The following is a 115,343-nucleotide window of genomic DNA, read 5'->3' on the forward strand; positions in this document are numbered from 1 at the left end:
TGATAGACCCCGGCTGTGTGGGTATCCCAGTATTCGCCCGTGTAGGGCCGCTCGGTCCCGGACTGGCGGAGCACGTGATATTCCTCCGGCGTCAGCTCCTGCCGCCACTCGGCGTCGCTCTTTTGGACTGCCGGTGCAGCCTCGGGAGCCTCAGGCGCAGGGCCCGCTGCCTTGTTTCCGAAAATGCTGTTACCCAGGATGTTGTTTCCGAAGATACTCATAGCCTTGTCAACGCTCAGGAGTCGCCGATAAATCCCGAACCTGCGTACAGGTGAAGGACAGGGAGCCCCAGTTGGTCCTGGGCCTTGTTGGCCCAGTCGGTGTGGAAGGTGTCTGACACTGCGTGCGGCCTGGTAATCACCACAGCCTGCGAGGCGCCAGTCTCCTTGACCTTGGACACCAGGCCCTGCACCGCGCCGCCATCCACCACCTCTCCGGTGACGCCCGCGCCGAGTCCAGCCAGGGCCGCCAGTGAGACCGCAAGGGTTTCCGCCGCCTGCGCCCGCTCGATCGCCGGATCCGGAGCGTGGGTTGTCAGCTCCCGGAAGGCCTTCGCAATATCCAGCAGGGAAAGATTCTCAAGGAAGTCCACCAGCAGGTGCCGCTCTGTGTTCGCCGGCACCAGCACCACCAGCCGGGTATCTGCTCCGTCCACCAGGCGCTCGATGTTCAGGCGGTCGTCCGCCCCCAAGGGTTCTTCGGTCAGGATGACGATGGGATCACTCATGGCCTTAGCCTAGTCCGGCGTCTGGTGTGCTGCACTCCTTCGAGTACGCGGGGATATCCCACCGGGGCGCGGGAAATACAGCCTCGCGGCGCAGGGGCGGTAAGAATAGTTCCATGGCACCTACCCAGCGCACCCGCCCCGTTTCGATCCCGCGTACCCAGGATCCGGCCGCCGGTTTGTCCCTTCGGGCAAAATGGGCCATTGGCGGAGCCATTGGAGGCGGCGCGCTGACCGGGCTGCTGGCGATGGGGTCATCAGCGCTCGCCGTCTACTTCGCCCGCCGCGTCATCACCCCCGCCCGGCAGCGCGTGGCAGACCAGGAAGTCCTCGCCGTGATCCGGGACGGCCACCGGCAGCAGGTGATCTTTGCGGCCAACGACGACACCACCGTGGACGGGGTGTACGGATTCTTTTTCGACGGCGGCAAGGGGCACGCGCGGATTGGCCGCATCGTCTCGTACTCTCCCGCTGAACGGACGGTGGCACGTGAGGTCGAAGCGGTTTACTCAGGGGACCTCGGCAAAGCCCGCTGGGGCTGGTGGAGCGGCGCCGTCTATCCGGACCCGGCCGCCGTCGGAATCCCTGCAGAGGACGTGCTGATCGACGTGGACCGGGGCCAGGCGCCTGCCTGGCTGGTCCGCGCCGGCGGGACGGCGCGGACCTGGGCGGTGATGGTGCACGGACGCGGTGCCAGCAGGCAGGAGGCGCTGCGTGCCGTCGGGCCCGCCCTCGAGCTCGGATTGACCAGCCTCCTGGTGTCCTACCGCAACGACGGCCTGGCCCCGTCCGCAGACGACGGACGGTATGGCTTGGGCTCTACCGAGTGGCGCGACATCGAAGCGGCCATCGAATACGCACTGGCCAACGGAGCCGAGGAGATCGTGCTGTTCGGCTGGTCGATGGGCGGTGCCATCTGCCTGCAGGCTGCCGACTTGTCGCGCTACCGGAACCTGATCCGGGCCATGGTGCTGGATGCGCCGGTTATCGACTGGGTGACCGTCCTGGCACACCATGCGCAGTTGAACAGGATCCCGTCGCTGGTGGGGCGTTACGGGCAGCTCATGCTGGGGCACCCGCTCGGGCGCCGGCTCACGGGACTGTCCGCTCCGGTGGACCTCAAGGTGATGGACTGGGTGTCCCGCGCAGTGGAACTGCGCACTCCTACCCTGATCATCCACAGCGTGGACGACGAGTACGTGCCCTACAAGCCCTCGGCGCTCTTGGCTGAACGCAACCCGGACATAGTCACCTTCGAGGCATTCAACCATGCCCGGCACACCAAGGAGTGGAACGTGGATCCCGAACGGTGGGAGAACGTGGTGAAGGCGTGGTTGCGGCAACAACTGGCGCCCAGGCTGAATCCCGGCGGCATCCGGCAGGGCAGTGACCCGGCAGCGCCGGAGGACCGGCTTTAGTAAGAAGCGCGAAGCCTGCCGGGTCTGAATGGCTACCCGGATTTGTCGCGCAAGGCAAGGTTCTAAGCTTGGGGCCTACAAGCCGGACAGCGAGCTGATAGGAGCGGTGACGGCGCCGGTGAGTCGGACGAGGTCGGCAGGGGAGAGCTCAATGTCCAGGCCGCGTTTACCTCCCGAAACCAACAGCGTTTCCAGCGCCAGCGCGCTGCGGTCCAGCACCGTAGGGGAGGGGAGCCGCTGGCCCAGCGGGGAGATGCCGCCGAGCACATATCCGGTACGCCGCTGGGCCGTGGCGGGATCGGCCATCGCCGCTTTTTTGGCTCCCAGGGCTGCCGCGAAGGCCTTGAGGTCCAGCGTGCCGCTGACGGGTACGATGCCCACCGCCAGCCTGCCCTCCACCTCGACCATCAGGGTCTTGAAGACCTTCGAGGGATGGATGCCGAGGACTTCGGCCGCCTCCGCCCCGTAACTGGCCGCTGAGGGATCATGGGTGTAGGGGTGCAGCACAAAGGGAACTCCGGCTGCCGCCAGTATGGCGGTGGCCGGAGTTCCCTGTGCTGCGTTCTTGCGTCCCATCGCTGCTTTTGGGGGAGGCTAGGAGCGCACGGCGGACGAAGCCGCAACCTTGCGCTTGATCCTTCCCAGCATTGCCGTCATTCCCCTCATCCGCAGCGGCGTGATGGCGCGGGTAAGGCCCAGCAGCTCCGGCATGTCATCAGGCACCGACAGGATCTCTTCAGCGGACAGCCCGTCCAGGCCCTCATGCAGCACGCCGGCGAAACCGCGCGTGGTGGGGGCCTCCGGCGGAGCCTTGAAGAAAAGCCGCACTGCGCCGGCCGGGCTGCCGCCCTTTTCCGTCTCGATGGTCAGGAACAGCGGGGACTGGCACTCCACCACCTGTTCGAGCAACTCGGGGTGGTCCTTGAGCCGTTCGGGCAGTTCAGGCAGTCCCTGCGAGAACTCGAGCAGCAGCTGCAGCCGCTCGGGCTCTGTGAGGGCCTGGAAATCGTCCACGATGGCCGCAAGGGCGGTAGGCAATGCTTGAGTAGTCATCATTCCAAGTCTACCCAGGTAGCGCGGGTCAGGCCCCCTCAGACTCCGAGGGCAACGGGAAAGGACCCTCGTTCAGCGCCCTTGGCAATGGGAACACGCACAGCGTTGCCCCATTCGGTCCACGAACCGTCGTAGTTGCGGACGGAATCGAAGCCGAGGAGGTACTTCAGCGCGAACCAGGTGTGGCTGGAGCGCTCACCGATGCGGCAGTAAGCCACGACGTCGTCGCCTTCGGTCAGGCCCGCCTCGCCGAGGTAAAGGGCTTCCAGTTCCTCGCGGCTGCGGTAGGTTCCATCGGGCGCGGCTGCCCTGGCCCAGGGGATGGATGCAGCAGTGGGGATGTGGCCGCCCCGGAGCGCGCCTTCCTCAGGGTAGGCGGGCATGTGGGTGCGCTGGCCGGTGTATTCCTCGGGAGAGCGGACATCGATGAGTGGCTTGCCCAGGTGGGCCAGGACGTCTTCCTTGAAGGCGCGGATCGGAGCATCGTCTCGCTCGACGACGGGGTAGTCGCCCCTGGCTGGTGCCGGCTTTTCCGTGGTGAGCTCCCTGCCCTCGGAAAGCCACTTGTCCCTGCCGCCGTCGAGCAGCCTCACGTCCTGGTGGCCGAAGAGGGTGAAGACCCACAACGCATAGGCTGCCCACCAGTTGGACTTGTCGCCGTAGATGACCACGGTGCTGTCCCGGGAGATACCCTTCGACGCCGCAAGTTCAGCGAAAGCTTCCCCGTCCACGTAGTCGCGGGTGACTTCGTCGTTCAGGTCGGTGTGCCAGTCGATTTTTACCGCGCCGGGGATATGTCCGGTTTCGTACAGGAGGACGTCTTCGTCAGACTCCACCACAACCAGTTGGCCACTTGCAACGGCTCCGTTGCCGATGGCGGCAGCAAGCCATTCGGTGGAAACCAGGCGCTCGGGGTGTGCGTAGGCAGCGAACTTCTCGTTCTGTTCAATTGGATAGGACATATCTTTGCCTTTCATCGAGAACACGGCTAATCCGCGGGACCGGCATGGGGACCTCCTCCCACCCTAGCCACCGGCCCCGGTGATGTCCGTTTTCCGTTAACAGGAGGACATGTTGCCTTCGTCACCCGGGGCGGCCGGGTGGTCCCCGCCACCGGGGGCCGGGGGTTCGTTGCCGGTATCCTTTCTGGGGACCAACCACCAGCAGAACGGACCACCTTGGTACAGATCGAACAGCTTGCCGCCCGAACTCCGTCAGTATCGGTGGATGAGCTCCTTAAGGGTTTCTTTCCCTCGCCACGCTTTGGCAAGGTCTCCTTTGCGAGTTACCGCCCGGATCCCAAGCAGCCCAGCCAGTCCCATGCAGTCCGGGCCCTTGAGGGATTTGCCGCCGGCGTCGGTGCCGGGGATGGAGGCGGGCTGTTTAAGAAACTGTTCGCCAAGAAGGACACGTCCCGCGCCGGCATCTACCTGGACGGCGGGTTCGGCGTCGGCAAAACCCACCTGCTGGCCTCGCTGTGGCATGCGACGCCCGGGCCCAAGGCCTTCGGCACCTTTGTGGAGTACACCAACCTGGTGGGCGCCCTGTCCTTCCGCAAAACGGTGGACGCGCTGAGCCATTACAAGCTCGTGTGCATTGACGAATTTGAGCTCGATGATCCGGGCGATACCGTGCTGATGTCGCGGCTGATGCGCGAACTTGCCGACGCCGGCGTGAAGCTGGCGGCCACCTCCAACACCCTGCCCGGCTCGCTGGGTGACGGCAGGTTCGCAGCGGTGGACTTCCAGCGCGAGATCCAGGTCCTCGCAGACCAGTTCGACGTTATCCGGATCGACGGCGAGGACTTCCGCCACCGTGGACTGCCGGCGGCGCCGTCTCCTTTGAAGAACAGCGAACTGTCTGCTCACATGAAGGCGGAGTTCGACGGCAAGACTGTTGCCCAGGACGAGTTCGCCGCGCTGATCCATCACCTCGCGGGCGTACACCCCAGCCGGTACCGGCAGTTGATTGACGGCATCGACGGGGTGGTCTGGCGCAACGTTGACACCATTACCGAGCAGGCCGTGGCACTTCGGTTCGTGGTGCTGGCTGACCGGCTCTACGACAAAGATGTGCCGATCCTGGCCAGCGGAGTTCCCTTCGACAAGTTGTTCACCGAGGAAATGATGACGGGCGGGTACATGAAAAAGTACTTCCGCGCTGTCTCCCGCCTCACGGCCCTGGCCCGCGAGGGGCAGAACCACGAGCCGTCCTAGCGGGACCTGCCCTGGCCGGATTCAGCTCAGCGGGCCTGCCACGCCGGCCACCCGCCGTCGTACGCTTCTTTGGGGCGGGGGAACGAAGCTGGTGCCATTAAACGCCAAAGGTGCGGGTGCCGCCTCCCGGCGGGACCCGCACCCCGTTGACGTACTAGGGCAAATCCCTGGCCAAATCCTGTTTACGGAGCCTTGTCAACCGGCGGAACCGGGTTGACCGGCGGAACCTGCCCGGGGGCAGGTGCCTGGCCCGGAGTTCCGTTCTTGTCAATGAGCTTGGAAGCGCCATGCTGGATCTTGTCGACGTGACCTGAGTACTTGCCTCCGGTCTTGGTGTCGACGAAATCGCCGGCCTTGCTGATGCCGTTCTTGATGGCCTGCTCGTTGCCGCGGATAAGACCCTGAGCCTTGCCCTTTAGGTCGCCAATCAGTCCCACGAGCACCTCCCTTCAATCGCGGAGCCAGATCGCTCCTCCGCATTCGATCCTAGCCCGGCCCGGGAGGCGTGCCAAGGAAATCAGGGGCTTTGGGCGTTCGCCGCTAGCGGATGCAGGAGCAACGGCAGGAAACGGGCAAGAAAAAAGCAGCTCCGGGGAGCTGCTGAATGTGGGCGATACTGGGATCGAACCAGTGACCTCTTCCGTGTCAGGGAAGCGCGCTACCGCTGCGCCAATCGCCCCGAACCGGAAGCCCGGCTTATGGGATTGTACGAAATAAGAGAGCGGACGACGAGATTCGAACTCGCGACATCCACCTTGGCAAGGTGGTGCTCTACCAGCTGAGCTACGTCCGCATATGTAGTACGTTCCGGCCGGGGCCGGTCGAACTGCATGAAGCAAGTTTCCTCGCTTAGTGGGCGATACTGGGATCGAACCAGTGACCTCTTCCGTGTCAGGGAAGCGCGCTACCGCTGCGCCAATCGCCCATGTTTATCCGGGATGAACCGGAAACCATGGTTTTCACCGAGGTGGGTACGGGATTCGAACCCGTGTATACGGCTTTGCAGGCCGCTGCCTCGCCTCTCGGCCAACCCACCGTGTAAGCGCCGATTCAAAGAACCTTTGCCGTGACAGTGTCCTGCGAGCGGACGACGAGATTCGAACTCGCGACATCCACCTTGGCAAGGTGGTGCTCTACCAGCTGAGCTACGTCCGCAATTTGGAGGGCTGATTCGCTGCCGTTCCCGGCATTTCCTCGCTTTCCAACGAGTAAAAACAATATAGGAGGTTCCGGGAATCTCCAAATCGGGCTGCGATTGTGAAAGGGCAATGGCGCTGCTTCCCTGCAACGGCGCGGAATTCTGGGAGTTACATGCGTGTAATTTCCGACGGCGCCGGGCGGCTTCAAATCCGAGGAGCCAAGTTTCGCGGGGTTTGGCGCGGCCTAACGTGCCCGGGCCTGCACCTCTTGCCTGGTGCGCTGGTCCGATGTCATGCCCTTCTTGCTGCTGGCTGGCGCCGATTTCCGAAATGGCTCCAAGGTCCGCTAACATTCAAATGCATCAGGGCGATTGGCGCAGTGGTAGCGCGCTTCGTTCACACCGAAGAGGTCACTGGTTCGAACCCAGTATCGCCCACCGCATATTGGTCCGTTTCCGCTCATCTGCAGCGGAGACGGACCTTTTTTGTGCGCCCGGACATTCTGTCAGCCCCTTGTGAAAGAGTCTTTGTTATGACTGCTCCACTTCTTGCCCACGCCACGGAATACGGGCGGATGTACGCCCGGTCTACCTCTGAGCACTTCTCCGTGCCGTCCATCACCACGGTGATCGGCCAGCAGCCGCACGGGCTTGACGGCTGGTTTGGATACATGGGAGCCAGCAGCCTGGCGAAGGATCCGCTGCTTGCCGACTGCCTGGGCAGCCCGGCCAAGATCAAGCAGGCCGTCAACCGCGCTGCCAAGGCAGCAGAAACGTACCGGGACGACGCCGCAAGGCGCGGGGACCGTGTGCATAACTACTGTGAGCAGGTGGCCCTCCGTGCCCTGGGCCGCCCCCACGCCATGAAGGAAACGCGCGAGGCCCTGGCGGCGAACGGCGAGGAAGCCTTTGCCGTCCGCTTCGATGAATGGTGGGAGCTCTTCAAAGTTGAGCCCATCGCCCCCGAGATCACCGTCTGGAACAACGCCGTGGGCTACGCCGGCACCCTGGACCTGGTGGCACGTATAAACGGCCGCATTTGCCTGATCGACTACAAAACCAAGGGCACCACTCGGGACGGCCAGGTCAAGCCGCTGGACGACAAAGTGGTCATGCAGCTGGTGGCCGGCATGAAGGCCGAAGAGAGCCTGGTGGACCCGGTGGCGGGGACCTGGGAGCCCTGGAAGTACGGCGAAAACCCCGTCCTGCTGGCTGTGGCCATTGGCGAAACCGAGGTCCGTCCCGTGCGTGCCAACCCTGACGTCCTTAAGCACCACTGGTGGAAGTTCTGCGCTTTGCGGCGTGTGTGGGAGCTGTCAGCGGACACTACTTCCGCAGGGACCGCGCTGCTGCCCATTGCCCCGCCGCCGCTCGCGCAGGTGCAGCCCGCATGAGAGGGCAGGAACGAGACGGCCTGACGTTTGTCTGCGCCTAAACTGGACTGGTTCCCTTTGCCGCCTACCTTAAGGACAAACAGCGCATGGCTATTCTGAATATCCGCATCATCGGTGATCCTGTGCTTCGCACAGTTGCCGATCCTGTGACGGAATTCGGGCCTGAGCTGGCCAAGCTGGTGGCGGACATGACCGAGACCATGGAGGACGTGGACGGTGCCGGCCTCGCCGCGCCCCAGATCGGCGTCAGCAAGCGAGTCTTCACTTACCGGATTGACGGCGTGGAAGGGCACATCATCAATCCCGTACTGGAGAACAGCGAGGATTACCAGCCCGACCAGGTGGAAGGCTGCCTGTCCATCCCGGGTCTCGGTTACCCGGTGCGGCGTTTCCGCTCCACCCGCGTCACCGGCGTTGACATGCACGGCAACCCGGTCACGGTGGACGGCGAGGGGATGCTGGCGCGCTGCTTCCAGCACGAGAATGACCACCTGGACGGGATCCTTTACACGGACCGGCTGGAGGGGGAGGACCGCAAGGCTGCCCTGCGGTCCATCCGCAACGCCAACTATGACTCCGTCACGGAACGGACGACGGCGAAACGCGCCAAGACGGTCGGCTCAAGTTTTGGCGGTTCAAGTTTCGGCGTCCAGTCGTCCGGGTCGAGCTTCGGCGCCGGTGCTGCTGGTGCCAACGGGTGAGGGTCCTTTTCGCGGGGACCCCCGCCGTCGCTGTCCCGTCACTCAATGCGCTCATCGAAGCAGGCTTCGATGTCGTTGCCGTGGTCACAAGGCCTGACGCTCCCGTCGGCAGGAAGCGGGTACTCACTCCTTCGCCGGTTGCCGCCCGGGCAGCCGAGCTGGGGATCGACATCATTCATGCGGCCCGGATCGATGCGGAGGCCATCGGCAGAATCTCGGCGGTGAACCCGGACGTGGCCGCGATTGTTGCCTACGGCGGGTTGGTTCCCCCGGCCGCGCTGGGGATTCCGCGGCACGGCTGGATCAACCTGCACTTCTCCCTCCTTCCTTCCTGGCGCGGCGCGGCGCCGGTGCAGCGGGCCGTTATGGCCGGCGACGACATTACGGGCGCCGTGACCTTCCAGCTGGAGGAAGGCCTGGACACCGGGCCCGTATTCGGGACGCTGACAGAAGCGGTGGGGCCGGAAGATACTGCAGGCGAGCTGCTGGAACGGCTGTCCCACAGCGGAGCGGTGCTGCTGGCCCAGACGCTTTCAGCCATTGACGCCGGCAAGGCGGCGGCTCTTCCCCAAACTGGTGAGGTTTCCCTCGCCGCCAAGCTAACCTTCGACGACGGCCGCCTCGACTGGAAACAACCGGCCCTGGCCATCGGCCGCCAGGCACGGGGCGTCACTCCCGAGCCGGGAGCGTGGACCCTGTTGGACGGCCAGCGCATCAAGCTGGAGCCCGTCCGGCTGCGGCCCGACGTTTCAGGCTTGGCGCCCGGGTCCCTATCGGTCCAAGGCAAAAGTGTTCTCGTGGGAACAGGCTCACACGGCGTGGAGCTGACCCGGATCCAGCCTGCGGGCAAAAAGATGATGGCCGCTGCTGACTGGGCACGCGGCATGGCTTCCGTTGAAAGCGTGGTGTTCGAATGAGCGGTTCAGGCGGCAATCAAGGTGGTCGCGGCAACGCCGGGAGCGGAAGCTCAGGCGGTGGGCAGCGCGGAAGAGGCGGCGGAGCCGGAGGCGGTGGCCGCGGCAACGGGGGACCCCGCGATTCCAGCACCCGAAACGCCAAGGGCAGGGAACGGAACCGCGGTGCCCAGCGCAGCTTCACCGATAATGCTCCTTCGCAGCGCACGCGCAGGGCGGATCCGGCCCGGCTGGTGGCGTTCGAAGTCCTCCGGGCTGTCGCTGCCGAAGACGCGTACGCGAACCTGGTGCTGCCGGCACGGATCCGGCACCACGGGCTGGACAAGCGGGACGCCGGCTTCGCCACAGAACTGAGCTACGGGGCCCTCCGCGGCCAGGGCACCTACGACGCCATCCTGGCCCGGTGCGTCGACCGGCCACTGGACCAGCTGGACCCGGCCATCCTTGACGCCCTTCGGATCGGAGCGCATCAGCTGCTGGCCATGCGGGTCCCGGCCCACGCCGCACTGGACCAGACCGTCGGCCTGGCCCGTGCAGTGATCGGTGCAGGACCCTCCGCCCTCATTAACGCCGTCCTCCGGAAGGTCACTGCCCACACTCAAGAGGAGTGGCTGGAGCAGCTGGTTGCCGGAGAAACTGACGAGACAAAGGTGGCCTCCCTCCGCTACGCGCATCCCGAGTGGATCGTCCGCGCCATGCGCCAGTCCCTCGTGGCACATGGCCGGTCAGTGTCAGAAATCAACGACCTTCTGGAAGCGGACAACGCCGCACCCGTGGTCAACCTGGTGGCGCTGCCCGGAATCGGAAGCCTGGACGAGGCCCTGGAAAACGGGGCAAGCCCCGGCGAACTCGTGGAAGCGTCGGCGCTGTCCAGCGGCGGGGACCTGGGCCGGCTTGCCTCGGTGCGGGAGGGCAGCACCCGCGTGCAGGACGTCGGCTCGCAGCTGGTGGCACGCGCCATGGCCGCGGTCGACCTCGGCGGGCTTCGTGCTGGAGACGCAGACGGAGCCGGTGCCGCTGAGCGGGCAGGCACTGCCGAGGCCTGGCTGGATCTGTGCGCCGGGCCTGGCGGCAAGGCCGCACTGCTCGGTGCGCTGGCCAGCCAGAGGGGCGCGACCCTGCTGGCGAATGAACCTGCACCGCACCGCGCCAAACTGGTGAGCCAGGCTCTTTCGGCCGTGCCCCGGGAAACCTGGCAGGTCCGCACGGGCGACGGCCGCGAGGTTGGGACGGAGAAGCCTGGGTTCTTCGACCGGGTGCTTGTGGACGTCCCGTGCAGCGGGCTTGGCGCGCTGCGGCGGCGGCCGGAGTCGCGCTGGCGCCGTACTCCCAAGGACCTCGCAGACCTGGGGCAGCTCCAGCGCGACCTCCTCGCCTCGGCTCTGGCGGCTGTGCGGCCGGGAGGAGTGGTTGCCTACGTGACCTGCTCGCCCCACCCGGCCGAAACCACGGCCGTGGTCACCGACGCGCTGCGCAAATGGGACGACCTTGAACTGCTCGAGGCCGGCCAGGCATTGGACAGCGTGAGCCTCACGGGAAACCTGGGTGCCGGACATGAGTCAACAGCCCAGCTGTGGCCCCACGTCCACGGCACCGACGCCATGTTCCTTGCCCTGATCCGCAAGAAGCCCTGATCAGTACATAGCCCCCCCATCCTGATAAGGCCGTGGCCGACAAGGTGTGGAGCGGCAAAGACGTAACCCCAGAAAGGTTCCCACTGTGACGCAATGCTGCATCAACCCGAGCATCCTGTCCGCCGATTTCGTCAACCTCGAAGCTGAGCTCAAGCGCATCAGCAATGCGGACGCGGTGCACGTGGACGTCATGGACAACCACTTCGTGCCCAACCTCACCCTTGGGCTGCCGGTGGTGCAGCGGATCCAGGCCGTGAGCCCGGTGCCCCTCGACGCGCATCTGATGATTGCCGACGCCGACCGCTGGGCACCCGGTTTTGCCGACGCCGGCTTGGCATCGGTTACCTTCCACGCCGAGGCTGCCATTGCGCCCATCAAGCTGGCCCGCGAGCTGCGCGCCAGGGGAGCAAAGGCAGGAATGGCCCTTCGTCCCGGAACTCCCGTGGAGCCGTACCTGGACATGCTCCCGGAGCTGGACATGCTGCTCATCATGACGGTGGAGCCGGGCTTCGGCGGCCAGGCGTTCCTTGACGTGACCCTGCCGAAAATCCGCCGCGCCAGGAAGGCCATCGATGGCTCGGGGATCGGCGTGGCCATCCAGGTTGACGGCGGCATCACCGAGGACACCATCAGCCGTGCTGCAGAGGCGGGCGCAAACGTCTTCGTCGCCGGCTCGGCCGTGTACGGTGCAGAGGATCCGGCCGCAGCCATTGACCGGCTGCGCGAGGCAGGCAGCCAAAAGTTACGCTCCGCGGCGGAATAGCAGGGAGCCGTACGCGGTTATGGCACAATAGCAACACACATACGTGCTCCGGGGTCGGTGTAAGTCCGAACCGGCGGTGACAGTCCGCGACCCGCGAGCCGGTGGTTTTCCTTACGGAGAATCCCGGCGAACGGTTGAACCGGTGAAATTCCGGTACCGACAGTTAAAGTCTGGATGAGAGAAGCACGTACAGCTGTTTCTGCGGCGTCAGCGACGCCGCGGCCTTCTGCTGTCGTATATCCCCGGAGCCATCGCGGTTCTAGAGGGAAGGAACGACACAAGCACTATGAACCTGCTGCGATGGCTCTTAAACGCCACAAGCCCTGCTGCCGCCATGTCCGGCAGCACAACCATCGAGGCTCCAGCATGACGGCCGGAGTCGTCACAGCCTTTACCGCCGCCGAGACCACTGCGATGGACACTGCCCTGGAGGCGGCTCTCAGCGGTCCCCGCGGCGCGAACCCCCTGGTGGGAGCCGTCGTCGTCGATCCCGAGGGCCGGGAACTCGTCACTGGTTTCCACCGAGGCGCAGGAACAGCCCACGCCGAGGCAGACGCGATTGCGCAGGCGGCTGCCGCCGGGCTCGATCTTTCCGGATGCACCATGATGGTGACCCTTGAGCCCTGCAACCACGTCGGCCGCACCGGCCCCTGCGCCCAGGCGATCATCGCCGCCGGTATAACGGACGTGGTCTATGCTGTGGACGATCCCCATGACCCCGCCGCGGGCGGTGCGGCTACCCTTCGGGAGGCGGGCATACGCGTCCGCAGCGGACTGGGCGCGGGCGAAGCACTGGACCTGAACCGCCAGTGGTTTGAGGCAGTGGCCGCAAAACGCCCGTTCGTCACCTTGCACGTTGCCCAGACGCTGGACAGCCGGATCGCAGCAGAGGACGGCACCAGCCAGTGGATTTCCAGTCCAGAGTCCCTGGCTGACAACCATGCAATCCGCGGGCGCATCGATGCCATCCTCGTGGGAACCCAGACCGTGCTGGTGGACAATCCCCGCCTCACTGCCCGCGACGCCGCAGGAACGCCTGCCCCGAGCCAGCCCCTGCGGGCGGTGATGGGACTGCGGGGCATCCCGGCAGACGCCGCCATCCACGGGGACGACGGCCTGGCAACGCACCTGGCCACCCGCGACCCCCACGAAGCGCTGTCCACCCTCTATGGTTCCGGTATCCGCCACTTGATGGTCGAGGGCGGATCCAGCATCCTCAGCGCGTTCCTCGCGGCCGGGCTCGTCGACGAACTCATTGTTTACCTCGCCCCCACGCTGCTTGGTTCCGGAACCCCCGCCCTTACCAGCTTGGGAATTACCACCCTCGCCGAGGCCCAGCACTGGGAATGGGACCCGTCCGACGGCGGCGCCGTCCGAACGCTGGGCAGGGACCTTAGGCTCCACCTTCGACCGCAACGCGCCGTTGCCCTAGACCCACAACCGTCCCGCGCCACCGCGGAGCAAGCCCAGGGAGGCTATTGATGTTTACCGGAATTATTGCCGAGCAAGGGCACGTTTTGTCCGTCGACAGGGACGGGAATGCCAGCGCCACCGTTCGGCTGCACGCCCCCGGCACCACCGAAGGCCTCGCCCTGGGCGGTTCCATCGCCGTCAACGGTGTTTGCCTCACCGCCACCGAAATCGATGGCAAGGAATTCAGCGTGGACGTGATGGGGGAGACCCTCCTCCGCAGCACCATCGGTGAGCTGGCTGCCGGAGATGCCGTCAACCTTGAACGCTGCGTTCCGGCCGGCGGAAGGCTGGACGGGCACGTAGTCCAAGGCCACGTGGACGGCGTCGGCGTGCTGCTTGAACGCGAGCCCCTCGGAAATTGGGAAAGGCTTCGTTTCGGGGTGCCCGCCAATCTGGCTCGTTACATTGCGGAAAAAGGGTCCATCGCCATCGACGGCGTATCACTCACGGTCACGGCCGTTAGTCACGCAGCTGAACAGAGCCCCTGGTTCGAGGTTGGACTCATCCCCACCACCCTTGCCGAAACTGGCCTCGGCGCCAAAAGCACCGGCAGCCGGGTGAACCTGGAAGTGGACGTCCTGGCCAAGTACACCGAACGCCTGCTGGCGTTCAACACCGCACCCGCCCCGGTTGAAGGAGGAACACGATGAACGCCGCAGTCCGGTTCGAGCCTGAGGTGGCTCCCACCGCCGTCTCCACTGCACCGACCGGGATTTCCACCGGATTGGACACCATCGAGGTAGCAGTCCGGGCCATCGCAGCCGGCAGGCCGGTCCTGGTGGTGGACAACGAGGACCGGGAAAACGAGGGCGACATCATCTTCGCCGCCCAGCACGCCACCCCGGCGCTGATGGGCTGGACCATTCGGTACAGCTCCGGCGTCATCTGCGTTCCGCTCTCCGGCGACCGCGCCGACGCACTGGCGTTGCCTCCCATGGTGGAAGTCAACGAGGACGCCAAGGGCACGGCGTACACCGTTTCCTGTGACGCCGCCGCCGGCGTCAGCACCGGGATTTCCGCGACGGACCGGGCACTCACGGCACGGGTCCTCGCTGATCCGCAGTCCGGACCGTCCTCCGTGACCCGTCCCGGGCATATTTTTCCGCTGCGCGCGGTTGACGGTGGTGTGCGGGAACGTCCTGGCCACACCGAGGCGTCTGTAGACCTGTGCCGCCTGGCCGGCCTGGAACCTGCGGCGGTCATTGCCGAAGTCGTCTACGACGACGGTGAGATGATGCGGCTCGACGGGCTCCGTGCCTTCGCTGCCGAGCACGGATGCCCCCTGATCTCCATCAAAGACCTGGTGGCCTACCTCGAAGCAGCGGGCACATCGGCTGACGGCAATACCCGGGCAGGACGCCAGGGCGGAGAAGAGGAGATACGATGACGGCTTCCGGAGCTTCCGTGAATGGCCACCACCTGCCTGTTTCAGGGAACGGCCACCATGTAACCGGGTCCGCCCATGGCCACCACCAGGCAGAGCCAGGCGACGGCCGGGTGCCCCATCCTGTCAGCGGCGGCCCGATCGTTCAGTTGCCCACGGCTTTTGGGGACTTTATCGCCCAGGCGTGGATTGACCTGGTCACCGGGGCCGAGCACCTTGCAGTCAGTTCCCCCAATCCGCCCAAAGACGGCAAAGCCCCCTTGGTCCGGCTGCACTCCGAGTGCCTTACCGGAGATGTGTTCGGTTCCTACCGCTGCGACTGCGGCGAGCAGTTGGCCTATGCGCTGGAAATGATCCGCGAGGAAGGCGGAACGCTCCTGTATTTGCGCGGCCAGGAAGGCCGGGGAATCGGCCTCGCCAACAAGATCAAGGCCTACGCGCTGCAGGAGGCCGGCTTTGACACCGTGGAGGCCAACGAGCAGCTGGGCCTGCCGGTGGACGCCCGCTGCTACAAGGCGGCAGCCCAGGTATTGGCTGAAATGGGACTCCATGAGGTGCGGCTCCTGAGCAACAACCCGGATAAGCAGAACAGGCTGGCTAAGGCCGGCGTCACGGTGGTGGAAATGGTCCCCACCGAGGTCCCGTCCCGCGACCAGAACATCCGGTACCTGCAAACCAAGAAGGACCGGATGGAGCACCGCCTGGTGCTGGACTCCCACGTGGGCGGCGCGGTGCCCGTGACCAGCCCCGATACCTCCTTTCACCACGAGCAGGACTGACCAGCGCGTAAGACTGATCAGCGAACAAGACTGACCAGCGCGTAAGACTGACCAACCAACAAGACTGAACGGAACAGCATTTACCTATGAGCGGACACGGCGCCCCCGAGATCGACCTGACCACCCTCAACCCGGCCGAAACGTCCCAGCTAAAGCTGGCTATCGTCGCAGCCAGCTGGCATACCCAGATCATGGACGGGCTCCTGGACGGTGCCCTGCGCGCCGCCAAGGACGCCGGCATCGCCGAGCCCACCGTCCTGCGGGTCCCGGGCAGCTTCGAGCTGCCTGTCGCTGCCGCGCGGCTGGCACCCCACTTCGACGCCGTGGTGGCCCTCGGCGTCGTGATCCGCGGCGGTACGCCGCACTTTGAGTACGTCTGCCAGGCGGCGACGTCGGGACTCACCGACGTGAGCGTCCGCACCGGCGTTCCGGTGGGCTTTGGCGTCCTGACCTGCGACACGGAACAGCAGGGCCTGGACCGTGCCGGCCTTCCCGGTTCGAAGGAAGACAAGGGCCACGAAGCCGTCACCGCGGCGCTGGCCACCGCCGTCGTCCTGAAGCAGTACAACAGCTAGCAATCTGCAGGGTGGCTGGCGCGGTGTGTGTTCACTCACATCGCGCCCGTCATGCAGCGGCCGGACAGGCGCCCTGTGGGCCGCAGCAAGTAGGCTGGAGGGCGTGAAGAATTTCGAGACGCTGTTCGCAGAACTCAGCGAGAAGGCAGCCACCCGCCCGGAAGGCTCCCGCACCGTCGCTGAATTGGACTCCGGTGTCCATGGCATCGGCAAGAAAGTCGTTGAGGAAGCAGCCGAAGTATGGATGGCTGCCGAATATGAATCCGATGAAGCGGCGGCCGAGGAAATTTCCCAGCTGCTGTACCACCTGCAGGTTCTGATGCTCGCCAAAGGCCTGACCCTGGAAGACGTCTACAAGCATCTGTAGCCACCGGTCCGGCGCGCCTTTTGCCGCCGGTGCCCGCCGTGGCCTGCATTGCCTGAACACTTAGACATTCTCAAATCCAGAAAGATTTCCCATGCTGCGAGTTGCCGTCCCCAATAAGGGTTCCCTGTCCGAAGCCGCTTCGGCGATGCTGTCCGAAGCCGGCTACCGCCAGCGCCGCGATACCCGCGAGCTGGTGATGGTGGACCCGGACAACGACATCGAATTCTTCTTCCTCCGTCCCCGCGACATCGCCGTTTATGTCGGGCAGGGAACGCTCGACGTCGGCATCACCGGGCGCGACCTCCTGCTGGATGCGGAGGTGGAAGCCGAGGAGCTGCTGCCGCTGGGATTCGCCGCCTCCACCTTCCGTTTCGCCGGGCCGGTAGGGGACTTCGCGAAGGTTGAGGAGCTGGAAGGCAAACGGCTGGCCACCAGCTATGACGGCCTGCTCCGCGGCTACCTGGCCGAGCGCGGCATCAACGCCAAGGTGGTCCGCCTGGACGGCGCCGTGGAATCCTCGGTCCGGCTGGGCGTTGCGGACGCCATCGCGGACGTCGTCGAAACCGGCAACACCCTCAAGGCCGCCGGCATGGAGATCTTCGGCGAACCGATCCTGAAGTCGGAGGCTGTGCTGATCCGCCGCGCCGGCGACGGTGGCGCCGCGAACGGCACGGCCAAGGAGATTGAGGTCCTGATCCGCCGCCTGCAGGGCGTCCTCGTGGCCCGCCAGTACGTGCTGATGGATTACGACATCCGCAAGGAACTTGTTGAACAGGCTGCGGCGCTCACTCCCGGCCTGGAATCACCCACGGTCTCGCCGCTGCGGGATTCGGAATGGGTTGCCGTGCGTTCCATGGTGCCCAAGCGGGAAACCAACCGGATCATGGATGAGCTGTACGACCTCGGCGCCCGCGCCATCCTGGTCAGCAGCATCCACGCCTGCCGTATCTGATTCCGCCCGCGCAGCATCACTCCCGCATCACAGAATTCCAGGAGTTCCCCATGGCAGTAGCCGTACGCGTCATTCCCTGCCTCGACGTGGACGCCGGGCGCGTCGTCAAAGGCGTTAACTTCGAGGGCCTCCGCGATGCCGGCGACCCCGTGGAACTGGCCCACCGCTACGACAACGCCGGCGCCGACGAACTGACGTTCCTTGACGTCACGGCCTCCTCGGGCAACCGCGAAACCACGTTCGACGTGGTCCGCCGGACCGCTGAGGAAGTCTTCATCCCGCTGTGCGTCGGCGGCGGAGTCCGCGGTGTGGCAGAGGTGGACAAGCTGCTGCGCTTCGGTGCGGACAAGGCCTCCATCAATACCGCAGCCGTGGCCCGGCCCGACGTCATCGACGAGATCACCCGGCACTTCGGTTCCCAGGTCCTTGTCCTGTCCGTGGACGCGAGGCGCACCCGCCCCGGGTCCCAGCCCACGTCGTCGGGCTTTGAAGTGACCACCCATGGCGGACGTACCGGCACCGGGATCGACGCCGTCGCCTGGGCAAAGGAAGCAGCCGACCGCGGCGTGGGGGAGATCCTGCTCAACTCCATTGACGCCGACGGCACCAAGGACGGCTTCGACCTGGAACTCATCAGCCTGGTCCGGGCCGCCGTCAGGGTGCCCATCATCGCCTCCGGCGGCGCGGGGGAGCCGGCGCACTTTCCGCCCGCCGTCGCCGCGGGAGCAGACGCAGTGCTCGCGGCATCCATCTTCCACTGGGGGCCTGACGACATGATGTCCCAAGTCAAGACCGCAATCCGGGACGCAGGCTTCGAGGTCCGCTGAGACTAAAGCCCGACTTCGGCTGACTGCAGAAGCGCGACGGCGTCCGGCTGGCCTTCGAAGGTGACCAGGGCGTGGCGCGTGCGGCCGTGGGCGTGCATGAGCAGCTCGCCCGGCTCGCCGACGATGGCCACCGAAACGGGGGCTCGCTTGGCAACGTGCCGCGGTCCCGAGGGCCGGACCAGCACGATGCCCAGGTCAACGCCCCGGTACAGGATGGCGGCGCGTTTGACGAGTTCATCCCAGAGGGCGTCTGAATAGGCTTCGTCCAAGGCCCTCGGCGCCCACCGCTCTACGGCGCGCCGCACGTCTTCAGTGTGGACAAAGTACTCGATGAGGTTGGCGCTTTCGTCCAGCCCCTTAATATTCATGGGCGAGAAGGCTGGCGGCCCGGCACGGAAAGTGTTCACGAGCCGGGCATAGGCCTCTGCCGTTGACAGCTTCGCTGCCAGCTTTGCGGTTGCGTGGTCTGACGCCTTCGCCAGGCGCTTGATGATCAGGCCCAGTCCCACGGCAGCTTTGCGTTCGCGCAGGTAAAGGTGCGCGGCAAGGTCCCTGGTGCGCCAGCCCTTGCAGAGCGTGGGCGCATCAGGACCGGCCGCAAGGAGGGTTTCGGCCAGGACTTCTCGGGACGGATCGACGAAATGCATCACTTGTGAAACTAGCACGAGAGCCGCGCAGTTGGGCAGCGCGTCCACCCGCGCAGCGGTGCCGTTGTTCACACAGGAATTGGGTCATGGCCAAGGCACTAGACTTGACCTGATGTCTGAGCAGCCCGACCCCACCGCAACCCCTGGTTCCGCCCTGCCCGCAGCGCCGCCGGCAAACCCGCTCCCCGCGGAGCTGGCCGCGGCCCTCAAGCGTGACAGCGCCGGCCTGGTGGCCGCCGTCGTCCAGCAATTCGACACCAACGAGGTGCTGATGCTGGGCTGGATGGATGATGAGGCACTGCACCGCACCATGACCAGCGGGCGGGTCACCTTCTACTCCCGCTCCCGCCAGGAGTACTGGCGCAAGGGCGACACCTCCGGGCACGTGCAGTGGGTGAAGTCAGTGGCCCTGGACTGCGACGGCGATGCGCTGCTGGTGCGCGTGGACCAGGTAGGCGCCGCCTGCCACACCGGCACCCGCACCTGCTTCGACGGCCGGGACCTCGACGTCACCACAGGCGAGGCAGTCTGACCCTCAGCGCACCGCAGGCTGCTGCGGAGCGCAGGGGAGGGCTGGCCACCTCTGCAAGCACACCACCAGGCGCCGGCACGGCCGGCCCCTACTAGAACAGGCGGAACAGCATAGCCATGCAGGACCTTGGAATCATCAGCCCGGGCCTTGAGGAGTTCCGGGAACTTGCCGGCCACAGCCGCGTCATCCCCGTCCGGCTCAAGGTACTTGCCGACGCCGAGACGCCCATTGGTTTGTACCGGAAGCTCGCGCACGGGCAGCCCGGAACGTTCCTGATGGAGTCGGCTGCGGTGGGCGGGGCATGGTCCCGTTACTCCTTCATCGGCGCCAGGTCCCGGGCAACACTGACTACCAGGGACGGAAACGCCCACTGGCTGGGCGAGCCGCCCGCCGGCGTCCCGGTGGACGGCAGCCCCGTGGATGCCGTCCGCGACACCATCGAAGCCCTCCGCACGGACAGGTTCGACGGCCTGCCGCCCTTCACCTCCGGCCTGGTGGGCTTCCTCGGTTGGGAGACAGTGCGCCACTGGGAACGTCTGGTGAGCCCGCCCGAGGACGACCTGCAACTGCCGGAGATGGCGCTGAACCTCGTCACCGACATGGCCGTGCACGACAACGTCGACGGTACGGTGCTGTTGATCGCCAACGCCATCAACTTCGATGACAGCTCCGAGCGCGTGGACGAGGCCTGGCACGACGCCGTGGCGCGGGTCAAGGCGCTCCTGGCCAAAGTCAGCACGCCGGTTGCGCAGCCCGTCTCGGTCCTGGCCCCCGCTGCGCTGGACTTTGCCTCCAGTGTCCAGGAACGCTGGGACGAAGCCGAGTACCTGGCTGCCTTGGACCGCGGCAAGGAAGCCATCGTGGACGGCGAGGTCTTCCAGGTGGTGATTTCCCGCCGCTTCGAAATGGAGTGCAAGGCCTCCGCCCTGGACGTCTACCGGGTCCTGCGGAACACCAACCCCAGCCCCTACATGTACATCTTCAGCCTCGAGGACGCCGATGGCCGGGAGTACTCCATCGTCGGGTCCTCGCCGGAAGCCCTCGTGACGGTCACCGGTGAAGAGGTCATTACCCACCCCATCGCCGGATCCCGTCCACGCGGCAAAACGGTCGAGGCCGACAAAGCACTGGCTGAGGAGCTCCTGGCGGACCAAAAGGAACGCGCCGAACACCTGATGCTCGTGGACCTCTCCCGAAACGACCTTTCCAAGGTGTGCGTGGCAGGAACCGTGGATGTCACGCAGTTCATGGAGGTGGAGCGCTTCAGCCACATCATGCACCTCGTCTCCACCGTGGTGGGCCAGCTCTCGCCGAAGGCAAAGGCCTACGACGTCCTGAAGGCCACATTCCCGGCCGGAACCCTTTCCGGAGCGCCGAAACCCCGCGCCCTGCGGCTCCTCGACGAGCTGGAGCCGCACCGCCGCGGCATCTACGGCGGGGTGGTGGGCTACCTTGATTTCGCGGGCGACATGGACATGGCCATCGCCATCCGCTCCGCCCTCCTGCGCGAAGGCCGGGCATATGTCCAGGCCGGCGGCGGCATCGTGGCTGACTCGGTCAACCCCACCGAGGCCCTGGAGACTGTAAACAAGGCCGCAGCCCCGCTCCGGGCAGTGCACACGGCGGGCTCACTGCAGAACATCTCTGCGGAGACGTTGCCCGGCGGGACGGAGTCCTGATGCCCGGCCAACGGCCGGAAGCAGGGCGGCCCGCGGCCGCGAAGAAGACCTCCGGCACCCCTGCCTGGGCCCGGAAGTCCACGTTGGTGCTGCTCGTCGCGGTCCTGGCGCTGGCGGTGTTCGGCACCACCACGCAAACGTGGATCACCGTCGCGCTGGACCCGAACCAGGTGGGCCAGGCCGGTGCCGCGCAGACGGCACTTGAGGTCCAAGGCAGCAAGGCCGCCACTGCCGTGACGGCGCTGGCCCTGGTGGCCCTCGCCGGCGGACTCGCCGCCGCGATCGCCGGCCGGATCGCACGATGGATCATCACCGCCATCATCGTCCTCGCGTCGGCAGGGATCGTTGCGGCCGCCGCCACCGTCCTGACCAATCCGCTCGCCGCAGCCCAGGGAGCCATCGCGGCCGCCACCGGGATCACAGGCAGCCAAGCGGAAGTGGCCGTCACCGCCTTCCCGGTGCTCGCCGTCGTCGCCGGCTGTTTGCTGGCCCTGGCCGCCCTGCTCATCATTCCCGCAGGGCGGCACTGGAAAACCAGGACCAAATATGACGCGCCGGCCGCCGGCAGCACTGCCGCAGTGGCAGGTCCAGTGGACGAGATCGACAGCTGGGACCGGCTCTCCCGCGGCGACGACCCCACCTGAGCCGCCCCGACACCAGCGCGCTCCACGCGGGCCGGCCGCCGATACGCGGCCACGGGCCAATAAATGGCAGAATGTAAGCAGTATCCACCCTGAGGAGATTTTTCATGAGCAAAGCACCTGCGTCCGTTTCAAAGTCAGGCACCCGAACGGTAGCCCCCGGCGCCATCGACCACAGCCAGGAACTCGGCCACGGCAACAGCCCTGCAGCCTGGACCTGCGTCATCGTGATGCTGGTGGGCGCCCTCATCGCGTCAATCGCCTTCGTCATCGCCAGCACCCCCATCTTCATCGCCGGCGCCGCCGTTATGGTGGTCGGGCTGATCCTCGGCTGGATCATGCGCAAGGCAGGCTACGGCGTCGAAGGCAACAAGCTGAAGAACTCCGGCCACTGATGGCAACTGTTCTCGATGACATCAACGCCGGTGTCAGGGAGGATATGGACGCGCGGAAACGGCTTGTTTCCCTCGCTGAACTGAAGGACCTGAGCCAGGCTGCGGCACCCGCCCGCGATGCCTGGGCTGCACTCGGCGGCCCCTCCCCGTCCCGGGAACAGCTGAAAGTCATCGCGGAAATCAAGCGCAGGAGCCCTTCCAAGGGCGACCTCGCCGCAATTGGCGATCCCGCGTTCCTGGCAAAGCAGTATGCCGAGGGCGGCGCTTCCGTCATCAGCGTCCTCACCGAGCAGCGCCGCTTCAACGGCTCGCTCGCGGACCTGGATGCCGTGCGTGCCGCGGTGGACATTCCGCTGCTGCGCAAGGACTTCACGCTCGACGAGTACCAGATCTGGGAAGCCCGCGCGCATGGAGCCGACCTGGTCCTTCTGATCGTGGCGGCGCTCTCCGACGCACAGCTGGCCGAGTTCTCGGCGCTCAGCCAGGAACTCGGCATGAACGTGCTCGTGGAAACCCACACCGAAGAGGAAATCGAGCGGGCAGTCGCTGCGCGGGCGCGCATCATCGGAGTCAACGTGCGGAACCTGAAGACGCTCGACGTCGACCGTTCCGTTTTTGCCTCCCTGGCGGGCCTGATTCCGGCCGAGGCCCTCGTGGTGGCCGAATCCGGTGTCCGCGACGTGGACGACGTCACGCATTACGCCGCCAGCGGCGCCAATGCGGTCCTGGTGGGCGAGGCCCTGGTCAGCCACTCCACCCCGCGCGAGCGGATTGCCGAATTCACGGCAGCAGGCGCCGCCGCCATCGCTGCCCGCAGCTGACCGGAACGCCCCTGCACACTCTGTGGGCAGGGGCTGTTTGACGCCCGGCGGATTCTGTTCCGGCACCGCTGCCGGAACACCACACTTACTGAACGATCAACTGGAACAGGACGGGACTGATGGCCGACGCACCCTCAGCGAACGCTGACAACAACGCCGCGGAAGCATTCCTGCAGGGCGGCTCCCTCAAGCACGCTCCGGGACCCTACTTCGGCAATTACGGGGGACGCTGGATGCCGGAGTCCCTTATCGCCGCTTTGGACGAACTCGAGGAGACCTTCGACAAGGCCAAGGAAGATCCCGAATTCCGGGCCCAGATCGCCGACCTGAACAAAAACTACTCAGGGCGTCCCTCGTTGCTCACCGAAGCCAAGCGCTTCTCGGAGCACGCCGGGGGAGTCCGGATCTTCCTCAAGCGCGAGGACCTGAACCACACCGGTTCGCACAAGATCAACAACGTCCTGGGCCAGGCACTGCTCGCCAAGCGCATGGGCAAGACCCGCGTCATCGCCGAAACCGGTGCAGGCCAGCACGGCGTGGCCAGCGCCACCGCGGCCGCCCTGATGGGCCTGGAGTGTGTGGTGTACATGGGCGCGGAGGATTGCCGGCGCCAGGCGCTGAACGTTGCCCGCATGGAGCTCCTCGGCGCTACCGTTATCCCTGTCACCAGCGGCTCCCAGACCCTCAAGGACGCCATCAACGACGCCCTCCGTGACTGGGTGGCCAATGTGGACAACACCCATTACCTCCTGGGCACGGCTGCCGGTGCCCACCCCTTCCCGGCCATGGTCCGCTACTTCCACGAAGTAATCGGCGAGGAAGCCCGCGCCCAGATCCTGGACCAGGAAGGCCGGCTCCCGGACGCCGTCTGCGCCTGCATCGGCGGCGGCTCCAACGCCATCGGCATCTTCCACGGCTTCCTTGACGATCCGTCTGTCAAGATTTACGGCTTCGAAGCAGGCGGTGACGGTGTCGAAACGGGCCGCCACGCTGCCACCATCACCCTCGGCAAGCCAGGCGTACTGCACGGTGCCCGCTCCTACCTTATGCAGGACGACGACGGCCAGACCATCGAGTCCCACTCGATCTCCGCCGGGCTCGACTACCCGGGCGTCGGCCCGGAGCACTCCTATCTCGCCGACATCGGGCGGGTCAGCTACGAGCCCATTACGGACAGTGAGGCCATGGAAGCCTTCAAGCTCCTGTGCCGCACCGAGGGCATCATACCCGCCATCGAGTCCTCCCATGCACTGGCCGGCGCCATCAAGGTGGGGCAGCGGATCGCAGCCGAAGCCGCCACCAGCGGCGGGACGGCCGAGGACAAGATCGTGATCGTGAACCTTTCAGGCCGCGGCGACAAGGATGTGGCTACCGCAGCCGAATGGTTTGATCTGTTGGACAAGGACTCCGCCGAGGCGGAAATCGGCAAAGAGGGGGAGCAGCTGTGACCACTGCACGGACCATCAGCAAGTCAGCGGCGGCTATCGATAAAGCCCGCGCTGAGGGCCGGGCCGCACTCATCGGCTACCTCCCGGCCGGTTACCCCAGCGTTGAGGAGACCATCGCCGCCGGCATCGCCCTGGCGGAAAACGGTGCCGACCTCATCGAAATCGGCATTCCCTACTCGGACCCGGTCATGGACGGCCAGGTCATCCAGGCTGCCACCACGGAGGCACTCGCCAAGGGTTTTTCGGTGCGCCAGGTTTTTGATGTGGTGCAGGGCATCACCAGCAAGACCGACGCTGCCGTCCTGGTGATGACCTACTGGAACCCGGTGGTCCGGATGGGTGTGGACGAGTTCTCCCGGCGCCTGTCCGAGGCCGGGGGAGCAGGGCTCATCACCCCGGACCTCATCCCTGACGAGGCAGCCGAGTGGATGGAAGCGTCGGATAAGTACGGCCTGGACCGGGTGTTCCTGGTGGCACCTTCCTCCACCACTGAGCGCATGCAGCGGACCGTGGACGCCAGCCGCGGCTTCGTCTACGCCGTGTCCATCATGGGCGTCACCGGCGCCAGGACCTCTGTCAGCACCGCAGCCAAGGATGTGGTGGCCGCTGCCCACGCCGCCGGCGCCGAACGCGTCTGCGTTGGCCTGGGCGTCTCCAATGCGGGGCAGGTCCGTGAGATCGCTGCCTACGCCGAAGGTGTCATCGTGGGCACCGCCCTGGTGGCAGCAATCCGCGACGGCGGCGTGGACGCCGTCGCTGCCCTCACCAAGGACCTCAGCGCCGGACTGAGCCGTGAGACCGGACTGACAGAGGAAGAAGCCTAACCAATGCAGACGCTCCTTTCGGCAGCCGCCATGGTGCCGGCCAGCATCCCCAGCCCGGACTGGTCCGGCTTCGACATTCCCCTGCCGTGGGGATCGCTGCGCATCCATGCTTACGCCCTGTGCATTCTGGCCGGCATCGTGGTGGGCCTGTGGCTGACCTCTGCCCGCTGGGCCAAGCGCGGCGCACCTGAAGGCAGCGTCTGGGACATCGTGGTCTGGGCGATTCCCTTCGGCATCATCGGCGGCCGCCTGTACCACGTGGTCTCCTCGCCGGACGCCTACTTTGGTCCCGGCTTTGACGGCACCGGTGACCTCTCCCTGATCCCGCAGATCCAGCGCGGCGGCCTGGGAATCTGGGGCGCCGTGGTCCTGGGCGTCGTGGGCGCGTGGATCGGCTGCCGCCGGAGCGGCGTCAAATTAAGTGCCTTCCTGGACGCCGCCGCACCCGGACTGCTGCTGGCCCAGGCCGTGGGGCGCTGGGGCAACTACTTTAACCAGGAGCTGTTCGGCGGCCCCACCACGCTGCCGTGGGGGCTGCAAATCGACGCCGACAATGCCAACTTCCCCGCCGGAGTTCCCGCCGACACCCTGTTCCACCCCACGTTCCTCTACGAATCGCTGTGGAACCTGGCCGGCGTCGTCATCCTGCTCGCCCTGGACCGCAAGTTCAACTTCCGCCGCAGCAGGCTGTTCTGGCTCTACGCCATGTACTACACCCTGGGCCGGGTCTGGATCGAAGCCATGCGCATCGACGATGCCGAGCAGATTTCCCTGTTCGGTATCACCACCCGCCTGAACGTCTGGACCAGCATCTTCGTCTTCCTGGCCGCCCTTGCGGCGTTCATCCTGCTGGGAAGAAAGAAGCGGACGGAGCCGGACACTGTGTACCTGCCGGGCCGGGAACCGGCGGAAAAGCATGAGGCCACGCCGGCTGTAGACGCAGCGGCAGCGGCCAATAATCCAGTCCGTGATACGGACTCCGTTGTCTCAGATAGTGAATCGCGTGATAATCTCGCTGATAACCAAAGTGGTTCCCGGCATGCTTCCGTCCCCACGGAACACGCCAAGGCTGCGCCGGCGGGCCCCAAGCCCGGACCGGATGCAACCGCTGCCGGAAGTTCCGGCAGCACGGCCACAGGAACCGCGCCGGAAGCCGGCACTACCAAGTAGCGCGCAGGCCAGGCAGGGCAGCAGAGCCACCGCTCGAAGCGCCCAATCACCACAACGTCGTGGCATCGGGGCCACCCCGGACAGCAGAGAGCTGCTGTCCGTTGTTGCCCGGGGCAGGGGCCTGCGTAACTGTTAGTTCAGCAGGCCAGGCTGACCTACAATTTCCAGTAAAGAACACTTTGTTGTGCCCATAACCGCGGCGCCCGACGAGTGGGGCCAACGGTGTCCCTTCCATACGCACGATCAGGAGGAAGGACGTCTCCCATGAGCCAAACTCTTCACACTCCCAGCTGGTCCGAACCGGATCAGCCTGAGGCTGCCATGTCGCCGTTCAAGCGCTTCGCGGCCCTGCCGGAGGCCAGTGGGCTGTACAACCCGGAGCAGGAGAAGGACGCCTGCGGTCTTGCGATCATCGCCACCCTCCGCGGTGAGCCCGGCTACGACATCGTGGACGCCGCCCTCACCGCCCTGCGCAACCTCGAGCACCGTGGTGCCGTGGGTGCGGACGAAGGCACCGGTGACGGTGCCGGCCTCCTCATGCAGATCCCGGACGAGTTCTTCCGCGCGGTCACGGAGTTCGAACTTCCCGCCCCCGGCCAGTACGTGGCCGGCACCGCTTTCCTCCCCGCTGAACAGCGGGAGGCCGACGCCGCCAAGGCAGGTATCGAAGGCCTCGCAGCTGACGAGGGCCTGAAGGTCCTCGGCTGGCGTGAGGTGCCCATCGTCGCCGACCTCGTCGGTGCCATGGCGCGCGCCTGCATGCCCTACTTCTCCCAGCCCTTCCTGGCGTCCGCCACCGGCGAGGAACTGGACCGCAACGAGCTGGACTCGCGCGCCTGGCGGATCCGCAAGCGCGCCCAGAATAAGTTCGGCGTCTACTTCCCGTCGCTGTCCTCGCGGACCATTGTGTACAAGGGCATGCTCACCACCGCCCAGCTGGAGCCGTTCTACCCGGACCTCTCGGACAAGCGCTTCAAGACCAAGCTGGCGATTGTCCACTCGCGCTTCTCCACCAACACCTTCCCGTCCTGGCCGCTGGCCCAGCCCTTCCGCACCATCGCGCACAACGGTGAGATCAACACCGTCAAGGGCAACCGGAACTGGATGCGTGCCCGCCAGTCGCAGCTCGCCAACCCGCTGCTGGGTGACTCGCCCGAAGAGCTGTACCCCATCTGCACCCCCGGCGCCTCCGACTCCGCGTCTTTCGACGAGGTGGCCGAGCTGCTGTGGCTCTCCGGCCGGCCCATCACGCACTCGATCATGATGATGATCCCCGAGGCCTGGGAAAACCACGCCACCATGGACCCGGCCCGGCGTGCATTCTACGAATACCACTCCCTGCTGATGGAGCCCTGGGACGGCCCGGCGGCTGTTTCCTTCACTGACGGCAACCTCGTGGGCGCCACGCTTGACCGTAACGGCCTGCGCCCGGGACGTTACTGGATCACCGAGGACGGCCTGATCGTCTTCGCCTCCGAGGTGGGCGTCATCGACGTCGAACCCTCCAAGGTGGTCAAAAAGGGCCGGGTGTCCCCGGGCAAGATGTTCCTCGTGGACACCGGATCCGGCCGCATCATCGACGACGAAGAGGTCAAGGCCGAGGTCGCCGCCGCCAACCCGTGGGCGGAGTGGGTCAAGGACAACCTGATCGACCTCAAGAACCTGCCTGAGCGCGAGCACGTGGTCCACACTGCCGCGTCGGTGAACATCCGCCAGCGCACCTTCGGCTACACCACCGAGGAACTGAAGATCCTGCTCGGCCCGATGGCCCGGACCGGCGCCGAGCCTTTGGGTGCCATGGGTTCCGACACCCCGGTGGCCGTGCTGTCCAAGCGCCCCCGCCTGCTCTTCGATTACTTCGTGCAGTCCTTCGCGCAGGTGACCAACCCGCCGCTGGATGCCATCCGTGAAGAGCTGGTCACGTCGTTGACCTGTGCCATCGGCCCCAACGGCAACCTCCTGGACACCAAGCAGGTCCGCCAGCCCCAGGTCCAGCTGCCGTTCCCGGTGATCAACAATGACCAGCTTGCCAAGATCGCCAACATGGAGGACGCCGAGGGCTTCCGCGTGGCCATGAAGGTCCGCGGCCTGTACCGCCCCGAAGGCGGCGAAAACGCGCTCCGCGCCCGGCTGACGGAAATCTGCGAGCAGGTGTCCGGGGCCATCAACCGCGGCGTCCAGTACATCGTGCTGTCAGACCGCGACTCCAACGCACAGTGGGCGCCCATTCCGTCCCTGCTTCTGGTCAGCGCCGTGCACCACCACCTGCTCCGCAGCGCCAACCGCACCAAGACCGCCCTGGTGGTCGAGGCCGGCGACGTCCGCGAGACGCACCACGTCGCCGTCCTGATCGGCTACGGCGCCTCCGCGGTCAACCCGTACCTGGCCATGGAATCGGTGGAGCAGCTGATTGCTGCCGGCGATGTCACCGGCGTCACCGCGCAGGACGGCGTCTACAACCTGATCAAGGGCCTGGGTAAGGGCGTCCTGAAGATCATGTCCAAGATGGGCATCTCCACCGTTGCCTCCTACACCGGCGCCCAGACGTTCGAGGCACTCGGCCTCGGACAGGAGCTGGTGGATGAATTCTTCGCCGGCACGCACTCGCAGCTTGGCGGCGTGGGCCTGGACGTCATCGCGGCCGAGGTCTCAGCCCGCCACCAGATGGCGTACCCGGAGGGCGGCATCGAGCAGCCCCACCGTCCGCTTCTCGGCGGCGGCGAGTACCAGTGGCGCCGCGACGGCGAGCCGCACCTGTTCAACCCGGAGACCGTCTTCCGGCTGCAGCACGCTACGCGTGAGCGCCGCTACGACATCTTCAAGGCTTACACGCAGGGCGTTGATGACCAGTCCACCAACCTGATGACTTTGCGCGGCCTGCTCAAGTTCAAGAACGAGCGTCCCGCTGTTCCGCTTGAGGAAGTGGAGCCCGTCTCCAGCATCGTCAAGCGGTTCTCCACCGGCGCGATGAGCTACGGCTCCATCTCCCAGGAGGCCCACGAGACGCTGGCCATCGCCATGAACCAGCTGGGCGGCAAGTCCAACACCGGTGAAGGCGGGGAGGACGTTGACCGCCTGCTGGACCCGAAGCGCCGCTCCGCCGTCAAGCAGATCGCCTCCGGCCGCTTCGGCGTCACGAGCCTCTACCTGACCAACGCCGACGACATCCAGATCAAGATGGCGCAGGGCGCAAAGCCCGGCGAAGGCGGCCAGCTGATGGCGCAGAAGGTCTACCCGTGGGTGGCCCGCACCCGCCACTCGACCCCCGGCGTCGGACTGATCTCCCCGCCCCCGCACCACGACATCTACTCGATCGAGGACCTCGCGCAGCTCATCTACGATGCCAAGCGCGCCAACCCCTCGGCCCGCGTACACGTGAAGCTGGTGTCGGAAGTCGGGATCGGCACTGTGGCTTCCGGCGTGACCAAGGCGAAGGCCGACGTCGTACTCGTCTCCGGCCACGACGGCGGAACCGGCGCCTCGCCGCTGAACTCGCTCAAGCACGCCGGTGTCCCGTGGGAGCTCGGCCTGGCCGAGACCCAGCAGACGCTGATGCTCAACGGCCTGCGCGACCGCGTGGTGGTACAGGTGGACGGCCAGCTCAAGACCGGCCGCGACGTTGTGATCGCCGCGCTGCTCGGCGGCGAGGAGTTCGGCTTCGCCACCGCCCCGCTGGTGGTGGAAGGTTGCATCATGATGCGCGTCTGCCACCTCGACACCTGCCCGGTGGGCGTCGCCACGCAGAACCCGGAGCTCCGGGCCCGCTTCAGCGGCAAGCCTGAGTTCGTGGTCAATTTCTTCGAGTTCCTCGCCGAGGAAGTCCGCGAAATCCTGGCCGAGCTGGGCTTCCGCAGCCTGGAAGAGGCCATCGGCCACGCCGAGGTCCTGGACACCCGCGAAGCGGTCAACCACTGGAAGGCCGACGGACTGGACCTGGATCCGATCCTGCACGGGCTGGAGTTCGACGACGACGCCCCGCTGCGGAACATGACCGGCCAGAACCACGAGCTGGACAAGCACTTCGACCAGCGGCTGATCACCATGGCCACGGAGGCCCTGACGGACCGCAGCCCGGTGAAGATCTCTGTTGACGTGATCAACACAGACCGTTCAGTGGGCACCATGCTGGGCCACGTGGTCACCAAGACGTTCAGCACGGATGTGCTGGCCACGGACACCATCGACGTCACGCTCAGCGGCACCGCGGGCCAGTCCCTGGGCGCGTTCCTGCCCGCAGGCATCACCCTGCGGCTGTTCGGCGACTCCAACGACTACGTGGGCAAGGGCCTGTCCGGCGGGCGCATTATCGTGCGGCCTGACCGTACCAACGTGTTCAAGGCGGAGACCAACGTCATCGCCGGCAACGTGATCGGTTACGGCGCCACGAGCGGCGAAATGTTCCTGCGCGGCCAGGTGGGCGAACGCTTCCTGGTCCGCAATTCAGGTGCCACCGCCGTCGTCGAAGGCATCGGTGACCACGGCTGCGAATACATGACCGGTGGCCAGACCCTGATCATCGGCCGCACCGGGCGCAACTTCGGCGCGGGTATGTCCGGCGGTACCGCCTACGTTCTCGACTTGGATACTGCCAAGGTAAACAAGGACGCGCTGCAGTCCGGCGAACTCCAGCTCCGTGAGCTGGACGCCGAGGACCGCGACATCGTGCACGGCCTCCTGGTCAAGCACATTGAAGAAACTGACTCCCAGCTGGCCGCGCGGCTCCTCGAAAACTTCGATGACACCGCTGCCCGCATTACCAAGGTGCTGCCGCGCGACTACGCGGCTGTGCTGCAAACCCGTCTCGACGCCATCGAAGAGGGCCTGGACCCCGACGGCGAAGAAGTGTGGTCTCGAATCCTGGAGGTAACCGGTGGCTGATCCACGCGGATTTTTGAAAGTACGCCAGCGTGAAACACAGCCGCGGCGTCCCGTTCCCGTCCGCATCATGGACTGGAAGGAAGTGTACGAGGCACAGGAGAAGGGCACCCTGAAGGCCCAGGCCGGCCGCTGCATGGATTGTGGTGTGCCGTTCTGCCACCAGGGCTGCCCGCTGGGCAACCTCATTCCCGAGTGGAACGACCTCATGTGGCGGGACAAGGGCGAGGAAGCGATCGAGCGCCTCCACGCCACCAATAACTTCCCCGAATTCACGGGCCGCCTGTGCCCCGCCCCGTGCGAGGCATCCTGCGTGCTGGGGATCAACCAGCCTGCCGTGACCATCAAGCAGGTGGAAGTCTCCATCATCGACGAAGCCTGGGACAACGGCTGGGTCAGCCCGCTGCCGCCGGCACGCCTGACCGGAAAGACTGTGGCCGTCGTCGGTTCCGGACCTGCCGGCCTGGCCGTCGCGCAGCAACTGACGCGCGTGGGCCACACCGTGGCCGTGTACGAGCGGGACGAGAAGATCGGCGGCCTGCTGCGCTACGGCATCCCTGACTTCAAGATGGAAAAAGAGCAGGTTGACCGCCGCGTCGAGCAGATGAAGGCGGAGGGCACCCGCTTCCGCACCGGTGTGGCGGTGGGTACGGATGTGACCTGGGAGCAGCTGCGCAGGCGTTACGACGCCGTAGTGGTCTGCACCGGCGCCACTGTGCCGCGCGACCTGCCCATCCCGGGCCGGGAGCTCGAGGGTGTCCACTACGCCATGGATTACCTGGTGCCGGCGAACCGCGTGGTGGCGGGGGAGACGGTGGAGAACCAGATCAACGCCCAGGGCAAGCACGTGGTGATCCTTGGCGGCGGCGATACCGGAGCGGACTGCCTCGGCACCGCCCACCGCCACGGTGCGGCATCCGTGACCACCCTCGCGATCGGCAAGCAGCCCCCGGCCGAGCGTGCCGGCCACCAGCCGTGGCCGACGTTCCCCACGCTTTTCGAGGTGGCCAGCGCACACGAAGAAGGCGGCGAACGGACCTACCTCGCCTCCACCGTTGAGTTTGTTGGCGAAAACGGCCAGCTGACCGGCGTGAAGGTTGCCGAGACGGAATTCGTCGACGGGAAGCGCCTGCCGAAGGCCGGCACCGAGCGGATCATCCCCGCGGACCTGGTGTTCCTGTCCCTCGGCTTCACCGGCGCCGAACCTGCGGGCATCACCGAACAGGTGAACGCCGAATTCGACGGCCGCGGCAACGTGTCCCGCGACGGCTACTACATGACCAACACCGAGGGTGTTTTTGTTGCCGGCGACGCCGGGCGCGGCCAGTCCCTCATCGTCTGGGCCATCGCCGAAGGACGCGCAGCCGCAGCCGCAGTGGACAAGTACCTGATGGGCAGCACCATCCTGCCCGCGCCCGTGGCGCCCACCGACCGGGCCATCGCCGTCCTCTAACGCAGCATCGAGGGTTCACCTCCACGACAACTTAACCAATGCAAGAGACCAATAGGGTAGGTATATGAGACGCGCAAAAATTGTGGCTACGTTCGGTCCGGCAATTGCCAGCTACGAGAACACCCTCGCGGTGCTCGAAGCCGGTGTTGACGTTGCCCGGATGAACATGAGCCACGGCGATTACACCGTGCATGACAACACCTATGAGAACGTCCGGAAGGCAGCCGCCGATCTCGGCAAGGCCGTGGCCATCATGGCCGATCTGCAGGGACCCAAGATCCGCCTGGGCCGCTTCGTTGACGGCCCGCACGCCCTCGCCGTTGGTGACACCTTCACCATCACCACCGAGGACGTTCCCGGCACCAAGGACATCTGCTCCACCACACTGAAGAGCCTCACCGAAGACGTCAACGTGGGCGATGCCCTGCTGATCGACGACGGCAAGGTGGCACTTCGCGCGGTCGAGGTTGACGGCGTCAAGGTTGTCGCCGAGGTGACCGTGGGTGGCATGGTGTCCAACAACAAGGGCATCAACCTTCCCGGCGTCGCCGTCAACGTTCCAGCCCTGAGCGAAAAGGATGAGGACGACCTCCGCTGGGCCATGCGCCGCGGCGTTGACCTCGTGGCCCTTTCCTTCGTGCGTGACGCCTCCGACATTACCCGCGTACACGAGATCATGGATGAGGAAGGCCGCCGCGTGCCGGTCATCGCCAAGATCGAAAAGCCGCAGGCCGTGGAGCAGCTGCCCGAGATCATCGACGCGTTCGATGCCATCATGGTGGCCCGTGGCGACCTGGGCGTGGAGCTTCCGCTGGAGGAAGTTCCGATCGTACAGAAGCGTGCCATCGAGCTGGCCCGCCGCTGGGCCAAGCCGGTCATCGTGGCAACCCAGGTCCTGGAATCCATGATCGACAACCCGCGCCCCACCCGCGCCGAGGCTTCGGACTGTGCCAACGCGGTGCTGGACGGTGCCGACGCGGTGATGCTCTCCGGCGAGACCAGCGTGGGCAAGTACCCGATCGAGACCGTCAAGGTGATGGCCCGGATTATCGAGTCCACCGAGGTCCACGGCCTGGAGCGCGTCCCTCCGCTGGGCACCAAGCCCAAGACCCGCGGCGGCGCCATTACCCGTGCCGCCGTCGAAATCGCCGACCAGCTCGACGCCAAGTACATCTGTGCATTCACCCAGTCCGGCGACTCCGCACGCCGCCTCTCGCGTCTGCGCCCCATCAAGCCGGTGTTCGCGTTCACGCCGGTGGAGCAGGTCTGGAATCAGCTCGCTCTGACCTGGGGCATCCAGCCGGTGCTGGTCCAGATGGTGGACCACACGGATGCGATGACCGCGCAGGTGGACCGCAGCCTCCTCGAAATGGAACTGGTTAAGGATGGCGACCTGGTGGTCATCGCTGCCGGTTCCCCTCCCGGAAAGGCCGGTTCCACCAACTCCCTCAAGGTGCACAAGGTGGGCGACCTCGCCGACTCCATCCGCGGTGAAGAAGTGACCAGCAACAAGGAAAAGCTCGGCCCCTGGCCGGAAAAGAAGAAGAAGGCCTAGGCTTTCCAGTAGCGAAAGGACCCCTGCCGATTGAACTGGTCCCCGATAGTTGGACTGGCCAAGTAAGATCCTAAGCCGCGAGGGCCTGGGCTCGGTATTGCACCGGGCTCAGGCCCTAGAGCTTTGTCGAGATCCGGTCGTTGTTGTACCAGCGGATGTACTCGTTTAGGTTTGCGGTCAGTGCGTCGGTGCTGATGAACCGAACGTGGTGGAACATCTCTTCCCTGAGGTGGCCGAAGAAGTTCTCCATCACTGCATTGTCGTAGCAGTTTCCCTTGCGGGACATGGATTGGACTGCGTCGGCGTCCTTGAGGAGCAATTTCCATGAGGCGTGACGGTACTGGAAGCCCTGATCTGAATGCACGATCGGCTGTTGACCTGGTTCCAGACAGGCGAGGGCTTGTTTGAGCGAAGAGTTGGTGAGTGCAAGGTTCGGGGACGGGCTAATCGAATGGGCGATGATCTGCCGGTCAAAGAGGTCCATGACCGGCGAGAAGTAGAGCTTCCGGTCGCCGACACTGAATTCGGTCACGTCCGTGACCCACTTCTGATTCGGGGCGGTGGCCTCGAACTCCCGGTTCAGCAGGTTAGGCGCGGCAGTGCCTTGTTCGCCTTGATAGGAGTTGTAGCGCTTCCTCCGCCGGACCCTGCAGGCCAGCCCGAGTGTGCGCATCAGCTTCAACACGGTCTTCTTCGCGAGTATCCAGCCCTGCTTGAGCAGTTCCGTGTGAACACGACGGTGCCCGTACCGGCCGTGGTTCGTCGTGAAGATCTCCGTGACTGTGGCCTTGAGGGCCTTTTGGGGGTCTGGAGCCTGGAGTCGTGACTGGTGATAGAAGAATGTCGATCGGGCAAGACCCGACACTTGCAGCAGAACAGGAAGCGGGAAGTCAGCCTTGAGGGCGGTGAGGGCCTGGACCTTCACCGTTGTTCTTGAGCACTCAAGGCCCGCAATTTTCCCAGATAGGCCACTTCTGCCCGCAAACGCTCGTTCTCACGGCGCAGCCGCTCCAGCTCGGATGGTTCAACCGGCGGGGTGTCGGGCTTCCGCGGTCGGCCTTTTGGCTTTGGTCGCAAGGAGTCCGGGCCCTCAAGACGATACGCGCGCACCCACGTTCTCAGTAGGACCGGAGAGGACAGGCCAGCTTCTGCTGCCAAATCAGGGGCAGTCTCGCCGGCGAGGAACCGTTCGACCAAAGCGAGCTTGAATTCGAAAGAGTATGACTGTTTTGTCGGCTTGGTCACCAGCGCTCCTTGGCCATGAATCCTCCACCGCCGATACAGCCTCTTGACCGGCCAATTAGACACGCCCAACAGATTAGCTGTCGCCTTATCTGCAAGACCTTTCTCAAACCACGCTACAGCCGCCTCACGCTGAGCCTCGGACAACGAACTATCTACACGCAAAGAACTGCTCCCCGGAAGTCAGAACTGAATTTCTCAGTCCAACTTCCGGGGAGCAGTTCAATTGGCAGGGGTCCTTTTTCTATGCTTGGTGATTGAGCTTGTCGCCCGGTGATTGGGCTTGTCGAAATCAACAAGCCCAATCAGGCGACGCTAGTTGACCTGGTTGATGATGGTCTCGGCGACTTCGCGCATGCTGAGGCGACGGTCCATTGAGGTCTTCTGGATCCAGCGGAAGGCTTCCGGTTCGGTTAGGCCCATCTTGGTGGTGAGCAGGCTCTTGGCGCGCTCCACGAGCTTGCGGGTGGCGAACTGCTCCTGGAGGTCGGAGACTTCGCTTTCGAGTGCCTTGATCTCCTCGTGGCGGGAGAGTGCGATTTCGAGGGCGGGAATGAGATCCGCGGGAGTGAAGGGCTTCACCACGTAGGCCATGGCGCCGGCGTCGCGGGCACGCTCTACCAGTTCCTTCTGGCTGAATGCGGTCAGCAGCACCACGGGGGCGATGCGGGCCTTGACGATCTTTTCTGCTGCAGAAATGCCGTCCATGACGGGCATTTTGACGTCCATCAGGACCAGGTCCGGCTTCAGTTCCTCAGCCAGCTGGACGGCCTTCTCACCGTTGTCTGCTTCGCCGATGACGTCATAGCCTTCGCCGCGCAGGATTTCGATGATGTCGAGGCGGATGAGGGTTTCATCCTCGGCCACAACGACGCGGCGCGCCGGCTGGGACGTGGGTTTTGACTCCGTCTGTTCAGTCACGGGATCTCCTTGGAAAGGTACGGCGGGGACATCACTATCTTAGGTGCGCCCGGTCCCGTACTTGATCTGCATGGTCAGTTGCGGCGGCGGCGGCGCGATTCTGGAATTCAGCCTATCTGCATGTAGAGTAATTCCGCGTACGTGAAGCGATCGCGTTGCTCACAATCAGCTGTGGGCGTACCGTTTTGCTTCATGTATTCCGCGCCCGAGTGGCGGAATTGGCAGACGCGCCGCACTCAAAATGCGGTATCGAAAGGTGTGTGGGTTCGAGTCCCACCTCGGGCACAGCATATCCCCTCGTCAGAGGGGTTTTTGCTTTAACGTGTTGACATGGCTTGTGGTGGCGTCCCTCTGACGCTCGGTGCGCGGGCTGTGGCCCGGCCGCCGCGGTGGCCTATTCAGGTGTGTGGGGTGGCGGGTTCAAGTCCCTGGCTGGTGGGCTTTCCGCCTGCTGTGGTGGGGTTAGATGGTTCCTCGTTCCGGTTCTGTCGGGGTTGGCGGGGGGTGGCCAACACTTATTCATGGTCCGGGGCTGCGGGCACAACATGACTTTGCTGATTCTGGTGGCGGGGCCCTTCTTGGAAGCTTCCTCCCCGACGGCACGGGAGCTCGGGGTGCTCCGTTTGTTCTGCCAAAGGGGGTGTGGACACTGTCCGCACTTACGTCTGCTTTATAGGGGGTGCCGGTGACGAAGGAGCGCCGAGGTCAAATTCCGGATTGCCAGCGGAGCGTACGGCGCTGATTGCGCAGGGGAGCGGGCCCAGCGACTATGGAGCTCGAATGACAAACAGCGAAGCTGGCTCTGGTAGTTCAAAGTGTAGGGAGGGTACCCGACATCTGACACACCCTGAGTGCTTGGGTCGACGGCGGTAGTTGGCGCGGCCAGCCCCGGTAACCTGGGCGGATTCGCCCTGCAGTTTGCCGATTGGTCGACTCGGATACGCCCCGGACCGGTATGTATCAACGAGTGACCGGGCCGATGAACGTTAACGTGGCGCTGAGGTTTGAGCCGAGTCACAAGTGTGTCGGTGACGGTCGAAAAGTAAGCCATAGTGACGGTTGAAAACTGAGCCACCCGTTCCAAACGATTGGGTGGGTGATCACAGTGGAGGATTGGGCGCTTATTCGGCGGTTGCATCTGGCCGAGGGTGAGTCGATGAGATCGATAGCGGCGCGGTTGGGGATCTCCAGGAACACGGTTGCGAAGGCAGTCAGCGCTGACAGTCCGCCGACTTATGTCCGGTCGCGGGCAGGACTCCGGGATTAGGGCTGTGGAACCGGCAATTCGTGCGCTGCTGCTGGAGAACCCGCGGATGCCGGCGACGGTGTTGGCTGAACGGGTGGGCTGGTCGGGGTCCGCGGCGTGGTTCGGGAGAACGTTGCCCGGATCCGGCCTGAGTGTGCCCCGGCTGATCCTGCTGACCGGATTTCTTACGATCCCGGGGATCAGGCGCAGTGCGATCTGTGGTTCCCGGAGGTGCGGATACCCGTGGGTGCCGGCAAAGCCAGGGTGTTGCCGGTGCTGGTGATGGTGTCGTCGCATTCACGGTTCATCATGGCCCGGATGATCCCGTCCCGGATGACCGGGGACCTGCTGGCCGGGATGTGGGAGCTTCTCGGATCCCTGGGTGCGGTGCCGCGGCGGTTGATCTGGGACAACGAAACCGGCATCGGCCGGCGGAACAGCTACGCTGCCGGAGTCGCGGCGTTCGCCGGGGTCCTCGCGACCAGGATCGTGCAGGTCAAGCCCTACGATCCGGAGAGCAAGGGCGTGGTGGAGCGGGCCAACCAGTTCCTGGAGACTTCCTTTCTGCCGGGCCGGGCATTCACCTCTCCGGAGGACTTCAACAGCCAGCTCGGGCAGTGGCTGCCGAAGGCCAATGCCCGGTTGGTCCGGCGGATCGGCGCCCGCCCGACGGACCTGCTTGCTGCGGACAAAGCGGCCATGCTGGCGCTGCCACCGGTTCCACCGGTCACCGGCTTCACCGCGCGGGTTCGGCTGCCGAGGGACTACTACGTCCGGATGGGATCCAACGACTACTCCGTCCACCCGCAGGCCATCGGCCGGTTCGTTGACGTCACCGCCGACCTCGAATCCGTCTCGATCAGCCTGGACGGCAGATCCGTCGGCACCCACACCCGGTCCTGGGGCACCGGTCTGACCATCACCGACCCCGACCACGTCGAGGCGGCAAGGGCACTGCGGAAGGCCTTCCAAAACCCTCATCCGGTGGGCGAAACAACCGGTCTGCGGGACCTGGCGGACTACGACCGCGCGTTCGGTGTTGTCCTGGATGACGGGCAGGTCGCCTGATGCCGGCCGCTAAGGAAACCATCGGCCAGATCGAGTACTACTCCCGGGCGATGAAAGCACCCCGGATCCGGGAAGCAGCACCCCGCCTCGCGGACCAAGCCCGGGAAGGAGGCTGGACCCATGAGGAGTACCTCGCCGCTGTCCTGTCCCGGGAAGTCGCAGCCAGGGAAGCCTCCGGCGCCGAGATCAGAGCCCGGGCCGCCGGGTTCCCTGCCCGGAAATCACTCGAGGACTTCAACTTCGATCACCAGCCCGGCCTCAAACGAGACACCATCGCCCACCTGGCCACCGGGGCGTTCCTCACCGAAGCGTCCAACATCGTCCTGCTCGGACCGCCCGGCACCGGCAAAACCCACCTCGCCACCGGCCTGGGATTACGGGCCACCCAGCTCGGTCACCGGGTCCTGTTCGCCACCGCCATCGACTGGGTCGCCCGGCTCCAAGCCGCCCACCAGAACGGCAGGCTGCCCCAGGAACTGGTCAGGCTGCGCCGCTACGGCCTGATCATCGTGGACGAAGTCGGCTACATCCCCTTCGAACAGGACGCCGCGAACCTGTTCTTCCAACTGGTCTCATCCCGCTACGAGCACGCCTCACTGATCCTGACCTCGAACCTGCCCTTCGCCCGCTGGGGCGACGTCTTCGGCGATCAGGTCGTCGCGTCGGCCATGATCGACCGGATCGTCCACCACGCCGAAGTCATCACCCTCAAAGGCTCCAGCTACCGCCTCAAACACACCCACGTCGATTCACTACCCTCGACAAGACCGGAAAATACGGCAGAATAACCAGCGTCAAAGTGGCTCACTTTTCAGCCCGCGAAATGGCTCACTTTTCGACCATCGCTGACAAAGTGTCAGGTTCCGATCTGAGAGTTGTCCAAGCCATTGTTAGTAAGGGTGGAGCGAACCTCAGTCTGACTACCCCTGAGCACCTCCCTGACGTCAGGTTGGGGTGTGCTCGAACTGGCCGAATCGGTCGTGAGCCAAATACGCTTCGAGGGCTGCAAGTCGACTGGGGAGAGCTGTCGAGCTTTTGGCGGTTGTGACGCCAGCCGCCGCATGGAGCTCCCAGCGGAACGGGCGCGCATCAGGAACAGAATCCGGATGGGGAACCACGCCTGCTCGTCGAGCCCTTGACCTGTCGTGCAGTCTCGCCTGACCAGCCCCAGTTGCAGTGCATAGCCGCGCAGGAGCACCTTGGGGCATCCGCCAATTTTGAAAACTATGAATAGTTTTCCCAAGCCCGTTCCCTTAGGGCCGCTAGCGCAATGCTGAGATTGCCCTGGTGAACTTCAGGATGGACTGCGACTAGTTGTTCATATAGAGCAACCGATTCCTCAGATGCTTCTAGAGCTTCTTTCCTGCGTCCAACTTCCGCCAGCCGATTCGAGAGATTGTTTAGCGAGGCGGCAAGATCCGGGGCATGGGTGGCAGCATCATCTGCGACCAATGCACGACGTATTCCTACCGCTCTCTGTGCAGCGGCGAGGGCCTCATTCTGCTGGCCTGCTCGCGACAACCTGAGCGATAGGGTGTGGAGGCTCTGTCCCAGTCCCGTTCTATAGAGGCTTGAATTCTCCTCGGCCACCAACTTGCCATAGATTTCAGCAGCTTCCTCGGCTGCGGCGAGGGCTTCCACAATCCGTCCGTCATTAGATAAATGGATTGCGAGGTTGTTCAGCGCCCTGGCTAGGTTTGGGCGCTGAGTGACAATGCTTTCTTCTAGCTCGCGGTGCATCTTCACTGTTTGCTGCGCTGCTTCGCTGGCTTTGTCCAAATGGCGTACCATCGCCAGTTGGACCGCAAAGTTGTCCAAGGCAAGGGCGAGCTTACCTTTGTAGGCAAGCGGGTCGGCCACGGCCAACTTTTTGTATATCGATAATGCCTCCTCCGTGGCTTTGATAGCCTCTTGCCAATACCCCCTCGCTGAAAGCCTAAGTGACAATTCGAGTAAGGCCCAGGCGAGGAAGGGAATAGTCGTAGAGTCACCGTTCGCACTCGTGCGAGCCTTTTTCTCGAGTTGTTGGCTCAGAACCAGAGCTAGTCCGTCGAGGAGGACATTCGGCTGGGACGGTATGGTGTCTATCGCGCCGGGCAGCACATCGGAATCAACCGCGATTACTGACACAGCCCGTTCCAGTGATCCCGCGACCGTCGGGCCGCTTATTGTGGACAAATTTGTTGCGGAAGTGGCTTCCGCTACCGCAATTCGGCATAGCCGTTCCAATTCGGCACTAAGGATAGGTCGAGCGGCATCCGCGAACTCATCATCATTGGCTGCAATTCGGGCGTACGTGTCTAGTGGCTGGATGATGCTCTCGGGGTGCTCCCGGTCAAGCACGCCCGCCAGAACCTGGGGCAATCCGGCGAGGGAACTGCTAACTAGGTATTCACCGAGGAGGTCCGGTTCCAGCGGATTCCACCAGTTCGGCCCTGGATACAGGTCGTGAACCCACCGGGCAACGCTGTGGCGACGTTCAGCTGATTCTCCTTGGAAATCGGGAAGCTGGCCGAGCATCACGGCTGCTTCAGCTTCGGCTTCGGCTTCGGCTTTGGCTTTGGCTCCGGCTCCGGCTCCGGCACCGGCACCGGCAAGGGTGGCCAAAGCAATGACTCGGCGTTGCAGAGCCTCGTCATTGATGTGCGGTCCCTTTGCGCTGCTCCAGTACTGCCCTTCGTGTTTGAGCAGTCTTTCCAGCAAATCAGGAGGGGTGGAGGGAGGCCTTGGAAAGGGGCTGGGCGTAACTTCTGAGCGGTGGACGGCAAGATAGGCGGCTATCACCACGAGGAGGGGCTTGGTAAAGGTGTTTCCGGTCAAGTCCGGGGCTGAAATATGGGAGGGACTGATTGCGGGCTTGTCTCGCTGCGCGAACGCTGAAGTTGCGGCAGCGAACAAAGCACTGCGGTCACTAACTGTCAGCGGCGTTTCGTCCAAGATGCGCACGGTCGCTTTGTCAAGCACCGTTTCGAGCCAGTCGCTGCCCCCGCGCAGCGCCTCGGTCCAGTCGTTACTGCCCTGCGGCGCTTTCCTCACAAGCAGCAGCACGCGGACGGGATACTGCAGGGTGGCTGTCCGCTGCAGTTTAGGCAGTACATCTTCGAGCTGTTCAACACGGGTTTCGGCATAATCGATGACAACTAGCCGGGGGTTGGGAGTGTCGTACAGATCCCGCAGGGCTACCGGGTCTGTCAACCGAAGCGGTAACATCCCGGAAAGCCACCCAGCCTTTTCCGCGGTCTCTTCGCAGAGCTCAACCCCAAGCCGGGTCTTCCCCGTGCCGCCGGGGCCGCCGACAAGGAAGACCGCGAAAGGATCCGGTGTTCCGATCCATTCCGACAGGGTTTCAAAATGACCGGCCCGGTCGACAAAAGGAAGGACTCCGGAACGGGCCCGCACAAGACGGGCAGGCGATGTCACCTGTGGTCCAACCGAAACCGTTGCTGGCTCGAGGGCAACATGCCAAGACCTTTCCTCACCCTTCAGCGTGACGTGAATGGTCGAGCCGGCAACGTTGCTCAACTGTACGATCTGGTTGCCCTTGGCCCACTGTCGGGCGGGTTCGCCCGGCAGCTTGTCAGCTGCCCGTTGCACTGCGCCGCCCAGGGGAGTGGGGATGGCCTGTACCACCGGCCCGGCTGATCGTAATGGTGGATCCGTGGATGTTGGCGGTCTGCACGTTGTCATTACCGACAGCGCTTTGGGCAACGGCGCTTGCGTTGGCACCCGACTCGCGGGCTTGCTCAACAAGGCCTTCCAACTCTGCTCGGAACGACGGATCGTCCTGGGCTTTCCTGATGATAACTTCTGCCAAAGCCTTTTGGAGCTTTGCACTATCGTAACCCTCTCCAACCTTGACCAAAGCGGCCGCCCCTTGCGGATCCTTATCCGCGGCGAACCGGTCCTTTAGCCAGTCAACCACCTTGCCCATGGCCCCCGTAGCAGCCCCAAAGGCACGGTCACCGGCCTCGTCACCTGCCTTTTCTGCGAACTTCGCAAAAAAGTTCGCCGCCGCCAAGGAGGCCGCCATCGTCCCCAATAAAAGCGGGTCCATTCTCTATCAACTCCCTAATTCAAAATGGACCTGCAACACAACGCTCTGCCACGGCACAACCAAAGTCTCAGCGTCCTCTTAATGAAGGGCGGATTGGATGTGGAGTCTGGAACTAGGGAGGGCAATCCCTAGTTACGTTTCGCCACCGGGGCTTCGCAAGTTGCACGTACAACTGAAGCTGGTCCTTCCCGAAGCTACTACCAGCATCAAAAGAATGGCCCTACAGGCGTTACTGCAGCGTTACGGGCTGGGCGCCGCGGGCCGACGGTCCAACAACCGCACATGATGCCCCTCGTGGTGGAAACACGAAGAAGCGATCAGCCGACTGGAAGCACTCTGGAGGGCATGGGAATTCCTCCGCCTCGACGGCTCAACCGGCATGAGCACTTGGTGGCGCGACCACGCAGACCACCACATGGGAGTCCTACTCTCCGCCGACGGCCCGTTCAAAGGCTGTAAACCTATCACTGGAGGCGACGCGGCCAACAAGCTCAAAGCCCTCCCGTGTGATCGACCGCCGGAAGGCTTGTTTTGATCCGCGCTCGGGAGCAGCGAATGAGGACGTGCGCCGACGGGATATTCAGGGCATGCAGTAGCGTTCCAGGTCAGCACTGTCCAAGCGGGCTGCCTGCAGGATCGAACTAGTTCCATAGCCGGCTTGGCTGGACTTTCGACCGCGGTGCCAAGATCGAGGGCAGCCTCCTGCACGCTTCCATGGCCTGGCGTAATTCATCCACCTCATGCTGAACTGGCAGCCGTACTTCATCCGGTGGCACGGTATAACGCCCACTGCTGTCGTCGATGTTGAAACTCACGCTGCGTCCATCTCTTTCCCCACTCGGAACATGGTCGGGATATGGGAGCAGCCCCTCATCGGGATCCATCTAAATCTGGGTCAATTCGTGCTTTTGGCCTCCCTTTATGGTTGGGTGCGCGTTGAGCGGATCCGGGTTCACGGCAAATGCTGCTGATAAGTTCGGTTCCCCTCGAACCGGCGTATTGTACGCAGGCGCTTCCGCTCGCCGGCCTTCTGGGACTTCTTCTAGCCCGAGTACCCCTCAGGTTTTCCCTCTCTTGTTTGGGCCCTGATGGGAATTGGCTCAGAACCTCATCAACGCCACTGCCACCGGAGCCGTCGCAGCCCGTTCGCGGGGAACTATCTTGGGCCTGACGGACATCATGGCATTCATTGGATCATTGGAGGTCGGTTTTATCACGGCCGGTGGGGCTTGCGGAGCGATAGAAGGTGAGCATGGGCGCTGGCGAGGTAGGGCATCCATTCTGAGGGGTTCGCGTCAGATAATTCCTTATAGAGTTTGAAGACTTCTTTGCCAGCGGCGAGAGCCTTATTACGGCGTCCTGCCGCGGAGAGTTCGATTGAAAGGTCGTAAAAGCGCTGCGCGAGCTCAGGAGCCCAGTCCGCGAAGTCCACCATCCAATGCTTGCGGTATAGGTCCTCCATTTCTACGGTAACGGTCAGGGCTTCGACCGGGCGTCCGGCTTCAGAGAGCTTGATTGAGTAGTTGTAGAGGTGCGCAGCGAGCTCCCTGGACCATGCTTCGGAGTCTGCGGCGGCCAATTCACGGTAGAGGCTCACGATTTCGGCAGTGAGCGTCAGGGCCTCCTGCAGGAGGTCCGCTTCGGAGAGGCGGCTTGCGAGATTGGTCAGCACCCATGCAAGGTCCAGTTTCCATGCGGCTGGGTGCTCCGCAGCCAGGTCACGGTAAAGGACTGCAGTTTCCCTGCCGACGGCCAGAGCAGCGTCCCGGAAACCTGCATCAGCAAGGCTGTTCGAGTAGTTATTCAGTGCAGGAGCCAAGAGCAACTTTCCAATACGGGCGTTTGTGGCAGTCATTGTGCGGCTAATTTGCACGGCTTCTGCGATGGCGTCTAGGGCATCCGCCCGCCGGCCCAGGTCATAAAGGTCGCTGGAATGATTCATTAAGGTATTTGCGAGGCTTCCTGCGTAGGCGACGGGGTTTTCGGCAGCCAGCTCCCGAATGATTCCAACGGCTTCGGTACTTGCAGCTACGGCTTCGTTGTGGCGCCCCAACGCAGCAAGCTGATTCGCCATGTTGGTCAAGGCCGTGGCAAGGGAGCCGTTCACAGCGCTGGGATTGGCCGCAGCCAAGGCACGATGGAGGTCTACAACTTCACCGCTTATGGTCAGCGCTTCGTCTAAGTGGCCAGCGCTGACGAGCAGGTTGGATAGGTTATCCAGGGCGTGGGCGAGGGCGGGGTTTCCTCGGGCGGGATTGGCCGCAGCAAGTTCTTGGCAGAGGTCGGTGGCCTCGCTTGCGATAGCCAGTGCTTCGGCCCGGCGCCCGACCCTGTGGAGCCGGCTTGAGTGATTGGTCAGCGCCCTAGCAAGGTTGGCGTTCCAGGCGGAGGGGTTTGCAACAGCCAACTCCCGGTAAAGATCCAAAGACTCGCTGCTCGTTGCGAGGGCTTCGTCCAGGTGCCCCTCCTCAACGAGGCGGACCGAAGCGTTGTTCAAGGCACTTGCCAAGTGAGGCAAGTGGGTGCCCGGGTTCTCAGCTCCAAGCTCGCGGGTGAGGCCAACGGCTTCTGCGATAGCGGCCATTGCTTCGTTTGGTTTGCCGATGTCGCCGAGCCTGTTGGAGAGATTTCCCAAGGCAATGGCTAGACGGTCGTCCCACTCGTCGGGATCGGTCATCGCCAGCTCCCGGTAGAGGTCCACCGCCTCACTGTTCGCTGTCAAGGCTTCGTCCAGGCGGCCCGCCTTAGCAAGAAGGGGAGAAATGTTGGTCAATGCACTGGCGAGGTCGGGGGCGTACGCTGTGGGGTCGGTGGCCGCCAACTCCCGGTAGAGGTCCACGGCCTCACTGCCGGATGCCAAAGCCTCGTCCAGGCGACCCACCTTGGCGAGCTGGCCAGACAAGTTATTCAGAGCGAAGGCGAGGGCGTCATCACCCCAGCCTGGGGTGTGAGCGGTGATCGAATTGCGACAAAGATGGACGGCCTCAAGCCCTATAGCCAGTGCTTCATCGAGACGGCCCACTTCGTGAAGGTGAACGGACAGTGCCGTCAGAGGTCCGCAGAGTTGCGGGTTGAACACGTCGGGGTCATCTAGGTGTAGTTCCCACGGAGGTTGTGAACAGCGTGGCGTGATGTGAAAAGCGAGAGCCTCCGGTATCGATTTGGGTTACCACACTCATTTCGACGCCAGGAGGCTCTCGTGTCCTGCGTTACCCATGCCAACGCTGACCTGACACCCAAGGCCAGGGGAAAGCTCGCCCGGCTTGTCATCGAGCAGGGCTGGACTCTGCGCCGGGCCGCCGGAGCGGTTCCAGTGCTCGCCGGCCACCGCGAAGAAATGGGCGGACCGGTACCGGGTCTTTGGTGAGGAAGGAATGGAGGACATGTCCTCGCGGCCGCGTCGGAGCCCGAACCGCACTAACGTCCGCACCGAGCGGCGGATTGTGGCATTGCGTTTCACCCGCCGCTGGGGTCCGCACCGGATTGCAGCCCACCTGCATCTGGCGCGCTCAACCGTCGGCAAGGTCCTGGCCAGGTACCGGATGCCTAGGCTGGCCTGCCTGGACCAAGGCACCGGGCTGCCCGTCCGCAAGCCGGCACCACAACGCTACGAACACGAACGCCCCGGAGACCTGATCCATGTCGACATCAAGAAGCTCGGACGCATCCCACAAGGCGGCGGGCACCGGTCATTGGGACGGGCCAAAGGCAGGAAGAACCGCAGGGCCGGGACCGGCTACGCCTACCTGCACCACGCCGTGGACGACCACTCCCGCCTGGCCTACTCCGAAATACTCGCAGACGAAAAGAAGGAAACCGCCACAGCCTTCTGGCTCCGCGCCGCAGCGTTCTTCGCCGCCCACGGAATCACCGTCAGAGCCGTGCTCACCGACAACGGAGCCTGCTACCGCTCCAGAGCCTTCACCGCAGCCCTGGGCCTGAACATCAAACACCGCAAGACACGCCCCTACCGGCCACAGACCAATGGCAAAGTAGAACGCTTCAACCGCACCCTCACCACCGAATGGGCCTACGCCCGGCCCTACGCATCAGAAGCCGAACGGGCAGCCAGCTACCCTGATTGGCTACATCAGTACAATCATCACAGGACCCACACCGGCATCGGAGGACAAACTCCCATCAGCCGCGTTCACAACCTCCGTGGGAACTACATCTAGGGCCTGGCGGCGCAGTTCTGAGACAAGCTGCTCTGTAAGAGTCAGTGCCAGTCCGTTTAAGGATGATGTTGGGGCGCGACGGCAGAGTACCAAGCGCACCCGGCAGCGCTGATGGGAATGGGACGATAGTCGATACTGCGTGATTAAGTGAGATTGCAAGGTTGCTACGCAGCATCGCGGAGAGCTCACGTCCGGCAGAGGACTGGTCCACGGCGGTTCGGCACAACCGCTCCAGGGCAGCGGTGAGGATCGGGCGGACGGCGTCCGCCAGCTTGCCGTCGTAGGCGGCAGCACGGGCAAAGGTATCTGGAGGCCGGATAAGGCTTTCGGCGTCTTCGTTACCAAGAACGCTTGCAAGCACTTCCGGGAAGTCACTAAGTTCGGTGCTGACCAAGTATTCGCCGAGTAGGTCTGGTTCGAGTGGATTCCACCATCGCGCTCCGGGGTAGTCCGGCTGTGGATAGAGCGAGTGAAACCAGTGGGCTATTCGATGGCGACGTTCGGCGTTGGCGTCAGTGAGCTCCGGCAGCTGGTGAAGCACCTGGGCCGCTTCGATTTCGGACTTGGCGCCAGACAAAGTAGCTAAGGCGACTATCCTGCGCCGGAGAACCTTCGAAATATCCGCGTTGTCCCTGTCCGCGGAACTGGCCCAGTAGCGGTCTTCGTGTTGAATGATTCCTTCCAGAAGCCCAGCGCGGGTAGAAGGCATGTCGTTTCGGCCATGGACGGAAAGGTATGCCGCCGTCACGATGAGCAAGGGATTGCCGAATGCCTCCCCCGTGAGATCGGGTGGTGCAGCCTCGGGAACGGCTTCGCGAGGATTTCCGCGGCTCGCAAAGGCCTCAACTGCGGCAGCGAATAAAGCCTCACGATCGTCGGAATTGGGCTTCGTGTGATCAAGGACGCGCACCGTGGCCTCATCAAGTACCGATTCGAGCCAACTGTCGCCACTGTTGCGCAACGCCTCTGTCCAGTCACCGCTGCGCTGCGGTGTCTTTCGGACAAGTAGCAGGACCCGCACCGGGTGCTCCGGCCGGGCCTCCCACTGCAGAGCCGGTAAAAGCTCCTCGAGCTCCTTCACACGAGTCTCGGCGTAGTCGATGACCACTAGACGGGGGTTCGGGGTTTCCACGAGGTTGCGGAGACCAACCGGGTCCACCTTTTGTGGCAGCAGTCCGGAGAGCCAGCCTGCGCGATGTGATGTCAGTTCGCATAGCTCAACGCCAAGCCGAGTCTTCCCAGACCCCCCTCTTCCTGCAACAAGGCATAGTGCGAATGGATCAGGGTTGCCGATCCGCGCTACTAGTTCGGACAGATGGTCGGATCTATCCACATAAGGCAATACCCCGGATCGGGCCCGAATGAGGCGGGCTGGAGACGTGATGTTAGATCCAACAGGGGCAGTAGCGGGCTCTAAGGGAACCTTCCAAGAGCGATCATTGATCGTGACTTGGATGGTTGAACCGTATACGTGACTGATCTGAACGTTTTGATTTCCACGAATCCATTGCCCGGCCGCTGCAGAACTCCCCTCCTCATGCATCTGGTGCCGCTACCAATTTAGGCCTGGGGCTGAAAGGCGGAGCGCAGGAACCTTCACGCTGGGGTGGCACCAACAGTTTTCGCTTGGTAAATCGGACTCGTTCACGAGAAACAATTGCCTCCGGCGCATTTTATGCTCAAGGCCAGTATTCACCACCTCAAACGCGAATAACAGCAAGAAGGAACAACCTCCAGTATCACCGCTCTTGGTTCGCTCGTATAGAGGTCGAAGTCATCGCCAATCTGCCTTTGGAGTGCATGGAGGGCTGATGGATGATCGAATGACTGGCGCTCAAACGTCGCTCCATCGATTACTGTAACCGCGGGCGGCATCGCGTTGTCCGAAACGGGGCCAGCCGAAACAATGGAGGTTTGTCGCTCTGGCCGAGGAGGACAATAACCTCCAGATTTACACGCATTTTGCAGTCCCGAGTGCCAGCTCTTCTTGGAGCCTTCCGTGCAGGCACCGCCCCGCTGCCCGCTGCCGAAAACGCCCTAATCCGTCAGGCCAGACTTCGCGACTTGCCAAGGGTAGTCACTAACGGTCGTCATTCCGTGTAGGTTTCGGGAGACCGCCCGGGGTCCGTAGCGTTTCACGCAGAGCTGTAGGGACTATGCGGAGGTTTAGCAATGGGGAATACTGCTGACTAGCTGAGGCCGAGTTGTGTTATCGAAGGGGATGGCTGCTGTAGTGGATCCGGTGACGTTGAGTATTGGTGCAATTGCGGCCGCGATGGTTGTTAAGGCTGCGGAGAAAACAGGTGAGACTGCTGTTGAAGCCGGCGCCTCGGCTTTAGGCTCTTTAGTGCGCTGGTTGCGGGACCGCTTCTCTCGCGGTGATGGTGACGAGGTTGCGGCTGTAGCACTTTCGAAAGTCGAGGATGCCCCCGACAGCCCTTCACGAGTGCGAGCGTTGGCTGAGGAGATCGACCGTAAGGCCGGCAGTGATACGAAGTTTAAGGCTGGCTTGGAGGACTTGATTCGTGAGGCCAAAGACCAAGGCGTCGATATGAAGGCGGTCTCACAGATTGCAGAAGGCTCCGGAATCGTGCAGGTTGCAAACACCGAGCACTCCACCATTACGGTGAACCAGGGGCCGGTCCCGCCAGCGGCGGGCCTTGCGACGCCGCCGGCACCGAAAACTTCGGATGGCTGACGACAGCCGCCTGGTGAAGGCTGCCCAGTGGGTCCAGGGCGACCGCAACGTACAGATTAGCCAGGTCTCCGGATCGAATATCCGGATAATCCTCAATGAGCGCTCTTGGCAACTTCCTCTGGAGCCCGCAGTGGCGCCTGTCGGACGAAGCGTGACGTCCGCCGCCCGGTTGGTGCGGGCCCGTTCCGGGGTTCTACCGTACGTGGACCGTGGCGGGAATCTGGCCGCCCTATCTGAATGGGTGGGCCTGCCCGAGCCCTTCGCGCTCTGCATTATCGGAGGACGGGGAGGTTCCGGGAAAACCCGGCTGGGCGTGGAGCTATGCGTACGGACCGCTTAGCAGGCAGGCTGGATTTCAGGGCTGCTTCCGAACACTGTTGACCCTGCAGGCCTCAGGGATCTCGCGGATACTCCTAACCCCCGGCTGGTGGTCATTGACTATGCCGAAACCCGCGTGGAACAGCTCGAAAAGGTATTGCCAGCTCTGCGGCAAGCAGCCAGAGCCGAGCATCCAGTTCGGGTTCTGTTGCTGGTGCGGAAGGCGCCGGAGCGAAGCGGAGACTGGACTGAGGCTCTGCACGGGGGCAGTGACTGGCTCGAAACTTCGCTAGCTGACGCCACGGTGCGCGTCCTGGAGGACACCACACCCACCGCCGAGGATCGGGAAGAGTTGTTTCACGCGGCAGCCACAGCCTTCGCCGTTCGGGCGGATCCCCTTATAGCGATGGCAAGAGTTGCCAAGCCTGACCTGGCTGGAGAAGCGTTTGGGAACCCGCTTCTTATCGTGGTGGCTGCTTATCTGGCCGTTCACAGCACCGACGATCTGCCTTCCACCAGCCATGGACTTTTGGAGGGGCTCATAGAACATGAGGACCAATACTGGAAAGGGCTCGCACTTGACGTGATAACGGACGAAGCCCTCCGCCGCCGCACGGTTGCACTGGCGACTCTAACTGGTGCCACCACCGAGACCGAAGCTGCCCGTACATTAGCCAGCCTCCCAGAACTCGCCGATGCCCCCATCGAACGCCGGCACCAACTGGCCCGTTGGCTCAACGGCCTATATTCGGGGGAACAATGGTGGAACCCGTTGGAACCGGACCTTCTCGGCGAGTACTTGGTCAGCACCGAACTTAGCGCGTTTCCTGAGACTCTCTCCGCCGCGTTGCGCCGCGAAGACCCGGCCAGGACTATCCAAGTACTTGATACGTTCGCTCGTGTCGCCGCTTACGACGCCCCATTCATGGACATCCTAAAGCCCCTGCTTAGTTGCAATCTGGCGTCGTTATGCTCGATGGCTGCCGAGCAAGCAGCAACAGCAGAACTAAGGCCTAACCCCGGGTTTGGTTCCTCTGTTGCTGGCGCTTTAAATAGGGCGGGGTCTGTTGTCCTAATTGACCCCGAGGTCCTACCGGAAGCGTTGGCTGCTTTGCCATCACGACTCGATGTAACCTTGGGCGGCCTGACCTTGACCCTTACAGATCAGGCCGTCAAGTCCCTTCGGCAGGAGGCTTCCGAAGGGACTATCGCTTCGAAACATGCCCTCGCAGGGCACTCAGCAACTTCTTACTAGCTCTGCCAACGCGGCATGATTCTCCCGCGTCTGACAGCGTGCGGGTAGGTAGTGGGGGTGCCTGCTTTTTGCTTCCGACAAGGCCTTGTTGTCACGCTGCGGCTTACTCGAAGGGGACGTTAGGTTCGGGGTTGCTATCGAGCCATTCAGCGACTGCACCCAGGACCGCCTCGCGCGAGCCGGCGTAACGAATGACCGGTGGTCCGGTGCCGTCAGCGGGGTTCGAGGTGAGACGGGCTCGAAACCGTGAAGGATGGGCGGCTTCATACCACACGCTAACTACCAGAGATGCTTGACTTTGATGCGATTCATTATCAGGAAAAATGTCAGACGCCATAAAAAACACCGTGCTTTACCAAAGGATCCGCTCCTGTCGGTCGGTCGGGCGGCCGCGACGGACGGCGCTCCAAAAATGTCGGAAGACTCTCAGTTAGTAGTTTCACATGGGATTCTCACGATTCGAGATGGTCTGGCTCAAGAAAAGCTAAAGAATCAGAACGGCCTTCCATGCGCCAGACTGTAGGCAACTACTTGTAGCCGGAGCCGACCAGGCTGAGTGGAGCGTGAGAGCACCTCGGCTACGAGCGCCATGACCCGTCTCCGCTCGAGGCAGCCATCGTCGCGTCCCTTGCCTGCGCTTTTGGGCAACACAATCCATGCTTAGCCCGCTCCGTCGAAGGCACTCGAACTCAGCGGCTTCCATCCCGAAACGGGCTGGGCCGCCCTATGAAGCGCTATTTGGATTAATTTCCTATGCTTGCGGAACCGTCAGCGCAGTCCCTTACTGAGGTCCGAAATCCACTCCGGTGCAGTGGTGCGCGTCAATGACGGCTGTGAATTGTTGCTCGGTGGTGTCTTGTCTCCTCGCCCGAAATATTCACTGGGGCCGTACCCTTTCCCTTGGCGATAGGCTAATTTATCAACTGTGTGGGGTCCCGGCTGGAAGAGGGGACTCTTTGACTGATTGGGCGGCCATGCGCTGGGGTATGACCGATGAGCAACGACAAGTGGTAACCCAAGGACAGCCTGTTGGGTGCTGATACAACAGTGGCCTGCTTTGAGTTTCTATTGGTCTCAGGGAACCAGCGGCCGTGTGGGGGAGCCTCGTGGCACAGGACAAAGATGTCCGCTTTAAGTTGAACCTTTTTCAGCGGTGGCAGTTGACGGACGGGCAAGCCGCAGTCTCCATTGCCTCAAGACAACAGCGGGTGGTCAGCGCTCTGGCGATCTATGGGGCTGGGAACCGATCATATATAAGCGGCTTGTTATGGCCGGATAGCACCGGCCCGCGCGCTATGGAGAGTCTCCGCGTTAGTTTGCACCTTCTGTCTCGACAAGTTCCAGGTTTGATCGTTACCGATGGGCCCATGCTGTCTCTGGCAACTGAACTGAGAGTTGATGTTCATGATTTTCTTCGAAAGGTAAGTATTGCGAGCAATCGGATGCTTATGGATCGCACACCGATTGTCTTAGCTATCTTCTTCACGCAGAGCTTCTCCCCGGCTGGTATGAAGACTGGGTGGTTTTTGAGCAAGACAGAATTCGCAGGGTACGCCTGTGCGGGTTGCTGACACACGCCAAGCGGTGGCTTGAACGGGAGGAAGCCGAAAAGGCCATCCATGCCGCCGGATGCGCTCTCGAACTTGAACCCCTCCACGAAACCTGTGTTCGATACTTGATGCAAGCTGAAGTCAGGATGGGAAATCGTGCCGGTGCATTGCGAACATTTCGGAGCTTCCAAATAAGGTTGAGTTCGGACCTAGGCTTAGTTCCATCGGATCATCTATCAAACTTTGCTGCGGCTATCCGTGGCGGATAGGCCATGGCTTGACCCGAAATGCACCTTATCGGTCTCTGACCGATCAATTCTCGATAGACACTCAAAGCATCGAAGCTTTCAACCCCTAAAGTCCATTTCAACGGTCACTGGGCGACCGTAACTGTCGAGACCCCAGGCTTGAATGGACTGGTTAGAACCCGCTAGCCCCGGCACCGGAGCGGGCGGACAAACCGGCCGCGACCGTCGGTCACTGAACTTGGGAGCCAAGACATACTTCACGGGGGTGTTAAGGCTCGCGGGAGTCCATTGAGCCAATATTGAAACGAGATCACGTCTCTTCACATTCGGAGAGCGCCAGGAGAGCGCCACTGATAACAAACGAACCGGGACTGGGCGACGAGCGGCAGAGCCATGGTGGCATTGAGGGCAACAACCCCTGACCACGCCGAACACACCGCATGGGTGGCCGAAATAATGGCTCCAATGCCCCTTTTGACCCGGCCTTCCTGGACATCCCCCGCCGGGAACCGGCCGGTGGCTGAGCAGTTCTGATCTACGGATCTTGGGGAGAAAAACGCCACGCTTGATGGCAGGAAAACAGACCCTTTTGCAGGCACTCCCCCCGCCTATTTTTAACGCCTATGAGGATTGGGGTGGCTGGTCTGGGATTGGCTGGCAGAGTAAGTGCAGGCTGTTCCACCCTGGCGGTCGTGACTCATTAAACGCTTGGCCCCGGCTCTTTCTGGGTGTCTTGTGATCGACATGTCCGTCTGCTGGGTGGGGCGGCCGGCACCTGCCCGGCCCACCTCGGTGACTTGATCAGAAGATTGTCCGCTCCGCACGGGGCGTGGCTCGTCACAGTGCTGTTCCGAAGTGACCTCTACCCGGACTGGTACCGGCCCGTAACGGCCCTGCCCATGTCCGCGAAATGAGGAAGGTGCCAGAACCGCTATGACTATCGTTGCCTATTCCCACCCGTTTGTCGTGGGTGTCGACACCCATGCCCGGAAGCACGTCTTCGCCATCATCGCCGTGCCAAGCGGCGAACGGATCGACAACCGGGATTTCCCGGCGACTGGTGCCGGGATCAGTCGCGCTATAGCTTGGGTCGCTCGTCGCACCGAAGCCGATCTAGCCACTCTGTGGGTGATCGAGGGCGCCGCTTCTTATGGTGCCGTGCTAGCCGGGGCTGTCGCAGCCGCCGGTTACCAGGTCGCCGAAGCCACGCGGCATGGATGCCCTGCCGCGTCGTGGGGTTGGAAAGTCGGATCCGTTGGACGCGCACCGGATCGCTTCTGCGGTCCTTGCCTTGAAAGAGGATAAGTTGCGCCGGCCACGGTTGAATGAAGGGGTCCGCGCGGCCTTGCGGGTCCTGGTCTGTGCACGTCAGTCGATGACAACCGACCGGACCGGGACCGTGAAAGCGTTGACCGCATTGCTCCGGACCAACGATTTGGGGTTGGATGCGCGCAGCTCGTTGACCGGGAGGCAGATACTGGAGGTGTCGTGCTGGCGGGCCCGTGAAGAACCTCTTGCGGTGTTGGTGGCCCGTTCCGAAGCCGTTAGGCTCGCTAAGCCCATCGGCGATCTTGATGCTGAGATCAAGGCAAACGGCTCCCGGATCACCGAACTGGTTGAGGTAAGCGAAGCCGCGCCCCTGCTGCAGGAATCCGGCTTCGGACCAGTCACGGCAGCCATTTGTCTCACCGCTTGGTCTCATCAGGGCCGAGTACGTTCCGAGGCAGCTTTCGCCTCCCTGGCCGGAGTCAACCCCATTCCAGCTTCATCCGGAAATACCGTCCGTCACAGGCTCAACCGCGGCGGCGACAGGACCCTGAACAAGGCACTGCACATGATTGCTCTAACAAGGATGGCATTCGATCCAGAAACCATCGCATACGTAGCAAAACGTAAGGCAGAAGGGCGGACCAAGGAGATCCGTCGGTGCGTGAAACGCTACCTCGCCCGACGGATCTATCGCACGCTCAATGCCAACTGCCTCAAGCCAGCGCTGCGTTGACAACCATAGAAGCGCCGATAATGTAGATTCCGTCAACCAGGGCGGGACTGTCCGATAGTCGCAGCTGGTATCGAGAGCCAGTTGGAGTAGCTGCTTAGCAGCGATGGTGGTAGACGATAACCGATGAGGGTTGTCCCCGGTTGAGCGGGGCCAGCCTCGCTCTGGCAGTTCGAGCTTCGAGTGCCTCAGGGCAGGTCGAAGGGGAGTGTTTTGTAGGCGGTGTTTTTGTTCATGTTCCAGCCGGCGACGAGGCCGGAGCCGATCATTTGGTCGCTGAGGCGGGCGAGGCGGTAGGCGGGGGTGTCGAGGGCGAGTTGGAGGAATTGGTGTGCTTTGCTGCCTCTGCCTTCCCACCAGTTGATGTAGCCGATGGCTGTGAGGACCGGTGCGGAGTGTTCGGGGCTGGTGCGGGTGTAGGCGTGCAGGAGCAGTTGTTGGGCCCATTCGATGCGTGACCACTTCGGGCGCCTGGTCGGTTTGGGCGAAGAGGATCTGCTGCATGGGTTCGTCTACCCCTGGGATGTCGGCGATGAGCCGGTCGCGGATTGCCGGGAACTGCAGGTTAGCCACGAGGGCGTGGCAGTCGTCATCAGACGGGAAGGTCTTGGAGCCGAGCATGTTCGACCAAAGTTTCCGGCCTTGCTGAAGTGCGGCGTCGGTCGGTTGGGATGCGATGGTTTCCATGTGGTGTTCGACGGCGGCCGCTTTGGCTGCTTCCTGACTGGTGGTCGGGAGGGTGATCCGGTCGGTGGCTTTGACGAAGCTGCCGCGGTAGATGAATTCGGCGTTGATGGCGCTGGTCTGGGTTGAGTTGACGGGCAGGGCGAGGCTGGTGCCGGGGTCGCCGTCGTAGGGGGAGAAGGTTTCGTCTCCGACGAAGAGTCCGACCCGGATGGTGATGCCCTGTTCGGCGAGGACCCCGGTGAGCGCTGCGATGGTGCCGGCCTGGGGTCTGGCCTGGCCGGGCGCAGCTGTTTCGCTGGTGTAGACGGCGAAGAGGATGGATGTGGCGTTGGTGTCGCTGGTGAGGTAGTGGGCGACGGTGCGTGCGTAGGGGAGTTCCTGGCCGGGTTTGTGGGGCAGATCGATGCGCAGGGTCGCGCCGATGCTGTTGTCATTCAGGGTGATGCAGACCAGGCTTTCCTGTGGCCAGAAGCCCAGGGTGTGGCCGATGAAGCTGAGCACATCTGATGGTGTTGTGATCGTGAGCTTTTCCATGACCGTTGGTTCCCTTCACCCTTGTGATTGCTGTGTTTTTTGCGGTTGTTGGTTGTGGGCGTCGTTCTGGTAGGGGACCATCCGCTGGGTTGAGGGGCCGGAGTGCAACTTGGGGGACCGGCGCCGGGGCGAAAACTTCATCCGCAGGCAATGCTTCACCGTTCTAGTGATGAAGTTTTCGGTTCCGGCGTCGGCGCGGTAGCGCCCTGGTTGCGCGGAGGACCCGCCCAGCGATCATGGGGCATATCAGAATGACAAGCAGCGTTGGAACTTCTACCTGTCCATCGATGCCAAGGAACCAAGCGGCATGACCTACCAAGATAAGGTCAGTTCATAACGCTCGCCGCGATTGTGGCTCGGCGTGCGGAGCTTCCACAAGGAGGAAAGTGGCGGATTCTAGGATTGCAAATGTCTGTTGAAGGGCGGAGCCAAATCTGTCAGGACAAAGAAAAACCGCATCCCTTCGTTTCGGGATGCGGACGTAGGTTGGAGGCTCTGACGGGCGGAAAACGGGGTGTGGACATTGCCCACGGTCTTGGCCTCGGATCGGGTAATACTGTCCTCGGACTGCTTCCAATTCCGCATGTTTCCGCGAGTTCCCAATCTTTGCAGGGCCCGGAAGACAGTTCGAGTCCCACCTCGGGCACAGCATATCCCCTCGTCAGAGGGGTTTTTGCTTTAACGTGTTGACATAGCTTGTGGTGGCGTCCCTCTGACGCTAGATTCGCGGGCTTTGGCCTGGCTGCCGCGGAGCCTATTCAGGTATGTGGGTGGCGGGTTCAAGTCCCTGGCTAGTGGGCCTTCCGCCTGCTGTGGTGGGGGTTGCTTGCTTCCTCGTTCCGGGTGGGCTGGGCTGGCCTACACCTATTCATGTGCCGGGGGAGTGGGAACGTCATGACTGACTGTTCCTTGGTTCTGGGCTTCCCCGTAAGGGACCTTTCGGGCCATCCGGAGAGCTTTTGAGCGTCGTTTGTCCTGTTAGGGAGGGTGCGGACACTGTCCACACCTATGTCTGATTGCATCACACCGGATTCTGCTGTTCGTTTCCGCATGCAACCGCTAGATGACGTTGATCATTGACATCCCTCACGAAAGTCCGGATCCTCGTTCCTAGATCTATCCCAGATCTCTAAAGCCACTGGATTTGGGGGTAACCATGGACAACGGTGACTATGGTGATTTTCAACTAAGCCTTTTTCAGTCATGGAGACTTATTTCGGGCACCAATACGGTGCACGTCGCACAGCGCCAACAACGTTTAATTGCGGCGCTTGCCATAAATGGCCCCCGGCCCCGAAGCTATTTAATCGGACTGCTTTGGCCGGAGCATTCCGAGTCGCGAGCCATGGAAAGTCTGCGTGTGAGCGTGCATCTCATCACAAGGCAGGTACCGGGCCTGTTAATCAACGGCGGGGCCGTGCTCTCACTCAACGAGGTGGTGGAGGTCGACCTGCACCGGGTCCGGTCGGAAATTCAGCACCTGAGCCAAGCCGGGCCCAACGGCAATACTGCTTCATGCCTTCACGAATTACGTCATGCAGAACTGCTCCCCGGCTGGTACGAAGACTGGGTCATCTTTGAGCAGACCCGGCTTAGGCAGGACCGTCTGCACGCCCTTCTCGTCATCGCCCGCGAGTCCCTGGCACGCTACGACTACGAGGTTGCAGTGGAAGCCTCTGAGGCAGCATTGCAACTTGAACCGCTCTACGAACGAGCGGTCGGACTCCTAATTCAGGCTGAGCGACAGCAGGGTAACACCGCCTCAGCACTTCGAGCCTTCGCGAGGTATCAAGCGCAGCTTAAGGCCGAAATGGAAATTGCTCCATCGGAGACAATTAGAAGACTTGTTGCAGACGTTCGGCGAAAGGCAACTGAAACGGAATGATAGACACGTTCCAGGGACAGACTGAACCGTAGAAGTGCAACAGGCTCAGGGCAAAAGCCATAAGCTACTCCCCAACGGTCATTGACAGTAATGCTTGGGAGTCCATGGGCAGAGTTCCGGTGATCTTGCTTCTAGACTTCCGGTCCCCGCGTTTCTAGCCTTCGTCCGGGGACCCCGGCTGAGCAAAGAGCCACCGACGCACGACGCTCAAGGCCTCGTCCGGATCGGCAGCGACGACCGTGGCAGGATCACCGTTTGGACCTTGGCTGTAGGTTATCCTGGCGCGGAAACTGGGCACATGGTCCGGTTCGTACCAGGTGCGGATGACCAGCGTGCCCAGGGGCGGCATCACCGAGTCTGCCCCTTCGTGAGCGGAGATTCCTGGCGGACTATCATCGCTTGTCATTGCACTTCCCCCTGCTTCAGTCTCCGACCACACACATGCCGGAGATCCCAACTTCCCAAAGCTCGGGCACGCCCAGGCTGTCTGCAGAGAGCCCGGGCATTGCTGCCAAGGAAGGCGCGAGAACCGGCACTCGCCGCATACCTTTGATCCTGCTGCACCAGAATCAGGAATTCACCAACGTTCGCAAGAGGGTTGCTCAAGATTGCCCGCCTTTAAAAATGACTCGCCGAAATAGGTGTTGCGCCTTTGTCTCAGATATCACTATGGATCCCCGAACGCGTCAGATATGACAAATCTAGTCATACATCCGCAGGGGCGCAAATTCATTCGACGCACGGCGAATTATTGATGCACCTCGATCCGTTCCTGAAGTAGTGAGGCGATCCTATCTCTGGTTTGGGGGTGGCTTGACCCCTTGTCAGGAACCAAACGGCCCAGTCTCTAAATCGCGAATGCCGATAACAAGGACAATGATTCCGGACAGTGGGGGCCAATATCCTATGCGCGTGAAGAAAACTAGCTGCCGCATATCCTAAATAATTGGGGGGTGTTTGCCCTGTTACCTCTCACGGTTCGGATCTGCTGTAGCTTTGAGACGGGAGCAAACCTAGATCCTTTACCAATCTTGATTAAAGTTCGAACGGAACGCACAGGCAAACGTGTGGTTATAGCCCTCGGCGCTTCGCCCAGCCAGCCGGGCAGGAGTTTGCTGCTCGATTCCCACCTCACGAGCGAGAGATGCTTATTGTTCCGGGCCGACAACGTGCGTTTGGATCCTCACCCATTCTTTGAACATGTCAAGAACTGCGAACAATCGGATTCAACTCGGGCGAGATGCTTGCCTTGCCCCGCTATTGCGCGTGGGTATTACTGCCTGGCCGGTAGGAATTCTGGGTGGTTCTCGAGCAACCTCGACTACCGAGCTTTCACTTGCGTGCTCTAGTCGTACTGGTGGGGTTAACCTCTGTTGGTGGACACCTGAAGTAGCGGGATCCTGGGATTCTGCGGGAAGGTGTTCTTGTGAGCACGACGACGTAAATTCACTCCGGAGTATCGGCGGGAGGCTGCACGCCTCGTCATTGATACGGGCAGGCCGGTCGCGCCGGTGGCCCGGGAGCTGGGTCTGGGTGAGCAGCTGCTGGGCCGGTGGGCGGCCCAAGAACGGGCCCGGTTGGAGGCTCCCGAGGATTTCGCGGCGGCTGAGACGGAGAAGTCTGAGCTGGAGCGTTTGCGCCGGGAGAACGCGCAGCTGCGGATGGATAACGAGTTCCTGGGAAAAGCCGCAGCCTTCTTCGCTTCCAAGCAGCAGAAACGGAATGCTTCGAGCTGATGGAGGCCGCGAAGGCTAACTACCCGGTCCAGCGAATGGCCCGGCTCTTACGGGTGTCCCGGTCCGGGTTCTACTGTTGGCGCCGACGAGGCTCGGTCGCGGCGGATCGGGCCGTGATGCGGGCCGAACTGGATGCGAAGGTCCGGCGGGTGCACGCAAATTCGACCGGGATCTACGGGGCGCCGCGGGTTCAGGCCGCGTTGGCCAGGAACGGGACCGGCGTTGACCGGAAGACTGTGGCCGCCTCGATGCGTCGGCAGGGCCTGGAAGGGATCTCGCCGCGGCGGTTCCGGCCGGTAGCACCAATCGGTGAGGCGCGGGTGCATTCAATCCCGGATCTCGTGGCCAGAAAGTGGGACACGGGCGAGCTGGACGCGGTTTGGATCTCGGACATCACCTACCTGCGCACCGGCGAAGGCTGGGTGTATCTGTGCGCTGTCAGGGATGCCTGCTCCCGGCGCGTGATTAGGTGGGCGATGGACTCCACCCAAACCACCAGCCTGGTGGAGCGGGCGCTGCGCATGGCCTACATCCTGCGCGGCGGCGGCCCGGCCGGGGTCGTATTCCATGCAGACCGCGGCACCCAGTACACCTCCGCCCAGCTCAACGACGTCTGCACCGGACTGGGCATCAGGCAGTCCGTCGGACGGACAGGCGTGTGCTGGGATAAAGCGATGCAAGGAATCCTTCTGGTCGACCCTGAAGACCGAGTTCTACGACCGACGCCGGTGGGCAACAAGGCAGGACGCGATCCGGGCAACAGGACGCTGGATCGAGGAGTTCTACAACCGCTCCCGGTTCCACTCCGCCCTGGGATACACCACACCCGTCGAACACGAACAGTTCCTCACCAGCAATAAACCTCAGCCGGCACAAGCCGCCTGATCAACTGTCCACGATTTGCGGGTAACCCCACTGGCTCACCGTTGGTTTGAGGGGAAGACGCGGGGGAGAGCAGTCGAGGCGGCATTGGCGCTGTGCCTCTGTTCTCGTGGACGCGCAAACCAAGTGTGGTTATGCGTATGGTCACGGCCAGCGTAAAGGGCGAGGGGGATCATAAACCTGTCGATGACAGCCGATGGCGTAAGCGCGGTTTGAGCCAAGCTGCCCTACGCAGGTCATGGCAGATTGGAGCGGTGGAATGGTTCGCTACGAGGATGTCGACGCCCACAACCTCGGCGGCAGGATCGGACTCAACGTATTACTCGCTGCGCTGTCCAGTACCTCGTCAAACCTGGGGACGAAGCGCACACCTCTTCAATCGACGCCGACGGTACGTTCCGGAAAAAACTCACGGCAGGCTCGCGGAACTCTTTCATTGCCCTGCGGCCGCAGCCGGAGCCCCTCGAGAGCGGGATTCTGTACACCGCCACTACCGGAGTTCTTGCTGTTGGCTTGTACGATTATAAACAACGGGCAGCGTTCGGCGGCGCCGGTGGCACCTCTGCCAACCTGCGGGTCGTTACAGATCCCTGCGCGCGGTATGGCACCTGCGAGAACGAGAACTCTGGAGTTGTGGTGGGCGGGAGGTAACCTGCTTACAACGTGGCGCGAAGGGATTCCGCTTAGCCAGGAACAATCGGCGAAAGCCCCACTCCTCGTCCGAACCCTTCGCCGTAGCAGCTAAGATCTGCAGCACCCAAGGTCAACGGTTGCATTTAGCAGTCAAGTCTGCTGAAGGGCCAACACTGCCTCCGGCAGGGCTGCTTGGGGGTGTCCCTAGCAAGGAGTGGCCGCGACGACGTTTGATAGTCCAGATTCGTTGTTCCTCCCGTCCGACGCTAGAACGGCGAAGCTGGCCGTCTCGCCAGGAAACATCAACAATTCGAATGATGTGAACTGCCCCTCTACTAACCCTGCAAATCGGCTACCGTTATATATGCGGTAGTTTTGAACGGCGACGTTATCCTCTGAGCCGTCCCATCGCAGAGTTATAGAACAGTCACTTCGGCTTTCTACAAGCAAGTTTTGGGGTGTGGTGGGTGCCGCCGTATCGATCGGCGGGATGACCACACCGCCACCACTATTTCGGGGTCTAGGTTCGGGCTCTGTGGGGGCGTCACCCCCGGTCGCCCACTCCCTGATAACCGTGAACGGAGCGGGTCCCACCCCGGTTCTGTCGTGTACATATTGCATTCCGGCCAAAATTAGTGCCAGGACGCCGGTGATAGCGGACACGACGCCAGCAATTACTCCAACATGTGACTCAGCCACAAAAGCCCCTAGCATCTACGCATTGCTTGTTTCACCCTCAAACCACCCCCTGGACTGCCACCTCTGCGGCACTGTTCCCACAACCACTTTAGGAGGGGCATGTGCAATAGTCTGGCAGGGAGTCGAACTGACCTTTTGCCTCGGTTTCAGGCTTTGGCGAACTACCGCCTTCGGCCAGAGTTCAGGGAACTACATTTGTGTTTTGACGTGCGGTGTTGGCACCAGCGCTCCTCCATTTCTGCACCGCGCCGAAGACGCTGCGAGGAATACGCTGCCATGCTGACGTTACTGCAGCGTTATTGGTCTTTCCATAGCAGTGGAGGCGCTACTAGCTGAAGTCTGCTGATCGTCGAAGCTTTGCCGGCTCAAGGAACGCCGCTTCCAGCGGATCCGGGACCTTCTCACCGCCGGCGCCATGGAAGTCCTCTGGTCCAAATACCGCTGGCTGCGAGGAAGCAGCCTGTCCGCGGCTCTCATTCTTCGAATCGACCACGCGGGTCCCTCGTCATGCCCGTCCACCACCAGGCTCCGGGACCATGTCGTGGACGCGGTCATCAATTCCGGCCGCGCCGTATCCGAAACCGCTGCGGCGTTTGCGGTCTCCTGGTGGATCCGGGAAGGTCGTCGTGCGAGGAGATTTCGTGCACCCAGATTCCGTAATTCCGGCGGAGAAATTCGACATCTACTTTGTCTTTTGAGCACACCGCGAAATGCGGGTGCCTGCCGGTCCGTGGAATTCGATTATCTGGCTGAACAAATCTAAGAGGTAGCTCTCACTCAAGCCACTGCCTAGGAAAGGAGTGTGCGGCTGCGAAAAACTTCCGCAAATGCTCGACGAAATCCCTCGGATCGCAGTGCAACGCGCCGGTAATCGGCGTGGCCGACGACGATCTGATGCCGCAAGCTGTTCCGGGGGTGGTGCTCGCCCGTGACACTGAGCCCGTTCGGCGCTACCCATTCCTGGTAATTTGACAGAGACCCATCTTTGGTGCGAATGAGGGCCTGCCCGCCGAGGTACCCTTGCAGGGCCCACAGGAACGGAGGGGCCGGGTAGCTGAGGGCTGACAAGACCCGATGGCAGTCGATGGACGACCTTCCGACGATCTGGACGGTGGCTTCCCGCCGCTCGTCCTCTGGCGCCTTGGCCGCCCAGGGCCTGGTCAGTGCCATTTCATGGACGGCCGCGGGGTAAAGATCGTCGTAGTTGGTCGTGAGCACCAGGGGCCAGTAAAGAGAGGCAAGAGCGTGAGTCTGCGGAGGGGGCGCTGCTGGTCCGTGCTCGAGGAGTGCTTTGCTGACGCTGTCGGCGACCATCTCGCCGTGGCCCAGCCTAAGTTGGGCCAATGCTTGCGCTGCCCGGCGGGCGTAGTCGAGCTCGTTCCAGCCGGAGCGTTGGGCATCCGACGCACTACCCGCGGTGCCTGCCGCTGCCTCCAGCGCCTTGATCATCCCCGGCCAGTCCCGGCATACCTCCCTGCTCATCCCAGATTCTAGGAACGGGACCAGCCGACCACGCGCATACGCCGAGCGCAGTTCTTGTAGGATCTGCATCACGCACCTCAGCTCGTTGTTACGTGCCGCCCCAACGGCCCAATTGCGCCCATCCCGATCTGGTTGGACCTGACCGTGACCATGACCTCATATCCCTATTTCCCCGAGATGGTGGATAGACCGCTGTAATAGTCGCCCGTTACGTCGGCGTTACGACCTCTCCGACTGCTGGTTGCTGAGCGAGCCGAAGATCTAAGCGGAACCACAAACTGGTTCGCCAGGGCATGCTCGATGACCTAACCGCTCTAGGGATCGATCAGATCGTGCTCTAACTGTCTGCCCGCGGGCTGACCGGCCCGGATCTGATGGTCGATGATGGTGACGGACCCATATTAGGGTCGCTGCGGATCTTTAGGGGCCCACTCCGCGGCAGCTATCCCGGGCTGACATAAAAAGCACTTCCCGCGGTCGCAGTACCTCAACTGCAGACGCGGTCGCGATGTTGCGGAGCGCGGCCTTCCGAAATAGACGGCACTTGGTTCGCAGTAACGCGACAGTAACGCCCCGGGCTGGACGATGGGTGGCCGTAGCTCTATGAAGTCCAAGCGGGCTTAAGGGGTGCTCGGACACCTCAAGGCGGCCGGCCTGCCGGGCAACGAGAAGGGGAAGTGCTAGTGCGCGTTCTCGTCTATTCTCCAGTACGGCTCTTTGGTGAATGCATGGCCGCTTTTCTGGAGTCGGAAGGTTCACTTGTCACCGTACTGACTGAGCACAATCTCGACAATCTTGATTTCAGAGCGATGCAACTCGGCGCTGATGTAGCCCTAATCGATGTCACAGCCCCAGAGGCCCGGGCGGTGGCCGGGCTGGTGAAAGTTGTCTGTCCCGATGTATCAACCATCGCGGTAGCGGTCACCGAGGTTGCCGCAGAGGTTATCGCCTGCGCCGAGTCCGGCTTTGATGCCTATGTTCCCCGGACCGCCTCTCCTGCCGAAATGCTTGAGACAATATACAGGGTTCAGCACGGGGAAACCGTGTGCCATCCTCGAATTGCCCGGACTATTTTCAATGAATTAGCCCGACGCCATTCCCCGCAATCGCCGCAGGATCCGGATTGTTACCTGACGCCGCGGGAGGTCGAAATCGCACGCCTCCTGGGACAGGGCGCTGCGAACAAGGAGATTGCAGCAGAGCTTCATCTCAGCGTCGCGACGATCAAGAACCACGTCCACGCGGTTCTACGTAAGCTCAACGTGGGCAGCCGCGCACAGGTCGCGACGCTGCTTCTCGAGAACCCGCTGGCCCTGCGGCTTCGGTAGCTTCGTCGAGGCTTATGTATTCAAGCCCGCCGCGGGGCTCAACGCGATCCGGTGCCTACTACGGACAGAATAATCGTTTATCTGGCGTATCTCCTGCTTAAGCCGGGCTTGAACTGTCGGTAGCGCGCCCCGTGAGCCGCAATTTTGAGTACCAAAACCAGATCCAATGAACCGTGGATCCTGAACCCATGCTAGATCTCTTTTGGCCCTCGGGATCCATGTTCCACTATCGCGGGTCCCCCCATACTGAGACCACAACTCGGACGGACGGGAGGAGCGGCGGTGAAGCGAACGACGGTATACCAAGGACCCTTTTCGAGTGGGCCCTTCGCCGAAGGACTGCGCGCGCTGCTTAAAAGGATCGTCGAGTTCCGCGTCATTCCCGTAGACAACACTGACTCCCTTCCCAGGACAATGAGCGGCGACCCTGCGATCCTGGTCATGGAAGGAAACGACCCTGCCCTGTGCCGCCGGTTTCTCGCGCTGGATGCCGTCCGCATGGTGGTTCTTATCGACCCGGCAGCGGCACTGACCTTCGTGGGCGTCGACAATCCCCGGTGGACGGAGTTGGCCAATGTCGTCAGGGCGGTCGTCCAAGACTCGGAAGCTTGTCTTCCCGGTGCGGCCGACGACAGGGTCCGGGTTGTGGACGCCGAATGGTTCACCTCAAACCATCGTCAGGACTTCCCCCTCGACCGCGGTGGGTTGGAATCAATCATGCGATGGCTCGAATTGTGTCTCGCATTGCGACTTTCCGACAGAGGGGACAACGGCAACTCCGGCGTCCCCGGGTGGTCCGTAACTCCCTGTGAAGCCATCAACATGCTCCTCGGGGATGCGCCCGGGAAGATCACCATGTCAACCCCGTTAGATCTAAACGAGCGATTGCGGGATGCGGAAAGCGACCTCTTTGTCAGCGGACGCACGTTGCCGAGGGACATCATCGACATCAGGGATGCCTTCAACCTGTCCAGCGAGGAGCTTCGATTCCTGGTTCTCGTGCTGGCACCCGAGTTCGACGGCCGGTTTGCGACGGCCATCGGTGTTCTCCAAGACGATCTCACCCGGCGCAGGCCCGGCCTGACCCTGATTGCCGAACTCTTATCCGACACCGAGCAGACCAGTTGGGATCTGCGGCGGAGCCTGATCGGTCCCGACTCCCTCGCTGGCAAGGGGCTATTACGGGCTGAACCCGAAGGCCTAGCGGTCGAGGCTCCTCTCGTTCCCAGCGCCGCAGTTGTTGCTTACCTCCTATCGGATTCACCGGATCAAATCGCCGCCACTGTCGGTGCGAGGTTGTGGCAGCCGACGGCAGTTCTCGAGCCACCCTTCTCCTTCGAGGAGGAGCGGCTCGCCCGTCAGCTTATGCTCGTGGACCACGACTCCGGCCCTGTCAGGTTGGTCGGTGGCGACCGGTCCGGGCGGTGGTTCGGCCGGTTGGTGTCGGGGTTGGACCTGGCGCTGCTGGTGGGGAATTTGCACGCAGGGCACTCCGGTGAGGAGCTGACCTTGAAGGCGAGCGATTGGTGTGTCCTGAGCCGCTTGATGGACAGTGGCCTTCTCTTGCTGGGGACGGAGACCCTCACCGAAGTAGAGCGTTCACAGATTGGCAGTGTAGTTCTGAGCCGAGCGCGGGAGAGGAAGTTGGTGGCGGCCGACGGCGATCTGTCGGACGGCTGCGGGCAAACGAGTAGTCTTGTGTTGGAAGCCCCGGGCACCTCCGCTGCCCAGCGCTCTGCATGGTGGGCCACGGCAGCCCTCCACGCCGGACTCCTGCTGGACGAGGCTGGCCTCGAGCGGTTGGCGGCCACGGTGAACGTCGACCCGGATGACTACGCTTCGGCCGTCGGCACGGCTCTGCGATTGGTCGCCGCTGGTGTGGGCGGTACATTGGTAGAGCTCGTGCAACGGTCTGCCCGGGAACTCACACTATGCGAACTGCCCGCCGGCGTTCGGCGAATTGAACCGGTCTACGGCTGGAACGACATCATTCTCGGTGAGGAGAGCCGGAACCTCCTCGAATCGATCCCGCAGCACGTCCTGTACGAGGGACGCGTCATGGAGGAATGGGGTTTCGCCGCACGGATGGCCTATGGACGCGGAGTCTCTGCACTGTTCAGCGGACCGAGCGGCACAGGCAAGACGATGGCAGCGCAGATTATCGCCAAGGACCTGGGCGTGGACCTCCTGCAGGTTGACCTGTCCAAGACGGTATCGAAGTACATCGGTGACACCGAGAAGAACCTCGATCGCGTGTTTGAGGCTGCCGAGTGCAGCGGTTCCGTCCTGCTTTTCGACGAGGCCGATGCGATCTTCGGTCGGCGCACTGAAATTAAAGACGCGCACGATCGGCACGCCAACGTCGAGGTCGCCTACTTGCTGCAGCGGTTGGAGTCGTTCCGGGGCCTGACCATACTCACAACCAACCTGAAGCAGAACATCGACAACGCCTTCGCCCGGCGACTGCGTTTCGTCATCGAGTTCACGCTCCCCACGGCTGCAGAACGGGTGAAACTATGGCAAAAGGCCTTTCCCGAAGGGGTCCTGGCCGACGGTGACCCGGACGTTGCCGCGATCGCCAGCCGGCTTCCAATCGCGGGCGGGAGCATCCAGAACATCGCCCTGCACGCAGCGTTCCTCGCGGCACCGGAAGACGGACCGATCGGCGTCCGGCATCTCTTCGCCGCTCTGCGCCGGGAACTGTTGAAGTTGGGGATGCGCACGGCGCTGAGCAGTCTCGAAGAGTACATGCCAGTGATCGTTCGTGCCGGCGGAATCGACCCGAGGGTCGCATCATGAGTGCGAACGCGATTGCCCTGATCACCGACGCCGTCCGCCTGCGTCTCGAGGCCGCGGTCGGCGTCGGCAAGGTCTACGTCGGACCGCCGGTCGCCGAGGATGTCGGTGATCGGAAACTCGCGCTGTTTCTGTTCCACATCCTGCCCAACCAGGCGATGAGGAATCAGATCCACTATGTCCCCGCCTCCATCGACCCGGCGGATCCCTTCGTCGAAGCGAATGCGATCCCGCTGGATCTCCGCTATCTAGTCTCAGCGTTCCGGTCCACGGGTACCGGAAACGGCGGGCTAGCCGACCCCGACGAGATGCTTAACCTGGGGGCTGCAATTCAGCAACTCCACGCTCACCCCGACATCGACAGCTCGCAGGTGCCGAACCAGATGGCCCGGATTACCCCCGAGCCCTTCACCATGGAGGACCTCAGCCGCGTCTGGTCGTTGCTACCCCAGACGTCGTACCGGACCTCCGTCGTCTACTTGGTCAGCCCGGTGTTCATTGCGTTGGCCCCGCCGGTCGATTCATCAAGGGTGACGGAGCGTGGGTACCAACAGGGCCCACTCTCTGCCGAGCCCACCTTGGGTGGAGCACCTTGGAGGACCGAGCCGTGAAATGGACGCTACTCGGGTCCGAAGTGGGACGTACCGATCGTGTCACCGCGGTCATCATTCCAATGGACGGTGCGACCCGGATCCCCGTCCGAAGCGGCATCGATGTTCAGCTTTGGGACCGGGACCGGCAGGAAATACGCCCGGTCCGCCTGATCAAGAATCTTAACGGCCAATTCGCCCTGCTGAACGAGGAAACGAACCAGGAGGTGACATTCAGAATTGTCACAGAACGGTCCGACTACCGGGGCCCGGTGTTCCAAACTTTCAACCCAGAAGTTGACGGGAGTGTACAGGTGGTCGCTCTCGAACGCCGGCCGAACGCGTCATTCGACGACGTTGCGACGTTGGTGCGTGGCCGCGTCGTAGGGTCAACTAACGCTGGCGGCCCGGGCACCCACGCCGTGGAAGGCGTCAAGGTAGCGGCTTTCGTGAGCGACGCAGCCGGAGCGGCCGGCCACCAGTTCGCCGTCACGACCGACGATCGTGGAGCCTTCGCCCTCATCGTCAATATCAAGAGACCCGCACCGGACGAAACGCAAACGGTCCCGGCCCAGCTGCGATTCGAGAAGGATGGCCAGCCGACGCGGATCCTCGACATCAACTTGAAACATGGCCTGACGCATGCGTTCTCCAGGGCCATTGATCTCGACGACAACGACCCGATCAAGTTCAGCCACGAATAGAAACGAAGTGCAATCAAGAAAGGAGTGCGCGGCTGTGGACGCTCAAATAGATGTTCCCGACAGTGCCGGTGCCTCGAACAAGGATATTGCCGACGAGTGCACTATCTGGGACAGTACCAAGGTTGCTGCGGAACTCAGCAAGCTCAAGAAGTTGAGGAACACGGCAGCGAGCGAACGCGATTTCGCCGAATTGGAAAGCCGGCTCCAGGGTCTGGAAGGCGTCGAGCGTGATTACCCCGCTACAAAAAAGGCTTACCAGGAGGCCTACGCCCAGTTGATTCGGGAGGACGGGAATCTCAAGGATTACTTCGACTCGGAAAAATCCAAATTAGAGACCCGGCTGGGGCAACAGCGGGCAAAAGAGGTATCGGATCTTGTAAATGGGCGAGAAATAACAACGAAAGGTCTCAAAAAGGCTGTCAAAGTAGCGATGAAACAACTTGGTCGGGCCGTATCTCCTGTTGATCGTTACAATCCGGCAATCAAGGACCGCACCGCCGACCTTAACGCCTGGAAAAATCTCACGGCGACTGTGACCGGCCACCAATCAGACCTCAAGAAACTGCGGGACGAAATTATCAAGGCTCGCCAGCTCGGGCAGTACGGGCTGGCCTATGGGTTGCTGTTGATCGCCGAGAAAAAGCGGATTTCCCACGCCGATAGTGGCCCCAGGTTGGTTGCTCCCGACAAGGTACACATCGAATTCCACCGAGCCGCTGAAAGTCTTTTCTTCGGGCAGAGGCATCTGACGAGGGCCCAGCGGCAGCTCGAGACAGATAAAGCCACTTTGGCCGCCGCTACCAAAGACCTCGAGGAGCACACGAAGAATTCTGAGGCGACGCTGCTTGCCGACCTGGCCGACATCGAACCTCCGGAAGACGCTGCGCAGAAGCAGCGGCATTCAAGCGGCGATGGGTCGGGAGGCGGTGACCCGACGGTAAGCGGCGATGGGTCGGGAGGCGGTGACCCGACGGTAAGCGGCGATGGGTCGGGAAGCGGTGACCCGACGGTAAGCGGCGATGGGTCGGGAAGCGGTGACCCGACGGCAAGCGGTGACGCGTTGGAAAACGGTAACCGCAATCCCATGCTCGACGATGGCGACAAAAAGTAAGACGCCCACAATCACGATAGGAGTAAGCCAACATGCCTGAATACCTTGCCCCGGGCGTCTTTATTGAAGAAATCGAACGCGGGCCCAAACCAATTGAGGGGGTCGCCACTTCGACCACTGCCTTCGTCGGCGAAACCCTGCGCGGCCCGCAGAAGCCTTTACTTGTCACTAGCTTCGGTGCCTATCTGCGCTGGTTCGGTGACGTTTACGCTCCCGACAAATTTGTTCCCTATGCAGTGAGAGGTTTCTTCGACAACGGCGGTCGCCGTTGCTATATAGCGAGAGTTGTGGGTGAAGGAGCCGGGACTGCCCAAGCCGTTGTCGAGAACTTCACTCTGACAGCCATCGGCCCCGGCTCAACGTACAACAACGTGGTGGTTCAGGTGGGTCCTGGAAGCACTTTGGGCAGTAACGGGCAGCCTGTCGGTTTCCGCCTCCGCACCGCGTACTGGGCGGACGAGCGGGACATCCCAGAGGATGCTCCGTTCGGAACTCCCGAGAAGCTGCCTAATATCGCTGAAGACTTCGACGATCTCAGCCTGGATCCCGCATCGCCAGCGTACTTCCTTAAGCGCGTAAATAACTTCAATTCGGTCCTGATCCAGGTCAGCGCCCCGACTGACGTAGCACTACCGGGCGGGCTCACCGTCGGTAGGCTCGCTGGCGGCGACGACGGACCCCCGGTCACGGTTGCCGACTTCGAGCGAGAAAGCCAGAACAACGACCCGAGCCTGCGTCGAGGGCTTAAGGCCCTGGAACTAGACGAGTTCCGGGAGATAGCGATCGTCAATGCTCCAGGGTACGGCTACGACGTCGCCCGCAGTGTGATCACTCACTGCGAACGCAACCGCTTCCGCTTTGCCGTGGTCGATTCGGAAGCGAATCAGGCCAACTTCTCGGGAATCGAGCCTCGCAGCCAGGTTCAGGACACGAAGTATGGGGCGTTTTATTACCCGTGGATCTATGTGAACGACCCCCGTAGCGGCGGCCGCACTAAAGTCCCGCCGGGCGGATCAGTGTGCGGGGTATACGCGCTCACGGACAACACCCGAGGTGTCTTCAAGGCTCCCGCCAACGAAACGATCGCTGGAGCGATCGACCTCGAATTTGACATCAATCAGAGCATGCAGGAGGTGCTCAACCCTCGCGGATGTGACGCCATCCGGCGCTTCCCGGGGCGCGGCATCCGGCTGTGGGGCGCCCGCACCCTTTCCAGCGACCCGTTGTGGAAGTACGTCAATGTAAGGCGGCTCTTCATCTTCATAGAGGCGTCAATCTACAACTCGACACAATGGGTGGTCTTCGAACCCAACAACGAGCGGCTGTGGGCCCGAGTGAAGCAGACCGTAACGTTGTTTCTCCGGACTCAGTGGCGTGAAGGCGCCCTACTCGGTGTCAGAGAGGAAGAGGCGTTCACCGTTTCCGTAGGCCGCGGCGAAACGATGTCCGAGGATGACATCCTCAATGGCCGGCTGATCGTCGAAGTCGGCATCGCGCCGGTAAGGCCCGCGGAGTTCGTGGTCTTCCGCATCTTCCAGAAGACACAGGAATCCAAGTCATGAACAACAGAGCCCAGGAGGGCTGAGCGATGGCACGCCAAGACCCGCTCCGCAAGTTCCGGTTCCGGCTGGAGATCGACGGCCTCGAGCAAGCTGCCTTCTCCGAGGTCGCGATCGGCGACGCGGCCAGCGACCCGATCGAGTACAGGGAGGGGGATGAGCCGCCCACGGCCCGCAAGCTCAGCGGCCTCACCAAGTTCGCAAACGTCACCCTGAAGTGGGGTATCACCGACTCGATGGAACTCGCCGAATGGCATCGGCTCATCGTGGACGGAGCCACGCTGCAGGAGGAGATCAGGAAGACCGTGGTCATCAGGATCCAGAACGAGGCTGGCGACGACAAGGCGGCCTTCGAAATAACAAGGGCGTGGCCAACTAAGTACGACCCGTCAGACCTTAACGGCACTGGCAACGAGGTAGCGATCGATTCCCTCGAGTTGGCCAACGAGGGCATCCGGCGCATTCAGTGACCCCTTCAGCAACCTGAAGAAGAGAAAGGACCGCACTATGTTCGCCACTGAGGTCGACTTCACCTTGGGCAAGGGCTACCTCGACGCCGACGGAGTTCTCCATACGAGGGGCGTCATGCGCCTGGCCACCGCAGCCGACGAAATCCTGCCCCTCAAGGACCCCCGCGTACAGCAGAACCCGGGATACCTGACGATCATCGTACTGGCTCGCGTCATCACGAGCCTAGGTAGCGTCTCGGACGTCAACACCAAAGTGATCGAGGGTTTGTTCGTCAGCGACCTAGAGGAGCTTCAGCAACTGTACGAGACGCTAAACGCCGTGGAAGAGCAGCCCCCGCCGGCCCCAGACAAAAATCAGCCCGACCAATGGAACACGAGGTCTTACGCCCTGGGGGAAGGCTGAGGGCCTATCCCGTGGACGAGCTCTATGAGGAGATGGCCTTCATTGCATACCACTTCCACTGGTCCAACGAAGAACTCATGCATTTGGAACATCGCCAGCGGCGACGGTGGTGTGAGGAAATCTCGCACATCAACCGCGGCCTGAACGGCACACCCCGCAACCCCTTCGACCTCAAGTGAGGAGGTGAACCATGGCTCGACCAGATCCCTACCGCGTTTTCCGATTCATAGTCGAGATCGAGGGCCTGCAGGCCGGCGGATTTCAATCTGTCACGGGCATCGAACGGCAGAGCCAGGTCGAGCCCTATCGAGAGGGCGGCGTGAACGACTTCGAACACCAGCTCGTCGTGAAGACCACCTACCCCGCCCTGACCCTCAAGCGCGGTCTCATGAGCCGCTCGATGTGGGAGTGGCACCAAGACGTCATCGAGGGCCGAGTCCAGCGCCGCACCGTGTCGGTCCTGCTGCTGGACCTCGTCGGCGACGAGGCGTGGCGCTGGGTCTGCGTCGGTGCTTACCCAGCCAAATGGACCGGAGCCGAACTGGACGGGCTTTCGAGCGCCGTGGCCACCGAGTCGGTGGAGCTCGTTCATCATGGGCTCACGAGGAGCCCCCAGTGACTGGGCGGCTGCCTTCCCGTACCTCAGTGACTGGGCCTGGGCGCTTCGACGCCAAGGGAAGCTCTGCGCGGAGGCCGCTAGCCTCTCGGCATCGACCCTTGGCGCTTGTGTTCCGGCGCCCTGTCGGTGGGGCCCCGCCCACTGAGGTGGTGACGCCCAACGGTTCGAAAGTGAACCTTTCGGTCTACTTCTCTCTGCGGATCTGGCTCGCCGTCAGGCTCAGGACGCTGATCCGGCAAGTGACCATCGAGAAGGTCCCGTCACCCGGGCCACCCGTCTCGGGGCTGGGGAAGGCTCGGGTTCCAGCAGTTCGGCTTGTGACTCTTGTCCCGCAGATAACGGTCGAGAAGGTTTCGGCATCTGGAGAGCCGGTCTCAGGGCTGGGAGATTCTCCGGCGCGAACAGTCCGGAGCACTGCACGGTTGAAGGTCTCAGCCTCCGAACATCACCCATCGGTGCCGAGAGATTCTTGGAGGCCAGCAGGCCGGCGGCGGATGCCGCATGGGTCCGCCGTCACCCCGCCAGTCGGATCCACACCCCCCTTGAACGCCGCTCGGTGTTCGTCGGCAGGAAAAACATCACGCGGCCTCGCCTCCTTGCTGTGGGTCGCCAGCGCAATCGGCTCCGCCGCTGACAGGGGCGACATCCCGCGGAATAGTCCGGCCTCAAAATTGGTGCCAGTCCGGCTGCTACCGCGGGGTCTGACTGAGACTCCGGTGAACCCGGCAGCACCGGCAAAGAGGATCCCGATGGAGGCTGGCGCTCCCCGCGTCGGATGGCCCCGCGGTCAGCGCGCCGCTGACATTTCACGTCCGATGCCGGACGCGAGCAGCGACCGCCTCCGTACGGGCCGACGGAGCGCTCGCTCCCCGCTGGTGGATCTCACGGATGCGCGCTCCGCCGCCGCCCGGAACTACGGCGCCGCCACCCTCGAATTCGGCGCTCCGGCGCCCCTCGCCCCGTTTCGGTCGCCTAACCCGTCATCCTCTGTCCCGCTGGTCGTCCGGACACTGCGCCCGGCTGAGCTGATCCACCGGGAACCCGTCCACCCGGCGGTCGTCGCGCATCCACCGGTGGATGTGGCGCTCCAAGCGCGAACACGACCGGCCTACCTCCCGGTTGACGTCGACCGGCTCGACAACGAGCTGTGGAAGCGGTTTGAAAAGCGCGTGCGGATTGAGAACGAGCGTCGAGGAAGGGGGTGACCGGCGATGGCACAGGAACTGGCCAAGGCGATCATCACGCCTCTGGACGGCCGGGGGAAGAACTCCCCGATCAAGGTCTTGTTCAACCCAACCGAGTACAGCGTCGAGTATTCGGCGAATTTTCAGGAGGCGGCCCCGCCAGGACTCTCGAATCCGATTGTTCAGTTCGTCAACGGTAATGCGAGCGTGTTGACGATGGACCTGCTGTTCGACACGTTCACAGATGGCGGGCAAGCCAACGTCCTGGACCTCACGAAGCCGCTCACGGACCTCATCTCGATCGACGGGACACTTCATGCGCCACCCCGAGTCGAGTTTCGTTGGGGAGTGTTTGAGTTCGTGGCCGTCATCGAGAAGATCTCGCAAAAACTGACGATGTTCAAGCCGGACGGGACCCCCGTCCGATCGACGCTCAATGTGTCGTTCAAGCAGTACCGAACGATTTCCGAGCAACTGAGTGACCCTCGCCGAAACTCCGCGGACAAGACCAAGCGTCGTGTCCTCGAGTCCCACGACAGCGTTTGGCTCATGGCGGCCCGCGAGTATGGGGAGTGTCGCTATTGGCGTTTGATCGCCCGGCATAACGACATCGACAATCCGCGGCGAATCCAGCCGGGAACGGTTCTCGAGTTGCCAGCGCTCGATCTGAACGATCCGAGCTTCCAGAGGGAGGATCGTCGTGACACTCGCCGAGCTTGAGCAAGCCAACAACGGCTTCTACGTGCCGGCCTTCTCTGTGAAGATCGGCACCGAAGACGTCCTTCGTGACTTCTTTCTGGCTATCACGTCGGTTAGCGTCGATCTGAAGGAGAAGACTGCCGGACGGTTCTCCTTCACTGTCGCCTCGTCCTTTGACTGGAACAAGGGTGAATTTCTGGCCACCCAGCGGGCGGACCGAATGGACCTGCTGGATTTGTTCGCGTTCGGCAGCAGCGTGACAATCGGCCTCGGTTACGGCGACGCCACGGGGGTGAAACCTATCCTCAAAGGCATCATCACGGAGGTCACGACGTCGTTCTCAGCCGGCTCCACGCCGGAACTCACGATCAGCGGTGCCGATGGCCTTTACCCATTGACGGTCGGTAAGAATACGCGCCATTGGCCCAAACACCCGGCCACCGTGGCTCGGGATAGCGAGGCCGTCACCGAGGTTGCTTCCCAAGCGCGGCTGGGCACCGACGTGCTCACTACCAGTCCGACCTTCGACAAAATCGACCAAAATAACGAGTCGGACCTGGTCTTTCTCGACAGGCTCGCCAAGCGCAATAAGGCGACCTTTTATGAGCGTGGCGGCAAGCTGCGGTTCGGACCCAGGCGCAGTAAGACCGCCGCCGTCGCTGAACTGACGTGGGGCAAAGGCCTATTGAGCTTCAGCCCCGAAGCAAACATCGCTCGGCAAGTCGCGGAGGTCAGGGTGCACGCCACGTCGCTCGCGACGGGCAAGCCGATCGTCGGCATAGCTAAGCACGGCGAGGAGTCCGGACGGGAGCAAAGAGAAGAGAGCGGCGGAGACATGGCCTTCAAGGCGCTGTCGAAGAGGCCGGTACTGAACGTCAGGGCAGCGGTCGACACCCAGGAGCAAGCCGACGCCCGCGCGCTCGCCATCCTTGAGGAACGGGCGCAGCAGTTCCTGACCGGCACCGGAGAGTGCGTGGGCCTGCCCGCGATCCTCCCGGACACCAACCTCCTCATCAATGGACTAGGGCGTGCGTTCAGCAAGCCCTACTACGTCACCGAGACCACACACAAGATCGACGGCAGCGGCTACCGAACCACGTTCGCAGTCGAAGAAACGAGCATCTGATGATCGGCGCAGTGTTCGAGCAGACGAGTGAGGACGAGAGGGAGTCCGACGGCTTCATCAGCGGAGTGGCAGTAGGTGAGGTGATCGACAACAAGGACCCGGATGGTTTGGGGCGAGTTCGCATCCATCTGCCATGGCAGGCGGATGGTGACGCCAGCGGGTGGTCACGATGCGCCATGAACATGGCAGGTAAGGACCGCGGTCTGTTCCTTCTACCAGAGGTCGGAGACGAGGTCCTCGTGTCCGCCGAGAAGGGCGACCCGTCTCACCTGTACGTACTCGGAGTCCTATGGAATGGAAAGAACAGACCGCCAACTGATAATGCGGATGGTGCCAACAACATACGTGTCCTGAAGAGCCGGTCCGGGCACACCATCCGGATCAACGACGACAAGTCGGCTCCGGAAGTAGAGATAAGGCTTGAGGACGGAAAGAAGGTCGCCCTGACCAAGGACGGCATCACGGTCAGCGATGGGAAGAACAACAAGATCGCCATTGACAGCTCGAACTCCTCAATCCAAATAAGCGCCACGCAGAAGCTTGTGCTTGATGCCCCGAACATCGAAATCAAGGCAGGCGCGGCGCTGACAATTCAGGCGTCTGGAACGTTGACGGTGAAGGGAACGACCGTTCTCATCAACTGATGCGATTTGACTAGTACGAGCGCGAACGACAAGAAAAGGGCAGATGATGGGACAGCCAGCAGCACGGGTGGGAGACAGTACAGCTCATGGGACACCGCTGTCCCCGGGGCCCGGTTGCCCTACCGTCGTCATCGGTGGCAGACCTGCGTGGCGAGCCGGCAGCGACCTTCACACCTGCCCTCTATCCGACGGCCCTAAGCCTCACGTCGGCGGGACCGTTCCCGTCGCCAGTACGACCGTCCTGATCGGAGGTCTGCCGGCGGCCCGCATGGGGGACCAGGTCATCGAAGTCGGCCCGCCTAACCCCATCGCCGCTGGCGAAACCACGGTGCTGATCGGATGATGATGGACAGCAACGATCAATTGGCACGCGACTTTCTCGGTACCGGATGGGCCTTCCCGGTGAACGTGTCGTCCTCAACGGGGCTCATCGAGCGCGTGTCATACGAAACGGATATCAAGCAATCCATCTTGATAATCCTCGGAACCGCCAAGGGCGAGCGCGTTATGCGTCCCGACTTCGGATGCGGGATCCACGACATGGCCTTCGCGGCCATCAGTACCCAGGTCATCGCACAGATCGAGACGACCGTGCGCGAGGCGCTGCGGAGCTACGAGGCGCGAATCGAGGTCCGCCACGTGGCGGTGGAGACGACCCACCTCGACGGCGGACGAATCGACGTAGTCATCGACTACGAGGTGCGAGCTACAAACCAGCCGGGGAACATCGTCTATCCGTTCCACTTCGAAGAATCTCCGAGCCGATGAGTACCTACCGTTCCCGCTTGGAAGCCGGCGTTCACCCGAAGACCGACCCTCGACGTGAGCAGCAGCTCCTTGCCGAGCTGCGCCGGCTTGCTGATGCCCTGACGCCCCGGTGGAGACGAACAGGCGACCGCGACGATTTCGGCTCCGCTCTGTTGCGAATCGGTGCGCGGCTCGCAGAACAGTCGGCCTGGCGCCTGGACGCAACCGCTGAGCGTGACGCCCTCGCCTTCTTCGAGTTTCTTGGGCTTCCTCCCGATCCTCCACGCGCCGCATACGGTGTGCTGGTACTCGGGCTCGGACCGAAGCAATTAACACCGGTCCAGGCCGCGGTCGCGACCCAGGTTGCTGTCACCACAGCCAATGGGGAACAGGCCACCTTCGAGACTGGCGTCGAGCTGCGCCTTACACCGGGCGGAATCGCCGAGCTGTTCGCAGTCGATCCGTCGGCGGACCGCATCGAGCGGGCCCCGGCACAGGTCACCTCCCTCCTCGCCCCGCCTGCCCTTCCGCGCAACTACCAGTTCGTCACCTTCAGCGGCGCGGGAAGCTCCACCATCCAGGTGAGCCCGGCGGTCGGCATCAGTGCGGGCGATGTGTTGCGTGTAGACCGTTCTGCCTATGACGTCGCGAAGGAGATGGACAAGAACGGGCTGGTACTACTCCAACACCCGCTCGAAGGGCCGGCAACGCCAGGATCCGCGGAGGCGACGCGGATCAGCGCGTTCGAGACCTTCACCCTGCGGAACATTCAGCGGCACTGCGTCTTCATCGCCCACAAGGAGTTGCTGAATCTGAAGGAGCCCGCCGAGATCACCCTCGAACTGTCGCCGGCCGGCCTCGCGCGGGAGATGGGGGAGCTGGACATCGCCTACTCCATCTACGGCACGCGGGGCGAGCAGAAGGAGTCTGATTGGCAGCCCTTGGAGTTGCTGAAAACTGTGGGTCCCACGATTACGTTGGGCAAGACCTGGGCCGGCACGGCGGACGAAGTGGAGGTCAACGGCCGCAAGAGCCGCTGGATCCGCGCCGAGTTGCGCGAGCAGATCGTCGATGGTGCAAGCCCGGCCTCGCGGGCATCGGGTATCAAGCTGACCGTTGCTTCTCCCGACGAAGATTCGAAAAAAGGTTCCGACGGCGACACCACTGGCGGTTCGGGAACGAACCAAACCGAGGGAAGTCGGACAATCACCCTCGCCTCTCATAACGGAAACCCGCTGGCGACGACCGGGCGCTTCTACCCATTCGGTCCAGAACCGATCCGCTTTGACACCTTCGCCCTGGCTGCACCCGAAGCATTGAGCAAGAAGGGAGCAACGGTAACCCTTGACTTGACACTTGCGGACTCCTCGATGAAATCGTTCCTCGTCACTGTAGGTGATTCCGTCGATTCCTGGAGCGGTTATGGAGTGGGCCTCAACGGAGACCTACAGATTATCTCTCAGGACAAGGACCGCTTTCGGTGGCAGGGGAGCAGCGTCGTGACGAAGAAAGGGGAGCGGGTCCTGCTGGGGCCGGCTTCTCCCGCGGCAATTCGCGTTGAGAAAGCCGGAACGGATGTCTTGGTCGCTCAAAGCAGGGATGGCCGCTTTTGGTCCGCCTCCCTGAAGCGAGGGGGAACCCCGCCCACGATGTCGGTCGAGGAAGCCTGGCAGTCCATTGATCGAGTCGAGCAGGCCACGAGCGCCGGGGCGCATTCGCCGCAGATGCCGGTAGTGCTACCCACACCCACCAGCTCTCCGGCAACGTCGGCCATCCTTCTGGACGTTCAAGACACAGAGCTCTACGGGCAATCCTTGGACTTGCGCGGACGGCCGACGGGCACATGGAAGGCACTCACCAGCGTGGGGAGTGCACGGCCTGCCGTCTCAAGCAACAACCAACTCGCCGCTGTCCAGGGCGCAGACTGGCCGCTGCGGCCCCAGCAACTCGAGGTCGTCGCCCGCGATGACGACAACCTGCTTTGGGTAGGCAGAATATCCGTACCTTACGTCGGCGGTTTCACCGTGTCGTGGATCAGCCCTTTGGTGGCCGATCCCGCTGGTAAGCAGACACCTTTGGAGATGAGTCATGACGTAGCGCCGACAGCAACCCGCTTTCGTACTGCAGCCGGCGAGGAACACTGGTGGGTTTCCTACGCCGCCCCCGCGAGCGAACCAGCGCCAGGCCGCTTCGTCGGCATCGAGTTGCAGGACGACGCGGGTGGAGGGGCTTCGGTGGTGGGCGTTCATCACTCGGACCAGGGAAACCTCGCGAAGGGATCCGAGCTGCACACCAACCCCGCCGTGCGGGGAACGGCGGACCTGCCCGCGGTGGTGGGGCTGGCATCCAATCCGGACGGACTGCTGGTCTGGCAAGCGGATGATCCGCTCACCGTTGCAACTCTGGCGGCCCCGGCATCGTCAACCCGGCCGCAACTGCTCGGGACCGGTCTGTCAGAGGACTTCCCGGGATGGGAGGCATTGCTCCCTGGGCAAGGGGAGCGTCTCTTCAGAGTGACGCAGCCTGAGACATCAAAAATAGACTACACGCTTCACAACATAGTTCGGTTCCAGCCTCCGGTCGCTGCTGACGATTGGGCGCCAGACCGGGTGGATATAGGCACGAACGTCGATAAAGCGGCGAACCGAACCATGGTCACCGTGGGCAGCGTCAACCGCATCACCTACGACCGAAACACGGGGCTCCGCACCTTCAGGATTGACGCCCCGCTACTCAAGCCCAATATGCAACTTCGCTTCATGCGCCTGCTTAACAACGCAAAGCGCTATGCCGGGTCGTTCGAGACGCCGACAAAGCGTAAGAGAGTCGGCTTCAATAGCGCCCAGATTGCGCTCGCCGTCGGTACGCGACTGGTCATCCGCCAGGCCAGTTACGTCGTGAAGGCGATTGCCACGGACAGCGGGGGGAAGACATTCGCCACGCTCGACCGTGACGTTGCAGGAATCGATATCGATGCCCCTTTCCAGGTCGTCGACAGAGAGACCACGGCCAAAGTGACCTCTGACGACCTCGGTACTCTGATCAATTTCGAACTGCCGACACCGCCCCCTCTGATCGCGTTCGGGAAGCCTGCAGCACCCAAGGCCCAGAAGGTCTTGGGGTCCAACAGGGTTGGCAAGCAGTTGTGGGCGATACTGGGCCGGCCTTGGAGCACGCCTCCAAAAGAGGAAACGAAGGCTGTCGTGCCGACAGGAGCACGCGTTCTTAGGGAAAGCGTGCGAGTGCGGGACTACCGCAATCCAGAGCTGAGTTGGGAATACTTCGGCGCCACCAGCTGGCAGAAGCTCGCCGTCGAGGTAGACGAGACGCACCAGCTCTCCACCTCGGGGAAAATTAAGTTCAAGATTCCCCCGGACCTCGCTACAACCGAGATCGGCGGAAAAGAGGACTACTGGATCCGTGCCCGACTGATCGGTGGCGACTACGGTCGGCCCGCCTACCTCGTGAAGAGCGATAGGAATCCCCAGACCAAGGTCATAACACAGACTGTCGTCGTGGACACTACAGAGCTGAACCCACCCGAGATAGTCGCCATCGAGGCATCCTTCGGCGGACTAGTCGGCGACTATCCGGAGATAGTTCTGAGCGAGAACAATGCCGATACTCTCGACCAGACCCAGGCTGCAACCCTGGCATCGGCCAGTTTCGCTCTGTTCGAGGGCACCGCCGCGATAGTTCCAGGCCCATCCGAGCGCGTGCTCCTCGCGGGGTTCACGGGGCAACTGACGGCCGGCCCCCTCACCGTCCTGGTCGATGCGGTCGACCAGTCGGGGACCGGGCCGCTCCGCGCCGAAGTCCTCACGGCGGACGGATGGCAAAAGGTTCTCGTTGACGATCAGACCGCTTCGATGCGGCGCACAGGCATCATCAGCCTCTCGCTACAGAGCGACCCGGTCCCGATGCGCCTATTCGGTCAAGATCGGATTTGGCTGCGGTTCAGCCCCGGGAGCGATCCCGGTGCGGCTCAAGGCTCGGAAGAGCAGAACCGCCGTTCATGGGCTCCGGTTATTCGTGCGGTGCTGCCTAATGCGGTGCCGGTAACTCATGCCAGGACGTCGACGGACGAGGTTCTCGGATCCAGTCTTGGGGCGCCTGGGACGACGTTGCAGCTTTCCGCGACGCCGGTCTTACCGGACAGCGTCGAGTTGCGTGTTCGCGAGGATCTTTCCGCTGAGGAGCTGGCGACACTCGAGGAGGAATACGGTGCCCGGACTCCGACCTCTCGAACCCCGGTGCCCCCCCTGGTCGTGACCGACCTCGAACGCGCGCCGGGCACCTGGGTGCTGTGGCGCCGCGTCGACAGCTTCATCGGGCAGCCGCGTTACGCCAGGATATTCGTTCTGGAACCAGCCAGCGGACGAGTGACCTTCGGTGACGACCAGTCCGGGCGGATCCCCGGGGCCGGCCGCGACGGGATCAGGGCCTTCTCCTACCAACAGGGCGGCGGAACGTTGGGCAACGTCCCAGCGTGGTCCGAAACGAGGATGACGACATCCATCGAAGGGGTGGAAGTGGCCGTCCTGCCATTGGGCGTGGCGGGCGGCGCAGACACTCCACCACCGAACACAGTCTTCGCCACGGCACCACACCAGCTGCGGCACGCAGGGCGGGCGCTGACGCCAGCCGATGTCGAAGCCCTCGCGGTAGCGTCCTCAGGAGAGATACTGAGGGCCCGATGCCGCCGCCCGGGATCCCATGGTGAACCCATCCAGGTCGTCGTCGTCGTCCGAGACGAGACCAGCCGGTGCCCCAAACCGACTCACGCTCAACGTGAGGCTGTCGCCGCCTTCATCCGCGCGGCTGCCTGGGGCGGATTGAACGAGGACGCGCTGGAAGTGGCCGGACCGGCCTACACGCCCCTGTCCGTGAAGGTGGCCCTTGAGGCTCTTCCGGAACTATGGGCGCAGGTGGAGCAGGGTGCCACGGCCCGCCTCACGGAATTCTTCGACCAGGCCCACGGTGGACCTTTCGGAGCGGGCTGGCCGTTCGGCCGGCACCCGGACCAGGCCGACCTACTACGGGTACTTAACAGGGTTCCTGGGATCGACCGCGTGGTCTCGGTGGACATCACCGGCATCGACGGCTCTCCGCTTGTCGAGCTGCCGTTCGACGGCATCGTCTGCGCTGAAGAAGCGCACATCTCCGTCAACGTCGGTGGGGAAGGAAGCACGCCGTGAGTGACGCCGGAAGCGAATTCGTGACAAACCTCGACAGCATGGAGTTCGATGATCTGGTCCTCCTCGCCCGGGCCGAAATTCCTCGCTACGCGGCGGACTGGACCGATCACAACCTGCACGACCCCGGCATGACCATGATCGATCTGCTGGCCTGGATCGTGGACCAGCAGATCTTTCGCGTCGGGTCCGTCGGGTCTCGGCACCGAAGGGCTTTCGCCGCGCTCCTGGGGCAGAAACCGGAGGGGGCACAGCCCGCACGGGGCGTGGTGTGGCCGAGCGAGGGGCTCAGCGAGGGCCGAGTCGTTCAACAGGGTGCGCCCGTTGTGTGCGTCACCCGACCCACCCTGCCTTTTGCGCTCGAGCGGCAGCTTTTCCTGACCGCAGCTGTCCTCAGGGGCGCGCATGTCACAGTGGACGGCAGGCACGTCCCTGCATCGGATTCGGATTTCGACGCCGTCTCCTGGACCCTCGGCGGGCACCGGCATCAGAGCCTGACCGCCCTGACGCTGCAGTTCTCCGGAGCACTGGGGACGTCTGAAGGCGAGGCGCCGATGTCTCTTGGCTTCGACGTGGTGCCACACCCCGGACCGGCCATCACTTCGGAGGAACCGGCCTGGGGCCCGGTGCGCTTCGAATACCGTGACAGCGGTACGGAGGAGTGGACCGACCTGCCTGTCGAATTCGACAGTACAGCCGGGCTTGCCACCAGCGGATTCGTTGTTGTTAGGGCACCCGAGGCTCCTGCTGGCACGGCTAGAGCTGAACTTCGCCTGCGTATGGATGACGGCTTCTTCCCGATACCTCCGCACATTCGTGCTGTGACGATCAACGCGCTGCCTGTGGTGCAACTCGAACAGGTGCCCCCCGCCTCATTCCCCCAACCGGGCACAGGACAGCCGGACCAGATTCTCGAGCTCGTCACCGACGACCTCGTACCACCGCTCTCCCGCCCCGACGGTCCACTTTTGGAGATCAAGGTTGACGGAGAACGCTGGCTACGCGTGGACGACTTCGACAAGTCAAGACCCGATAACTTGCACTTTGTGGTAAACGAAGATCGGCTGGTTTTCGGCAACGGGCTGAATGGCCGTTGTCCACGCCTCAGGGCAGAGATAGAGCATTCGGAGCTAGCCCGCACCTCTTGCGCTGCGGGCAACCTCAGAGCAGGACTCACGTGGCGCTTGCCCGCCCTGGAAGGCGTGGCGGGGGACTTCGGCGCGAATCGTCACGCATTCGCAGATGGACGGGGCGTGTCGACGGCCTCCGAACTCGTTGCCAAGGCACGCGCGGCTGCCACCCGGAGGAAGGCGATGGTGACGAATGATGACGTCACCCGGGTCGCGCAGGGTTTGCCCGGCATGGCTGTGGGACGCGCGGAAGTGCTGTCCCGCTTCGATCCGCGGATGCCGGTCGGATCGGTGGACGGTGTGCGGACGCTCATCGTTGTGCCCCACGGGTTCCCAACGGGCGCAGGTAGCGTGCCCCAGACCTACATCGATGAAGTTGCCAGACGTCTGGGGCACCGACGCCTCGTGGGGGAGCGCCTCGTGGTCCAGGGTCCGGCCATCGTGAGGGTGAGCGTCCAGATCGAGGTGACCACCGAACCGTGGGCTGACGCCCCAACGGTCACGGCGGCCATCGAGGCGGCGGTGCGCAAGCGGCTCACCGCTACCCGGATTGACGACGACGTGGAGCCCTGGCCCCTGGGGCGGGACCTCACGGTCTCCGACATTCTCTCCCTCAGTGCGAACGTGAACGGCGTCGCAACGGTGGGGTCCGTCCGGATCTCCGAGGTAGGGGCGGATTTGGGGAAGCACCCGGTCGCCGTACCTCGGGACGGTGTGGTGGTCGTGGGCGCCGAGGATCTCCTGGTCGACGCCATGAGCGGCACCACCGTCGGCAGCAGCGTTCCGGGATTCGGGAGGTCGGACTGATGCCGGCCGCGGAGGAGCGAACCTACCGATTCACGCTCTCGTCCCATTGGCGAGCCGGGGCCCGCCGCGGTCTCCGGATACAGGACGACTGTCTCGTCATACCGCCTCCGCTGGAGGTCCGTGCACTGGTGGGGACCGGGACGAAGAATGGCAACGCCGCCCCCACCGTGGACTCCCGGGGTCGCATCCTATGGTTGGATCCGGGTACGAGCCAGTTGCTGCACTGGCACTCCGATGACCTCCCGGCCTTGGGACAGGGATCGCTGGAGGGCGCCACGGGGGGCCACCGGTTGCTTGTCGGACCGTCCGTGACCTGGGTGGCCGTGGGTGGGGGGCTCCAGCGCTACGACACCGGAACGGCTCAACGCCTGACTCCGCCGATTCACAGGCCGGGCTGGCAACTCTCCGACGCCGCGGGCGACGACGACGACGGAGCCTGGATCACGGAGCGTGATGGGGCGCACCGGTGGCGGCTTCGTCACCTGAACTGTTGGGGCCAAACCTGCCGTGAGCCTGTTGAGCTGACAGGCGTATCAGCAGAGCAACTCGTCGTGGCGACCGCCAACGGAACCGAGGTCATCGCCCTTGACCCGGTTGCATCGACCGAACTGATGGTGGTGAACGTCGACACCGGCACCATCCGCCAGGTCGGCCTGGATGCCGAGCACGGCACCGGACGCAGCCTGATCGCCGGAGGAGACGGCACGGTGCACGTGCTGACCGTGCCCGATGACTTCGGGCGGGACAACCGCGAGGCGCTCTACCAGCAGATCGAGATCACCTCCGGAACCGTGGAGGACCATCAACACCTCGCGGTACCTCGCGAACTCGGCCGGCCCACCGCAATGGCGGGCAACGCCACGAGACTCGTGCTCGCCGGGACGCGCGGACTCGCCGAACTTGTCCCCGTGCCGACGTCCGACGAGACACGCCGCGCCACCTTCATCACGCCGGCACTCGTTTCACCACTCGGCCCCCAGTCGGGTTGGGACCGGGCGGACGTCGTCGCGCTCCTGCCCGCCGGGACAACCATGGAAGTCACCTGGGCGGCGACGAGCGAGATCTGGCTCACTGACCGAGCGGCACAGGTCATGGCCGACACGTCGACACCTGGCATGGTTTCCGTGCTCGATCAGCAACTGCAATGGCGGTCACCCGGCACCATCTATCGGGGCGACAACGGCGAAGCAGTGACGTACGGCGCCCTGCTCAACAGAGCCGAGCCGACCACACTGTGGCTCCGGATCGAACTCCGCATCGCCGCAGGCAGCGCAGTGCCGCAGCTGAAGAGCCTTCGAGTGCACTATCCCAACACGTCGTATCTCGACTACTTGCCGGCGATCTATCGCGGCATTCAAAAATCGGTCGAGGACCTGAGGCAGATCCTTGCGCCGTACGAGGTACTGCTGGACGGTATCGACAAGAAACTGGACGCGGGGCCCAGGCGCCTGGATCCGGCATCGACCAGCGACGAGTGGACCGACTACCTCCTCGGCTGGTTGGGATTTCCGCCGGTCACCGGACTCGACCCCGGTGTCCGGCGGAAGCTTCTAGCCTCCGCGGCCGAGCTGCTGGAGTCCCGGGGTACCCGGATGGGCCTGGAAAAGCTCCTAGGGGTGGTGACGAAGGGGCGGTACACCCTGGCCGACTCCTCCGAGGAGCCAGCCGGCTGGTTCCTCGGAGGCGGGACCACTACTCCCTCTGCCGGTGCCGGGCCTTCACGCCTCGGCGCCGACACTGTTGTGCTGAAGCAGCTGCCGCAACCCGCCCGCGTGGGCGCTATGGTGCTCGGAGCGGCCAGCGTCGGCCATCCCTGTGCGGATGTGCCCACCATGATTGCTCAACGTGGAGGGGCACTGACGGTCGAACTTCACGTGGGGCCGGACCGGCAGAGTCTAGAGCTCGTCCTTCAACGGCTCCTCGACACCTTCGTTCCCACTCACTGCATGGTGCGAGTTCTGTGGACCGGAATACCTGAAGCACGGGCACCTCGACTCAACGTCGATTTCCGACTCAGCCCAGGCGCATCATCCGGCACCGCGAACGGCGCCGAGGACGAGCCTCCCATGGACGCGCTGCTTCACGAGGAGGACAGGCTGCGGCTAGGCAGCTCGACGCATCTGGGCGGGTGGCGACTGCCGGCCCGCGCCGGCGAGCCTTCCGTACTCGACCACGGTTCCCGCCTGGGCGCCGACCTGCGATTGCTGTGACATCAAGGAGCAACCCAATGAATAAGAATCACGGCGTGGAGCGGGAAGCCTGGTCCCGCCGGCCCCACTTCACCCCACGGCAGCGACTGACTGCGGAGCAACTCAACACCGGGCTGCTCGATGAGCTCGAACGTCAGCAGATCCTCAATCAGGCCGTACACGGCTTCGGCGTGGTCATGGGTTTTAGCCTGGCAGTGTTCGAGGACGACACGCTGGACCTCCGGCACGGACAGCTCGAGATCAGCGACGGCCTGGCCCTCGACCGGTACGGCCGCATGCTCGTCTGGAAGCGCGGTTGCATCGGGATGGATGACCTGGTCGGCCCCTGGCCGAGAGAGGCCGGGCCCTACACCCTCGTTGCGCATTACGCTGTGCGGTCGCCAGAGACTCAGGACTGCACACTCCTACACGGAACTCAATCGCTGTGGACCGAGGAAGCCGTCGTGTTCTCCCTCCGTCCGGGTTGCAAGGAACTGGAGTGCGGGTGTCCCGAGCACCCGTCGGACAGGTGCGTGAGCCATGGCGAGTACGTGAACCGCAGGAACGGCGGGTTGCCGGGCAAAGCCTCAAGCGTCCCACCGAGTCCCGACGTGGAGACGCTCCTCAAGAGGCCCAGCCCACCTCACGGGTCGTCGGGGGACCGAGAGTGGGCGTACGACCTCGACCCGTGGGTCGGCGTCCCCCTGGCGTGCGTTGAGGTCTGCGATCTCACCAGCGATCACGGACACGAACAAGGAGAGGCTTTCCACGATGAGGACACCGACTGCGACCCACGCTGGGGGTTCTGCCCGGAGTCGAAACCGAACACGATCGGGGTCAGGCCCGTCGTCTACCGTAACCCGTTGCTGTACGAGCTCACGCGTTGCTGTGACATGGATGCGCCCCGCGTGAAGGAGATCTCGTGGCAGGACTGGGTGAATCGCGGCTGGGAGGGGAACAAGCCGATCTCCTGGGATGACTTCGCTGAAGCACTAGGTGACCGTGAACGAGGATTCGCCGTGCGATTCACGAAGCCCGTCGACCCAGCCACTCTTCACGAGGCCAGCTTCTTCATCACGGCCTTTTATCAGGACGACGATTCGGCGTGGCGGAGTTACCGCATCCCCGCGGGCAGCATGGTTCCGGTGGGGCACGGCGGAAAGGTCGACGTCGCGCGCCTCATCCCCGATCAGAGGGAGTGGCTGCGGTCCGAGGTCAGGGGTAAGCGGTCCCACCTATTCGACGGGTGCAGGATCGAGGTCACGATCCGCGGCCAGCTGGTACGTGATGATTGCGGCCGGATGCTCGACACTCGGCCGATCGGCCTGGAGTGCGACACCAGTTGTCAGGCTCGGCCGGGAGCCGACTTCATCACGGTGTTCCAGGTCGCGGCCCGGGAGGACGACCAACGCGGCTTCCGTTCGCCCTCCGGCGGAGACAACATGGCGCAGCAAGCTACTAGAGAAGTAGGAGAGTGACACCGATGAAGACGAAGACGACCAAGTCCGGGCTGCCCCGTGCGGAGCAGCCGACTGGGCTCGAGCGGGCGCGGTTCCACGACGGCATGGTCGTGAAAGCCGAGGACCTGGAAACAGCAGGGCAGTATCCGGTGTCGTTGCTTCAGTCGGTTCTGCGTTCCTATCTCGGCTGCGGGGTCGTGTGCGGGCTCGAGTTGGGTCAGAAGGCACCGCGGGAAGGCAAACCACCGTGGATCGTCACGGTCGGAAGAGGACTGGCGTTGGATTGTGCGGGTTTCCCCATCGAGCTGACCTGCCTGATCGAGCTCGATTTCACCCCCGATCCCTGCGTATGCGAGCCACCGTCGGATCCGGTCTACATCGTCATCCGGCACATGACCTCGGACGAGGCGACGAGCGACCCATGCGGCTGCGTGCACGAGCCCGCGGATAAGGAGTGCGACAGGTTGCGGGACCGAGCCCTCGTCGGCGTCTTCACCCAGGCCGAACTGGAGGAGATGTCCGGCGATGTATGCCGGCTCGAGAAGGCGCCGGGGCAGAAGGCGAACAGCGATGCGAAGAACGACGGCGAGGGGAAGGACACGGCTTACGAAAGCGATAAGAAGCAGGCAGACGCCAGCCTCACGGACCGGTGCGCCGCACTAAAGGACTGCTGCCCCAGTTGCTCGTCCGGTCGTAACTGGGTTCTGCTTGGCACGGTCATAATCGACAAGGAGAAAGGCGTTACGAACCTCGACACGATGTACCGGCGGTGGGTGAAACCCATCGAGATCTTGTGCGAGGTGGATCACCTAGCCAAGAGGATCAGAGATCTCGAGGCAAGCGTTAAGGAACTCCAGCCCAAGAACGAGGACAGCGGAAAGCCCTCCGAGCAAGACGTGAGCAATGGCGTCATCACGCCAAACGCCGGCCCCTAAGAGCAAGGGCGCTGAACCACGCCGAGCGGCACAACCGCCCACTCGGCGCACTGCCGGACGTCCCTCGCCGGCTGACCTGCAGCGGCGGCTCGGCAACCGTGGTGTCGCAGCTGCCATGGATAGAACAGCGTCCGGAAGGGACGCGGCGCGACCACCGGCGGCATCGCGATCATCGCTGACGCCCGCGCCGACAACCGCCAGCCCGCCCCTGACGACCGCTTCAACGACCGCCGGCCCGCCGCTATCCGCGTCCCTTCGCTCGGTGTCCCTGACGCCAGGCGGAACGGGACCAGACGTGGCTGGCGGCGTGGCGGTATCGGTTCCGACTGTCTCAAAAGAAACCCCCTCGTCGACGGCAGCCACCACTGGTAAGGCCGGGGTGACAACCACCGGGCAGTTGTCGGTCCCAGAGCAGGGACCGCTCGCGCCGGCCGTTTCGTCGACCGCGGAACCCGCCGCATCAGGCTTGGGCAGCGTTGGTGCGGAACCCGGTGCTCCCACCACCGGCACAGAACCGGAACCTGTCATCGAGCAACCGCCTTCGGCTGAAGAAGCGGTCGGCCCCGCCGTGCAAGCGGTCAGGCAGCGCGCGGCCCGGGCTGCCAGTCACAGCCCGGAGGCGGCGGTCGTCGCCGGGGCGCAGGGAGCTGCGAAGCAACCGGCCGTCGAGCAGGAACGCAAGGCTGCCGAGGCCACTGTCCGCGGCCTCGACGCGGCGCAGCAGAACACGCAGACGTTCCAGAGGTCCGAGTTCCGTGCCGCTCTCCGAGATGCCATTGACCGCGCAACAGAAAAGCCGAAGACCGAGGCCGAAGCCCATAAGGTCATCGCCACAGGGGCCCAGACCGCCAGTAATGCACTGCAGGGAACGCTCTCGGCTCAAAAGGGCGCTGCCACGGGGCCCCTACAGAACGCCGTCACCGCGGCAGCATCGCCGAGTGATCAACCGGTAGAACCCGCAGCCCCGCTCGTTCCCGAACAGATCGGCGCGCCACCGCAACCGGTCTCGGCGGCCCCAGTGGTTCCTGCACCGCTCCCACCCGAGCGTCTTGACTACTCATCCGACAGGCAGCCGACCGAGTCGGTCATGGCCGAAGGTGGCGTGACCAAGGACCAGTTGGAGAAGGGCAACGAACCGGCTTTCGGCCAGTCCTTGACGGCGAGAACGGAGGCGGAGCAGCACGAGGCCCAGGTCACGTCGACGTACCGTGCCGCAGAAGCAGGTCAGCGAGAGCTGGCCGTCGGTCAAGCTCAAAGCACTTTGGCCGCAGGCCTTGCCGGGGTGCACGGGACTCGCGCAGATTCCATCAATGCCGTAACCGGCAAACAAATTGGCACCCAGACCAAAGATGCCGCCGAACGCCAACGGATCACTCAAGCGATCGACACGATAAAGAACCAGACGCGGACCGACGTCGAGACAATTCTCCGGGAGATGGAGACAGAGGCGAGCCGTATCTTCAACGACGGTCTGGCGACGGCCGAGGCCGCCTACGAGCGCACCTTCGAGGAGGAGAAGGGCGGCGTTGTAACCTGGCTGACGACCTGGTCCGGTTGGGACGAACACATCGAGAGCTCTCTCATCAAGGCCCGCGGCCAGTACATGATGCACGTCGATGCGGCCATCGACAAGGTCGCCAATTGCATTGACAGCAAGCTCAACGCAGCGAAGGCGCGTGTCGCGGCCGGACAGCTCGCGGTCTCGACCTTCGTGGCCGGGCTGGACGCCAGTGTGCAGGCCTTCGGAAAGGAGGCACTGACGTCCGTTGCTGCGGAGTTCAACGCCATGTCGTCCAGCATCGACGAACGCAAGAACTCGTTGGTCGACAGCCTCACCAGCCAGTACAAGCAGTCCTACGAGCGCATGTCCGCCAAAGAGACGGAACTGCGCGAAGCGAACAAGTCGCTGTGGCAGCGCGTATATGACGCGACAGTCGGGCTGGTGAAGCAGATCCTCGCCTTCAGGGACCTGTTGCTCAGTGTACTGGCGAAGGCGGCCGGCGTCATCGGTGACATCATCGCGGACCCTATCGGTTTCCTGAAGAACCTCATCGACGGCGTCATGCTCGGCTTGAACAACTTCGTGCTGAACATCGGAAAGCACCTCAAGAAGGGCCTGATGGACTGGCTGTTCGGTGCGCTCGGTGGTGCCGGCCTCAAACTGCCGGAGACCTTCGACCTCCAGGGCATCGTCAGCATCGTGCTGCAGGTCCTGGGACTGACTTACGAGAACTTCCGGGCCCGGGCGGTGAAGATCCTGGGCGAGCCGATTGTCTCGGCGCTCGAAAAAACCGCCGAGGTCTTCACGATCCTGCTGACCGAGGGCGTCTCCGGTCTATGGCGCTTCATCAAGGGCAAGGTCAGGGAACTGAAGTCCATGGTGCTTGATGCAATTTTCGGTTTCATCAAAGAGAACGTCATCGTGGCCGGCATCACCTGGCTGGTTGGGCTGCTCAACCCTGCCTCCGCGTTCTTCAAGGCGTGCAAGGCGATCTACGACATCATCATGTTCTTCGTCAACCGCGGCTCTCAGATCCTCGCGCTGGTGAATGCAGTGGTCGATTCTGTCGGCGCGATCGCCAAGGGGTCGATCGGCGTGGCCGCGAAGTTTGTTGAAGAGGCCCTCGCCAAGGCCGTGCCGGTGGCGATCGGATTCCTGGCCAGCCTGCTGGGCCTGGGGGACATCAGCGAATCGATCAGGAAGGTGATCAACAAGGCGCAGGCACCGGTGAACAGCGCCATCGACTGGGTCATCAACCAGGCGGTCAACCTGGGCAGGTCCCTTCTCAAGGCCGTCGGCCAGGGCGGAGAATCAGCAACCATCAACGAGGCGGTCCCCATGGACGGAAAGACCCACCATCTCAGGGACGACGGTCCAGACGGCACGCTTGTCCTTCATTCGGAGGAGATGCTCGCGAGTACCATCAAGGACCCGGAGTTCGCCACGCTGGTCACGAGATTCAACGCAGCCAAGAACGTCAAGGCCAAGAAGCAAGCGGCGGATGCGGCAGCGGCATGGCTGGTGGCGAATATGAGCGGCGATTCGCCCGGTGCTAGTGCGCCCTTTATCGGCGTAGTGGGTCTACACGGCGCGAAGTCTCCGAGCGAGAGCAAGGTGGAGTTGTGGGCTCTTCAGTCCGAGCACGTTATTCCCTTTGCCGTCATCCGAAAACTGTGGGAGGCGCTAGGCATAGAGGGCAATGCGCCACGAAAGGGGAAAAAGGGAGCCAAAGGACTGAACAGCGAAGACGCCGCGCTCACTACGATCATGATTTACAGGGGGGCCGCAAAGGACAAGGACGAGAGTGAAAGGTCTGTCAGGTCCAGCGCAATAAAGGCACTAGATTCAAAGATCGAGGACTATGCGACGAAAGGAAACGAGGCTGGAGAAGCTGACACACCCGAAGCTGACGTCGTCATGCAGGCGGAAGTAGAAACTGAGTTGCTAGTCCTGCAGAATTCCTTCGTGGACATCACCGTGACGTCGATTGACAAGGAACACAAGATGCTAAGGAAAGGGCAAACTCATGGAGAGCGACGTGGAGAAAAGAAGGCGCTTCCTAGTGCAGAGCGTGTCCAGGATGCCGCAACAAAGGAATTCAAAAACGCAAAAACGATCCTAATTAGAGGGTTGAAGGCATTGGAGCGTCCACAGAGGAAGTCAAAAGATAGCAATTCAGCAGTGAAATAGTCAGATGAATCCTCAGGCCACCATGATTGCGAACTGACGCAGCAGCCCGTTGATGATCGGCTTCGATTGTAACCATGGCCGTGTAGCGGTCCTTCACGGCGGTGTGAGGGGTGACCTGAAGTTTGCGGATCATTTCGTGGGCTGCGGAAGGACAAGGGTCGTCTGTCAGAGTGGTGTTGCGAGCCTCCCTTTGCGACTCCAGTCTCAATTGCATCAGAGTGTTGGAGGAAGAAAAATGAAGCGCCTTAAAAACACGCCGCGGGCCCAAGCTCTAGCCCAACCTGATGAGAATTCTCTCCAGGTCCTCACCAACATCAGTTGGTGTTCCGTGTGGCAAGTAGCGTGGTGACGTCATGCGTGAGGAAAAGGAATTCCGAGAAGAAGCGCTCGACGTTCACAAAGAGCCAGTGACTTCGCAAAATCGTCCCGGATGGGAGATCAATCATCACTACGACCAGGTGACCTACGAGATGTTGACCGCCCGCTTTCTCGCACACGACGAGCTGCTGTGGCAAACCCCCGTCCTGGCGCTGACGGCCCAATCATTTCTTATGACTATTTCCCTGAGTCCTGAGGTCGATGATTGGGCGGGTGCGACAGCGGCGCTCTTGGGAACGGTTCTGATACTGATGTCAATGCACTTGCTGGGTCGACATAGGTTTCTGGAACTTATCGAAAAGCACAAATTGAGGCAACTTGAAGAAGCTTTGCGAATAGAGCCGCTTAGTACGCATTCATGGGCATGGAACTACGCGCCGGCGCCCGCACTGGGAAGAACCTTTAGTCGTAAAAACTACGGGCTGGAAAGTCCCAGATATTACCGGGTCTTCGCGGTGCCGAGTTATCGTATTTGGCAAGTCGGGTTGTGTCTCTTCGCAATCGCAAATGCGGTGATTTTTGTCGTCCGTATCCTCCCAATGCATTAGAGCATGAGTATGAGTGACAAAGAGCCCGCGATGTCTTCGGATGCCCTGAGAGAGGACTTGGGCCGGGAGTATGACGCCATCATGAAGGTCGTTTCCGAGTTTGATGGCAGATTGATGATCGTGAAGGGTTGGTCTGTCACGCTGTCTCTGGCGTCCTTGGGCCTGGGCTTTGAGAGGGGCCACTCCGCCCTGTTCGTACTGGCGGCAGCCACCGCCCTTGGCTTCTGGTTCATTGACGCGCTGATGAAGCGGCATCAGATGCAGTATTACTCCCGAATGCGGGACATTGAGGTCGCAGCCTTCCACCTGAATCACTTGATGATTAATGGCCAGCTGGTTTCTACTCCGAAGGTTGACTGGTGGTGGGGCTTTACTGGCAAAGGGGGACAGTTCAAGTCTGATGTTCCTGTCAGACGCGATCCCGAAAATGTCCAAACGATGCTTGCTCGTGCACCTTGGATGGCCAATGTTTTCCTTCCACATGCCGTGGCCGTGGTGCTTGGACTGACATTCTTTGTGCTCGCCCTTGCCAAGGCACCAGGCTTTGATCAGCTGCAACTGTGATGGCCACCTTGCGTCAGTGGACCACGACGTCGACCATCATTTGGGCGGCGCCTGCTGTGCCGGAAAGGGTGAGCGTAACCCCTGACCACTTGCCATCTGGTCGGTTGAGAGCGGGCTTTGTCGTCTGCCCGGCGGTGTTGTTTACTCCGAAGGGGTAGAGATCGTTGGCGTCCCCCCGGTTTCCTCGGCCGAAGATGCCTGCCAGATGGCGCTGGTTGTCGGCTTGCAGGAGTTCGATGGCAAGGCCATCTTCCTCATTCACATTATCGATGGCTTCATCAACGACGTAGACGGCGAGTCCTTCGTCTGGCAGGAAAGCGTCTTGGGCCCTGCGGCGCCGGTACTCGACGGCGATGTACTGCGTTTCGTCCATTTTGCTGCGGTTCTGGATGAACAGCATGCCACCACCTTCGGCCGCGGGTCTTAGCACCATGTTCCTAGTGGTTTTGGTGACCCGTTCAGGCGCGATCCATCCGTGGAACATCCGCAACATGCCGTTCGGGAAACTCGGTGTCAGGCCGCCGTCGCCCCACGATCCGGACGCCATCAGGCAATAATCGCCAAGGCCGTTGGACCGGGTTGCCTCCAGTCGGCCCGAATCGTAGTAGTCCGCCCAGCGTGCGGCAAGGTGTCCCCATTCGTGGGCACAGACGCCCACCGCGCAGTCCTCCGGTACTGTGAGGAAGGTCTGCACTGACAGAGTGTTTCCGACCTCGATGTCCCCCGGAACAATCCATTTGAGGCTCCAAAGATCATCCCTGGACCCGGTTTTTTCGGCCCCACTGCCGGCGTGGACAATGAAAAGCGCGGTGACGACGTTTTCGCCAAGTGCATCAAGGGAAGCTTCAAATTCAACGCCTTCTGCAAGTGCGGCACGCACGGCATCCCGGGCCATGCCTTGCGCGTTATGGGGAAAATTCTTGCCCATTCCCGAATTCGCGTCGGCGTAAAAGCTCAGCGGCTGCGGCATACGGAACCATCCGTGAACCTCTCCCTGCACGTCGATGCCATTACCGGAATCGACATCAAAATGGCTAACTTTGCGGTAGAAGTCGCGCATGCTCCCTGTGGGGAAGTCGCCCGAGCTGAAGAGCATGGCGTCATAGTAGCCCGCACCGTGGTCGGGATCATGCTGCCGGTCAGGAAAATCAACCAAGAGCACGAGGGTACGGACAATGCCTTTGAGTCTCTTGGCCGGCCTCGTGATGAGCTGTTTGTCCGTGCTTGGACCGTGCTTCAATGATCCATCATCGAGACCAACGAAATTCTCGCCCCGCCGCCCGGAACGCCAGACCCAGTAGTACTGCTCGAATGTCATGTCTTTGGGCAGGCGCCTCGATTGCAATAGCTCCTGGTATCGGGCATAGAGTTCCGCCATAACCTGAGGTGACAGAGGTACCGGGCAAGGGTGCTCGCAGTCGGCGGAACTGCTTGGATGATACTGGGGGCTAAGAGTGACTCGCATCGGGAACTTACTTTCATACTCATCAGGACAAACCGCGGCTGCTGGGTATCGGACAGCGGAATGATTGCGGTCGGAACAGGGGGTTGGGAATTGGATGGCATGAGCTTTGCCACCTGCATGTGTGCTGAGGACCGTTAACCTAACTAGTAGTTGTGGGTGCCTGAACCAAGCCCGCGCCCACGTCCACTGGATTCGTTCCGGCTTTTAGGGGCTTGAACGTTCCTGAACCGATCACTTTGGCCTGGAGGAGTACCGGGCTCAACGGTCCCTGTGCCAGAAGCCGTTCGGCCCAAAGCGCCGTGACGCCGGCGACGTGCGGGGTGGCCATGCTGGTTCCGCTGATGGTCTCGGTGCCGCCGTTGAGCCAGGCACTGAAAACCCCTACTCCGGGACCGGCTATCGTCGCCATAGTGTTGGAGAACGGTGCCACGGTGAGTCCACCGGCGCCGTCGGCCAAAGCCGCCACCGAAGTGATGCCAAACGCTGCGGCGGGCGGGGCAACGTTGATCTCGTAAGCGGGCGTGCCGGTGCGTTCGCTTTCGTTGCCGGCGGCTGCGACGACGATGGTGGTCTGAGCGACTGAGGCGCGGGCGTTGAGAAGGTTGGCCAGCTGTTCGAAAAGCCGGACGTTGGCGCGGTAGCCTTCGAGGGCGATCGAGGTGGCCGCGGGGATTGACAGGCCGTTCTCGTTGACCAGCTCGTCCACCCAGCCTGGGAAGTCTATGCCCAACGACATGGAGATGACGTGGGCGCCGTTGTCGGCCGCCCACAGCATGGCCGAGGCAAGGATGTCACTGCTGCCGCCGTTGGGGCCGCCGAGGACCTTGCCGATCAGGGCTTTCTGGACGCCGCGGGCGACGCCGATCCGCTGGCCGTTCAGGTCGCGGCCGAAAATCGTTCCGGCGCAATGCGTTCCGTGGCCGTTATCGTCGTCGGCGCTGCCTGCGCCCGTAAAGTCTTTCGTGAGGAGGTTGACGCCGGCGAAGGCCGGATGTGTCGCGTCGATGCCGGTGTCCAGGACTGAGACGGTCACGCCGGCGCCCGTGAAAGGCGAGGTATCTGCGCCCACGGCCTTGACGCCCCAAGTCACAGCAGCAGCGGGTGCCGCGTCTGCTTCAAGGGGTTCGATAAGTTTCATCGGCATCGTTGGCGCGATGCTTAGGACCGTGGGATCGTCCCGCAGGGCGTTTATAGCGGAGCTTGAGGAGTTGTCGGTCGTCTCTACCGTCATACCCACAGCGCGTTCCGCAATACTCTGGGTGGCCGATTCGAGCCCGGGGGCACCTGGCCCGTCGAAGGGGTCGCGCGTGGCGCGAAGGGAAGGGGCGCGCAAAATGACGATTTTCTGGTTGAGCAGGTCGGGCATCTTAGGTTCCTTTGGCCTCAATGCGGCAGTGTCTGCGCGCATGAGGCGCGTGGCCGCAGGGTATGTCCTTGCAAGTGCCGGCAAAGAGCCGGCGAGGGGAGGTATAAAGCCCCGAGGTAAGAGCAGCTCCGACCGGCCGGTACACTCCTGACAAAGACTAACGTGCTGTCACTGGCCCTCTTTTATTCACGGGAAGTCAAGTATGCGGCGGGAAGGCGCAATTTTTGGATGACCTGGTGGATATCGATTCCTTGCCTGCGGGCCTTCGGTGAGGATGGCCGCGGTGAGAGTTTGTTTCGACATGGTGCTAGGTCTACATCCTGTGGCGTTACTTCCGCGTTACCAGTCGAAATCGAGCTATACATCGGGCTTCCTTCACCTGCAAGTTGGTCGCTGTCCCGCGGGCACTCGCCGACCAAAAACGTCTAGGGCAACGCCTCGAACGGTGCGGCGGCCGACTTCACCGATGTTTCGCCGGTGGCCCTAACAGTTGTCGGGAAACCTGGGGGACCTGCGTTCTTCAGCACCCGCTGATGGTGGTGAACTTTCTTACGCCGTCAGGCATCATCCTGTGGTCGTCCGCGGACAGGTCCTTCTCCGGCCTATTCGGGGTGGACCCTGTCTGCGCGCTTAGGCAGATTCGTTGAGGGCGATATCCTCGGCCCGCTTCCTGACACGGCAAGGGCGGTCAGAGCGGCGGCGGTGAGCGTGACCGCCGTGATCCGAAGCGTGAAGTCGGTCAGGCCGGACATCAGGAGTGCGAGTGCAGCGAACTGGAGCCAGCGATCGCCACCTATCGGGCGGCGCACCGAGCGGAGGGCAAGAACTATCACGATGAGCCCGAGCCCGGTCCCAACAAGCCCGTACTCTATGCCCCACTGCAGGACCTCGTTGTGGGCGTGCGTAGTGATTCGCGCGCCGGGGTAGGTGGGTGTGAAGGGAGCCGGCGAAGGTCCCTCGCCCAGCAGCGGTTCGCCCGCGATACGCCGCAGAGACTCCTGCCAGAGGTAATACCGGTCCTGGTTTCTCTCGGGGGCGGTCCGCCAGATTACGACCGCCACAGCGACGGCTAAGCCTGCCGCCGCAAGCAGACGTCGTTTCCAGCCAGCGTGGGTTATGGCGTACGCGATAACCAGGACCGACGCGATCAGGATGGCCGTGCGACTGCTGGTCGCCAGGAGTGCACAGCCCTGCAGCAGCAGCGCCACCGCGGTCAACCAACCTCCGCGGCGATCGACCTCGCGGGCGGTGAGAATTGACGTTGCTACGAGCAGCATGCCGAGGCCGTTGGGGGAACCGAGCAGCGAGGCGGCGCGAGGAGAGACCGAGAGCGCCATCGCGACAGTCACCGACAGCTCTACGAGCGCGATAATTGACTGAAGGCATCCCAAGACGATCAGTCCGGTCACCAAAATGTCTCTTTCTTGAGCGCTCATCCGGCGCACCGCCAAAGCAGTGAGGGCAGCGATCAGGACGAGTAGCGGCACTCGAAAAGTCTCAAGCGTCCAACCCGCGCGAAAGAGGCCGACGGTCACCACCCAGCACACCAGCGCTGACAATGCCGCCCACAACGTCGCATCCCGCCTCGGCCACGCCCTACCCGCGATCATCGCCACGACGAGCAGCCCGAGCGTGACGGCCAGGTCCCGCGCGCTGGTGCCTCCCCTGGAAGCAACAGCCCACGAGAGCGCAGACAGAAGTAGATACGCAGTCACGACGTCGGGTCGCCCGAACTCCCGGTTGCGTGATGATCGTCCGAGTCGACTCCCGCCGACTTCAACTTCTTCCACGCCGCCCACAGGCCGAGAACGGCTAGGGCGAGAGCCACGAACGACGCTATGTAGTCCACCGGCCGCTGGAGGATATCCCAGACCGATGGGCCTCGTTCCGTCGCCCGCGCCGACAACGTTTTCGGGACTTTCCGCTCTAGTCCATGTGCCGCGGCCTGGCCCCGGACTGTTGCGGTGGCAACAAGGGCCACTTGCCCCGGCTCGTCGGAGGTCACGGTCCACTTACGGACAATGTCGTCCTCGCTGGATGCCACCAGCACCATTCGTGAGGCCGCAAGGGATATTGGTTCTTCGACGATCGTCACTGCAGCGGAGTGCTCGCTCCTTTCCAGATCGATGTCGGCGCTCACCGTGTTGGCGTGACCAGCCAATGACATGGATGCGCTGACTTCGAATTCCTCGCCGACGATCACCTCACCCGGAACTTGCGTTTTCATGTCGGCGGCGGCCGTGAGCACCTGCTCGAAATCGTACTGGACAGGGTGGACATCGACCGTCACGGGGATCGGCTTGTTGATGTCGAGGAGGTCGGGAACCACTTCACCCTCGACGACGACCATAGGAAGGATACTGACTGTGAGCGTCTGGTTGCCGGCAACGAGGGGCGTCACATCCCACGTCCAGGTGAGCTCGTACCCCCCGTTAGGACGGCGGGTGCCGGCGTCGAGGAACTGACGGGACGCGGACGTTGGCTTGATGTCGAAGATGCCTTCAGCCTGAGCCGCGAGCGCGGCCTCATTGCTCCAGGCGATCTTGACAGTCGGGAGATCAGGGTTGGGTGAGGTCGTGCCGTAGATGAGGGTAGCCCGGAAGGTGGCCGTCTCGAATTGCGTGATTGGCTCTGATGCGAAGCTGGCGTCGAGGTTGGCGTTGGTGATCGCCTCTTCGATAGTGCTGGCGTCCGCCCCGGGATACACCTGGGCGTAAAGAGGCGCCCCGACGGGCCAGGCCAGTGCCATCAGCGTGACGACCGCGACGACGAACGCCGCACCGACACCGTGTCCTCTTCGAGCTTCCCCATACATCGCCGCTCCTCGAAAGCAATATCTCGTAACTGCGCGTTGTCGATACTCCTATAGTTCGTCGAGCTTCTTCGGGCGCGACTAGCCCCACCAAATAGGTGTCGCTAAGTCAGTGCGTGCCTCACGTAGAAGATGCTCGTCGCGTGCAAGCGAGTGTTGAACAGACCAAGCGAAAACCCGTCCACTTACATTACTGCCCTTGAATCGTGACCGTCGGGCAATTGGCCCCTCGTGCCGGATGGTCACTACGCGATCAGCATCCATAATCACTCACCCCCATACCTCCTCAGGTTGCTTCACTTGAGTGGCGCTGACTGAATCCTGTAATGCACGGCGTTACTCACGCGTTACAGCCGGGGCAGAGACTGTCCGATAAACGGGTGGGGGTCGGCAGGTTTTTATTATTGAGTGGTTCCTTGAAACCTGCCCGCCGGTTTCGTTCAGAAAGTACCCGCGGGCCTTACTGTCCTTCGGTAAGTGCCTGCATTGATCGACTCGAATGCGTTCGTCGTGCTTATCACCCGGCGGATCTCCGCGTCGTATTCCAGGAAGGGTACGAAGTTAGCCCAGGAGGACTCCCAGAGTTTGCACGATGCACTGCTGCACGACCGCTCGCTCCCACGTGTTCGTGATCGTTTCCAGCAGGCCTTTGAGCCCCCGTCACAGACGGCGATCAACACGTCTTCCATGCCCCGCTTCTTCAGCTCGGCGAATACCTGCAGCCAGAACGGGGGACGCGCGGCACCGTCGCCGGCCAGATGCCGAGCATCTCCCGCTCCCCGTCGGATCTCTTTTCAGGCGGCAGCAGGAAGTCCCTGGAGTGGCGGCCTGCCCTGCCACTTGAGCATTATCAGATGCGCTCACCTTGTCAGGCTGTTAGTGGAGGGTCGTCGCCCCAGTGGCTAATCCAACGCGTTTGCCGACGTGGGCCAAAAATGAGTGTGTACATTGTCCACACTGCAGGCCTAGGACCCGGTCATAGGTTCGTCGGATTGACCCGGATTCCATATGTTTTCGCGAGTTCCCAGTGTTTTCAAGGCGGGGAATGCGGTTCGAGTCCCACCTCGGGCACAGTGTTTCCGCAGGTCAGAGGACTGTTTCCTCTTTGGGTGTTGACAAAGCTTGACTTTTCGGAAGGAGTCATGTTGCCCAAAGCTCCGTGACGGGCAAGGGGCACTGGCTCGCGGTGCGACTCGTGCGCAGAGCGGCTCAGACGTTTCCTCGGGGACTCAACCCGAATCGCCGCGTGGGAGCTCGAACCAGGGCACGGGCAGTGCACGCACACCCGATGGGCCGGTCCCTGCTGCGGACTACGACGGCGGCAAAGCAGGCACTCGGCGCGCACCGGAGAGTGCTGTTCCTGGAAGAGGCGTCAAATTTAGGACACACCACGCTGACTCGTCAATGAATCGGTTGATGTTATTCCCATTCGGAGCGGCGTTGCAGGCTAAGAGCGGCTGTCCACGGATCATTGCAGGGTGGACATTTTCGAGACCTTGAAGCTGATCGGCGCGATCCTGGCTGCCCTGATCGCTTCCCGCACGATCGGGGCCGGAGTCAGAAACTGGTATTTGAAGGGCCGTGGGAGCCGTGCGGTTTGGCGCAACAAACTGAATCAACTGGCTAATGGGGCCACAGCTCAGTACGTAGAGAATCTGCTCGGCACGCCTGTCTTTGAGAACCATCAGCCTCCGAGCATCTGGGTAGAGGAAGATGAGAAGCCGAAGTGGGTGGACCACATCTTTGCAACACCGCACGCGTGGGTCGTGACGAGGAGGATTGAGGACCGGCTAGAGGCATGGTCAGTCACCGTTACCGATCCGAAGTTTTGGTGGAATCTAGAAGACGTCACTTTTGGTCAAGCCAAGGGAAGGCTCGGGCGGGTGACATTTGGCGATCTCCTTGCCTCTCTTTCTGGTAAGTACGAGTCCAGTGGTGCCCGTTCTGACACCTATGCTGAGGCAGCTTCCTTCGGTAATCCCGGCGGGTATCAGACGTACATCTTCATGCACAACGAAGAGGGCATCGGAGAGATGAAGCCAAGCGGCAATAGCGACGTGCGGGAAGGTGACTTCAAGCGTCCGGACGACAGGCAGGAATATCCAGCTGCAGCTGATGGCTCCCATCGGTCCGAGACCACAGTCAACACGATCATCGTGTCGTGGCAGAGGGATGAAATTACGCAGAAGTCCTGGCTGGAGTGGCCCGTCGCAAAGTCAGACCAAATGCGACTCCTTCACCGCTTCAAGAAGAAGCACGGATGGCAGGCAAAACGATCCCTGGGAGACGGCAATGGAAAGTGATCTAGATCCGAACAACGGTGGAGCCTCATCTGTTGAACGGCGGGGGAGTGAGCCGCTCTGCTCATTTGAGCCTGAGACCGGGCATTCAATAAACCCAAGCTCTCTCGATGAACTGCGCTGCTACACATACCTGGGTCCTGACCTCTGGACGATGAAACCTTGTTAAAGTCCACAAATGACGACTGACTTCGCTGGGGAAGCACAAAGACTTACTGAAGTATGCCGTTCTCTCTTTGAGGACGAGTCGACGTGGATAACGGCGGACGGCTACCCCGATAGCCTGGCGCTCTCAATCATCGATTCCATCTACTCCACGGGCTCTAAGTACAAGGCCGTCATCAATGTGGTGAATGCATATCGCGCCTACAGGAAGGCCCAGGGCGGGGATGCTGACCGGGACGGTACCAACGAACTGCTACAGACGTTCAAAGAGGCTGGTGGGAGTGCGGGGTGGGCTGAACTTGTCAATAACCGGAAGCCCGCTCACACGAAGAAGAACGCTCCGCTCAAGGCAAAGGTCATCCGGCTGGCCGCTGAGCTGCTGGAGGTGAAAGAGCTTCAGCTCACCACGCAGGATGAACTGCGAGCCGCGTACGCCAAAAAGGAGAGCCGGAAGAAGCTGAAGAAGGCCTGGTTGGAGCTGCCCAGCCAGAGGTCCGGAGCGACGTACAACTACCTGCTAATCCTGGCGGGCTTCCAGTCCGTGAAGCCCGACCGCATGGTGATCCGCTTCGTGGCGAAGCACGCTGGGCTTGATGCAAAGAAGCTCACGCCCATGGAGGCCGCTGAGCTGATCACGCAGGTTGCTGAGCTCTACCCGACGCAGCCCAGGCGCCTCGATCACGCGATCTGGCGGCACGTTTCGGGCCGAGATGTGTTCAAAAAAGAGGAAGTGATGGCTCCTGTCGGAGCAGCCAGCTGAAGACGTCGGAGAAGGTCCTTAAGTACTTACTTTCCATCCTTCGCGCCCATCTGCGCTCGATGTCCTCTGGAGCTCCACCCATGATCACGCCATACCATCGAATATATAGTTCGAATGACCCGCGCCCCGATCATGGGGTCAGGTTGAACCTGATCAGGGCTGCGCAGACGACGAGAGCTGCGCCGCCAGCCAGTGCCAGGTAAATCGACCATATGACCGCGATGTGCTTCTTCCAGGAGATCTTGCTCATCTCAACCATCTGATGCGTCAATACCGGCAGGAGATCCTTCTGCTTTATCGTGGCGGGCAGTCTCTTCGAATCCCAGAACTTCAGGTGCCCGAAGTAGATGAAGTTGTTCGGGTACTCAGCCTTGACCTTGCGACTCCTGAGCCGCGGTATGACAACCCATATTGAGAAGACGGCCGCTACGGCCAGCGTAAGGAGCCCGCCCCAGTAGAAAATCTCCTGGAGCGGTCCTTCCAGCTTGCTGTACACCTTGTTATCGTCCGCCAGGGCGACGGCAGTGGCGACGCCGGCTGACTCAAGGGCAAAGGCAAACGAAGCCTTGGCATCGACCTTCCCCGTCCAATCGCTGATAGCTCCGTGGATGCGCCAGGCCGTCTCTATCGCCTCGTCGTGTTCCGTCTCTTCTTTGCTCTTGAAACCGAACATCAGAACTTCCAGGAGTATGTGGACTTGTAGTAGGGGAACGACCTGCCGCCCATCGCGAGGTCGTACGTTCCTGACCACATGTTCTTTCCGTCGCTGCTGATGGCTGGCTCCGTAAGACTGTTATACGTGGCTTTCCCTATGAAGGTGCTGTAGTAGGGCTCACGCAGGTCACTGAGTTTGGCTGCTAGGTTCGGGGCGTCACCGATTGACACAAGGTCATCATTGCCGCGGAAGCCGGCGCGAACCAGAAGGGCCTTGCCACTTGCGATGCCGCAGCCGTGTTTCATCGTCCAGCCGCTGTCTTTGATCGATTTGAACTGCGATGTCAGCGCCGGTTGGACGTACTCCCGTATGGCCCACTTGATCTGCATTGCAGCCTTCACCGAGCGGTTAAACCTATCCGTACCGGCGAAGATACCCATTACGCGGTCGCCGTCAAAGCTGCGGATGTGGCCGTTGTTTGCCCGGATAACGCGAGTACTGACAGCCAGGTAGGCCTTCATGACGCGTGCCACCGTCTCCGGGGGCGAGGCGGAAACCAGGCCGGATGAGTCAGCCATGTCGGCGTAAAGATAGGTGGAAGGTACGTAGATGCCCTCGGAGTAACCCAAGTCTTCAGAAGAGGGGACGTACTGGTCCGTGGCGCTGGCCCTGGTTTTCGTGCTCAATGCCGTCTTCACGGTCTTCTTGACGTCGCTTTCGACATCGTCTTTTAGCGCCACTATGCTCCCTTGGTTGAATCGCTAGAACAAACATAGCTACAGGTACTGACATCCCCGTCGTTACTAGGCAGCCGCCGTAAGGCCTAAGGGGGAGTCCTCAGTTGACGATCCATCCCCAGCTAGAGTGCCGGACTGTTTCAATCCTGCCGCCGCCGATATCTGTCGGCTCAGCCAGCGACCACACGGGCTTGTCGTCGTAGAAGCAATACACCGCACTCATCGCGTCCCACACTCGATCCGTGATGAACGTCCGCGCCCCGCGCTGCTCGCTCAGCTTGGCCGCGATATTCGGGGCGTCACCGATGGACACCAGGTCATTTGTGTCACGCACACCAGCACGCACGACTAGGGCTTCCCCTATGTCTATCCCTGTCCGGTGGCTCAACTTCCAGGAGTTGCGGTCATACGAGTCGATGGCAAGAGCGATGGAGGGTTCAATGATGGAGTCCACCACCCACCTGATCTCCAATGCGGTCTTAGCCGCTCGTGTAGCGCCGTCGTCATCAACGAAGATCGCCATCACCCTGTCACCGTCGTAGCTACGGATTTCGCCCTTGTTGTCCTTGATGACCCTCGTAATCGTAGCCAGGAAGGCCTTCACGATTTTTGCGGCGGTCACCTTGCTGTGCTTCTTAGCTAGACCCGTCGAGTCAGCCATGTCTGCGTATAGGTAGACCGCTTGAAGCCAGACGCCACCGTTGGACAGCTTGACCGTGTCGGTTGTGGGCACGACGCTTCCCATGCGGGTGTCCAGTGGTGGGTACACGATGTCATCCACGGCGTGCGCGTAGTCAGTCCTGCGGCTCACGGTTCCTCGTCCCCTATGTCCATGCATGAGGTTCGAGCCTACCAACCGCCTCTGACATTCTTACCGGACCCTGTTAACAGCACAGGGCCGACCACTTAGAGCGGTATGTTCTCTCTGTTGTAGCCATCAACTACTGACTTAGGCCAGGTTGAGCAGGAGTTTGGGTCACGGGGATTCGCGTCGCGCTCTGCCTGGTGGTCGGAGGCAAGATCTCTGCTGCCGATAGTTAGTACGGCAGCCTGCCAGCCACCCATGCCTTCCACACCAGCCTGACGTAGAACCCAGGAGACCCGGCCACGAAAGGCATCATGACCGTCACCCTACGAGAAACTCCTCTGCCATGTTCTGGAGAGCGGCACTCCGCGTGGCGACCGCACTGAAACCGGCACGATCTTCTGCGGTGGGCAAGCCGCATGTTCTGCCGCTCGTTCGCGTGCATGGCGCCCTCAATTTCATGCTGATAAACACGCGCCGAATGCCGGTGACGGTCAGCGGCTCGGAACGGCTGGCTTTGTTTTCTCGCGGAACTGGAACCATGAACGGGTGCCTCGGCTTAGCAGGCGGAAAAGCTTATTGGCATTATTTTCGCCTAACAGACCTACGACTGTCAGTGCGTCATGGAAGGATCTGTTGCTATGACGGATCCTCAAGACTCTTCGATGCCAAATGGCATTGGCACGTCAGGCAGCTACGGCCCCTTCGCCTATCTCAGCACGCCCAACGCGCCGCTGTACCGGCGCGTCATGCGTGCGTTGATGGCGGAGAAGGAGCGGTTCACAGTCCACGTCCGCCCGGAGCAAGTCTGCCTGGCACTCAGGGCCGACGGCGGGGAGTCGGTCGAGGAGGGCGCGGTCACCGAGGCCCTGGAGCGATTGGCCCAGCCCGGCTGGGCCAATCTGCTTGCCTTTCCCGACTCGAGCCGGGTCACGGCGCTGGAGGATTTCTACCGCCGCCGGATGCTGTACCAGATGTCGCGTCAGGGCGAGGCGGCCGAGCGTGCGCTCGCGCAGTATGACGTCGCATTGGGCACTAGGGGTGCGCTGCAGTCGGTGGCATTGGAGGACATCGTGGTGCTGCTCACCAACCTTCGCGACACCGCCGCCGCTCACAGCGCGGGCGAACCCGTGGACGCGGCACTGACCCATCAGACTCTACGCAGCCTGCGCGAACGCTTCGCCGAGCTGGCCGAGAACGCTGTGGCATTTATGGGTTCGATCCAGCGCACCATCGACCTCCATAACGCCGACGTAGATGCCTTCCTGGCTTACAAGGAGCAGCTCATCGACTATTTGGAGCGGTTCATCAATGACCTGCTCACCCGCGGGGCGTCCATCGCCGACCTGCTCGGCAGCATCCCGGAGAACGGAGTGCGGTTCCTGGCGGCGACCGCCGCTGAGCGCGAGGCCCTTGACGCCGCACCGGGGGAGGCTGACTCAGCGTTTACGAGAGCGAGGGAGATTTGGCTGCGGCAGTGGTCGGGCCTGACCGACTGGTTCGTCAGCACGCCCTCACGGGAGAGCGAGTCCAAGTTGCTGAGGGCGCGCGCGAGGGCAGCAATCCCCGCACTGCTTACTGTGGTGCGTGCGTTGCACGAGAACGCAGGCGGCCGCAGCGATCGTACCCAGGACTTCCTCACCCTGGCGAGGTGGTTCGCAGAACTGCCAACCGACGGGGATCGTCACCGGCTGTGGCGCTCGGCCTTCGGACTGGTACCTGTGCGGCACTTGAGCGTCACCGCCGCAACCGAGGACGCCTGGGCCTCGGCAGATCTTGGTAACACAACACCGTGGGCTGAAGCGCCGCCGTTGGAGATCAGCCCCCAGCTGCGCAGGAGCGGATCGTACGAGCGCCGCGGCAAGTCGGTCCGGGTTATAGATCGTACCGGGGCGAAGGCCCTGCTGGCCGAGCGCGCTCGGCTCGAAGTCGAGCAGACGGAAGCAGCGCGGCGCCGGATCCTGACCAATGGGCCACGGCCGCTCTCTGCGTTCGGCGAGCTGGACCCGGAGGCCTTCCAACTGTTCCTCGGCCTGCTCGGTGATGCGCTAGCTGCCATGGGGCCGGACAGGACTACCTCGCAGGTGCACACTTCCGACGGCGAGCTCACCGTTACCCTCACCCGGATCCCGGAAATGGGAAACGCGGTGATCACCACGCCCGGTGGGGAGCTGTCCGGGCCGGATTACCTCGTTGACATCGTTTCGGCGGTTGACGCCGCGGAGGCAGGTTCTGCCCCGAAGCTATCTGCGGAGGCGTACGCGTGAGCTGGGTAGACACGGCCCCGAGCGTCTCGGCGGCGCTGGAAACCCGCGATGTAGATGGGCGTGCTCGGGCACTGCGTGCCCTGTTGATGCGCGGTGCCCTGAGCGCCCAAACCGACGGCGAGCTGTTCCGCCTGGCTCGGCGCCACGCCGATGGATTGCGCGACTGGTTCGACCGGGAGACGGGCTGGCGCCTGGTGGTCGAGCCGGAGATGGTGCGTCTGCTGACGTCGTATGTCCCGCATGGCCCCTCGGCAACCGCCATCGCCGAGCGACATCCGGCTCAAGCACGGAGGGGCGACCCGCCTTTTACCCGGCGCCGATACATCCTGCTGTGCCTAGCCCTGGCCGTGCTGGAACGGTCCGACCCGCAAATCTCGCTCGGCCGTCTGGCTGAAGAGATCGTGCTCTCCGCCCGTCAGCCGGGTCTGGAAAGTGTGGAGTTCACCCTTCGCGGTCGGGAAGAGCGCTCCGACTTAGTCGCGGCGATCCGGCTGCTGCTGAACTACGGGGTACTCGTCAGGGTGGCGGGCGACGAGGAGTTATATGTGTCGGCGGACGGGGATGCCTTGTACGACGTCCATCGGCGGCTGCTGGCCACGGTGCTGTCTACCGTCCACGGGCCCGGTCTGGTCAGTTCAGCTCTAGGTCCCGCTCCGGCGATAGACCGAATCGAGGCAGCCCTGCACGAACCGCCGCCGGCCTATACCGAAGAGGAATCCACCAGGCGGCTGCGGCACACGGTCTCGCGCCGTCTATTATGTGATCCGGTGGTCTACTACGACGAGCTGCCCGACGACGAGCGCAGCTACCTTATCAGCCAACGGGCGCCGTTGACGCGCCGCCTGGCCGAGGCCACCGGTCTGGTGCCCGAGCTGCGCGCCGAAGGTGTCGCCCTGGTGGACCCGGACGACCAGCTCACAGACGTGAGGATGCCGGACCAAGGCACCGACGGGCACGCCACCCTGCTGCTGGCCGAGCACTTGGCGGCCACGGGCTCTGCCCAAGTAGCGGCCCTTCGACAACGGGTACGACAGCTGGCCGAGGACCATGCGGCCTATTGGCGCAAGACGACCCGGGAGCCGGGAGCGGAGAACTCGATCGTGGCCGAGGCACTCGAACGTCTGGTAGGTCTCGGACTGGTGCGAGTCACCGGCCAGGGGCCGGGCGCAATCGCAGACCCGCTGCCAGCACTTCGGCGTTTCGCTGTGGCTACCCCGACCATCACGGAGAGAAGAGCACGATGAGTAGCCTCCATGGAGCTATCGATCTGGCCCACGCACGCGGAGTGGGGTCAGACCTCGTCTTACCCCGCCCCGGCAACGAGCGCTGGCAGCCCCTGCGGCTCGGTTTGGTCGACTTGTTCTACTATGACGACGAGCAGTTCTGGTTCCACGACGGGCGCCTGCTCCTGCGCGGCAACAACGGGACCGGAAAGTCAAAGGTCCTGGCCCTGACACTACCGTTCCTGCTGGACGGATCGATCGCCCCGCGACGTGTGGAGCCGGACGCCGATCCCAAAAAGCGCATGGAGTGGAACCTGCTACTGGGCGGCGCCCACCGAAACCCGGAGCGAACCGGCTATTCATGGATCGAGTTCGGGCGCGTGGACGCCGACGGAACGGAGCACTTCACGACGCTGGGTATCGGGCTCAAGGCAGCTGCGGGCCGCGGCATCGTCAAGACGTGGTACTTCACCAGTACGCGCCGGATCGGCGACCTGCGCCTGCTGGACCACAACCGTACTGTGCTGAGCCAGGAACGCCTCCGTGACGAGCTGACATCCACCGAGTCCGGGCAAGTCCACACCACCCAAGAGGCCTACCGGCGATCGGTGGACGAGAGGTTGTTCCGGCTGGGGGAGGCGCGGTACGCCGCCCTCATCGACCTCCTGATCCAGCTGCGTCAGCCGCAGCTGTCCAAGAAGCTTGACGAAAAGGCGCTGTCGGCGGCACTCACCGAGGCGCTTGCGCCACTTGACCAGGCCGTGGTCGCAGACGTCGCAGAGTCATTCCGCTCCCTGGAGGAGGAGCGCTCCGGTATCGCGGAAGCCAAAGAGACGCTCGCCGCGGCCGAAAGCTTCCTTCGGCACTATCGCGTCTACGCCAAGGTGGCGTCCCGGCGGCACACCACTCCGGTGCGGCTGGCCAACTCGGTCTACGAGCACGCCGGACGCGACCTACGCGAAGCCGAGGAGCACTTGGCTGCCGTTGTGAATGCGGTGCAGCAGCTCACGGTGCAGCAGAAGGAAAGCGAGGAGTCGCAGAGTTCCCTGCAGGGGCAGGAGCAGGCGCTGCGGGCAAGCCCGGAGATGCGGGATGCCGACCGCCTGGACCAGGCCTCGCGCGCCGCGAAAGAGATGGAGTTCCGGGCCACGGGCGTCGGCAGTGAAGCAGAGCAGGCGTCCATCAAGGCCCGGAAAGAGAGTGAGGCCGAGACCGTCGCGGTTCGTCGCCACGAGGAGGCGGATAGCGAAGCCAAGGGGCAGGATGCGGCGGCGGCTGAGCTGGCCCTCGCGGCAGGGCTGGAGTCGGAGCATTCTGTGATGGCGGCCGATGCGGACGCTGGCCGCCGGGCTGTGGCTCGGCGGCGTGGGCAAGTAGCGCACGTTCGTCGGTTGCTCGAAGCGGCGCAGCAGGCAGAGTCGACTGCCGCTCATCAGCGGCAGTTGCTCGATGCGTCCGAAACCGACGTGGCCTCGCGTGCCGAGGATCTGGGGGCCGCTCACGAGAGGGTTGAGACAGCCGTTCACGCCTATAGCAACGGTGTCCAGGGTTACGTCGACGGTCTTACCGCCACCGTCCTGGATATGGGTGCGGACGAGCTTGCTGGTCTCGCTGAGGGCTGGGCTCGGAGTATGTCGGGCGAATCACCCCTGCGATCCGCGGTGGAGGCAGCCGCGACCGAGGCGCTGAACCGGGTCGGGCGGGAGCGGGTCGTGGCCGAGCGCGAAGAGGAGCGGCTTGTCGACGAGCTAGCTAAGGTTCGCACACAGATTTCTGCTTTGGAGAATGGCCGTAATCCGGAGCCGCCGTTAGCTCCAGGACGGGATCATCGCACCCGGGCGGCCCGGCCAGGCGCGCCGCTGTGGCGTCTGACAGACTTCGCCGACTCTGTTTCTGATGCCGATCGGGCGGGCATAGAGGCAGCCCTGCAGTCGGCTGGGCTGCTCGACGCCTGGGTTTTTGCAGACGGCACCGTGCAGGTCGATGGCGATGTGGTGCTCGGCCCGAACGGGCCTGCAGTGGGTCCATCGCTTTCAGCAGTGCTGTTTCCCGCCGCCGGCCCCGACGACGCTGTCGGTACCGAGGCAGTCATGGCCGTCCTCGACCGAATTGGGTGGGGTGATACATCAGGGGCCGCCATATGGGTGGACGAGGATGGGCGCTGGGGATCCGGCCCCGCCCGTGGCTCCTGGTCCAAAGAGCGGGCCGAGTTCCTGGGCGCCGGTGCCCGGGAGGCCAACCGGCGCGACCTACTCGCGAGCATGCGGGCCACCGCCGAGGAACTAGAGGACGAGCGCGCGGCTGCAGAGGAGCGGGTCGCCACTGCCGTCCGGAAAGCCGAAGACGTACGGGCCGAACGAGCGGCCTATCCAATACAGCTTGAACGCGCTCTCGACTCGGCGCACAATAGCGTCGCCACCGCGCAAGGAGAAGTGGAACGGGCGCGGCAGAAGCGGACAGAAGCGTTCGAGGTCTGGGAGAACGCAGCCGGGGAAGCGGATCAGGCCAACGACGACCTCGCCGAGCAGGCCGCGCAACTCGGGGTCAGCACCACGGTCGGCGGGATCGACGCGACGTTAGGTGCCATCTCGGCCTATGCGGAGGCGCTAGCAGAGGTACGGAGCGCAGCCCGCACGTTGGCCGACGCAGCGGCTGCCCGGGAGCAAGCGATCGAGCGTGCCGCTGAGGCCAATGAATTTCGAGAACTGAAGGAGTCCGAATATCGCAGCCTGAAAGCCCAGGCCATCAGCCTGCGATCGAAGTACGAGGCGCTGAAGGCTACCGTCGGAGCGTCAGTTGCCGAGCTTCAGGCAACGCTGGGCGAGATCACAGCTGCCCTCGGGAAAGTGGGCGAAAAGATCCATCAGATCGCGAAGGAACAACTTAAGGCCGCAGCGGAGCGTGGACGATTGGAGGGGATGGTTCTCGAGTTCAAACGGCGCCGTGAGGAGGCCGTGACTTCGCGAGAGGAGAAGATTGCCAGCCTGAGGGCCTTCGCCGCGACAGGGCTGCTGCGGGTCGCGCTGCCCGAACTTGCTGTACCAGCGCACGATGCGACCAACGAGTGGAACATTACCGCCGCGCTGAGCCTGTCCCGCAATGTCGAGCAGCAGTTGCACGAGGTTGATGAGTCCGACGACGACTGGGCTCGTGTCCAGCAGCGGGTTTCCAGCGCGATCACGGAACTCGCCGCGCAAATGACTCGGCACGGGCACACCGCCTTCGTCGAGCAACGCGGCGAGGTGCTGGTGGCGCGGGTGCGCTACGTGCATGACGAGGTCGACGTGGACAGACTGGCGGACATGCTTGCGGCAGATGTCGGGAACCGTGAGCGCCTGCTCAGCGCCCGTGAGCGGGAGATCCTCGAAAACCATCTAGTCAACGAAATCGCAGGTCATCTGCACGAGCTGCTACTCACGGCAGAGGAGCAAATCGACCGGATGAACCGCGAGCTGGCCGAGCGCAAGACCTCGACCGGCATGCAGCTGCGTGTCCGGTGGCGCGAGCGCGCCGACGGTCCGGTTGGGCTGGCGGCAACTAAGGGCCTCATGATCCGATCCGACGCCACGTGGACGCCCGAGGACCGCGTTGTGATCGGCGACTTTCTGCAAACGCAGATCGCGGAGGTCCGTGAGGCCAACCCGACCGGTGGTTGGCAGGAGCACCTGGAGCAGGCCCTCGACTACCGGCAGTGGCATACCTTCGTGGTCGAGCGGCGGCAGAACGGACAGTGGCGTCCAGCGTCCGGTCCGGCATCAGGCGGTGAAAAGGCACTGACGGTCTCTGTGCCACTGTTCGCCGCCGCATCGGCCCACTACAACTCGGCCAGCCCACTTGCGCCGCGCCTCATCCTGCTTGATGAGGCGTTTGCTGGTGTGGATGATGACTCCCGAGCTAAATCGCTGGGGCTGCTTGCCACCTTCGACCTTGACGTGGTGATGACCAGCGAACGGGAATGGGCCTGCTACCCACAGGTGCCCGGCCTCGCGATCGCACAACTGTCCCGCGTAGAGGGGGTCGACGCCGTGGGGGTCACCCGATGGCGGTGGGACGGTCGACGTCGGCACCGGGCCGGGGAAGTGGATGGAATGGCCCATGCCGGGGGCCCCTCCCCGATTCCGTCTGACGAACCGGCATTGTTCGGATGACCGCAGAACAGCCGGCCGTGCCGATGACGGTGGGAACCGGAGACCGTGCCGCATTGGACCGGCTTTTGGGGGTCGCCGAGATGGGATGGCTCGTCGCTAGGGTTCGGGGGCGGATTATTGACAGCGGGGGAGAACCGCTCCGGGGGGTCGTCCACTTGAAGGAGGCCACGGCCGAACAACGTTCCGCTGCGATGAGGCTCGTCGGACGGCCGAAGCGAGCCGGGACGGCACTACGGATTGACCTCGCCGATGTGGAACGGATCCTGCGCCGGGGACCATGGCCCGCTGGCCTGGCCGACGCCGTCGAGACGCTGACCGGTCCGGTCGTCGACGGCAGAGCTGAGCGGGAAGGCGAAGCAGCCGCGTGGGACATAGCTCGAGATGGCCTAGCTGCGGCGGCTGCCAAATTCCCTGGGCTCCCAGTCTGGTGGGACGCCTGGTGCTCGGCCGGTGGGCTCAAACGAGCTGCGAGGGCCGAAGCCGGCCGGACCAGTGCCACACCATCAGCTGGGGTGGGTGCCGCCTTGGTGAGCATGTTAGCCGCCGTGCTTGAGTTGCTGCCGGCGCACGAGGAGCCGCTGGCCATCCTCGCTCGAAAAGCGGTGGGTGACGCCCATGCTCTGGATGTCTCGAGACCGCTAGGGCGGCTGTGCATTTCAGTGATCCGAGCGGCGTTCCTGCCTGACGAGGCGGTCTCTGGCGGAGAGTCGTCTCCCCGCGACATATGGGCTGCTGCAGGAGTCGTGCTGTCGAACCTGGCCTCAACCGTCCTGTGCCTGGGTGTCCCAGGAGTGAGTCCCGCTGATTCGGCGACTGATCATCCATCCCGAACCGCGACGGCAAGCTCCTTGGAGGCCATGCGGGCAGCTCGCATGCCTGTGCTCCTGACGCTCGACCAAGTGCGCTCCGGCGGAGTACAGGCGCTTCCGCACAGTAGTGTCATTCACATCTGCGAGAACCCGACGGTCGTCGAAGTCGTGGCCAACAGCTGGGCTCGAATTAAAGCCGAGGCCGGAACGTCGGGCGCGGGAGGACCAGTCCTCGTGTGCACGTCCGGCCAGCCGAGCACGGCGGTGGTCGAGCTGCTTAGGAGGCTCACCGAGGAGGGGGCGGAATGCCGGTATCACGGTGACTTTGACTGGGCGGGTCTACAGATCGCCCGCTCCCTCAGCACACAAGTGGAGTGGATGCCGTGGCGTTACACGGCCGCCGATTACCGTGCCGCATTGCGGCATGGCAAACCTTCGCTTCGTCTAGCGGGGAAGCCAGCAGAATCCCCATGGGATCCGAAACTGGCGGTTGCCATGGCCGAATCTGGTCTCGCGCTGGAGGAGGAGGCGGTGGCTGACTTGCTGGCTAAGGACGTATTGGCAGCGAGCTCATGCGTAGGGCCTTGATCATGAAGGGGAGGCGCTCCTCTGACGCCCTCGGCCCGATGCCGATTATGCAGGAAATGGCTAAGAAAGAAGGCGTTGACACTGTCAACACCTTTGGCTTCGGATTGCGTCGTTGACGGCTCGGACCTGGCCGGTTTGCTGATGTTCTAATGAGTTCCCTGTGTTTGCAAGGGCTGGAATGCAGTTCGAGTCCCACCTCGGGCACGGCATATCCCCTCGTCAGAGGGGTTTTTGCTTAACGTGTTGACATGGCTTGTGGTTGCGTCCCTCTGACGCTAGGTGCGCGGGCTTTGGCCAAGCTGCCGCTGAACCTATTCAGGTGTGTGGGGTGGCGGGTTCAAGTCCCTGGCTGGTGGGCCCTCCGCCCTAACCGAGGCCGGAGCCGTATGTGCTTCGATTTGTCCTGCCAAAAAGGGTGTGGACAGTGTCAACACTTTCGTCGGTCTATGTTGTGCCCGGTGGCGTGGGAGTGCGCTTGAATGACGATCAGCGAAGCAGGCTGGCTTTGGGTGCTTTAAGGATTGTGGGGGAGCGCGGCACCATGACGTACAGCAGTGGGTCCGCCCGCCCCTGGCAGTCCTGAATGCTGTGACAGGCAACTGTGATTGGCGCTGCTGTGGCCCGTATCCTGACCCCCTTGGCCATGCAGTTCCGGTGCCGCTTTGGCCCCATCTGAAGTGTTAGATCTCAGTCCAGGGG

Annotated in this window: 85 protein-coding genes, 7 tRNA genes, 7 pseudogenes and 1 riboswitch (1 of these 100 cut by a window edge); of the genes and pseudogenes, 69 read left to right on the forward strand and 30 right to left on the reverse strand. The window is 62.8% G+C overall.

Annotated features, from left to right (window positions below):
- Nucleotides 1-221, reverse strand: partial view of a peptide-methionine (R)-S-oxide reductase MsrB gene (gene msrB / locus M1E07_RS09045; RefSeq protein ID WP_461189896.1) — the start only. Its footprint begins 298 nt before the window's first position; the window shows 221 of its 519 coding nt (coding positions 1-221); its start codon is at nt 219-221; its stop codon lies beyond the left edge, outside the window.
- 14 nt (nt 222-235) lie between these two features.
- Nucleotides 236-727 (reverse strand): hypothetical protein, encoded by a 492-nt coding sequence (locus M1E07_RS09050; RefSeq protein WP_461189897.1) that lies wholly within the window; start codon nt 725-727, stop codon nt 236-238.
- 113 nt (nt 728-840) lie between these two features.
- Between M1E07_RS09050 and M1E07_RS09055 the strand changes: the two genes are divergently transcribed.
- Nucleotides 841-2,142: an alpha/beta hydrolase family protein gene (locus tag M1E07_RS09055; protein ID WP_461189898.1), complete on the forward strand. Its 1,302-nt coding sequence runs from the start codon at nt 841-843 to the stop codon at nt 2,140-2,142.
- Nucleotides 2,143-2,217: 75 nt separating this feature from the next.
- Here the strand turns inward: M1E07_RS09055 and ybaK are convergent, their stop codons facing one another.
- The 3 genes from ybaK to M1E07_RS09070 are packed head-to-tail and all read right to left on the reverse strand — an operon-like array spanning nt 2,218 to nt 4,157.
- Nucleotides 2,218-2,718 carry a Cys-tRNA(Pro) deacylase gene (gene ybaK, locus M1E07_RS09060; RefSeq protein ID WP_461189899.1) on the reverse strand — a complete coding sequence of 167 codons (501 nt, stop codon included), beginning with the start codon at nt 2,716-2,718 and terminating at the stop codon, nt 2,218-2,220.
- Nucleotides 2,719-2,736: 18 nt separating this feature from the next.
- Nucleotides 2,737-3,195 carry a SufE family protein gene (locus M1E07_RS09065; RefSeq protein ID WP_461190364.1) on the reverse strand — a complete coding sequence of 153 codons (459 nt, stop codon included), beginning with the start codon at nt 3,193-3,195 and terminating at the stop codon, nt 2,737-2,739.
- Between the two features lie 38 nt (nt 3,196-3,233).
- Entirely contained in the window at nt 3,234-4,157 is a 924-nt protein-coding gene (locus M1E07_RS09070) for a sulfurtransferase (protein WP_461189900.1), read from the reverse strand.
- Between the two features lie 216 nt (nt 4,158-4,373).
- Here M1E07_RS09070 and zapE point away from each other — a divergent pair, with 216 nt between their 5' ends.
- On the forward strand, nt 4,374-5,411 hold the full coding sequence (zapE, locus tag M1E07_RS09075) for a cell division protein ZapE (protein WP_461189901.1): 1,038 nt from the start codon (nt 4,374-4,376) through the stop codon (nt 5,409-5,411).
- A 182-nt stretch (nt 5,412-5,593) separates the two neighbouring features.
- Here the strand turns inward: zapE and M1E07_RS09080 are convergent, their stop codons facing one another.
- From M1E07_RS09080 to M1E07_RS09105, 6 genes are all read right to left on the reverse strand, one after another.
- Complete coding sequence (locus tag M1E07_RS09080; protein ID WP_461189902.1) at nt 5,594-5,848, reverse strand: antitoxin; 255 nt, start codon at nt 5,846-5,848, stop codon at nt 5,594-5,596.
- Between the two features lie 170 nt (nt 5,849-6,018).
- A tRNA-Val gene (locus M1E07_RS09085) sits at nt 6,019-6,090 on the reverse strand.
- Nucleotides 6,091-6,131: 41 nt separating this feature from the next.
- Nucleotides 6,132-6,204: transfer RNA gene (locus tag M1E07_RS09090), tRNA-Gly, on the reverse strand.
- A gap of 60 nt (nt 6,205-6,264) precedes the next feature.
- Nucleotides 6,265-6,336, reverse strand: a tRNA-Val gene (locus tag M1E07_RS09095).
- A gap of 40 nt (nt 6,337-6,376) precedes the next feature.
- A tRNA-Cys gene (locus tag M1E07_RS09100) sits at nt 6,377-6,447 on the reverse strand.
- Between the two features lie 46 nt (nt 6,448-6,493).
- A tRNA-Gly gene (locus M1E07_RS09105) sits at nt 6,494-6,566 on the reverse strand.
- Nucleotides 6,567-6,915: 349 nt separating this feature from the next.
- On the opposite strand from M1E07_RS09105, the gene M1E07_RS09110 reads away from it, so the two are divergent.
- The 14 genes from M1E07_RS09110 (at nt 6,916) to hisF (ending at nt 18,312) form a co-directional block, all read left to right on the forward strand.
- A tRNA-Val gene (locus M1E07_RS09110) sits at nt 6,916-6,987 on the forward strand.
- 95 nt (nt 6,988-7,082) lie between these two features.
- Nucleotides 7,083-7,943 carry a cytochrome gene (locus tag M1E07_RS09115; RefSeq protein WP_461189903.1) on the forward strand — a complete coding sequence of 287 codons (861 nt, stop codon included), beginning with the start codon at nt 7,083-7,085 and terminating at the stop codon, nt 7,941-7,943.
- 86 nt (nt 7,944-8,029) lie between these two features.
- Nucleotides 8,030-8,644 (forward strand): peptide deformylase, encoded by a 615-nt coding sequence (gene def, locus M1E07_RS09120; protein ID WP_461189904.1) that lies wholly within the window; start codon nt 8,030-8,032, stop codon nt 8,642-8,644.
- The gene (gene fmt / locus M1E07_RS09125; protein WP_461189905.1) at nt 8,641-9,561 is read left to right on the forward strand and encodes a methionyl-tRNA formyltransferase; all 921 of its coding nucleotides are present in this window, start codon (nt 8,641-8,643) and stop codon (nt 9,559-9,561) included. Before def ends, fmt begins: the two co-directional genes overlap by 4 nt.
- A complete protein-coding gene (locus M1E07_RS09130) occupies nt 9,558-11,192 on the forward strand; it encodes an RsmB/NOP family class I SAM-dependent RNA methyltransferase (RefSeq protein WP_461189906.1) in 1,635 nt (544 codons plus the stop codon). The genes fmt and M1E07_RS09130 overlap by 4 nt, the downstream gene beginning before the upstream one ends.
- Nucleotides 11,193-11,277: 85 nt before the next feature.
- Nucleotides 11,278-11,955 carry a ribulose-phosphate 3-epimerase gene (gene rpe / locus M1E07_RS09135; protein WP_461189907.1) on the forward strand — a complete coding sequence of 226 codons (678 nt, stop codon included), beginning with the start codon at nt 11,278-11,280 and terminating at the stop codon, nt 11,953-11,955.
- Nucleotides 11,956-11,994: 39 nt separating this feature from the next.
- Nucleotides 11,995-12,146: riboswitch (FMN riboswitch) on the forward strand.
- Nucleotides 12,147-12,321: 175 nt separating this feature from the next.
- Nucleotides 12,322-13,437, forward strand: a complete 1,116-nt coding sequence (gene ribD, locus M1E07_RS09140; protein ID WP_461189908.1) for a bifunctional diaminohydroxyphosphoribosylaminopyrimidine deaminase/5-amino-6-(5-phosphoribosylamino)uracil reductase RibD — start codon at nt 12,322-12,324, stop codon at nt 13,435-13,437.
- Nucleotides 13,437-14,078: a riboflavin synthase gene (locus M1E07_RS09145; protein WP_461189909.1), complete on the forward strand. Its 642-nt coding sequence runs from the start codon at nt 13,437-13,439 to the stop codon at nt 14,076-14,078. Before ribD ends, M1E07_RS09145 begins: the two co-directional genes overlap by 1 nt.
- Nucleotides 14,075-14,815: a 3,4-dihydroxy-2-butanone-4-phosphate synthase gene (gene ribB / locus M1E07_RS09150; RefSeq protein ID WP_461189910.1), complete on the forward strand. Its 741-nt coding sequence runs from the start codon at nt 14,075-14,077 to the stop codon at nt 14,813-14,815. The genes M1E07_RS09145 and ribB overlap by 4 nt, the downstream gene beginning before the upstream one ends.
- Complete coding sequence (gene ribA, locus M1E07_RS09155) at nt 14,812-15,591, forward strand: GTP cyclohydrolase II (protein ID WP_461189911.1); 780 nt, start codon at nt 14,812-14,814, stop codon at nt 15,589-15,591. The genes ribB and ribA overlap by 4 nt, the downstream gene beginning before the upstream one ends.
- Before the next feature lie 86 nt (nt 15,592-15,677).
- A complete protein-coding gene (ribH, locus tag M1E07_RS09160) occupies nt 15,678-16,166 on the forward strand; it encodes a 6,7-dimethyl-8-ribityllumazine synthase (RefSeq protein WP_461189912.1) in 489 nt (162 codons plus the stop codon).
- Nucleotides 16,167-16,269: 103 nt separating this feature from the next.
- Complete coding sequence (locus M1E07_RS09165) at nt 16,270-16,533, forward strand: phosphoribosyl-ATP diphosphatase (protein ID WP_015936881.1); 264 nt, start codon at nt 16,270-16,272, stop codon at nt 16,531-16,533.
- A gap of 91 nt (nt 16,534-16,624) precedes the next feature.
- The gene (gene hisG, locus M1E07_RS09170) at nt 16,625-17,485 is read left to right on the forward strand and encodes an ATP phosphoribosyltransferase (protein WP_461189913.1); all 861 of its coding nucleotides are present in this window, start codon (nt 16,625-16,627) and stop codon (nt 17,483-17,485) included.
- 50 nt (nt 17,486-17,535) lie between these two features.
- A complete protein-coding gene (hisF, locus tag M1E07_RS09175; RefSeq protein ID WP_461189914.1) occupies nt 17,536-18,312 on the forward strand; it encodes an imidazole glycerol phosphate synthase subunit HisF in 777 nt (258 codons plus the stop codon).
- Nucleotides 18,313-18,314: 2 nt separating this feature from the next.
- Here the strand turns inward: hisF and M1E07_RS09180 are convergent, their stop codons facing one another.
- Nucleotides 18,315-18,959 (reverse strand): TIGR03085 family metal-binding protein, encoded by a 645-nt coding sequence (locus M1E07_RS09180; RefSeq protein ID WP_461190365.1) that lies wholly within the window; start codon nt 18,957-18,959, stop codon nt 18,315-18,317.
- A 112-nt stretch (nt 18,960-19,071) separates the two neighbouring features.
- On the opposite strand from M1E07_RS09180, the gene hisI reads away from it, so the two are divergent.
- From hisI to pyk, 11 genes are all read left to right on the forward strand, one after another.
- Complete coding sequence (gene hisI, locus M1E07_RS09185) at nt 19,072-19,491, forward strand: phosphoribosyl-AMP cyclohydrolase (protein ID WP_461189915.1); 420 nt, start codon at nt 19,072-19,074, stop codon at nt 19,489-19,491.
- 116 nt (nt 19,492-19,607) lie between these two features.
- Nucleotides 19,608-21,170: an anthranilate synthase component I gene (locus M1E07_RS09190; protein WP_461189916.1), complete on the forward strand. Its 1,563-nt coding sequence runs from the start codon at nt 19,608-19,610 to the stop codon at nt 21,168-21,170.
- Nucleotides 21,170-21,814 (forward strand): Trp biosynthesis-associated membrane protein, encoded by a 645-nt coding sequence (locus tag M1E07_RS09195; RefSeq protein WP_461189917.1) that lies wholly within the window; start codon nt 21,170-21,172, stop codon nt 21,812-21,814. The genes M1E07_RS09190 and M1E07_RS09195 overlap by 1 nt, the downstream gene beginning before the upstream one ends.
- Before the next feature lie 104 nt (nt 21,815-21,918).
- The gene (locus M1E07_RS09200) at nt 21,919-22,206 is read left to right on the forward strand and encodes an HGxxPAAW family protein (protein ID WP_461189918.1); all 288 of its coding nucleotides are present in this window, start codon (nt 21,919-21,921) and stop codon (nt 22,204-22,206) included.
- Nucleotides 22,206-23,027, forward strand: a complete 822-nt coding sequence (gene trpC / locus M1E07_RS09205) for an indole-3-glycerol phosphate synthase TrpC (protein WP_461189919.1) — start codon at nt 22,206-22,208, stop codon at nt 23,025-23,027. The genes M1E07_RS09200 and trpC overlap by 1 nt, the downstream gene beginning before the upstream one ends.
- Before the next feature lie 119 nt (nt 23,028-23,146).
- Entirely contained in the window at nt 23,147-24,475 is a 1,329-nt protein-coding gene (gene trpB / locus M1E07_RS09210) for a tryptophan synthase subunit beta (RefSeq protein WP_461189920.1), read from the forward strand.
- Nucleotides 24,472-25,299: a tryptophan synthase subunit alpha gene (gene trpA / locus M1E07_RS09215; protein ID WP_461189921.1), complete on the forward strand. Its 828-nt coding sequence runs from the start codon at nt 24,472-24,474 to the stop codon at nt 25,297-25,299. The genes trpB and trpA overlap by 4 nt, the downstream gene beginning before the upstream one ends.
- A gap of 3 nt (nt 25,300-25,302) precedes the next feature.
- Nucleotides 25,303-26,469 (forward strand): prolipoprotein diacylglyceryl transferase, encoded by a 1,167-nt coding sequence (gene lgt / locus M1E07_RS09220; RefSeq protein WP_461189922.1) that lies wholly within the window; start codon nt 25,303-25,305, stop codon nt 26,467-26,469.
- Between the two features lie 264 nt (nt 26,470-26,733).
- Complete coding sequence (gene gltB, locus M1E07_RS09225; protein WP_461189923.1) at nt 26,734-31,347, forward strand: glutamate synthase large subunit; 4,614 nt, start codon at nt 26,734-26,736, stop codon at nt 31,345-31,347.
- Nucleotides 31,340-32,797, forward strand: coding sequence for a glutamate synthase subunit beta (locus tag M1E07_RS09230; protein ID WP_461189924.1), 1,458 nt, complete (start codon nt 31,340-31,342; stop codon nt 32,795-32,797). The genes gltB and M1E07_RS09230 overlap by 8 nt, the downstream gene beginning before the upstream one ends.
- 64 nt (nt 32,798-32,861) lie before the next feature.
- Nucleotides 32,862-34,352, forward strand: coding sequence for a pyruvate kinase (gene pyk, locus M1E07_RS09235; protein WP_461189925.1), 1,491 nt, complete (start codon nt 32,862-32,864; stop codon nt 34,350-34,352).
- A gap of 115 nt (nt 34,353-34,467) precedes the next feature.
- Here the strand turns inward: pyk and M1E07_RS09240 are convergent, their stop codons facing one another.
- The 3 genes from M1E07_RS09240 to M1E07_RS09250 all read right to left on the reverse strand — a co-directional run bounded on the left by M1E07_RS09240 (nt 34,468) and on the right by M1E07_RS09250 (nt 36,515).
- Nucleotides 34,468-35,277, reverse strand: coding sequence for an IS3 family transposase (locus M1E07_RS09240; protein WP_461189926.1), 810 nt, complete (start codon nt 35,275-35,277; stop codon nt 34,468-34,470).
- Nucleotides 35,274-35,597: a helix-turn-helix domain-containing protein gene (locus M1E07_RS09245; protein ID WP_461189927.1), complete on the reverse strand. Its 324-nt coding sequence runs from the start codon at nt 35,595-35,597 to the stop codon at nt 35,274-35,276. Before M1E07_RS09245 ends, M1E07_RS09240 begins: the two co-directional genes overlap by 4 nt.
- Nucleotides 35,598-35,909: 312 nt before the next feature.
- Nucleotides 35,910-36,515, reverse strand: coding sequence for an ANTAR domain-containing response regulator (locus tag M1E07_RS09250; protein WP_163163231.1), 606 nt, complete (start codon nt 36,513-36,515; stop codon nt 35,910-35,912).
- Nucleotides 36,516-36,718: 203 nt separating this feature from the next.
- Here M1E07_RS09250 and M1E07_RS09255 point away from each other — a divergent pair.
- The 3 genes and pseudogenes from M1E07_RS09255 to istB all read left to right on the forward strand — a co-directional run bounded on the left by M1E07_RS09255 (nt 36,719) and on the right by istB (nt 39,617).
- Nucleotides 36,719-36,800 (forward strand) — tRNA-Leu (locus M1E07_RS09255).
- A gap of 811 nt (nt 36,801-37,611) precedes the next feature.
- Nucleotides 37,612-38,829, forward strand: a pseudogene (gene istA, locus M1E07_RS09260) (IS21 family transposase).
- The gene (gene istB / locus M1E07_RS09265; RefSeq protein WP_461189928.1) at nt 38,829-39,617 is read left to right on the forward strand and encodes an IS21-like element helper ATPase IstB; all 789 of its coding nucleotides are present in this window, start codon (nt 38,829-38,831) and stop codon (nt 39,615-39,617) included. Before istA ends, istB begins: the two are co-directional and overlap by 1 nt.
- 436 nt (nt 39,618-40,053) lie before the next feature.
- Here istB and M1E07_RS09270 read toward each other — a convergent pair whose 3' ends face one another.
- Both M1E07_RS09270 and M1E07_RS09275 read right to left on the reverse strand, forming a co-directional pair.
- The gene (locus M1E07_RS09270) at nt 40,054-42,351 is read right to left on the reverse strand and encodes a tetratricopeptide repeat protein (protein WP_461189929.1); all 2,298 of its coding nucleotides are present in this window, start codon (nt 42,349-42,351) and stop codon (nt 40,054-40,056) included.
- Between the two features lie 55 nt (nt 42,352-42,406).
- Nucleotides 42,407-42,883, reverse strand: coding sequence for a hypothetical protein (locus tag M1E07_RS09275; protein ID WP_461189930.1), 477 nt, complete (start codon nt 42,881-42,883; stop codon nt 42,407-42,409).
- Nucleotides 42,884-43,181: 298 nt separating this feature from the next.
- Here M1E07_RS09275 and M1E07_RS09280 point away from each other — a divergent pair.
- Nucleotides 43,182-43,418: pseudogene (locus tag M1E07_RS09280) on the forward strand (DUF4913 domain-containing protein); the annotation flags it as partial.
- A gap of 678 nt (nt 43,419-44,096) precedes the next feature.
- On the opposite strand, the gene M1E07_RS09285 reads toward M1E07_RS09280, so the two are convergent.
- Entirely contained in the window at nt 44,097-45,962 is a 1,866-nt protein-coding gene (locus M1E07_RS09285; protein WP_461189931.1) for a tetratricopeptide repeat protein, read from the reverse strand.
- Nucleotides 45,963-46,082: 120 nt separating this feature from the next.
- Between M1E07_RS09285 and M1E07_RS09290 the strand changes: the two are divergent.
- Nucleotides 46,083-47,061 (forward strand): annotated as a pseudogene (locus M1E07_RS09290) (IS481 family transposase).
- Here the strand turns inward: M1E07_RS09290 and M1E07_RS09295 are convergent.
- A complete protein-coding gene (locus M1E07_RS09295; protein ID WP_461189932.1) occupies nt 47,024-48,169 on the reverse strand; it encodes a hypothetical protein in 1,146 nt (381 codons plus the stop codon). The pseudogene M1E07_RS09290 and the gene M1E07_RS09295 overlap by 38 nt on opposite strands.
- Before the next feature lie 1,113 nt (nt 48,170-49,282).
- On the opposite strand from M1E07_RS09295, the gene M1E07_RS09300 reads away from it, so the two are divergent.
- From M1E07_RS09300 to M1E07_RS09320, 5 genes and pseudogenes are all read left to right on the forward strand, one after another.
- The gene (locus M1E07_RS09300) at nt 49,283-49,759 is read left to right on the forward strand and encodes a hypothetical protein (protein WP_461189933.1); all 477 of its coding nucleotides are present in this window, start codon (nt 49,283-49,285) and stop codon (nt 49,757-49,759) included.
- Entirely contained in the window at nt 49,752-50,099 is a 348-nt protein-coding gene (locus M1E07_RS09305) for a hypothetical protein (RefSeq protein ID WP_461189934.1), read from the forward strand. The genes M1E07_RS09300 and M1E07_RS09305 overlap by 8 nt, the downstream gene beginning before the upstream one ends.
- 87 nt (nt 50,100-50,186) lie before the next feature.
- Nucleotides 50,187-51,332, forward strand: coding sequence for a hypothetical protein (locus tag M1E07_RS09310; RefSeq protein ID WP_461189935.1), 1,146 nt, complete (start codon nt 50,187-50,189; stop codon nt 51,330-51,332).
- A gap of 1,519 nt (nt 51,333-52,851) precedes the next feature.
- The gene (locus M1E07_RS09315; RefSeq protein ID WP_461189936.1) at nt 52,852-53,151 is read left to right on the forward strand and encodes an AfsR/SARP family transcriptional regulator; all 300 of its coding nucleotides are present in this window, start codon (nt 52,852-52,854) and stop codon (nt 53,149-53,151) included.
- Between the two features lie 912 nt (nt 53,152-54,063).
- Nucleotides 54,064-55,132: pseudogene (locus M1E07_RS09320) on the forward strand (IS110 family RNA-guided transposase).
- A 564-nt stretch (nt 55,133-55,696) separates the two neighbouring features.
- Here M1E07_RS09320 and M1E07_RS09325 read toward each other — a convergent pair.
- A pseudogene (locus M1E07_RS09325) lies at nt 55,697-56,350 on the reverse strand (DUF4192 family protein); the annotation flags it as partial.
- A 1,156-nt stretch (nt 56,351-57,506) separates the two neighbouring features.
- Here M1E07_RS09325 and M1E07_RS09330 point away from each other — a divergent pair.
- Entirely contained in the window at nt 57,507-58,235 is a 729-nt protein-coding gene (locus M1E07_RS09330) for an AfsR/SARP family transcriptional regulator (RefSeq protein WP_461189937.1), read from the forward strand.
- 154 nt (nt 58,236-58,389) lie between these two features.
- Here the strand turns inward: M1E07_RS09330 and M1E07_RS09335 are convergent, their stop codons facing one another.
- A complete protein-coding gene (locus M1E07_RS09335; protein WP_461189938.1) occupies nt 58,390-58,641 on the reverse strand; it encodes a hypothetical protein in 252 nt (83 codons plus the stop codon).
- Nucleotides 58,642-59,668: 1,027 nt separating this feature from the next.
- On the opposite strand from M1E07_RS09335, the pseudogene M1E07_RS09340 reads away from it, so the two are divergent.
- Nucleotides 59,669-60,856 (forward strand): annotated as a pseudogene (locus M1E07_RS09340) (IS3 family transposase); the annotation flags it as partial.
- A gap of 2,118 nt (nt 60,857-62,974) precedes the next feature.
- Here the strand turns inward: M1E07_RS09340 and M1E07_RS09345 are convergent.
- A complete protein-coding gene (locus tag M1E07_RS09345) occupies nt 62,975-63,667 on the reverse strand; it encodes a hypothetical protein (protein ID WP_461189939.1) in 693 nt (230 codons plus the stop codon).
- A gap of 683 nt (nt 63,668-64,350) precedes the next feature.
- Here M1E07_RS09345 and M1E07_RS09350 point away from each other — a divergent pair.
- From M1E07_RS09350 to M1E07_RS09465, 24 genes are all read left to right on the forward strand, one after another.
- A complete protein-coding gene (locus tag M1E07_RS09350; protein ID WP_461189940.1) occupies nt 64,351-64,995 on the forward strand; it encodes a response regulator transcription factor in 645 nt (214 codons plus the stop codon).
- 282 nt (nt 64,996-65,277) lie between these two features.
- A complete protein-coding gene (locus tag M1E07_RS09355) occupies nt 65,278-67,794 on the forward strand; it encodes an ATP-binding protein (protein WP_461189941.1) in 2,517 nt (838 codons plus the stop codon).
- Nucleotides 67,791-68,402, forward strand: coding sequence for a Pvc16 family protein (locus tag M1E07_RS09360; protein ID WP_461189942.1), 612 nt, complete (start codon nt 67,791-67,793; stop codon nt 68,400-68,402). The genes M1E07_RS09355 and M1E07_RS09360 overlap by 4 nt, the downstream gene beginning before the upstream one ends.
- Nucleotides 68,399-69,085, forward strand: a complete 687-nt coding sequence (locus M1E07_RS09365) for a hypothetical protein (RefSeq protein ID WP_461189943.1) — start codon at nt 68,399-68,401, stop codon at nt 69,083-69,085. Before M1E07_RS09360 ends, M1E07_RS09365 begins: the two co-directional genes overlap by 4 nt.
- Before the next feature lie 34 nt (nt 69,086-69,119).
- Entirely contained in the window at nt 69,120-70,196 is a 1,077-nt protein-coding gene (locus tag M1E07_RS09370) for a hypothetical protein (RefSeq protein WP_461189944.1), read from the forward strand.
- A 32-nt stretch (nt 70,197-70,228) separates the two neighbouring features.
- Complete coding sequence (locus M1E07_RS09375; RefSeq protein WP_461189945.1) at nt 70,229-71,758, forward strand: phage tail sheath family protein; 1,530 nt, start codon at nt 70,229-70,231, stop codon at nt 71,756-71,758.
- Nucleotides 71,759-71,784: 26 nt separating this feature from the next.
- Entirely contained in the window at nt 71,785-72,225 is a 441-nt protein-coding gene (locus tag M1E07_RS09380; RefSeq protein ID WP_461189946.1) for a phage tail protein, read from the forward strand.
- Between the two features lie 37 nt (nt 72,226-72,262).
- Entirely contained in the window at nt 72,263-72,628 is a 366-nt protein-coding gene (locus M1E07_RS09385; protein ID WP_461189947.1) for a hypothetical protein, read from the forward strand.
- 11 nt (nt 72,629-72,639) lie between these two features.
- A complete protein-coding gene (locus M1E07_RS09390) occupies nt 72,640-72,807 on the forward strand; it encodes a DUF6760 family protein (protein WP_461189948.1) in 168 nt (55 codons plus the stop codon).
- A gap of 11 nt (nt 72,808-72,818) precedes the next feature.
- Complete coding sequence (locus tag M1E07_RS09395) at nt 72,819-73,247, forward strand: phage tail protein (RefSeq protein WP_461189949.1); 429 nt, start codon at nt 72,819-72,821, stop codon at nt 73,245-73,247.
- A gap of 749 nt (nt 73,248-73,996) precedes the next feature.
- A complete protein-coding gene (locus M1E07_RS09400; RefSeq protein WP_461189950.1) occupies nt 73,997-74,452 on the forward strand; it encodes a hypothetical protein in 456 nt (151 codons plus the stop codon).
- 6 nt (nt 74,453-74,458) lie between these two features.
- Nucleotides 74,459-75,151: a CIS tube protein gene (locus M1E07_RS09405; RefSeq protein WP_461189951.1), complete on the forward strand. Its 693-nt coding sequence runs from the start codon at nt 74,459-74,461 to the stop codon at nt 75,149-75,151.
- Nucleotides 75,132-76,256 (forward strand): phage late control D family protein, encoded by a 1,125-nt coding sequence (locus M1E07_RS09410; protein WP_461189952.1) that lies wholly within the window; start codon nt 75,132-75,134, stop codon nt 76,254-76,256. The genes M1E07_RS09405 and M1E07_RS09410 overlap by 20 nt, the downstream gene beginning before the upstream one ends.
- The gene (locus M1E07_RS09415) at nt 76,256-76,900 is read left to right on the forward strand and encodes a phage baseplate assembly protein V (protein WP_461189953.1); all 645 of its coding nucleotides are present in this window, start codon (nt 76,256-76,258) and stop codon (nt 76,898-76,900) included. Before M1E07_RS09410 ends, M1E07_RS09415 begins: the two co-directional genes overlap by 1 nt.
- A 46-nt stretch (nt 76,901-76,946) precedes the next feature.
- Nucleotides 76,947-77,243: a PAAR domain-containing protein gene (locus M1E07_RS09420; protein ID WP_461190366.1), complete on the forward strand. Its 297-nt coding sequence runs from the start codon at nt 76,947-76,949 to the stop codon at nt 77,241-77,243.
- A gap of 2 nt (nt 77,244-77,245) precedes the next feature.
- Complete coding sequence (locus tag M1E07_RS09425) at nt 77,246-77,668, forward strand: GPW/gp25 family protein (RefSeq protein ID WP_461190367.1); 423 nt, start codon at nt 77,246-77,248, stop codon at nt 77,666-77,668.
- Complete coding sequence (locus M1E07_RS09430) at nt 77,665-82,845, forward strand: baseplate J/gp47 family protein (protein ID WP_461189954.1); 5,181 nt, start codon at nt 77,665-77,667, stop codon at nt 82,843-82,845. The genes M1E07_RS09425 and M1E07_RS09430 overlap by 4 nt, the downstream gene beginning before the upstream one ends.
- Complete coding sequence (locus M1E07_RS09435) at nt 82,842-84,779, forward strand: baseplate J/gp47 family protein (protein WP_461189955.1); 1,938 nt, start codon at nt 82,842-82,844, stop codon at nt 84,777-84,779. The genes M1E07_RS09430 and M1E07_RS09435 overlap by 4 nt, the downstream gene beginning before the upstream one ends.
- Nucleotides 84,780-84,973: 194 nt before the next feature.
- A complete protein-coding gene (locus M1E07_RS09440) occupies nt 84,974-86,989 on the forward strand; it encodes a hypothetical protein (protein WP_461189956.1) in 2,016 nt (671 codons plus the stop codon).
- Between the two features lie 17 nt (nt 86,990-87,006).
- Nucleotides 87,007-88,446 carry a hypothetical protein gene (locus M1E07_RS09445; protein ID WP_461189957.1) on the forward strand — a complete coding sequence of 480 codons (1,440 nt, stop codon included), beginning with the start codon at nt 87,007-87,009 and terminating at the stop codon, nt 88,444-88,446.
- Nucleotides 88,447-88,451: 5 nt separating this feature from the next.
- The gene (locus M1E07_RS09450; protein WP_461189958.1) at nt 88,452-89,363 is read left to right on the forward strand and encodes a hypothetical protein; all 912 of its coding nucleotides are present in this window, start codon (nt 88,452-88,454) and stop codon (nt 89,361-89,363) included.
- Between the two features lie 295 nt (nt 89,364-89,658).
- Nucleotides 89,659-93,054, forward strand: a complete 3,396-nt coding sequence (locus M1E07_RS09455) for a phage tail protein (protein ID WP_461189959.1) — start codon at nt 89,659-89,661, stop codon at nt 93,052-93,054.
- Between the two features lie 353 nt (nt 93,055-93,407).
- A complete protein-coding gene (locus M1E07_RS09460) occupies nt 93,408-93,980 on the forward strand; it encodes a hypothetical protein (protein WP_461189960.1) in 573 nt (190 codons plus the stop codon).
- A 9-nt stretch (nt 93,981-93,989) separates the two neighbouring features.
- Nucleotides 93,990-94,544 carry a hypothetical protein gene (locus M1E07_RS09465; protein WP_461189961.1) on the forward strand — a complete coding sequence of 185 codons (555 nt, stop codon included), beginning with the start codon at nt 93,990-93,992 and terminating at the stop codon, nt 94,542-94,544.
- A gap of 13 nt (nt 94,545-94,557) precedes the next feature.
- Here the strand turns inward: M1E07_RS09465 and M1E07_RS09470 are convergent, their stop codons facing one another.
- From M1E07_RS09470 to M1E07_RS09490, 5 genes and pseudogenes are all read right to left on the reverse strand, one after another.
- Complete coding sequence (locus M1E07_RS09470; protein WP_461189962.1) at nt 94,558-95,922, reverse strand: M6 family metalloprotease domain-containing protein; 1,365 nt, start codon at nt 95,920-95,922, stop codon at nt 94,558-94,560.
- Nucleotides 95,923-96,148: 226 nt separating this feature from the next.
- Nucleotides 96,149-97,375, reverse strand: coding sequence for a S8 family peptidase (locus M1E07_RS09475; protein WP_461189963.1), 1,227 nt, complete (start codon nt 97,373-97,375; stop codon nt 96,149-96,151).
- A gap of 602 nt (nt 97,376-97,977) precedes the next feature.
- Nucleotides 97,978-98,862: an O-antigen ligase family protein gene (locus tag M1E07_RS09480; protein WP_461189964.1), complete on the reverse strand. Its 885-nt coding sequence runs from the start codon at nt 98,860-98,862 to the stop codon at nt 97,978-97,980.
- 224 nt (nt 98,863-99,086) lie between these two features.
- The gene (locus tag M1E07_RS09485; RefSeq protein WP_461189965.1) at nt 99,087-100,190 is read right to left on the reverse strand and encodes a hypothetical protein; all 1,104 of its coding nucleotides are present in this window, start codon (nt 100,188-100,190) and stop codon (nt 99,087-99,089) included.
- A 440-nt stretch (nt 100,191-100,630) separates the two neighbouring features.
- Nucleotides 100,631-100,968: pseudogene (locus M1E07_RS09490) on the reverse strand (transposase); the annotation flags it as partial.
- Between the two features lie 697 nt (nt 100,969-101,665).
- Between M1E07_RS09490 and M1E07_RS09495 the strand changes: the two are divergent.
- Both M1E07_RS09495 and M1E07_RS09500 read left to right on the forward strand, forming a co-directional pair.
- Nucleotides 101,666-102,490 (forward strand): ETEC_3214 domain-containing protein, encoded by an 825-nt coding sequence (locus tag M1E07_RS09495; protein WP_461189966.1) that lies wholly within the window; start codon nt 101,666-101,668, stop codon nt 102,488-102,490.
- A 175-nt stretch (nt 102,491-102,665) separates the two neighbouring features.
- Nucleotides 102,666-103,412 (forward strand): hypothetical protein, encoded by a 747-nt coding sequence (locus M1E07_RS09500; protein ID WP_461189967.1) that lies wholly within the window; start codon nt 102,666-102,668, stop codon nt 103,410-103,412.
- 130 nt (nt 103,413-103,542) lie between these two features.
- Here M1E07_RS09500 and M1E07_RS09505 read toward each other — a convergent pair whose 3' ends face one another.
- The 3 genes from M1E07_RS09505 to M1E07_RS09515 all read right to left on the reverse strand — a co-directional run bounded on the left by M1E07_RS09505 (nt 103,543) and on the right by M1E07_RS09515 (nt 105,585).
- A complete protein-coding gene (locus M1E07_RS09505; protein WP_461189968.1) occupies nt 103,543-104,085 on the reverse strand; it encodes a Pycsar system effector family protein in 543 nt (180 codons plus the stop codon).
- A complete protein-coding gene (locus M1E07_RS09510) occupies nt 104,085-104,807 on the reverse strand; it encodes an adenylate/guanylate cyclase domain-containing protein (RefSeq protein ID WP_461189969.1) in 723 nt (240 codons plus the stop codon). Before M1E07_RS09510 ends, M1E07_RS09505 begins: the two co-directional genes overlap by 1 nt.
- 97 nt (nt 104,808-104,904) lie before the next feature.
- A complete protein-coding gene (locus M1E07_RS09515) occupies nt 104,905-105,585 on the reverse strand; it encodes an adenylate/guanylate cyclase domain-containing protein (RefSeq protein WP_461189970.1) in 681 nt (226 codons plus the stop codon).
- Nucleotides 105,586-106,274: 689 nt separating this feature from the next.
- Between M1E07_RS09515 and M1E07_RS09520 the strand changes: the two genes are divergently transcribed.
- The 4 genes from M1E07_RS09520 (at nt 106,275) to M1E07_RS09535 (ending at nt 114,644) form a co-directional block, all read left to right on the forward strand.
- Nucleotides 106,275-107,876: a TIGR02677 family protein gene (locus M1E07_RS09520; protein ID WP_461189971.1), complete on the forward strand. Its 1,602-nt coding sequence runs from the start codon at nt 106,275-106,277 to the stop codon at nt 107,874-107,876.
- Entirely contained in the window at nt 107,873-109,120 is a 1,248-nt protein-coding gene (locus M1E07_RS09525; protein ID WP_461189972.1) for a TIGR02678 family protein, read from the forward strand. Before M1E07_RS09520 ends, M1E07_RS09525 begins: the two co-directional genes overlap by 4 nt.
- Complete coding sequence (locus tag M1E07_RS09530) at nt 109,117-113,247, forward strand: TIGR02680 family protein (protein WP_461189973.1); 4,131 nt, start codon at nt 109,117-109,119, stop codon at nt 113,245-113,247. Before M1E07_RS09525 ends, M1E07_RS09530 begins: the two co-directional genes overlap by 4 nt.
- An 80-nt stretch (nt 113,248-113,327) precedes the next feature.
- Nucleotides 113,328-114,644, forward strand: a complete 1,317-nt coding sequence (locus tag M1E07_RS09535) for a TIGR02679 family protein (protein ID WP_461190368.1) — start codon at nt 113,328-113,330, stop codon at nt 114,642-114,644.
- Nucleotides 114,645-115,343 lie beyond the last annotated feature (699 nt).

The sequence above is a fragment of the Arthrobacter sp. Z4-13 genome, assembly GCF_054792705.1.

Coding starts and splice junctions, on each gene's coding strand:
- M1E07_RS09050 (WP_461189897.1), bottom strand. CDS start 727: ATGAGTGATCCCATCGTCATCCTGACCGAAGAACCCTTGGGGGCGGAC.
- M1E07_RS09055 (WP_461189898.1), top strand. CDS start 841: ATGGCACCTACCCAGCGCACCCGCCCCGTTTCGATCCCGCGTACCCAG.
- ybaK (WP_461189899.1), bottom strand. CDS start 2,718: ATGGGACGCAAGAACGCAGCACAGGGAACTCCGGCCACCGCCATACTG.
- M1E07_RS09065 (WP_461190364.1), bottom strand. CDS start 3,195: ATGACTACTCAAGCATTGCCTACCGCCCTTGCGGCCATCGTGGACGAT.
- M1E07_RS09070 (WP_461189900.1), bottom strand. CDS start 4,157: ATGTCCTATCCAATTGAACAGAACGAGAAGTTCGCTGCCTACGCACAC.
- M1E07_RS09115 (WP_461189903.1), top strand. CDS start 7,083: ATGACTGCTCCACTTCTTGCCCACGCCACGGAATACGGGCGGATGTAC.
- def (WP_461189904.1), top strand. CDS start 8,030: ATGGCTATTCTGAATATCCGCATCATCGGTGATCCTGTGCTTCGCACA.
- M1E07_RS09130 (WP_461189906.1), top strand. CDS start 9,558: ATGAGCGGTTCAGGCGGCAATCAAGGTGGTCGCGGCAACGCCGGGAGC.
- ribD (WP_461189908.1), top strand. CDS start 12,322: ATGACGGCCGGAGTCGTCACAGCCTTTACCGCCGCCGAGACCACTGCG.
- M1E07_RS09145 (WP_461189909.1), top strand. CDS start 13,437: ATGTTTACCGGAATTATTGCCGAGCAAGGGCACGTTTTGTCCGTCGAC.
- ribB (WP_461189910.1), top strand. CDS start 14,075: ATGAACGCCGCAGTCCGGTTCGAGCCTGAGGTGGCTCCCACCGCCGTC.
- ribA (WP_461189911.1), top strand. CDS start 14,812: ATGACGGCTTCCGGAGCTTCCGTGAATGGCCACCACCTGCCTGTTTCA.
- ribH (WP_461189912.1), top strand. CDS start 15,678: ATGAGCGGACACGGCGCCCCCGAGATCGACCTGACCACCCTCAACCCG.
- hisG (WP_461189913.1), top strand. CDS start 16,625: ATGCTGCGAGTTGCCGTCCCCAATAAGGGTTCCCTGTCCGAAGCCGCT.
- hisF (WP_461189914.1), top strand. CDS start 17,536: ATGGCAGTAGCCGTACGCGTCATTCCCTGCCTCGACGTGGACGCCGGG.
- M1E07_RS09180 (WP_461190365.1), bottom strand. CDS start 18,959: ATGCATTTCGTCGATCCGTCCCGAGAAGTCCTGGCCGAAACCCTCCTT.
- hisI (WP_461189915.1), top strand. CDS start 19,072: ATGTCTGAGCAGCCCGACCCCACCGCAACCCCTGGTTCCGCCCTGCCC.
- M1E07_RS09190 (WP_461189916.1), top strand. CDS start 19,608: ATGCAGGACCTTGGAATCATCAGCCCGGGCCTTGAGGAGTTCCGGGAA.
- M1E07_RS09195 (WP_461189917.1), top strand. CDS start 21,170: ATGCCCGGCCAACGGCCGGAAGCAGGGCGGCCCGCGGCCGCGAAGAAG.
- M1E07_RS09200 (WP_461189918.1), top strand. CDS start 21,919: ATGAGCAAAGCACCTGCGTCCGTTTCAAAGTCAGGCACCCGAACGGTA.
- trpC (WP_461189919.1), top strand. CDS start 22,206: ATGGCAACTGTTCTCGATGACATCAACGCCGGTGTCAGGGAGGATATG.
- trpB (WP_461189920.1), top strand. CDS start 23,147: ATGGCCGACGCACCCTCAGCGAACGCTGACAACAACGCCGCGGAAGCA.
- lgt (WP_461189922.1), top strand. CDS start 25,303: ATGCAGACGCTCCTTTCGGCAGCCGCCATGGTGCCGGCCAGCATCCCC.
- gltB (WP_461189923.1), top strand. CDS start 26,734: ATGAGCCAAACTCTTCACACTCCCAGCTGGTCCGAACCGGATCAGCCT.
- pyk (WP_461189925.1), top strand. CDS start 32,862: ATGAGACGCGCAAAAATTGTGGCTACGTTCGGTCCGGCAATTGCCAGC.
- istB (WP_461189928.1), top strand. CDS start 38,829: ATGCCGGCCGCTAAGGAAACCATCGGCCAGATCGAGTACTACTCCCGG.
- M1E07_RS09275 (WP_461189930.1), bottom strand. CDS start 42,883: ATGGACCCGCTTTTATTGGGGACGATGGCGGCCTCCTTGGCGGCGGCG.
- M1E07_RS09300 (WP_461189933.1), top strand. CDS start 49,283: ATGGCTGCTGTAGTGGATCCGGTGACGTTGAGTATTGGTGCAATTGCG.
- M1E07_RS09305 (WP_461189934.1), top strand. CDS start 49,752: ATGGCTGACGACAGCCGCCTGGTGAAGGCTGCCCAGTGGGTCCAGGGC.
- M1E07_RS09330 (WP_461189937.1), top strand. CDS start 57,507: ATGGACAACGGTGACTATGGTGATTTTCAACTAAGCCTTTTTCAGTCA.
- M1E07_RS09335 (WP_461189938.1), bottom strand. CDS start 58,641: ATGACAAGCGATGATAGTCCGCCAGGAATCTCCGCTCACGAAGGGGCA.
- M1E07_RS09345 (WP_461189939.1), bottom strand. CDS start 63,667: ATGAGCAGGGAGGTATGCCGGGACTGGCCGGGGATGATCAAGGCGCTG.
- M1E07_RS09360 (WP_461189942.1), top strand. CDS start 67,791: ATGAGTGCGAACGCGATTGCCCTGATCACCGACGCCGTCCGCCTGCGT.
- M1E07_RS09375 (WP_461189945.1), top strand. CDS start 70,229: ATGCCTGAATACCTTGCCCCGGGCGTCTTTATTGAAGAAATCGAACGC.
- M1E07_RS09380 (WP_461189946.1), top strand. CDS start 71,785: ATGGCACGCCAAGACCCGCTCCGCAAGTTCCGGTTCCGGCTGGAGATC.
- M1E07_RS09385 (WP_461189947.1), top strand. CDS start 72,263: ATGTTCGCCACTGAGGTCGACTTCACCTTGGGCAAGGGCTACCTCGAC.
- M1E07_RS09395 (WP_461189949.1), top strand. CDS start 72,819: ATGGCTCGACCAGATCCCTACCGCGTTTTCCGATTCATAGTCGAGATC.
- M1E07_RS09400 (WP_461189950.1), top strand. CDS start 73,997: ATGGAGGCTGGCGCTCCCCGCGTCGGATGGCCCCGCGGTCAGCGCGCC.
- M1E07_RS09405 (WP_461189951.1), top strand. CDS start 74,459: ATGGCACAGGAACTGGCCAAGGCGATCATCACGCCTCTGGACGGCCGG.
- M1E07_RS09415 (WP_461189953.1), top strand. CDS start 76,256: ATGATCGGCGCAGTGTTCGAGCAGACGAGTGAGGACGAGAGGGAGTCC.
- M1E07_RS09420 (WP_461190366.1), top strand. CDS start 76,947: ATGGGACAGCCAGCAGCACGGGTGGGAGACAGTACAGCTCATGGGACA.
- M1E07_RS09425 (WP_461190367.1), top strand. CDS start 77,246: ATGGACAGCAACGATCAATTGGCACGCGACTTTCTCGGTACCGGATGG.
- M1E07_RS09430 (WP_461189954.1), top strand. CDS start 77,665: ATGAGTACCTACCGTTCCCGCTTGGAAGCCGGCGTTCACCCGAAGACC.
- M1E07_RS09445 (WP_461189957.1), top strand. CDS start 87,007: ATGAATAAGAATCACGGCGTGGAGCGGGAAGCCTGGTCCCGCCGGCCC.
- M1E07_RS09450 (WP_461189958.1), top strand. CDS start 88,452: ATGAAGACGAAGACGACCAAGTCCGGGCTGCCCCGTGCGGAGCAGCCG.
- M1E07_RS09460 (WP_461189960.1), top strand. CDS start 93,408: ATGCGTGAGGAAAAGGAATTCCGAGAAGAAGCGCTCGACGTTCACAAA.
- M1E07_RS09465 (WP_461189961.1), top strand. CDS start 93,990: ATGAGTGACAAAGAGCCCGCGATGTCTTCGGATGCCCTGAGAGAGGAC.
- M1E07_RS09470 (WP_461189962.1), bottom strand. CDS start 95,922: ATGGCGGAACTCTATGCCCGATACCAGGAGCTATTGCAATCGAGGCGC.
- M1E07_RS09475 (WP_461189963.1), bottom strand. CDS start 97,375: ATGCCCGACCTGCTCAACCAGAAAATCGTCATTTTGCGCGCCCCTTCC.
- M1E07_RS09485 (WP_461189965.1), bottom strand. CDS start 100,190: ATGTATGGGGAAGCTCGAAGAGGACACGGTGTCGGTGCGGCGTTCGTC.
- M1E07_RS09500 (WP_461189967.1), top strand. CDS start 102,666: ATGACGACTGACTTCGCTGGGGAAGCACAAAGACTTACTGAAGTATGC.
- M1E07_RS09505 (WP_461189968.1), bottom strand. CDS start 104,085: ATGTTCGGTTTCAAGAGCAAAGAAGAGACGGAACACGACGAGGCGATA.
- M1E07_RS09520 (WP_461189971.1), top strand. CDS start 106,275: ATGCCAAATGGCATTGGCACGTCAGGCAGCTACGGCCCCTTCGCCTAT.
- M1E07_RS09530 (WP_461189973.1), top strand. CDS start 109,117: ATGAGTAGCCTCCATGGAGCTATCGATCTGGCCCACGCACGCGGAGTG.
- M1E07_RS09535 (WP_461190368.1), top strand. CDS start 113,328: ATGGGATGGCTCGTCGCTAGGGTTCGGGGGCGGATTATTGACAGCGGG.